The organism is Ruegeria sp. YKSD163 (assembly GCF_059612905.1).
Window position 1 is genome coordinate 1 of the sequence record NZ_JBXWRM010000015.1, and the last position, 110,602, is coordinate 110,602.

Annotated in this window: 108 protein-coding genes and 1 pseudogene; 49 read left to right on the forward strand and 60 right to left on the reverse strand. The window is 58.9% G+C overall.

Annotated elements, in window-relative coordinates; translation table 11 throughout:
- Positions 1–493, reverse strand: a 493-nt coding sequence (locus tag AC2FNA_RS17880) for a lytic transglycosylase domain-containing protein (protein ID WP_496828857.1), incomplete at its 3' end; no start/stop codon positions are given.
- Positions 494–536: 43 nt separating this feature from the next.
- The gene (locus AC2FNA_RS17885; protein WP_012187165.1) at positions 537–890 is read right to left on the reverse strand and encodes a hypothetical protein; all 354 of its coding nucleotides are present in this window, start codon (positions 888–890) and stop codon (positions 537–539) included.
- 203 nt (positions 891–1,093) lie between these two features.
- Between AC2FNA_RS17885 and AC2FNA_RS17890 the strand changes: the two genes are divergently transcribed.
- From AC2FNA_RS17890 to AC2FNA_RS17900, 3 genes are all read left to right on the forward strand, one after another.
- Positions 1,094–1,354 carry a hypothetical protein gene (locus tag AC2FNA_RS17890; protein WP_496828859.1) on the forward strand — a complete coding sequence of 87 codons (261 nt, stop codon included), beginning with the start codon at positions 1,094–1,096 and terminating at the stop codon, positions 1,352–1,354.
- 124 nt (positions 1,355–1,478) lie between these two features.
- Positions 1,479–1,736, forward strand: a complete 258-nt coding sequence (locus AC2FNA_RS17895) for a helix-turn-helix domain-containing protein (protein WP_194098539.1) — start codon at positions 1,479–1,481, stop codon at positions 1,734–1,736.
- Between the two features lie 166 nt (positions 1,737–1,902).
- Positions 1,903–2,130, forward strand: a complete 228-nt coding sequence (locus tag AC2FNA_RS17900) for a hypothetical protein (RefSeq protein WP_194098540.1) — start codon at positions 1,903–1,905, stop codon at positions 2,128–2,130.
- 152 nt (positions 2,131–2,282) lie between these two features.
- Here the strand turns inward: AC2FNA_RS17900 and AC2FNA_RS17905 are convergent, their stop codons facing one another.
- The gene (locus AC2FNA_RS17905) at positions 2,283–2,831 is read right to left on the reverse strand and encodes a methyltransferase family protein (protein ID WP_496828862.1); all 549 of its coding nucleotides are present in this window, start codon (positions 2,829–2,831) and stop codon (positions 2,283–2,285) included.
- On the reverse strand, positions 2,831–3,466 hold the full coding sequence (locus AC2FNA_RS17910) for a cation efflux transmembrane domain-containing protein (RefSeq protein WP_496828864.1): 636 nt from the start codon (positions 3,464–3,466) through the stop codon (positions 2,831–2,833). The genes AC2FNA_RS17905 and AC2FNA_RS17910 overlap by 1 nt, the downstream gene beginning before the upstream one ends.
- A 72-nt stretch (positions 3,467–3,538) precedes the next feature.
- On the opposite strand from AC2FNA_RS17910, the gene AC2FNA_RS17915 reads away from it, so the two are divergent.
- Positions 3,539–3,955, forward strand: coding sequence for a MerR family transcriptional regulator (locus AC2FNA_RS17915; protein ID WP_293712831.1), 417 nt, complete (start codon positions 3,539–3,541; stop codon positions 3,953–3,955).
- Between the two features lie 153 nt (positions 3,956–4,108).
- On the opposite strand, the gene AC2FNA_RS17920 is transcribed toward AC2FNA_RS17915, so the two are convergent.
- Positions 4,109–4,855 carry a hypothetical protein gene (locus tag AC2FNA_RS17920; protein WP_496828866.1) on the reverse strand — a complete coding sequence of 249 codons (747 nt, stop codon included), beginning with the start codon at positions 4,853–4,855 and terminating at the stop codon, positions 4,109–4,111.
- 148 nt (positions 4,856–5,003) lie between these two features.
- Between AC2FNA_RS17920 and AC2FNA_RS17925 the strand changes: the two genes are divergently transcribed.
- Positions 5,004–5,645 (forward strand): hypothetical protein, encoded by a 642-nt coding sequence (locus AC2FNA_RS17925; protein ID WP_111734087.1) that lies wholly within the window; start codon positions 5,004–5,006, stop codon positions 5,643–5,645.
- Here the strand turns inward: AC2FNA_RS17925 and AC2FNA_RS17930 are convergent.
- Together AC2FNA_RS17930 and AC2FNA_RS17935 are read right to left on the reverse strand one after the other, a co-directional pair.
- Positions 5,642–6,151 carry a disulfide bond formation protein B gene (locus tag AC2FNA_RS17930; protein WP_429000143.1) on the reverse strand — a complete coding sequence of 170 codons (510 nt, stop codon included), beginning with the start codon at positions 6,149–6,151 and terminating at the stop codon, positions 5,642–5,644. The two genes, AC2FNA_RS17925 and AC2FNA_RS17930, sit on opposite strands and share 4 nt — an antisense overlap.
- Before the next feature lie 87 nt (positions 6,152–6,238).
- Positions 6,239–6,538 carry an SHOCT domain-containing protein gene (locus AC2FNA_RS17935; protein WP_111734085.1) on the reverse strand — a complete coding sequence of 100 codons (300 nt, stop codon included), beginning with the start codon at positions 6,536–6,538 and terminating at the stop codon, positions 6,239–6,241.
- A 158-nt stretch (positions 6,539–6,696) separates the two neighbouring features.
- Here AC2FNA_RS17935 and AC2FNA_RS17940 point away from each other — a divergent pair, with 158 nt between their 5' ends.
- Genes AC2FNA_RS17940 through AC2FNA_RS17950 form a run of 3 tightly spaced genes read left to right on the forward strand, consistent with a single transcriptional unit; the run spans position 6,697 to position 10,125 of the window.
- A complete protein-coding gene (locus tag AC2FNA_RS17940) occupies positions 6,697–7,479 on the forward strand; it encodes a DsbA family protein (protein WP_496828869.1) in 783 nt (260 codons plus the stop codon).
- Positions 7,480–7,538: 59 nt separating this feature from the next.
- Complete coding sequence (locus AC2FNA_RS17945) at positions 7,539–7,994, forward strand: rhodanese-like domain-containing protein (protein WP_496828871.1); 456 nt, start codon at positions 7,539–7,541, stop codon at positions 7,992–7,994.
- Positions 7,995–8,010: 16 nt separating this feature from the next.
- Positions 8,011–10,125 (forward strand): protein-disulfide reductase DsbD family protein, encoded by a 2,115-nt coding sequence (locus tag AC2FNA_RS17950; RefSeq protein ID WP_496828873.1) that lies wholly within the window; start codon positions 8,011–8,013, stop codon positions 10,123–10,125.
- 110 nt (positions 10,126–10,235) lie between these two features.
- Here AC2FNA_RS17950 and AC2FNA_RS17955 read toward each other — a convergent pair whose 3' ends face one another.
- The 25 genes from AC2FNA_RS17955 to AC2FNA_RS18075 form a co-directional block, all read right to left on the reverse strand.
- The gene (locus AC2FNA_RS17955) at positions 10,236–11,561 is read right to left on the reverse strand and encodes an APC family permease (RefSeq protein WP_496828874.1); all 1,326 of its coding nucleotides are present in this window, start codon (positions 11,559–11,561) and stop codon (positions 10,236–10,238) included.
- 197 nt (positions 11,562–11,758) lie between these two features.
- Complete coding sequence (locus tag AC2FNA_RS17960; protein ID WP_496828876.1) at positions 11,759–12,427, reverse strand: methyltransferase family protein; 669 nt, start codon at positions 12,425–12,427, stop codon at positions 11,759–11,761.
- The gene (locus AC2FNA_RS17965; protein WP_496828878.1) at positions 12,424–12,687 is read right to left on the reverse strand and encodes a DUF2933 domain-containing protein; all 264 of its coding nucleotides are present in this window, start codon (positions 12,685–12,687) and stop codon (positions 12,424–12,426) included. Before AC2FNA_RS17965 ends, AC2FNA_RS17960 begins: the two co-directional genes overlap by 4 nt.
- Positions 12,688–12,702: 15 nt before the next feature.
- On the reverse strand, positions 12,703–15,087 hold the full coding sequence (locus AC2FNA_RS17970) for a copper-transporting P-type ATPase (protein WP_496828880.1): 2,385 nt from the start codon (positions 15,085–15,087) through the stop codon (positions 12,703–12,705).
- A 292-nt stretch (positions 15,088–15,379) separates the two neighbouring features.
- Positions 15,380–15,745 (reverse strand): DUF5676 family membrane protein, encoded by a 366-nt coding sequence (locus AC2FNA_RS17975; RefSeq protein WP_496828882.1) that lies wholly within the window; start codon positions 15,743–15,745, stop codon positions 15,380–15,382.
- 84 nt (positions 15,746–15,829) lie between these two features.
- Entirely contained in the window at positions 15,830–16,381 is a 552-nt protein-coding gene (locus tag AC2FNA_RS17980) for an EF-hand domain-containing protein (RefSeq protein ID WP_496828884.1), read from the reverse strand.
- A gap of 600 nt (positions 16,382–16,981) precedes the next feature.
- A complete protein-coding gene (locus AC2FNA_RS17985; protein ID WP_496828886.1) occupies positions 16,982–17,677 on the reverse strand; it encodes a CBS domain-containing protein in 696 nt (231 codons plus the stop codon).
- A gap of 111 nt (positions 17,678–17,788) precedes the next feature.
- Positions 17,789–17,968, reverse strand: coding sequence for a hypothetical protein (locus AC2FNA_RS17990; protein ID WP_496828888.1), 180 nt, complete (start codon positions 17,966–17,968; stop codon positions 17,789–17,791).
- Positions 17,969–17,974: 6 nt separating this feature from the next.
- Entirely contained in the window at positions 17,975–19,789 is a 1,815-nt protein-coding gene (locus AC2FNA_RS17995; protein WP_496828890.1) for a DUF3141 domain-containing protein, read from the reverse strand.
- A complete protein-coding gene (locus AC2FNA_RS18000) occupies positions 19,734–19,937 on the reverse strand; it encodes a hypothetical protein (RefSeq protein ID WP_496828892.1) in 204 nt (67 codons plus the stop codon). Before AC2FNA_RS18000 ends, AC2FNA_RS17995 begins: the two co-directional genes overlap by 56 nt.
- A 218-nt stretch (positions 19,938–20,155) precedes the next feature.
- A complete protein-coding gene (locus tag AC2FNA_RS18005; protein ID WP_496828893.1) occupies positions 20,156–20,782 on the reverse strand; it encodes an RNA polymerase sigma factor in 627 nt (208 codons plus the stop codon).
- 226 nt (positions 20,783–21,008) lie between these two features.
- Positions 21,009–21,905 carry a DMT family transporter gene (locus tag AC2FNA_RS18010; protein ID WP_013959900.1) on the reverse strand — a complete coding sequence of 299 codons (897 nt, stop codon included), beginning with the start codon at positions 21,903–21,905 and terminating at the stop codon, positions 21,009–21,011.
- Positions 21,906–22,189: 284 nt separating this feature from the next.
- Complete coding sequence (locus AC2FNA_RS18015; RefSeq protein ID WP_496828896.1) at positions 22,190–23,428, reverse strand: ABC transporter transmembrane domain-containing protein; 1,239 nt, start codon at positions 23,426–23,428, stop codon at positions 22,190–22,192.
- An 11-nt stretch (positions 23,429–23,439) separates the two neighbouring features.
- Complete coding sequence (locus AC2FNA_RS18020; RefSeq protein WP_496828898.1) at positions 23,440–24,021, reverse strand: cupredoxin domain-containing protein; 582 nt, start codon at positions 24,019–24,021, stop codon at positions 23,440–23,442.
- A 66-nt stretch (positions 24,022–24,087) separates the two neighbouring features.
- Entirely contained in the window at positions 24,088–24,870 is a 783-nt protein-coding gene (locus tag AC2FNA_RS18025; RefSeq protein WP_496828900.1) for a copper-binding protein, read from the reverse strand.
- A gap of 47 nt (positions 24,871–24,917) precedes the next feature.
- Positions 24,918–26,276 carry a multicopper oxidase family protein gene (locus AC2FNA_RS18030; RefSeq protein WP_496828902.1) on the reverse strand — a complete coding sequence of 453 codons (1,359 nt, stop codon included), beginning with the start codon at positions 26,274–26,276 and terminating at the stop codon, positions 24,918–24,920.
- 13 nt (positions 26,277–26,289) lie between these two features.
- Positions 26,290–27,750, reverse strand: a complete 1,461-nt coding sequence (locus tag AC2FNA_RS18035; protein ID WP_496828904.1) for a TolC family protein — start codon at positions 27,748–27,750, stop codon at positions 26,290–26,292.
- Positions 27,750–27,971: a hypothetical protein gene (locus AC2FNA_RS18040; RefSeq protein ID WP_496828906.1), complete on the reverse strand. Its 222-nt coding sequence runs from the start codon at positions 27,969–27,971 to the stop codon at positions 27,750–27,752. The genes AC2FNA_RS18035 and AC2FNA_RS18040 overlap by 1 nt, the downstream gene beginning before the upstream one ends.
- A 586-nt stretch (positions 27,972–28,557) precedes the next feature.
- Positions 28,558–29,325, reverse strand: a complete 768-nt coding sequence (locus AC2FNA_RS18045; RefSeq protein WP_496828908.1) for a MauE/DoxX family redox-associated membrane protein — start codon at positions 29,323–29,325, stop codon at positions 28,558–28,560.
- Between the two features lie 16 nt (positions 29,326–29,341).
- Complete coding sequence (locus tag AC2FNA_RS18050; RefSeq protein ID WP_496828910.1) at positions 29,342–30,277, reverse strand: DUF305 domain-containing protein; 936 nt, start codon at positions 30,275–30,277, stop codon at positions 29,342–29,344.
- A 65-nt stretch (positions 30,278–30,342) separates the two neighbouring features.
- Complete coding sequence (locus AC2FNA_RS18055; protein WP_496828912.1) at positions 30,343–30,780, reverse strand: ion channel; 438 nt, start codon at positions 30,778–30,780, stop codon at positions 30,343–30,345.
- A gap of 113 nt (positions 30,781–30,893) precedes the next feature.
- Positions 30,894–31,274, reverse strand: a complete 381-nt coding sequence (locus AC2FNA_RS18060; RefSeq protein WP_496828914.1) for a rhodanese-like domain-containing protein — start codon at positions 31,272–31,274, stop codon at positions 30,894–30,896.
- Positions 31,275–31,283: 9 nt separating this feature from the next.
- Positions 31,284–32,183: an MBL fold metallo-hydrolase gene (locus AC2FNA_RS18065; RefSeq protein ID WP_496828916.1), complete on the reverse strand. Its 900-nt coding sequence runs from the start codon at positions 32,181–32,183 to the stop codon at positions 31,284–31,286.
- 105 nt (positions 32,184–32,288) lie between these two features.
- Positions 32,289–32,714, reverse strand: coding sequence for a Cu(I)-responsive transcriptional regulator (gene cueR / locus AC2FNA_RS18070; protein ID WP_496828918.1), 426 nt, complete (start codon positions 32,712–32,714; stop codon positions 32,289–32,291).
- 12 nt (positions 32,715–32,726) lie between these two features.
- Positions 32,727–35,237 carry a heavy metal translocating P-type ATPase gene (locus AC2FNA_RS18075; RefSeq protein WP_496828920.1) on the reverse strand — a complete coding sequence of 837 codons (2,511 nt, stop codon included), beginning with the start codon at positions 35,235–35,237 and terminating at the stop codon, positions 32,727–32,729.
- 211 nt (positions 35,238–35,448) lie between these two features.
- Between AC2FNA_RS18075 and AC2FNA_RS18080 the strand changes: the two genes are divergently transcribed.
- Positions 35,449–36,279, forward strand: a complete 831-nt coding sequence (locus tag AC2FNA_RS18080; RefSeq protein ID WP_496828922.1) for a hypothetical protein — start codon at positions 35,449–35,451, stop codon at positions 36,277–36,279.
- Between the two features lie 34 nt (positions 36,280–36,313).
- On the opposite strand, the gene AC2FNA_RS18085 is transcribed toward AC2FNA_RS18080, so the two are convergent.
- The 9 genes from AC2FNA_RS18085 to AC2FNA_RS18125 all read right to left on the reverse strand — a co-directional run bounded on the left by AC2FNA_RS18085 (position 36,314) and on the right by AC2FNA_RS18125 (position 44,401).
- The gene (locus AC2FNA_RS18085; protein ID WP_496828924.1) at positions 36,314–36,982 is read right to left on the reverse strand and encodes a L,D-transpeptidase; all 669 of its coding nucleotides are present in this window, start codon (positions 36,980–36,982) and stop codon (positions 36,314–36,316) included.
- A gap of 54 nt (positions 36,983–37,036) precedes the next feature.
- Positions 37,037–37,765 (reverse strand): DsbA family protein, encoded by a 729-nt coding sequence (locus tag AC2FNA_RS18090; protein ID WP_496828926.1) that lies wholly within the window; start codon positions 37,763–37,765, stop codon positions 37,037–37,039.
- A 10-nt stretch (positions 37,766–37,775) separates the two neighbouring features.
- On the reverse strand, positions 37,776–38,252 hold the full coding sequence (locus AC2FNA_RS18095; RefSeq protein WP_496828927.1) for a c-type cytochrome: 477 nt from the start codon (positions 38,250–38,252) through the stop codon (positions 37,776–37,778).
- A complete protein-coding gene (locus AC2FNA_RS18100) occupies positions 38,249–39,625 on the reverse strand; it encodes a multicopper oxidase family protein (RefSeq protein ID WP_496828929.1) in 1,377 nt (458 codons plus the stop codon). The genes AC2FNA_RS18095 and AC2FNA_RS18100 overlap by 4 nt, the downstream gene beginning before the upstream one ends.
- A gap of 152 nt (positions 39,626–39,777) precedes the next feature.
- Positions 39,778–40,098, reverse strand: coding sequence for a c-type cytochrome (locus tag AC2FNA_RS18105; RefSeq protein WP_496828931.1), 321 nt, complete (start codon positions 40,096–40,098; stop codon positions 39,778–39,780).
- 119 nt (positions 40,099–40,217) lie between these two features.
- Entirely contained in the window at positions 40,218–40,790 is a 573-nt protein-coding gene (locus tag AC2FNA_RS18110) for a L,D-transpeptidase (RefSeq protein ID WP_496828932.1), read from the reverse strand.
- A 121-nt stretch (positions 40,791–40,911) separates the two neighbouring features.
- Positions 40,912–42,366, reverse strand: coding sequence for an ATP-binding protein (locus AC2FNA_RS18115; protein WP_496828934.1), 1,455 nt, complete (start codon positions 42,364–42,366; stop codon positions 40,912–40,914).
- Positions 42,363–43,091 (reverse strand): response regulator, encoded by a 729-nt coding sequence (locus AC2FNA_RS18120; protein WP_496828999.1) that lies wholly within the window; start codon positions 43,089–43,091, stop codon positions 42,363–42,365. The genes AC2FNA_RS18115 and AC2FNA_RS18120 overlap by 4 nt, the downstream gene beginning before the upstream one ends.
- Before the next feature lie 2 nt (positions 43,092–43,093).
- Positions 43,094–44,401, reverse strand: a complete 1,308-nt coding sequence (locus tag AC2FNA_RS18125) for a sialidase family protein (protein ID WP_496828937.1) — start codon at positions 44,399–44,401, stop codon at positions 43,094–43,096.
- A 117-nt stretch (positions 44,402–44,518) separates the two neighbouring features.
- Here AC2FNA_RS18125 and AC2FNA_RS18130 point away from each other — a divergent pair, with 117 nt between their 5' ends.
- Genes AC2FNA_RS18130 through AC2FNA_RS18150 form a run of 5 tightly spaced genes read left to right on the forward strand, consistent with a single transcriptional unit; the run spans position 44,519 to position 47,989 of the window.
- A complete protein-coding gene (locus tag AC2FNA_RS18130) occupies positions 44,519–44,965 on the forward strand; it encodes a DUF6010 family protein (RefSeq protein WP_496828939.1) in 447 nt (148 codons plus the stop codon).
- A 3-nt stretch (positions 44,966–44,968) separates the two neighbouring features.
- The gene (locus AC2FNA_RS18135) at positions 44,969–45,628 is read left to right on the forward strand and encodes a TVP38/TMEM64 family protein (RefSeq protein ID WP_496828941.1); all 660 of its coding nucleotides are present in this window, start codon (positions 44,969–44,971) and stop codon (positions 45,626–45,628) included.
- Position 45,629: 1 nt separating this feature from the next.
- Positions 45,630–46,628, forward strand: coding sequence for a cation diffusion facilitator family transporter (locus tag AC2FNA_RS18140; protein ID WP_496828943.1), 999 nt, complete (start codon positions 45,630–45,632; stop codon positions 46,626–46,628).
- Positions 46,628–47,536 (forward strand): sterol desaturase family protein, encoded by a 909-nt coding sequence (locus AC2FNA_RS18145; RefSeq protein ID WP_496829001.1) that lies wholly within the window; start codon positions 46,628–46,630, stop codon positions 47,534–47,536. The genes AC2FNA_RS18140 and AC2FNA_RS18145 overlap by 1 nt, the downstream gene beginning before the upstream one ends.
- A 3-nt stretch (positions 47,537–47,539) precedes the next feature.
- Positions 47,540–47,989, forward strand: coding sequence for a DUF411 domain-containing protein (locus AC2FNA_RS18150; RefSeq protein WP_496828945.1), 450 nt, complete (start codon positions 47,540–47,542; stop codon positions 47,987–47,989).
- On the opposite strand, the gene AC2FNA_RS18155 is transcribed toward AC2FNA_RS18150, so the two are convergent.
- Positions 47,986–48,549, reverse strand: a complete 564-nt coding sequence (locus AC2FNA_RS18155) for a Crp/Fnr family transcriptional regulator (RefSeq protein WP_496828947.1) — start codon at positions 48,547–48,549, stop codon at positions 47,986–47,988. The genes AC2FNA_RS18150 and AC2FNA_RS18155 overlap by 4 nt on opposite strands.
- A 76-nt stretch (positions 48,550–48,625) precedes the next feature.
- On the opposite strand from AC2FNA_RS18155, the gene AC2FNA_RS18160 reads away from it, so the two are divergent.
- Positions 48,626–49,150, forward strand: a complete 525-nt coding sequence (locus AC2FNA_RS18160; RefSeq protein ID WP_496828948.1) for a hypothetical protein — start codon at positions 48,626–48,628, stop codon at positions 49,148–49,150.
- Positions 49,151–49,258: 108 nt separating this feature from the next.
- Positions 49,259–49,816 (forward strand): ubiquinol-cytochrome c reductase iron-sulfur subunit, encoded by a 558-nt coding sequence (gene petA / locus AC2FNA_RS18165; RefSeq protein WP_496828950.1) that lies wholly within the window; start codon positions 49,259–49,261, stop codon positions 49,814–49,816.
- 70 nt (positions 49,817–49,886) lie between these two features.
- Here the strand turns inward: petA and AC2FNA_RS18170 are convergent, their stop codons facing one another.
- The gene (locus AC2FNA_RS18170; RefSeq protein WP_496828952.1) at positions 49,887–50,954 is read right to left on the reverse strand and encodes a helix-turn-helix domain-containing protein; all 1,068 of its coding nucleotides are present in this window, start codon (positions 50,952–50,954) and stop codon (positions 49,887–49,889) included.
- Positions 50,955–51,180: 226 nt separating this feature from the next.
- Between AC2FNA_RS18170 and AC2FNA_RS18175 the strand changes: the two genes are divergently transcribed.
- The 30 genes from AC2FNA_RS18175 (at position 51,181) to AC2FNA_RS18320 (ending at position 88,675) form a co-directional block, all read left to right on the forward strand.
- Positions 51,181–52,062 carry a recombinase family protein gene (locus AC2FNA_RS18175; protein ID WP_090525067.1) on the forward strand — a complete coding sequence of 294 codons (882 nt, stop codon included), beginning with the start codon at positions 51,181–51,183 and terminating at the stop codon, positions 52,060–52,062.
- Between the two features lie 134 nt (positions 52,063–52,196).
- Positions 52,197–53,390 (forward strand): plasmid partitioning protein RepA, encoded by a 1,194-nt coding sequence (gene repA, locus AC2FNA_RS18180; protein ID WP_090525069.1) that lies wholly within the window; start codon positions 52,197–52,199, stop codon positions 53,388–53,390.
- Positions 53,374–54,303, forward strand: a complete 930-nt coding sequence (repB, locus tag AC2FNA_RS18185; RefSeq protein WP_090525071.1) for a plasmid partitioning protein RepB — start codon at positions 53,374–53,376, stop codon at positions 54,301–54,303. The genes repA and repB overlap by 17 nt, the downstream gene beginning before the upstream one ends.
- Before the next feature lie 213 nt (positions 54,304–54,516).
- Positions 54,517–55,728 (forward strand): plasmid replication protein RepC, encoded by a 1,212-nt coding sequence (gene repC, locus AC2FNA_RS18190; RefSeq protein WP_089963197.1) that lies wholly within the window; start codon positions 54,517–54,519, stop codon positions 55,726–55,728.
- Positions 55,729–56,939: 1,211 nt separating this feature from the next.
- On the forward strand, positions 56,940–57,410 hold the full coding sequence (locus tag AC2FNA_RS18195; protein ID WP_172975811.1) for a hypothetical protein: 471 nt from the start codon (positions 56,940–56,942) through the stop codon (positions 57,408–57,410).
- 39 nt (positions 57,411–57,449) lie between these two features.
- Positions 57,450–58,388 (forward strand): ArdC family protein, encoded by a 939-nt coding sequence (locus AC2FNA_RS18200; protein ID WP_496828956.1) that lies wholly within the window; start codon positions 57,450–57,452, stop codon positions 58,386–58,388.
- Positions 58,389–58,458: 70 nt separating this feature from the next.
- Positions 58,459–58,848: a DUF3768 domain-containing protein gene (locus AC2FNA_RS18205; RefSeq protein WP_496828958.1), complete on the forward strand. Its 390-nt coding sequence runs from the start codon at positions 58,459–58,461 to the stop codon at positions 58,846–58,848.
- Between the two features lie 156 nt (positions 58,849–59,004).
- A complete protein-coding gene (locus tag AC2FNA_RS18210; protein WP_496828960.1) occupies positions 59,005–60,987 on the forward strand; it encodes a ParB/RepB/Spo0J family partition protein in 1,983 nt (660 codons plus the stop codon).
- A gap of 74 nt (positions 60,988–61,061) precedes the next feature.
- A complete protein-coding gene (locus AC2FNA_RS18215) occupies positions 61,062–61,655 on the forward strand; it encodes a regulator (protein WP_496828962.1) in 594 nt (197 codons plus the stop codon).
- Positions 61,655–62,311, forward strand: a complete 657-nt coding sequence (locus AC2FNA_RS18220) for a DUF6927 domain-containing protein (RefSeq protein ID WP_496828964.1) — start codon at positions 61,655–61,657, stop codon at positions 62,309–62,311. The genes AC2FNA_RS18215 and AC2FNA_RS18220 overlap by 1 nt, the downstream gene beginning before the upstream one ends.
- A gap of 76 nt (positions 62,312–62,387) precedes the next feature.
- Entirely contained in the window at positions 62,388–62,714 is a 327-nt protein-coding gene (locus tag AC2FNA_RS18225) for a type II toxin-antitoxin system RelB/DinJ family antitoxin (protein ID WP_496828966.1), read from the forward strand.
- Complete coding sequence (locus AC2FNA_RS18230; protein WP_127657713.1) at positions 62,701–62,976, forward strand: type II toxin-antitoxin system RelE/ParE family toxin; 276 nt, start codon at positions 62,701–62,703, stop codon at positions 62,974–62,976. The genes AC2FNA_RS18225 and AC2FNA_RS18230 overlap by 14 nt, the downstream gene beginning before the upstream one ends.
- A 106-nt stretch (positions 62,977–63,082) precedes the next feature.
- Positions 63,083–67,345, forward strand: a complete 4,263-nt coding sequence (locus tag AC2FNA_RS18235) for a strawberry notch-like NTP hydrolase domain-containing protein (protein ID WP_496828968.1) — start codon at positions 63,083–63,085, stop codon at positions 67,343–67,345.
- 126 nt (positions 67,346–67,471) lie between these two features.
- The gene (locus AC2FNA_RS18240) at positions 67,472–67,858 is read left to right on the forward strand and encodes a DUF6878 family protein (protein ID WP_132464639.1); all 387 of its coding nucleotides are present in this window, start codon (positions 67,472–67,474) and stop codon (positions 67,856–67,858) included.
- A gap of 1 nt (position 67,859) precedes the next feature.
- Positions 67,860–68,312, forward strand: coding sequence for a DUF6915 family protein (locus tag AC2FNA_RS18245; protein ID WP_085818492.1), 453 nt, complete (start codon positions 67,860–67,862; stop codon positions 68,310–68,312).
- Between the two features lie 109 nt (positions 68,313–68,421).
- Entirely contained in the window at positions 68,422–68,724 is a 303-nt protein-coding gene (locus tag AC2FNA_RS18250; protein WP_085818125.1) for a hypothetical protein, read from the forward strand.
- Positions 68,725–68,849: 125 nt separating this feature from the next.
- Positions 68,850–69,578 carry a DUF736 family protein gene (locus AC2FNA_RS18255; protein WP_496828971.1) on the forward strand — a complete coding sequence of 243 codons (729 nt, stop codon included), beginning with the start codon at positions 68,850–68,852 and terminating at the stop codon, positions 69,576–69,578.
- A gap of 155 nt (positions 69,579–69,733) precedes the next feature.
- Positions 69,734–70,270 carry a hypothetical protein gene (locus AC2FNA_RS18260; RefSeq protein ID WP_350080300.1) on the forward strand — a complete coding sequence of 179 codons (537 nt, stop codon included), beginning with the start codon at positions 69,734–69,736 and terminating at the stop codon, positions 70,268–70,270.
- Positions 70,271–70,399: 129 nt separating this feature from the next.
- On the forward strand, positions 70,400–70,999 hold the full coding sequence (locus tag AC2FNA_RS18265) for a rhomboid family intramembrane serine protease (RefSeq protein ID WP_350080318.1): 600 nt from the start codon (positions 70,400–70,402) through the stop codon (positions 70,997–70,999).
- Positions 71,000–71,248: 249 nt separating this feature from the next.
- Entirely contained in the window at positions 71,249–72,253 is a 1,005-nt protein-coding gene (locus tag AC2FNA_RS18270) for an AAA family ATPase (RefSeq protein ID WP_350080298.1), read from the forward strand.
- Between the two features lie 3 nt (positions 72,254–72,256).
- Entirely contained in the window at positions 72,257–74,746 is a 2,490-nt protein-coding gene (locus AC2FNA_RS18275) for a S8 family peptidase (protein WP_350080296.1), read from the forward strand.
- A gap of 734 nt (positions 74,747–75,480) precedes the next feature.
- Positions 75,481–76,410, forward strand: a complete 930-nt coding sequence (locus AC2FNA_RS18280; protein ID WP_350080316.1) for a DUF2493 domain-containing protein — start codon at positions 75,481–75,483, stop codon at positions 76,408–76,410.
- 132 nt (positions 76,411–76,542) lie between these two features.
- Entirely contained in the window at positions 76,543–77,559 is a 1,017-nt protein-coding gene (locus tag AC2FNA_RS18285; RefSeq protein ID WP_496828975.1) for a nucleotidyltransferase family protein, read from the forward strand.
- A 539-nt stretch (positions 77,560–78,098) separates the two neighbouring features.
- The gene (locus AC2FNA_RS18290; protein WP_007120662.1) at positions 78,099–78,305 is read left to right on the forward strand and encodes a hypothetical protein; all 207 of its coding nucleotides are present in this window, start codon (positions 78,099–78,101) and stop codon (positions 78,303–78,305) included.
- A 562-nt stretch (positions 78,306–78,867) separates the two neighbouring features.
- Positions 78,868–79,461 carry a helix-turn-helix domain-containing protein gene (locus AC2FNA_RS18295; RefSeq protein WP_415922824.1) on the forward strand — a complete coding sequence of 198 codons (594 nt, stop codon included), beginning with the start codon at positions 78,868–78,870 and terminating at the stop codon, positions 79,459–79,461.
- A complete protein-coding gene (locus AC2FNA_RS18300; RefSeq protein WP_415922823.1) occupies positions 79,448–81,781 on the forward strand; it encodes a relaxase/mobilization nuclease domain-containing protein in 2,334 nt (777 codons plus the stop codon). Before AC2FNA_RS18295 ends, AC2FNA_RS18300 begins: the two co-directional genes overlap by 14 nt.
- A gap of 8 nt (positions 81,782–81,789) precedes the next feature.
- Positions 81,790–83,790: a type IV secretory system conjugative DNA transfer family protein gene (locus AC2FNA_RS18305; RefSeq protein ID WP_415922880.1), complete on the forward strand. Its 2,001-nt coding sequence runs from the start codon at positions 81,790–81,792 to the stop codon at positions 83,788–83,790.
- A gap of 329 nt (positions 83,791–84,119) precedes the next feature.
- Positions 84,120–85,232, forward strand: coding sequence for an anti-phage 6A-MBL system MBL-fold protein (gene mblB / locus AC2FNA_RS18310; RefSeq protein ID WP_415922822.1), 1,113 nt, complete (start codon positions 84,120–84,122; stop codon positions 85,230–85,232).
- Positions 85,225–87,507, forward strand: coding sequence for an anti-phage 6A-MBL system cap2_3 protein (gene cap2-3, locus AC2FNA_RS18315; protein ID WP_496828978.1), 2,283 nt, complete (start codon positions 85,225–85,227; stop codon positions 87,505–87,507). The genes mblB and cap2-3 overlap by 8 nt, the downstream gene beginning before the upstream one ends.
- Entirely contained in the window at positions 87,500–88,675 is a 1,176-nt protein-coding gene (locus AC2FNA_RS18320) for a patatin-like phospholipase family protein (protein WP_496828980.1), read from the forward strand. Before cap2-3 ends, AC2FNA_RS18320 begins: the two co-directional genes overlap by 8 nt.
- A 30-nt stretch (positions 88,676–88,705) precedes the next feature.
- Here the strand turns inward: AC2FNA_RS18320 and AC2FNA_RS18325 are convergent, their stop codons facing one another.
- The 3 genes and pseudogenes from AC2FNA_RS18325 to AC2FNA_RS18335 form a co-directional block, all read right to left on the reverse strand.
- Positions 88,706–89,935 carry an MBL fold metallo-hydrolase gene (locus AC2FNA_RS18325; RefSeq protein WP_472734630.1) on the reverse strand — a complete coding sequence of 410 codons (1,230 nt, stop codon included), beginning with the start codon at positions 89,933–89,935 and terminating at the stop codon, positions 88,706–88,708.
- A gap of 354 nt (positions 89,936–90,289) precedes the next feature.
- Positions 90,290–91,309, reverse strand: a pseudogene (locus AC2FNA_RS18330) (IS110 family RNA-guided transposase).
- 152 nt (positions 91,310–91,461) lie between these two features.
- Positions 91,462–92,379 (reverse strand): DMT family transporter, encoded by a 918-nt coding sequence (locus AC2FNA_RS18335; protein ID WP_415922819.1) that lies wholly within the window; start codon positions 92,377–92,379, stop codon positions 91,462–91,464.
- Between the two features lie 268 nt (positions 92,380–92,647).
- Between AC2FNA_RS18335 and AC2FNA_RS18340 the strand changes: the two genes are divergently transcribed.
- The 3 genes from AC2FNA_RS18340 to AC2FNA_RS18350 are packed head-to-tail and all read left to right on the forward strand — an operon-like array spanning position 92,648 to position 98,689.
- On the forward strand, positions 92,648–95,365 hold the full coding sequence (locus AC2FNA_RS18340; protein ID WP_415922818.1) for a DNA methyltransferase: 2,718 nt from the start codon (positions 92,648–92,650) through the stop codon (positions 95,363–95,365).
- A complete protein-coding gene (locus AC2FNA_RS18345; protein ID WP_415922817.1) occupies positions 95,358–97,418 on the forward strand; it encodes a DEAD/DEAH box helicase in 2,061 nt (686 codons plus the stop codon). Before AC2FNA_RS18340 ends, AC2FNA_RS18345 begins: the two co-directional genes overlap by 8 nt.
- Before the next feature lie 5 nt (positions 97,419–97,423).
- Positions 97,424–98,689 (forward strand): GIY-YIG nuclease family protein, encoded by a 1,266-nt coding sequence (locus AC2FNA_RS18350; protein ID WP_415922816.1) that lies wholly within the window; start codon positions 97,424–97,426, stop codon positions 98,687–98,689.
- A 53-nt stretch (positions 98,690–98,742) separates the two neighbouring features.
- Here AC2FNA_RS18350 and AC2FNA_RS18355 read toward each other — a convergent pair whose 3' ends face one another.
- The 14 genes from AC2FNA_RS18355 to AC2FNA_RS18420 all read right to left on the reverse strand — a co-directional run.
- A complete protein-coding gene (locus tag AC2FNA_RS18355) occupies positions 98,743–100,140 on the reverse strand; it encodes a hypothetical protein (protein ID WP_415922815.1) in 1,398 nt (465 codons plus the stop codon).
- A 27-nt stretch (positions 100,141–100,167) separates the two neighbouring features.
- Complete coding sequence (locus AC2FNA_RS18360; protein WP_415922814.1) at positions 100,168–101,247, reverse strand: TrbL/VirB6 family protein; 1,080 nt, start codon at positions 101,245–101,247, stop codon at positions 100,168–100,170.
- Positions 101,248–101,259: 12 nt separating this feature from the next.
- Positions 101,260–101,670: a hypothetical protein gene (locus tag AC2FNA_RS18365; RefSeq protein ID WP_496828983.1), complete on the reverse strand. Its 411-nt coding sequence runs from the start codon at positions 101,668–101,670 to the stop codon at positions 101,260–101,262.
- Positions 101,667–101,861, reverse strand: coding sequence for a DUF4177 domain-containing protein (locus AC2FNA_RS18370; protein ID WP_165053061.1), 195 nt, complete (start codon positions 101,859–101,861; stop codon positions 101,667–101,669). Before AC2FNA_RS18370 ends, AC2FNA_RS18365 begins: the two co-directional genes overlap by 4 nt.
- Complete coding sequence (locus AC2FNA_RS18375) at positions 101,858–102,844, reverse strand: ATPase, T2SS/T4P/T4SS family (protein WP_496828985.1); 987 nt, start codon at positions 102,842–102,844, stop codon at positions 101,858–101,860. The genes AC2FNA_RS18370 and AC2FNA_RS18375 overlap by 4 nt, the downstream gene beginning before the upstream one ends.
- Before the next feature lie 4 nt (positions 102,845–102,848).
- A complete protein-coding gene (locus tag AC2FNA_RS18380) occupies positions 102,849–104,228 on the reverse strand; it encodes a TraB/TrbI/VirB10 family type IV secretion system protein (protein ID WP_496828987.1) in 1,380 nt (459 codons plus the stop codon).
- Positions 104,225–104,920, reverse strand: coding sequence for a TrbG/VirB9 family P-type conjugative transfer protein (locus AC2FNA_RS18385; protein ID WP_496828989.1), 696 nt, complete (start codon positions 104,918–104,920; stop codon positions 104,225–104,227). Before AC2FNA_RS18385 ends, AC2FNA_RS18380 begins: the two co-directional genes overlap by 4 nt.
- 1 nt (position 104,921) lies before the next feature.
- Complete coding sequence (locus AC2FNA_RS18390) at positions 104,922–105,575, reverse strand: VirB8 family type IV secretion system protein (RefSeq protein ID WP_496828991.1); 654 nt, start codon at positions 105,573–105,575, stop codon at positions 104,922–104,924.
- A gap of 17 nt (positions 105,576–105,592) precedes the next feature.
- The gene (locus tag AC2FNA_RS18395; protein WP_496828993.1) at positions 105,593–106,402 is read right to left on the reverse strand and encodes a type IV secretion system protein; all 810 of its coding nucleotides are present in this window, start codon (positions 106,400–106,402) and stop codon (positions 105,593–105,595) included.
- Positions 106,402–107,490: a lytic transglycosylase domain-containing protein gene (locus tag AC2FNA_RS18400; protein WP_496829003.1), complete on the reverse strand. Its 1,089-nt coding sequence runs from the start codon at positions 107,488–107,490 to the stop codon at positions 106,402–106,404. The genes AC2FNA_RS18395 and AC2FNA_RS18400 overlap by 1 nt, the downstream gene beginning before the upstream one ends.
- 55 nt (positions 107,491–107,545) lie before the next feature.
- A complete protein-coding gene (locus AC2FNA_RS18405; RefSeq protein WP_496828995.1) occupies positions 107,546–107,713 on the reverse strand; it encodes a hypothetical protein in 168 nt (55 codons plus the stop codon).
- Positions 107,710–110,040, reverse strand: coding sequence for a VirB4 family type IV secretion/conjugal transfer ATPase (locus tag AC2FNA_RS18410; protein ID WP_496829005.1), 2,331 nt, complete (start codon positions 110,038–110,040; stop codon positions 107,710–107,712). Before AC2FNA_RS18410 ends, AC2FNA_RS18405 begins: the two co-directional genes overlap by 4 nt.
- Before the next feature lie 34 nt (positions 110,041–110,074).
- Positions 110,075–110,353 carry a VirB3 family type IV secretion system protein gene (locus AC2FNA_RS18415; protein ID WP_008327373.1) on the reverse strand — a complete coding sequence of 93 codons (279 nt, stop codon included), beginning with the start codon at positions 110,351–110,353 and terminating at the stop codon, positions 110,075–110,077.
- Positions 110,346–110,602 (reverse strand): TrbC/VirB2 family type IV secretion system protein (locus tag AC2FNA_RS18420; RefSeq protein WP_496828997.1); only part of this gene is annotated, 257 nt, incomplete at its 5' end. The genes AC2FNA_RS18420 and AC2FNA_RS18415, both read right to left, overlap by 8 nt.

Consider the following 110,602-nt stretch of genomic DNA (forward strand, 5'->3'; position numbering starts at 1 on the left):
CTGCAAGGGCAAGGCGTGGATCGCCGAACGTGTCCAACATCATCGCGAGGTAGCGGGCGGCCCCGTCGAGGTTCTGCAGCGGGTCACGCGGGTCAACGCCGAGATCACGGGCAGTGGCGGGCATCAACTGCCCCAGACCGATGGCACCAGCGCTCGAGACTGCATCCTGTCGGTAGGCACTCTCGACCTCGATATTTGCGCGGTAGAGAGTCAGCCAATCGCGAACCGAGAGATCCGTGCGCCGAAGCCCGGGATGCCCGGCGTAGCGAAGGCCGGTAGCCTCGATGGCCGCCAGAACATCGGCGCGGGGCAGGGTAGCGGGCCGCGCAATTGCGGCAACCTGGATGTCTTCTGGCTCAGCGTCAGTCTCGCCGAGGATCGCCAACTCGTCAGCAGCGGACCCCTGGCCAATGCCGTCATTGTAATTGCGGGCAAAGCTGTCCTGGGAGCGGGAAGGGGTCAGAGAGCCATCGCTCTCCATGACCAGAACCATTTGAGCTGTCGCTGGACCCGTGAGGAACCAAGAAAGAAGAAGGCTACTTGCTGCCGCCTTTGTCGGTTGCAGCCAGCTTGTGTGTTGTCCGCTGGCCTTCTTCGAGCGGGACATCAGCATGGGAGAAGCCGATCCCGATGAGGAAGGAGACCACGCCGGTGATAGTTTTGAACTCGCGGATCTTGATGTCGTTGTAAGTCGTCCGGGTGCGGGCCGTGACCAGCAGCTTCTCCACGCCCTCGTCAGAGACGACGCGCATAATCCAGACCCCGTAATAGCTCGGGCCCTTCTTGTGTGCCGACTCCTGACACAGGATTTCAGCGCTATAGCCACTTTCCACGAGTTCGCGGAAACGTGCTTCCGTAACCACATTTGGTGCTTCGATGTCCCAGTTCATGGCCCGGCTCACGCTTTCTTCAAACGCGCAACGTCCGGGCATTCCCACTTGAAGCCCAGAGTTACGATAGTATATTATTAACCGCAAGATATAATGCGGAAGATACGGCTGTATCTCGGTTACTCAAACTCTAGGCACGGCCATTGGCGTCTATCAAGGAAAATAGGGGTTTCAGAAACCTGCGGTTGAGCCGATGGGTGGGCATGCAGTCTGTAGCACTGCTTTTGCTCGTTCCGGCTGCAAGCCACGCAGAATCCTGTCTCGCCCCGGTCCGGCCCTTCGTGCCAAGCGATTCGCAAGTCGCCCGGGACTACGCCGATATCATCCGGCGGGACTTTGAGGTCTACATCACCGACATTCAGGACTACTTCCGCTGCCTCGAGCAGGAGCGTGCGCGCGCCTTCGAAGAAGCCCGCGAAGTCAGTCAGGACTACGGTCGGTTTCTAGAACTGGTGGGGGATTGATGGGCGATTGGGTGTGCATCAGACCTGCACGCTTTGGAAACCAGACGCCGATAACACCCTCAAATATCTACTTTTTAGATAACAGATTTCATCCGCTAGCGACGTCACAAAAGGTATGTGACGCGTGGCGAAAACAATCAGAACAAATGGCCAGTTGGCGCTCGTCCGTGCGTTGGTTGATGCACGTCAGAATGCGGGTCTCAGCCAGCAGCAATTGGCGGCGAAGCTCAAACGCCACCAGTCGTTTGTGGCACGTCTCGAAAGCGGGGAGCGTCGTATCGACGTCGTGGAATTTACAGTTCTGGCGAGGGTCATCGGCTTTGACAAAAATGATGTTCTGTCGATCGTCGAAGCCGCCACGGAGCCCGACCACAAGATTTGAGACGTATGTAATTTTGGGACGCTCCGCTTTGTGCGTCCCCATGTGAAATGAGTTCCTCAACAAAGAGCAATTAGCCAACATCCCCAAGCGCGGCATGTGGTGCAGACGAGCGCCGTACCTCGTCACGCTGCAAAATCAGAGCCTCAGTGCAGGAAGTCAGTAAACAGTGAACGATGATAGAGGAGAAGGCGTCGCGATCGCCAATCTGATCGGGACCGACGGGTGCAGCGTGGTTGGTTGGGTGTATCGCTGGACGACAGGCGTGCACGCGGTGATGTGGGACGTCCACGGGCCCCAGCCGGTATTGGAAACCCAGCCGGATCTGTCTGAAGAACAGAAGCAGGAAATCGACTTCGACGCGCTCACGCGGATCGGACGAGGCGGCGGCGGATAGGCCTCCAAGGCAATCGCCAGTTCATCTTTGTTGGATAAGGTCCGCCGACATAACGGACATTGGGGCCGCGCGCGGCGAATGCGGACTCTGAGCCCAGACCTACCAAGATGCCGCACCATGGCGAAGGTCTGCTTTATTGATTGGTCATTTGTCTACAAGAACCGCCTGACCATTGCCCTGTAGTCCTCAAACACGGACCCATATTGCGCTTGGAGCCATGGTTCTTCCGCGAACGGCGCAGCGATTAGAACGGCTATTCCGGCAAAACCAATAAGCGCTGCTCCAGTCGACGCACAAAGCACGATCCAGCCGACAATCATTGCAATATCGGCGACATATTGTGGATTGCGGGAAAAGCGATACATGCCGCCCGTTCGAAGCGACCCTTTCGCGCCGCCTGTCTGGGCTATCCCGAACTGCGCAACCTCCGACCACACGATGACGTTTCCAACCAGAATCAGAGGAATGCCAGCACCGAACCGTAACCAAGTCGGGATTGGCAGGCTCCCCCAATTCATGATCCCAAGGACGATCAGAATTCCGAACAGCGTGAACGTCGGCATCCAGACCAGAACGGGGGTCGCCTTGGTATAGCGCTGCGGCGGCCAAAGACGGCGCTCAGGGTATGCAATGGACCAAAGTATCGCGGCTAGGGTTCCTGCCGCCATCACGAGGCCGACGACGATCAAGACTGCCTGCATCAAACTTCCACATGCTCATGGTTGGTGATGCCCCGTCGCTCTTCCAAAGCTTGGCGCACAATTTGAAAGGCCGATGACAGAAACAATACAGCCATGATGGTTGCCACAATCAGGTCAGGCCAACCGGTTGACGTGCCCCACACACCAAGGGCTGCAAACATCACGGCCACGTTCCCAATCGCGTCATTGCGCGAACACAACCAGACCGATCGGACATTGGCATCACCGTCCTTGTAACGGACCAGCAGCAATACGCTTGCCAGATTGGTGAGCAGTGCAAGAAAACCGACGATACCCATGATCTCTGCGGTTGGGACGCCAACATAGAAGACCCGATAGACCGTTGATCCGAACACCCAAAGACCCATCATGAGAAGGCTGACACCTTTGAACAATGCCGCATTCGTCCGTGCGCGAAGCGAGGCCCCGATGACCGCAAGCGAAATTCCATAGGTCAGCGCATCGCCTGCAAAGTCGAGAGCGTCAGCTTGCAGCGCTTGAGACTTGGCAAGATGACCCGCTGTCATCTCGACAAAAAACATCGTCGCGTTGAGCGCTATAACGATCCAAAGCCGTCTTTTATAATCGTCTGAAACGCCGTCAAACTTGGCGTCATGTCCGCAGCAACCAGCCATGGGAATCCTCTTTCATCTTTGGTTGCTCATACTGTAATGTCTCTAGTGACTAGAGGTTCAAGGGGTTTCTTCATGTATTCTATCGGCGAGCTTTCAAAGCGCACAAAGGTCAAGGTTCCAACTATCCGGTATTACGAGGAAATGGGGTTATTGCCCGAAGCAGAGCGCACGTCCGGCAATCAAAGGCGATACGACAAGGCCGGGTTAGAGCGACTTAGCTTTATTCGCCATGCGCGTGATCTTGGGTTTTCAATTGAAGCCATTTCTTCGCTCATCGACTTGCAGGATCATCCAGACCGGTCGTGCGAGGCTGCGACGGACATCGCAACCTCTCAACTTGAAGAGGTTCGCGCGAAGATCAAACGCCTCCGAACGCTTGAAAAAGAACTCAGCCGGATATCGAAGGGCTGCAACGGTGAGGGCGTTTCCGGGGACTGCTACGTGTTAGCGTCGCTAGCTGACCACAATTTGTGCGACCGCGAACATTAGCAACCGTGAACGCGGACATTGGACTGTCGAGAACGAACGGCAAGAAAGTCCCGTCAGCTGACCTAGGCTTCGACAGCAGCGAACGACCGGTGATTGAGTAGGTCCGAGCACTTACGCCGACACGGACGAATGCCAACGCTGTCTTTGTCGGTGCTAGTAGTTCACCTGCTCAAAGCCGTAGTGCCCTTCATAGTCACGCCAGTCGACGAAGACAGAACGGTGATAGATGCCGGGGCAGTTCTGGCCCCAGCGTTCGAGGCCGATATGGGCGGAGGGTAGGGCGCTGATGGAAGACCTCTGCCAGGCGAAATCGCCTTGGGTTCCGTATGTGCCGAGGACCACGGTGGCGCTACGGTTGCAGTCGCCGTCACGTCCGGATTCATGCTGTCGCGCATACCGGACATCGAAGACTCGGATGGATCGTACGAAGTTGAACTCAGGTCCGCTGATATCGATGTCCGCGCGATCTCGAATGAGCCGAAGGGCCTGGTCGGCAGGAACGAAGTCACTAGGTGTTTCTGGAATGCGCCAAGCAGCCATAATTGGATCAGCGGTAACGCGCGCTGGAAAAGACTGTCGCGGTCTAGTGCTGTTGTTCTGGAAAAACGCTTCAAAGATGCGGTTTGCACTGTCTTCTGCTGGAGCGGTCTGAAGGGACGCGCCCATAGGACAGCGCCAGATTTGAAGCGGCGGTTCCACCGGCCATGGCGTAATGCGTCGAATGAATTCGGCGCGCGCTCGTGCGCAAGGGACGGAAGCAGGCCAGCCGCCAGACAGGCACAGGAGGATCGCGCAATCGATTGGGTATGTCTGCGCGCGGGCGGGCATCGGCAGAGACGTACTTGTCACAGTCAGAGCGACTGCGACCGAGGGGAGGAGCTTCTTGAATAGATGACGCATGCTGAGGACCCTCTGTAATAGGGTCAGCATACATACGATAATATACTATCGCAACACTAAGTATAAAATCGCATAAGGAAGTTTATGTGAATAAATGATGGTCGCAGAGAAAGTCGACTGTTGTCTCCCGACATGCCAACCTGCTCACATGCAACGGTTCTTCTCAACCAAAATGCCGGGCGTGCAATTTGTGATGAACGTCTTGGTCTTCAGCCTGATCGGTCTCCTGCCGGTCTTGCTCGTTTATGTCATGCGTGCGCCTGGATTTGCTTCGGCGTTGATGGACGGTGGACCGGCGCTATCACGATTTTTCAGGCAGGTTCTGACGAATGGGCTGCCGGTCATCTTTATCGTCAACTACGTCGGTTTCTTTCTGTTTGCGGTGTTGAATGCCAAGGACGCCAATGGCCGTGATCCGGCGTCGTACATTCTCCTCGATCTTGTAATCCGCGTCGCTCTCTTTCTCGTTCTCCACGCCTTCATATATGTGCTCTCCGCCAGTTGGTTCGGCTCATTTGGAGGTAGTCGGGCCACGGCTCTTTCAGTGGTTGCGCCCACACTGGCGCGGTCCGCACACTTTGAAAATATTTCCGGGGTCTACCTGTATGCTACGCTGGTAAGTGCGCTGCCGCTCTATGTCACCGCGGCGGAAGACTCACTGATCCTGAGACCATTCGTCAGACTTTTGCCGAAAAAAGCGGGGGCTGTTGTGGTTGCTTTGTTTGCCTTCCTTTTGACAGTTCTGTGCCTGACGCTCACTGCGAGTGTAATGGCGCGTCTTCATGGCTAGGTCAGCGTGTGATTTTCACGTGGCCGATAAGCGTGCGCTGCTTTGGCCAATGCCATGATCCAGAGCCCTGCTAGAACGAAACTCCAAAGCGCATTCCAACTCGCCATAGATAGGTTCAGGAATTCCCACGCGACTTCGTCACACATCACCAAGTTTGATGGTGAGGATGACGCGGAGGGCAAAAGGTCCGCACCTGACAAGTTCGATATATCGAGACCAGAGCCTGTGCACGCTGTCGGACCTTCCCACCAATCCCGTTCGACGCCGGTGTGGAAAATCCCGATGCCCGCTGTCGTGAGGGCCGCGGCAGCACCTGCCATCAAGAGCAGCAAGATGGGCAAACCAACCATCAGAAGCGCGCCAATAACGATGGCAATGGCGTGAGGATACCGCTGCCAGATGCACATCGCGCAGGGCGCATATCCGAGCGCCTGAAAGATGAATGCGGCGAGCAAGAGCACAGCCGATCCACCTGCAGCGAGCATCCCGAGTTGTTTTTCTGTCACTTGTACCTCATAGAGTCAGACTGGTTGAGTACCAGGGGTACGTCGTGAGTTTCCCAAGCCTAGTAGTGAACACAGGTGCCCAATTCACTACTCGCCGGTCAGTAGCTTCTTTCGAGCGGTGTAGTCCTCTGCGTCAATTTCGCCCTTGGGCAAGCGCAGATCGAGTTCGCTCATCGCATCGGACTTTTCAGCCTTTGTCGCTCCTCCATCCATGTTGCGAATAAACCAAACGACACCGGCAACAACCAATCCCAAAACGATGATCCAAAGGATTGGACCAAACATCATCCCCATCCCGTATCCCCAGCCCGACATGTGGCCATAGTCATCTGGATCGGCCACGGCAGGTGTCGCAAAGAGCGCTGCAATTATTCCCAATCGATACATGTCCACCTCTTTGTCCGATCGTTATCCCTATCCGGTGATACTTTGATACTCGCTCAACATCCTGTTTTCACGACCGGAAATGTATCAGTTTGTAGAGTTGACCTTTTATCAGACGTCGCAGTACGACCGAAAGGTAACGAGGTCAGATCAGGCATCAGATGGACTCCAAGAAACGGTCAACGCTTTTGACGATCGGTGTGATCATCGCAGGGTACGCCGCCCTGCGCACAGTCTCCTCTTTGCTGCCGGAAAAACTGGAGTTGCAGGCGCTCGATAGACCAGAAGGATTTCGCAAGTTCGTTGCGGGTGAGACGTCAGGCGGCTTCGATCCTTTGGTAGGCTTGGGCACGGCGGACAGCATCGAAGTGGCGGCGCAGAAAGCCGCAGCCTTGGGGCGCGTCTCCGAGAATATTTGTTCGGCCCTTTACGGTGGTCTGACTCCCACGCCTATCCAGGTCCCGATGGCGTCGTTCTCGGACTACTATTGCCCCTTTTGCCGGGTGCAAACCAAACGATTGGCCGACATGACGAGCGAGATGCCAGACAAGATCGCAGTGGCGTGGCATGAATTGCCGCTCCTCGGCGACAGCTCAAATCTTGCGGCCAAGGCAGCTCTTGCGGCGAAACGGCAAGGCGCGTACGTCGCTTTCCACGAACGTTTGATGACAACGCCGTTCCAAGCATCGCCGGAATACCTTGCCCGCCTCTCCGATGACATTGGCGTCGATAGCAAGAAATTGATCACCGACATGGAGAGTGCCGAGATCACGCGCGAGCTGGAAGACAGTGCAGCGCTTGCACGCGTGTTCGCCTTTGTCGGCACGCCGGCCCTCGTGATCGGCCGTACAGTCGTCCAGGGTCAGATCAGCGACAGAATGGTTCGCGAGATCATCGAGTTGGAGCGCGAAGAGGGTTGGCGAGATGTCTGTACGGCTGCATAGGCTGCAACGCTCGCCCCGGGAAGTCTTGGCGTTTCTCGTCAATCAACGGTGGAGGCAATATGGATAGGCGGTGCTTCATCCTGCTTGCCTCGACGTGGGTCGTGGGGCCCCAGGTCGCTGCGGCCGCGACGCGTGAGATATGGACGGCTGCCGAGACGGCCGACGCATTGGCGCAGGACAAGATTTCCCTGATTGATATTCGATCGCGCCCCGAATGGGTGGAAACAGGTGTCGCAAAAGCCGCATGGCCGATCAGTATGCACGAACCCGGGTTCGAGCAGCGCTTGTTCGCCGCACGCGATTTTTCAGGCGAGAAACCCATTGCGCTGATCTGTGCCACCGGCGGGCGCAGCGGCCGTCTTTTGAGCGTCTTGAAACGAGCCGGCTACACGGGCTTCATCGATGTGTCGGAAGGCATGCTGGGATCACCGAAGGGGCTAGGCTGGTTCGAACGCGGATTGCCGGTGACAGATCTCGAGGCGGCCTTGGCAAGCCTGCCTGGCGCTTTGCGTTGACCGCATGCTCATCCAAATGACCGTCCGGGTTTCTCACCTCGGGGCTTGGCCTCTGCTCTTCTTTCTCGGTTGCATGGGCATCTTCCTATCCGATGCCGTCAAGGCTGCCGAATCCGAGAGCTTTTCAAACCCCGCCGTAACCGCGCGTCTGATCTCGGCCGAAGAGGGGATTGCGCCAGATGCCGCCTTCGTCTCACTCGGATTGGCCCTGGAGTACGGCGAGGGCTGGAAGGGATACTGGCGCACGCCCGGCGAGGTTGGCTTGGCACCGAAACTCGACTGGGCTGGTTCGACCAATCTGAAGTCTGCGGAACTCCTCTGGCCCGCGCCGGAACGTTTCGAGGCTTTCGGGATCGAGAACTTCGGCTATTCAGGTCAGGTTGTCTTGCCGATCCGGGCGAGACTTGAGGACGCCGGCCACCCTCTGGAACTGCGTGCCCGCGTGTCCTTGCTGACATGTTCGACTGTCTGTGTGCCCCATGACTTCGAACTTTCACTCGCCCTGCCACAAGGCATCGGGATCGATACAAACTCGGCTCGCCAGATTGCCACTTATGCCGATCGCGTTCCCGCGGTACCCGAGAACAGCGACATCAGAATATCGGTCACGGCCCTCGATGCGCGCGCCTCGGCTCTCATCGTTGTGGCAACGAGCGACAAACCGTTCGGTGAGGTCGACGTGTTCCCGGAATTCGGACCCCTTGTGACCTTTGGCAAACCAGATATCCGGTTGGATCGCGATAGAACGGAACTCTGGGCACAAATACCGATCAACGCCTGGACCGAAGAGCACGCAGAGCCTTCGGTGACGATCACAGACACCGCACGTGCAATCACGGCGCCGATCACTCTTACCTCGGATCCCCCTGCCCCACCGTTTGCAAGCGCGAACCCTCGAACGAGTGTGCTGAAAGTCGTGGCGGTGGCCGCCATCGCCTTTCTCGGTGGTCTGATCCTGAATGTCATGCCCTGCGTGTTACCCGTTCTATCGATCAAGCTCACATCTGTTTTGAAGGCAACCGGTCAAACCCGGCAGATGACGCGCAACGGATTCCTGTTTTCAGCTTTGGGGGTACTGACATTTGTCTGGGCGCTTGCGGCTGCCTTAGTGTTTCTTCAATGGATCGGAGTATCCGTCGGCTGGGGTATACAGTTCCAAAATCCGGTCTTCGTGACTCTGATGTTCATGGTCATCGCCGTCTTTGCCGCCAATCTCCTCGGTGCATTCGAGATAACCCTGCCCGCGGCCCTTCAAGACCGCCTGGGTGCCAGCAGTGCCAGAGCCGGGTACATCTCAGACTTTGGCACCGGACTGCTTGCGGCCATCCTCGCCACGCCGTGTTCCGCCCCGTTCCTGGGCACCGCGATCACCTTTGCGCTTGCGGGCACACCACTGGACGTAATGGTGATATTCACAGCGCTCGGTCTTGGACTGGCCCTCCCCTACCTCGTCATTGCCGCACGTCCCGAGTTGGTCACGCGGATGCCCCGGCCCGGGCGATGGATGCTTCTGGTCAGGCTCCTTCTTGGCGGTCTGTTGCTGGCAACAGCCGCTTGGCTTTTGTTCGTTCTTGTCGGCGTGGCGGGTGGGCGGGCAGCTGCCTTCATCTCGGCACTCACAGCGATGTTCATCATTGCGGCATCAATCCGACAGGCAAGCCAATGGGTACGGCGTGCGGTTCTGAGCGCCTGTGTTTTTCTGGCGATTTTCGGGGCAGGCCTCACCTCAACGCCCGACCGCACCACTGCGGGGGTTGATGCGATGTCTCGCTGGCAGGATTTCGAACCCTTCGGCATCGCGCGCCGCGTCTCCGAGGGAGAGACGGTGTTCGTCGATGTGACTGCGGATTGGTGTCTGACCTGCAAAGCCAATAAGTCTCTTGTGCTCGACAAGGATCCAGTGCGTGCGCGGTTGCGCGACGGTTCCGTGATCGCCATGCAAGCGGATTGGACCCGGCCAGATGACAACATCACGCGGTTCCTCGAGCGATATGACCGCTACGGCATTCCGTTCAATATCGTCTTCGGGCCGGGGGCGCCTTCCGGCATCGCTCTACCGGAGATTCTAACGCCACAGGCAGTGCTCGACGCGCTCGACACCGCTTCAGTGCGCAGTCTCGTGTCAGAGTGATATGCCAACTTGCGCGTGTTTGATCGAGTTGACTACTTCCACATATGATTTCCCCGTTGTCTGATACCTTTGCGTCGTATCCCATGCGAAAGTCCGAATAACCTCTAGCATCAGTTTTCGTGAGCACCTTGCGGTGCGAGCCAGCGCGATAGATACAGTCGTTCAAGTATGAAAACCGCGGTAATTCCGACGGCGGCATAAAGCACGATGGCCGGGTCACTTTGTAGTTTCATCGCGGTGAAGGCCGCCAGCACAACCGCATCGAATGCGAGTGCCAAGAGCAACACAGTCGCCGCCGCTCCGATCTCCTTCCGGCGGAAGCGGAAGACGCCCCAATGCACGACCATATCCATGATGAGATAGAAAAACGCGCCCAATGAGGCGATCCGGCCCAGATCGAAGAACACAGCCAGTGTCGAGGCAATCACCACCGTATAGATCAGCATGTGGCGCTGGATCGTGCCAGACATGCCAAAATGGCTGTGCGGGATCATTTTCATGTCCGTCAGCATTGCGAGCATCCGTGACACGGCGAACACACTGGCCAGAACGCCTGATGCAGTAGCCACGGCGGCCAGCAAGACGGTTAGATAGAATCCGACCTGCCCGAGCGCGGGGGCCGCCGCTTCTGCCAGAGAATAATCACGTGCGGCAATGATCTCGTCGAGTGTCAGGCTGGCGCCCACGCCGAACGCCACAAGCAGGTAGACAACCACGCAGATCGCGATGGAGATCATGATCGTGCGGCCCACGTTGCGATGGGGATCGGTGATCTCTCCGCCGCTGTTGGTAATGGTCGTGAAACCCTTGAACGCAAGGATGGCCAGTGCGACAGAGGCAATGAACCCCACGATCCCTGATGGCTCAGCCGTCTGCGATGCGGCGGCGAACTGAAATCCGCTCGACCACAGAGCGGCAATACCAAAGAGAGCGATGCCGCCGATCTTGATTGCCGCCATGATCAGCGAAAACAGCCCTACGGAGCGGTTGCCTGCGATATTGACGAGAAACGCGAAAACGATCACTGCAACCGCCAAGATGGGGACGAGCGGCCCGCCGGTGATGTCGAAGGGGCGCAGGACGTAGGTGGCAAATGTCCTTGCCACGAGGCTTTCTGCAATCACCATGCTCAGCGCCATCAGAAGCGCTGCTCCCGCCGCGACTGCGCCTGATCCATAGCATTTCTGCAGGATCATAGCGATCCCGCCCGCCGAGGGCCAGGCGTTCGACATCTTGATATAGCTGTATGCACTGAAGCTTGTCACGATGGCACCGGCGATGAAGGCCAGCGGGAAAAGCGGTCCGGCCAGTTGGGCTATCTGCCCGGTCAGCGCAAAAATTCCCGCCCCGATCATCACGCCTGTACCCATCGCGACGGCACCGCCAAGGCTGATTGATCCTTCGCGATAATCGCTGTTCTCCTGGCTTTGCTGCATATTAGTTCTTGCCTGTTTTCAGATTTTTCAATTCTTGTGGCCCATCACCGTTCTGGCCAGAACCTATTCCTGCAGTTCCACTATCGCACCCGAACGAACCCTACTTGCCTTCAGCTCTCGCGGGCAATAGGCACAAAATGCAATCAACAATGGGGACAATTCGCAATTCTGGCTACAGACCTCATTTCCGCACATCCTCAGATTTTGCGGCCGCCCTGCTCACTGCCCGCCCCCGCAAACCTTGGAAAAAACGATGGCACTGACTGCGCGTATTGCTCATAGACCTGTCCGAAACGGGCGCGGGTGTCTGCCTCCTCGCTGCGTGCCAATCGCACGTACATCCAGACCAGTACCGGGAACATCGCCAGTGTCAGAATGGTCGGCCACTGCACGAGAAAGCCTAGCATGACCAAAATGAACCCCACGTATTGGGGATGTCTGATCCTCGCATAGGGCCCGGTGACGGCCAACCGGCCCTGCCGCTGTGCATTCCACAGATGGTGCCATGCCACCGAGATCAGCCAGAATCCTCCGCCGATCAGGGCGAAGCTTAGCAGGTGGAACGGTCCGAAATGCGGGTTCGATTTCCAGCCGAACATCATCTCGGGCAGATGGCCGCTATCGTGGGCTAGCCAGTCGATATCCGGCCATGTCGATTGCAACCAGCCGGACAACACAAAGATCGTCAACGGAAACCCGTACATTTCGGTGAACAGCGCCAAGACAAAGGCGCTGAATGCACCGAAGCTCCGCCAGTCTCGGGACGTTTGCGGCTTGAAAAAGCTGAAGGCGAAAATGATGAAGACAGCCGAGTTGATGAAGACCAGAAGCCAAAGGCCATACGATGCACCTGCATCAGTCATCATTTATCATCTCCCTTGCCATGTCCGCCGTGGCCTCCGTGTCCGCCATGCATGAAGAAGTGCATTCCGACACAGAGAAGTAGAGGCAGCCAGATTAGCAACCCGCTGCCCAGAATGTGCACCCGATGCTCGTAACCCAGCAGCAGTCCACCAAGGACAAGCGCGAAGATCAGGTAGATGCCCGCGCGTGATTTCCAGAACGAGGACGGTCTTGGTGGATTGTCCTGCGGGTGATGATCGCCGTGTGTCGAAGGTTTTTCCATGTCACTTTTCCTTTGTCAGATTTTCGCGCCGCGCAGTCGCAACGCGTTTAAAACAACCGAGATGGACGAAGCGCTCATCGCGAAGGCGGCGAACATCGGGCTTATCAGGATGCCAAGGAAGGGAAACAGTACGCCCGCGGCTACTGGCACGCCCGAGGCATTGTAGATCAGTGCAAAGAACAGGTTCTGTCGGATGTTGCGCATCGTAGCGCGCGATAGACGCCGAGCGCGCACGATCCCGTCAAGGTTACCCTTGATCAGCGTGAAGCCCGCGCTTTCGATAGCGACATCCGCACCGGTGCCCATGGCGATGCCGACATCCGCCTGCGCTAACGCGGGTGCATCGTTGACGCCGTCGCCCGCCATGGCGACCTTGCGGCCGGCCTCCTGCAACTCGCGGATGATCCGGGCCTTGTCTTCAGGCAGAACATCTGCGCGAATCTCGTCGATCCCGAGCCGCGCTCCGATAGCCTTGGCTGTGCGTTCATTGTCGCCAGTCGCCATGATGATCCGAAAGCCCAAGTCGTGCAGCGCCTTTAGCGCAGCTGGCGTCGTTTCCTTCACCGGGTCGGCCACGCTGACCAGCCCTGCAATCGCGCCTTCCAGTACGACGAACATCACCGTTTCGCCTTCGTCACGCCGCGCGTTAGCCTTTTCGGTCAGCGCACCGGCCTCTAGACCCATATCCGAAATCAATGCGAGATTTCCCAGAGCCACCGCTTGGCCGTCGACCACACCCTTGACGCCCTTGCCGGTCACCGCCTCGAAATCGCTGGCTTTCGCCATATCCACGCCGCGGTCTTCAGCACCACGCACGATGGCTTCGGCCAGCGGATGTTCCGATCCGCGTTCCAGCGAAGCGGCCAGTCGCAGCACCTCGGCCTCGTCATGCCCCGGTTCGGGCAGGACCGCGATCAGCCGGGGCTTGCCTTCTGTCAGAGTGCCGGTCTTGTCCACGATCAGAGTGTCTACCTTCTCGAACCGCTCGAGCGCCTCGGCATTCTTGATCAGAACGCCCGCCTGGGCACCGCGCCCTGTGGCCGTCATGATCGACATTGGCGTCGCCAGACCCAGTGCGCAGGGACAGGCGATGATGAGGACCGCCACTGCAGAGATGAGGGCATAAGAAAGGGCGGGCGCTGGTCCCCAGATCGCCCAAGCGATGAACGACAAGATGGCGACCACGATCACTACAGGCACGAAGAACCCCGCGACTTTGTCGGCGTATTTCTGGATCGGCGCGCGCGACCGCTGGGCATTCGCCACCATTTCGACAATCTGCGCCAGCATCGTGTCGGCTCCTACTCTCGTCGCTTCCATCACCAGGCTGCCGGTGCCGTTGATCGTAGCCCCCGTCAGCACGTCACCTTCGGTTTTCTCGACCGGAACCGGCTCCCCCGAAATCATGCTTTCATCCACCGAAGAGCGGCCGTCGACAACGAGGCCATCGACCGGTACCTTATCACCGGGACGCACGCGTAGATGGTCACCGACTTGCACCTCTTCCAGCGGAATTTCCTCTTCGCTCCCGTCGTCGCGGATCACGCGCGCAGTCTTGGCTGCCATGTCCAACAGCGCGCGGATCGCTTTGCCGGTCCCTTCACGGGCGCGCAACTCCATCACCTGCCCCAGCAGGACAAGGGTAACGATCACCGCCGCAGCTTCAAAATAGACGCCAACATGGCCTTCGGGATCGCGGAAGCCATCGGGAAAGATGTCAGGTGCAAGAACGGCTACGATGCTGAACAGCCAGGCCGCCATCACGCCCATGCTAATCAGCGAAAACATATTGAGGTTCATCGTCCGGAATGAATTCCAGCCGCGCACCATGAACGGCCAGCCGCTCCAGAGGACGACGGGTGTGCCCAGTACAAGCTCGATCCACAAGGTCGTGCGTTCGCCGAATATGTCGCGGACGCCCCCAAAACCTAGATAAGGGCCCATCGTCAGAACCAGCAGCGGCAGGGTAAGCACTGCGCCGACCCAAAACCGGCGCGTGAAATCCACCAGCTCGTGGTTCGGTCCGTCCTCGACCATCGTGGCGCTTTCGAGCTCCAGCCCCATGCCGCAGATTGGACAGGATCCCGGATCGGTCTTGCGGACTTCGGCATGCATTGGACAGGTGTAGACTGCGCCTTGGTAACCGGCGGGCACGGTGTCGTATCTGCCTCCCTCTTCACCAGTCTTGGCAACGAAATGCCCATGGGCGTGGTGGCCGTGCCCGTCCGCGGCACCGTGTCCGGCGTGATCATGTTGCGGTGCCGCAAGCTCGCCTTCAAGCACAAGATGCATGCCGCATTTCGGGCAATCTCCAGGTTCGGTCTTGCGCACTTCGGGATGCATCGGACAAGTATAGATCACACTCTCTTGCGTCGGGTCAGGATTGGGTGTTTGGTTCATGTGTCCGCCTCAAACGTATTCGGGTTTCTCAAGTCGTTGTGGGTGTCAGGACAGCGTGTCGAGCCTAGGTCGGCGGCCGATTACGCAGGGTCCGCATCGCATGGGTCGTTAGACACCGCGTTCGATTCCTTGCTCATCGGCAAAATCCCGATGTTTCGATACATACTGCTGTACTTCGTCTAGTAGCTGGAAGGTCAACACCTCTTATCACCATGGGGCAGATTTCGGCGACGACGGGTGATGTGTCGATATCATTCGACACGCGTACCACTGATCGGTTGGGGAGTTGTCGTCATAACTTTACCTCCCTATTCGCGATGGCGTTGAAGAGCCCGCCGAAGATCAACGCGACATACCAGCCATAGAGAAAGCTCTCGACCAGACCGATAATGAAGCTCACCGGGGTCAGCCAGACGAACCCAGGCAGCAGTCCAGCCCAGGTTTCATACATCGCGTAGTCGGGGAAAATCAGGTCGAACACGACGCAGACCACGAATGTCACTGCCAGAAACAGGCTTAGTGCCCAGCCCAGCGGCATAAGCGGCAAACCTGAACGCCCTGCCCCAGTATCTGCGCCCATCACACAGGCCCCGCAGGTCATGCGCAAGGCCAGAAAAAGGATCGCCGCTATCGAAGTGAAATAGATTATTGGCAGCATGGTTTGCTCCTTTTTTGTAGATCAGATTGCGAACAAAGAGATCCCGTAGAATGCCGGGCAAGCTGGCTCACCCGGCACGATATTCTAGTTGTCGGTATCATCCGTCGACATAGAGCCCATCCTCTCGCGCATGTTCATCCGCCCGGCCGGGGCGACCATCTCGGAGGGGCTCACTGCGCCATCTCCGTCGGCATCCAGATGCTGGAACCGGTCAACCATTGACTCGCGGATCATTGCGCTGTGCAGGGTTTCAAATTCGCTCAGGGACAGGCTGCCATCGCCATCCGCGTCAAACTCGCTCAACCGCGCTTGCATCGCCGCGGTAGCCTCCTCGGCCGAGGGTACTCCCATCATTCCAGGGCCCATCATCATCTGCATCATGCCCCGATCCATCATAGCCATGCCCGGTCTGTCGCCATGATCCATCATCCGGGCGTGCATGCCCATCATCATGGGCATCATCTTTTGCATCATGTCGGTCTGATCACCAGTCATGGGACCAGACTCGCTATCGCTTGTTCCCGTGGCCACATCAGGCTGCTGAGCACCATGACCGTGACCAGCTTGGGCAAAAGCCGCACCCGTGGCACCCAGCAAAAGCGTTGCAGAAGTCGCGAGTATCTTGAAGGTTTGCATTATGTATTTCCTTTTTGCTTCAGTTGATCATGTTCAGCAGAAACGGCGTTGCCACCGACTGAATCAGAGACGCCAATGCGTCAGTTGTTGCTGCAACAGCAGCCCCCTTTGCCCGACTTTTCCGGCTTGCTGTCTTCCGCTGGTCGCGGTTCTTTCTCGGCGACAGTCTCGGTCTGATTCACACCTCCGCAGCATCCTTTCGACGATCCAGTGTCTTGGGCCGGGGTATTGGAACGATTGTCCATTTGAAGTTCCTCGATATTTTGCGTTCATTCAGTAGACGCTCACCGTCAAAGAACGTTACAGAAAAAGAAAAGTATCATGATTTCGGGGAGGAGGTCCGGTAGCTGCGCCGCTGAAAAACGCCCTAATATTAACGCCTTGGCAATCGTTTTCCGGAATAGCGACACACGGATCCATATACCCCCTTGAAAGAGGCCCTGCTTGTCCTCTCACTCGTTGGTCAGTTCGAATGGGACCCGACAAATCGTGTCCGTCGGTATTTTTTGGAGCTCTGTCTCCGCTCCCGCGATGGTCGATCATCCCCACGCAAATGCTGTGCCGACTTCCAATCGCCGGTATCTGTTTGGGCATGCGCTCTCAAATGCCGTAGGCCCATGCCGCCAGTCGGCCCATGTGGATGTCAACACTATGGACACCGGACACGTTTTCCACGGCGACCCGAATGGCGTTCTCTTCGAAATCGCTGTCTGCAACGCCCCAGATTGCGACATTGCCCTTGTCCACGGTGTAGTTGATCAAATTGACTGTCGCACCGGGAACCTCTTTCAGGGCTTCATCTATCTTCGAGCGCAGCACCCGATCATCTTCCGATGGTTCCCCCAGTGCCCCGTCAGGAATTGCTGACAAGGCATGGAGCAGATTTGCCCGACTGACAATTCCAACGACGCGCTCCTCCCGCAGCACCGGCACCCGTTTGATCCGGTGCTTTTCCAGACGGCGCGCGATCTCGGCAACCGGTGCGTCTTCTTCGACCGAAACGACATCGCGGGTCATCACGTCCGCGATATGATGGCTGTTGAGCTTGACGAATTCCTGGGCAGAATTGCCTGACCCGCTCAGCAGTTCGAGCCACCAGGATCGGCGCGGGCCGTCGGTATCTCGGACGCGCCGCATCAGGTCTCCTTCGCTGACCAGTCCCTTGAGGTCGCCGTCCGTATCAACCACGGGTAGCGCGCTGACGTGATGGTCGAGCATCAGGCGCACGGCGTCCTCGATTTTTCCGTCCTGCGGGACGGTGATTACGGATGTCGTCATGATATCCTTGGCTTGCATGTCGTTGTCTCCTTCTCAAATACTGTGTTGAAGCTCGATCAGTTGCTGATGACCAGGCCCTTGCGACCGGACAGGTCCAAAAGTCCCATAGGATCGCAGCATTCGGGGAAGTCAGGCATCTTCCGGTTGAACCCGGGTATCGGCGGGTGCGTCTAGCACCTTCTTCTGTGCAGTTTGACGCTTCGCGGTCTTGCCGTGCTTATGCCCACCGTGTCCATGCCCGAAGAGATGCATCGCAGCCATTCCGCCGATCACGAGGACCAGAATCCAGTTTTCAGTAAGCCATTCCATGATCGTTCACTCCTTGCTGGATGTGGTGGTCTGAATGTCTGCCTGCGTGCCAGTGGCAGCGATGGGGAAACTGCCGTACATCACGCCAAAGACATGTGTGAGCCATGCGTCGCGCGCGTTGCGCAATGACGCCAGGCTCTCGCCGGTACGCGCCAACAGCGCGCGTTCAAAAAGAATGGCAGGATGGTCTTTCGGCAGGGGATTCCGCGTCTCGCGTACGGTTTCCGCGGTTGATTTCACTAATGCCATCCATGGGTTCACACGGTCGGAAAACATCGTTCTGGTCCATCGCATCGGATGCAGGACGCGCAGCATCTCGGCACTGGCGGGGGACGTCGCGGCCTTGATCCAAGGGCCAACAAATGTCGAATAGGCCGCCTCGTTGATCCGTGACATCTGCGCGACCTGGGCCAGCGCTCCATGGTCTGATCCAAAACCGAGATCGTCGACGTCGCGCGGCTCGAAGCGCACGTCGTAGTCGCCGGTCTTGCGCTTTGCCTTGCCGGAACGGCTGTCGATGAGCATCTCGTAAAGCCCGGGCGCCAGCGTCTCGACCGTCTCGAGGCTTTCCAGGATCGCCCGATGCTGAAGCCGCGCGACGGAACCGGAGACGAAGATACCCAGATGCCCGACAGTCTCGTGCGTCATGTAGACGATGCGCTGTCCTGCGGCCTTGAGCGCATCGGTGTCAGGATACAGCTTGGCAATCCAGCCCAACGCCTGCTGCGGCGGGGTGATGTTGTCGCCCTCCGAGGTAAAGACGATGATCGGGTTGCGAATCCGTTTCAGGTCGATGGTGCAATGTGCGTCCAGTTGCATCTCGCCCTGCTCCAGCCGGTTGCCGATAAAAAGGTTCTGCGTGATGCCAAGAATTTCCTCGCGGCTCAGCGTGTAGTAACCATTCCACCAGCGTTCGAAGTCGAGGAACCGCTCACGCTCGGTGTCGGCATGGGAAAAGAGGTTGGCGTATTTCTCCCAGATCGCCTTTTCGGGTTGCAGGGTCTCGAAGTTCTGCGCCAGCCACGCGCCATCAAACCGCCCGTCGCCCAGATCGGCGATCATGTGCGCCGCCCACGACCCGCCGGTGAGCGCGCCGAGCATCCGCATCGGGCTGGTGGCCGCCTCGCCCGACCAATAGCTGAGCGGAGAGCCGTTCAACACGATGGGCCCGGTCAGACCGTCGCAATCGGCGGCCAGCAGCGCGACTGCCCATCCGGCCTGGCAATTGCCGTAGAGAACAGGCGCTGTATCCGGATGACGGCGGGCGACTTCGGAGACAAAATCGCGCAGGGCATGGTGTACGTCAGCCAGCGTCTGGCCGGGCATGGGTTCTGGAAAGAAGATCACGAAATAGACTGGATGGCCCTCGTGCATAGCCATGCCGACTTCGCTGTCGTGCTTGAAGCCGCCAATGCCCGGCCCGTGCCCTGCGCGCGGATCGATGACGATGACCGGCGGTTTCGCCTCGTCCACGCAATCCTCCCAGCAATCGTCTCCAACTCGCGTGATCCTGAGCAGCGCATAATTGGCGGGCCGCTCGAAAGTGCGGGCATCCAGCGAAAGCTCGTAATCGAAATCCAGAAGCGGCGGCATGCCCCGCCGGTCATGCGCGATCATGTTATCCGCGCGTTCACGTAAGGTATCAAGGAACAGCAGCCAGCGTTCGAAGGCGTCTTGGGCGTACGGCACATTCGCGCCAGCCGAGGTCTGTTCCGGCACAGGTTGTGAGGATTGAGTGGGCGTCACAGTTGCAAGTCGCAAGCTCTTATTCATCATCAGTTCCCTTCTGATCATTGATTTCTCTGGATGGCCGCCCTGCAAGAAGCGCAAGTGCCATGTCCTTTGCGACATCCTCGCGCAGACCGGCCAGCAGGTAGGCCGCATCACCGGGTTTCAGACCCAGTGCGCGCGCTGCCAATTCCAAGGGTTGCTTCAAGACTCCCACGCGATGGAATAAGGCCAGTGCCATCGGAGCGTCTGAATGCGCGGGAGGCTCTGCACAATTGCATATCATCCGCGACACGAGCCCCGGAACGGCGGCATCCCGCGACGATTCCGTTGTTCTCGAGCGCCCATTCGTCCTGACCCGTGGCATGTTCCGGTTCCTCCTGCTGTGCTGCTATAAGGCGAAGTCACAGAAGAAGACGTCGGTGGACGGAAAACGTTACAGAACCGACCGCGTTTCGATCAGGAACTCTGCTGCTCTGCTTCGCAATCAGTTTCGTGCTCGGCGTTCTTGCAACCCTCAGGCTGACAATAGCAATCGTCACGGTCATCTTGGCAGCAAGCGCCGCAATGATTTGTCAGCGCCTCGCGCAGAGCCGTGCGCGCCCGGTGTAGCCGAACGCCAAGGGCGTTGCGGGTCAGTCCAAGGTCGCGCGCTACGTGCTCGCGGTCCTCTTCGCCGAAGTCGATGCGCCGGAGTAGTTCCGAATCCGCCGGGCGCAGTTCGGAGATTAGTCCGCGATGACAGGTGCACAACCGCGCCATCTGAGTCGGCGCATCGGCGATCCATTCCTCCGGTTCGCGCGCCACTGCCGCATCCAATCGACCACGCCGCATGCCCTTGCGGTAGAAGTCATTCAAAGTGGACCTCAGGATCGCATAGAGCCAGGCATCCATCCGTTCGACGTCTCTGAGCTGATCCTTGCGTCCCAGCACGCGAATGCAGAAGTCTTGCAGGACATCCTCTGCATCCGCCCGATTTCCAAGCCGTTTGATCAGAAACCCCAGAAACGCGGTCCGTCCATCCAGCAACGCACGTTCCGGCGAGGTGTCCGGCACCTTCGCTTTTCCGGTATCTTGCAGTACCATAACGTTCCTGTCCTTTCCAAGTTTTCAGAGATTTAATCGATCAACAACGAGATCATCGTCTTTCTTCACATTCAATGCTTCGAGACGCTAACATGAACTATCCATCCTCCTTTCGTTTCATCGCGCCGAATTCCATGAAGACTCTTCCGTTTTGCTGAGAAGTCATTCGACGACGACAACCACGATAACCGGAGCGCCTTAACTCATTGAATTGATTTTTTCCTTTCTAGATTTTGCTAAGCTGATCCTGCAGTCTACCGTTAAGATTGACGAACGAAATGCCCACAATGACCAATAAGATGCCGAAGAGTTGGACAGCGGAAAGACGCTCGCCAAAGAACAGTGCACCAATTGTGAGGCCGAAAATCGGCACTAAGAAGCTGAACACGATCGCTCGGTTTAGTTCCACGACCTCCAGCACAGAAAACCAAAGCCAGTAAACCAATGCAGAGCCAAACAAGGCCAGACCCAACAGCGACATTACGAAAACCGATGTCCATTGGATGGCAGATTGATCTTCAAGGAGTAGGGCCGCCACGGCAAGAGGCACGCTGCCGATCAGCATCTGAAATCCCATTGCAAACAGACCGTCAACCTCACCTGCGATAGATTTGATAGCCACGTTGCTGATCGTCACTCCAACGGCTGCTAGAACAATGTACGCAAAGCCGATGGCCGTTTCATCCTGCACTTCGTTTTCCAATTGCGGCAGTGCGATCACAAGTATCCCGGCGAAACCGATCAAGAGCCCGCCCCACCCGACCTTCGCCAGTCGCTCGCCAAGCCATGCGACACCGAGCATCGCGGCAAGTAGCGGCTGAGCATTGGCGACAACTGTAGCGAGTCCGGGAGATACGAATTCTGCCGCATGAAACATTCCCACGAAACCCAGACTTGTCGCGCCAACGCCAACAACACAAAGCGTCAGCCATGTGCGACGGCCATGCGGAATCGGCCGACCCAAAAATATTGCAATAAGCACCAACGCGACACCGGCCAGAACCGCACGCAGTGTCGCAAACGTCAGATGTGGCGAATACTGCAGTCCCGCCGTGATCAGCGGGAAGCACAGGGCCCACAAAAGCATGGCCATAACGATCTTGGTTGTTGTCGTCAGCGACACTGGGCTTCCTTTTTCATGTCAACAGCAGCGGGAATTTCCGGAAATCATCCGGTTGGTAACTGTCGATCGAGGGCAATACCAAAATTGCACACGCAATAGATTCAAAACGCAGCCCTGGCGACAATCCAATTGATCATACAAAACGCCTACCAAACACCTGCCGCCAACGCGACTAAGGCAAAGAATAGGGCCGCCAATCTCATTATTGTTATTCCTTCGATGTTTGGTCCGCCCACATACGTCGGCAGACTTCTCCTAATCACCCACCGGAAGCAGAACGAAAATCACGCATGTACTACCTCCAAAGCAAAATCATGCCTTGGCACTTCCTTTCGGTTTGCCTCAACCTTTGAGAAGAATGTGGTTATCTCGTGATATCTAATCCGGGTGTCTTCCAGAGTCTGATAATAGCGAAACAGCTCTTTCAGAGGCGCTGAAAAATCTTTGTGTGCCGCCAGCACAGCAACTAGCGCACCAAGGCTGATGCGTCCTTCGATAACGAAGTACCCTCCTAGGGAGTAGAATAGGAATGGCGTCAGCGCGGTCAAAAAGTTGTTCAAAGACTTAATAAAGAATTTCAACTGGAAAATGCGACGTCTTACTTGCTCAAGCTCACGAAAGCTGGTGCTTGTCCGTAAAAGAGGCTGGGACCCGGCTGCCTCTCCTCGTAGTTGGTCGCTCAGAAGCTTGCCCAGTTGGCGAACCTCGGAAATTCGCTTTCTAGAAAGGATATTCACCCGTCTTTGCAGTTTTGGAAGCAGGATAAGTTGTATCGGCAAGACAGTCAGCGCAGCTGCACCCAAAACCGGGTCTTGCATGAACATGAACAAGAGAATGGTCGCAAGGGTTCCCCCCTGCATGATGGGTAGCGTAAGCACGTCGGCCGCGAAGCCACCGATTGGCTCAACCTCCTGTGCGAGTATGGGAACAATCTCACTCTGGTTCTTGGAATCCGGATCACTGCGCCACTGACGGAAAACCAATAATCTGAAGCGACGCAGGAACCTCTCGGCAACATAGCCCTTGAAGACGTTCAGGATGTATTTGTTCAGTCCGCTAAGTATGATGGCAAACAAGTAGAGGCCACACAAAACAAGGAGGAACGCCACCTGGTCAAATTCATAGTCCCAAAAACGGACTGGGAACCGATCAGAGTCCAATGCATTGTTCACGATTTGCTTCGGCAACTCGAGTGTCAGATACAATATGGGCATGGCGACAAGGCTCAACGTGATCATCATTGCCTGTTGCTTTCGCGAATGCCGCAGGACGGAGCTAAATAGACGAGGATCCAGACCGCGGATCCATTCCTTCTGCGGTGTGACTATTCTCGAACGACGCCAATGTTTAAGAACAAGTCGAACCGTGAGATAACTTGCAACGGCGGCCAGAAGTGCCGGCGCCAAAACGAGGATCAGGTGTATGAAAGGGTGAACCCAATCAGGGGTGGAATCATGATAATCATACCCAAACACGGAGGATATTTCGTGAACGATGACATGATATCTATCCAAAAGGGACATGCGTCAAACTCTTAACCCTTTGATCTGGGGCGGAAATGGTCATGCACGATGATCACGCCGAACATGCCTGCCTCACGATGACCCGGGATCAGACAAACAAATTCCAGATTGGTTATGTCCGAAAACTCCCAATCCAACGTCGCAGTCTTTGCGCTTGGGATTGTGACCGAATTCGGATCGTCGTGCTCCATATCAGGATGCCTTCGCATCCATTTCTGATGCTTGGCGATCTCATTAAATGATCCCAGAAAAAACTCGTGATCGATAGACCCTGAGTTGGTAATCTCAAACCGCACCACAGAACCGTGCTCGATGTGGATCACATCAGGTTCAAACAGCATATAGCCGCTCTCGGTTTCTTTTATGTTCACTGCGATGGTGCGGCTAATATTAGCGCCAGCGCCCGGTCTTCCGATTGCAACGTGCCCAGGATGGTCGTAGGCCTTCTCATGCGGCCGGTCGCCAATTCCAGAGTCTGCGAAGACAACTTGGGATGACAGGCTGATGCTGACCCCTAAAGTCAGCATTATTGTCAGCCGTTTCGGTTTCTTGCACCAGCGGCCAAATTTGAGAAGTGTGTAACTGAGCAGCATCGTCACTCCATTCAAAACCGAGGTGAGGTGAAAGGAGGCGATACCGGGCACCGCCTCCTTTGGAGATCACTTGAGTTGAGTGACGGTCAGCTTGCCCTTCACTGGCTCTGCCACGAATTCGATAGCTTGACCCTCAGACATCTTGGCAATCATTGCCTCATCGGCTCTGAACACCATTGTCATCGCGGGCATGTCGAGGTTGAGCAGCGGCCCGTGGTTGATCGTCACCTTGCCGCCCTTGGCATCGATTTTCTTGACCGTGCCCTGGGTGTACTCCACCTCGGCTTGGGCGACCTTCTGCGACACTTTGATGGGCCCATGCATGCCGGATTCGTAGTGACCTGGGATCAGACAAGCGAATTCGAACGTCCCTGCGTTCGAGAACTTCCAGATGACCTCCCCCGATTTGCCTTCATCGAGACGTATCGAGTTCGGGTCGTCATGCTCCATATCCATGGCCGCCATCGCTTCCTTGTGCTTGGCGTTTCCGGCGACATCGTCAATGACGAATTCATGCTCAATTTCGCCCTCATTCATCACATTGAAGCGGATCGTTTCACCCTCTTCGAACTCAAAACTCCTCGGTTCAAAGATCATCTCGCCGTCGTCCGTTTCGCGCATGATCACATTGATCGTCCGCGAAACTTCATTCGCCATTCCCGGCATGCCCGCCGCCATCTCAGCGTGCGCGTCGCCGTGAGCATCATTGCCGTGGCCATGGGCCTCCTCGCCGTGACCGTGCGCCTCGTCGGTTTTTACTTCGTCATGACCGCCAGAATGGGTGCCTGCAGCATAGACTGGCATCCCAAGCGTCAGAGCGATCGCTGTTGTCAAAAGAAGGTTCTTCATCAGTTTTTCCTGTTTTTTGAGTTGGTTCGAGTTCCTGTAAAGGCCGGTTAGCCTTTAGAGGTTGGCTTCGGAGTGAGGATTGTTTTGGGGCTGTGGTTCGACGCGAATTCCGGCAATTCCCCAGTCCATTCGTAGGCTTGCTCACCGGGAGGATTTTCGTACCAGCCCGGATCAGAGTAATCGTCCGCGTCGATGCCGTCCCGCACCTTCACGACTGAGAACATGCCGCCCATCTCAAGCGGCCCATGCGGGCCCCAGCCATTCATCATCGGGATTGTGTTGTCCGGCAGCTCCATGGTCATTTTGCCCATGTCGCCCATGCCAGCTGTCCCCATGGGCATATACTCGGGTTGAAACTGGCGGATTTTTTGCGTGAGCGGCTTCTTGTTCACACCGATGAATGTGGGCACGTCGTGTCCCATCGCATTCATTGTGTGGTGCGATTTGTGACAGTGAATCGCCCAATCCCCCAAGTGGTCTGCGACAAATTCGTAGGCGCGCATCGCACCCACCGGGATGTCGATGCTGACCTCCGGCCATTGAGCGGACTCCGGAACCCAACCACCGTCCGTACAGGTGACTTTGAAGTCGTAGCCGTGCATGTGAATTGGGTGGTTTGTCATGGTCAGGTTGCCGACCCGAACCCGTACGCGGTCGCCCTTGTTGACGACCAGCGGGTCGATGTCCGGGAAAATGCGACTGTTCCACGTCCAGAGGTTAAAGTCTGTCATCGTCATGATGCGAGGGACATAGGTACCTGGATCAATGTCGAACGCGTTCAGCATGATCAGGAAATCGCGGTCCACTGGCATGAACGTCGGGTCCTTCGGGTGGACCACGAACATCCCCATCATGCCCATCGCCATTTGGGTCATTTCATCCGCATGCGGGTGGTACATGAAGGTCCCGGATTTGATCAGGTCGAATTCGTAGACGAATGTCTTTCCTGGTTTGATGCCGGGATGGCTCAATCCAACAACACCGTCCATGCCTGATGGCAGGATCAATCCGTGCCAATGCACGGAAGTCGCTTCCGGCAGCTTGTTGGTGACGTAAATTCGGATACGGTCACCTTCCACCGCCTCGATCGTGGGACCGGTCGATTGGCCATTGTAGCCCCAGAGATGCGCGATCATGCCGTCGGCCATCTCGCGTTCGACGGGTTCGGCAACAAGATGGAATTCCTTGACGCCGTTGTTCATCCGATAAGGCAACGTCCAGCCGTTCAGCGTGACAACAGGGGTATAATCCACGCCCGAAGAGGGGCGCGGCGTCACCTGTGTGGCAGCGGTATCCATCAGTGCCGCTTCCGGCAGACCCATGTTCAGTGTCTGGCCCCAGGCTTTGGAGGATACCAGCGTCGCACCTGCGGCACCGGCTCCGAGTAGTTGACGTCTATTTAACATATCATCATTCCTTTCAGTGTGGTGCGCCACCGCCAGCGGCTACTGCTGCGCCTTCGCCACCGCCGCCACCAGCAACTCCACCGCCGTAGATCGCGGCTGTCACGTTGGCTTGAGCGATGTAGAAGTCGCGCTTCGCGTTAGCTGCTTCCAAGGAAGCGGCCAGTTTTTGACGGACGTCCGTCAGCAATTCAAAAGTGTTGGTGATCATCCCGTTGTAGGAAAGCAGGCCCTCCTCCTCGACCGTCGTGCGCAACGGGACTAGAACGTCCCGATAATGACGGGCGATCTTGTACGAGGCATGATAAGCTGCTTCGGCACCTCTCGCTTCGGAGCGTACGTCAACGGCTTTTTCAGCTAATACGTTGGCCGATTGCAGATACATAAGTTCGGCTTTGCGCATGCGTGCCTTGCCGGTGTCGTAGATCGGGATCGCGAACTCGATCTCGACCTGTGGAGTGGTTTCGCTTTCGGTCTCGCCGTCCTCCGCCTCTCGTTCGAGTTCAAAGCCACCGACGATCTCGAGGTCGCTTACGATCCGTGTCTGATCCGTCAGGCCAAACGCTTTTGCTTGGGCTTCAAGACCGAGTTTGGCGACCCGCAAGTCGACACGGTTTCGAAGGGCTTTAGCCTCCACGCCCGTGACGCGACCGATCGACCTTGGCAAAGCAGGCAGAGCATCTGGCACAAAGTAGTTCACTTCGGTACCCCAAAGTCCCATCAATCTTGTCAGTTCTTCCTTGGCTATCGTCGCATCCAGCCGCGCGCGAGCGAGTTGTCCGGCAAGCTCAGCGTTGAATGCTTGTTCGCGTGCCTGCCCTGCTCGATTCAGGGCGCCTGTTTCACCAAGTCTTCTGGCAAGCTCGGAACCAGCGTCCGAAGTCGCCTTCGCGCGCTTCAGATAGCTGACTGTCTCAAAGGCAGAGACTGCATTGACCCAAGCCTGTCGTGTCTGATTTGCAAGAGCCAGGGTATCGTTGACGGCCTCCAATTGGGCTTGCCTGAAATTCGCATCTGCAATAGCGCGCCGTTGTTTCCGTGTCGTTGCATCCAGAATGTTCGCTCGGATCAGCCCTTCAATCGCACGGTATGCGCCTAGTTCAGGCGCTCCGATACCCAGAATACCGAGCGAGACAACTGGGTTTTCAGGGGTTGATTGTTGCCATGCTTCAGCGGCGGAAAGGCCCACGTTGGCGTAGGAGGCCTGCAGGCCTTTGTTGTTGAGAAGTGCTACCTGGACGGCCGTATCCGCCGAAATGGTCTTGCGATGCACCATCGCATGCACCTGTTTGCGCAAGGCTTCGTTTTCGGCCTGTGTTTCGGCGAAGACGGTTCGTTTTCCAATTGCTGGCGAAACTTGACTTGCAACATTGGCGAAGCCAGCTTTCGGCTCAGTGTAAGCGCCGGGAATGGCGGTTGCACAGGCACCCAAGACCAATGGCAATCCGACGACGAGCGGGAATTTCGATACACGCATCAGTTGCCCTCCGTCTGTTCTTCGTTGACTGAGCGCCAATCGCGTGGGCCGGTCGGTGCGCGATAAGTGTAGCCAGCCAACGGATCCTGATATTGGACCGGTGAAAGAACGGAACTGTTCGCAGCTGCTTGTTGATCTGCAACAATCGGCAGAGGAGTTGGCTCATACGCACACGCGCCGAGCACGAGGGCCAAGGCCCCCGAAAAAACATAGGATTTCATGGATCATACCTGACTTTATTGGACGATGTCGCCGCGCCGCGAGGGCCGGATGACAAACCTCAAAGAAGAGAAATCAGGTCAATACTCGAGGCGGCCGCAGATCGGCAGTCGCACCTGCTGAGGGTTCAAATTCTGCGGCCCGTACAAAAGTCTCGGACGCCTCTACAGACACAGCAGCTTCTCGGGGCTGTGGTGGCATGAAGGCCATACAAACGCCATCGCAGCACTCAGCAGAGGACCGGTGTTCGCCCGCGGCTGGTGGCTGTGTCTCACAGATGCCTGATGCGGCATGTAACTCACAGTGGTTTGCTTCATTATCAGAGATCAGACTGTGTTCATGAACTACGTTCGAAAAAGCGTGATCAGGCGCATGTGAACCAGCATGTCCGAGTCCGGATGTCGCAACGACCAGCGTAAATACGACGACTAGCTTCAGAAAAGCCAAACGTAACTGAGGTGTCCAAAGGCGTTGCATCATGCCATACACTTGCCGAATGACTGCGAAACTGTCAATGGGAACAGCGCCTTACAATTTGATACATTTCGCGTTGGCGCCTGTTCCGATTTCTAGCATTGGATCGCGGCCCTAAATCCACCCAAGAGCCCGCGCTGGCATCCAGAGACCCATAAAGATCATCATCAGGTTCTCGGTCAACGACACAAAGCCAAGGGGAACGTTCGATCCGCCACCGACGCAAGCGCATTTAAGTTCCCGCTTGTCAATGTAGACGGCTTTGAACACGGATACCGCACCGATGGTCCCAATGACGAGTGCAATCGGCGCGCTGATCCAGAGAAGAGCCCCCGCTACCATGAGAATGCCGGCGATGGCTTCCCCAAATGGATAGACGTAGCCGTACCGTACCCAACGCTGCGCGAGTAAATCGTAGTTCAGGAACATCGTGGAAAATCCTTCGATATCCTGGAGTTTCTGCACGGCGAGGAAACACATTGAGATCGCGATGAACCATTCGAACGCGCGAACGGTGAAAACCGAGCCATAAAACGCCCAACTAAGACCCAAAGCCATCAAGAAAGCGACAGAGAAAATCGCGATGACGGGCTGGTAGGACGTTTCATCATCGCCGCGGACCTCCTGTCCGAAGTGCTCACGTAACGCGTCGTATCCGCCGATGCGCTCACCACCGATAAATGTCTGCGGGGTGGTCTCGACCGAATACTCTTCCTTGAAAGCATCGGTTTCTTCTCGGGAAGTAAGGTGATGGTCCTCCACCGTGTATCCTTCACGCTCCAGAAGATCCTTTGATTTCAATCCGTAGGGACACAGATGGTCTTCCATAACCATCCGATAAAGAATGGCCTTTTGAGCGGGTTGATTGCTATCTTTTGGCATGTCTCATTCCTTTTCTTCAGCTGCGGCAGGTCCAGTAGCCCATAAAACCGACTGCGAGAGGCGTTTCACCCGTCAGCTCGAAGAGAAGGCTTGAGCCTTCACCATCATCGGCGTCGCTTGGCGTCAATGTCACCTGGCCACCGTCGGCTGTTAGCACACCACCTGACGCCACACTGCCCTGCGCGCTGAACGTCACCAACGCGCCAGATACCTTTGCAATGGCTTGCCCGTTGCCATCTGTCGCCAAAATCGGATCAGCATTGACAGCGCGAACAAAAGTGCAAACCGGTTGCGCTTTCAGGCCACGGTCAATCTCTTCGGCCGAGAGCGGAGCGGGACGAATGCCTGCGATGACTGGGGTCGAAATCGCCTGCGTCAGGCTCTCCAACGGCGCAAGACCTTCCGACTTACCAAGCGGCCAATCTGACCCGGCTTCACCATTGGCCGCGATATCAGCCAGCAGGAAGCGCATTTCCGCGATTTCCCGATCTTGAGCCACGACAATCTCTTCAGCGAGGGCTTTGACACGTGGGTCGGTGATCTCGGCTCTCTCACTTGTCATGATGGCGATCGAATGGTGAGGGATCATGGCACTCATCCAGCTTTCATCTTGGACGGTCTCCTGGCTGCGCACGAGCCAGAGCGCGCCAGCGAACATCACTGCAGAGCCCGCAAGGATGGCAACATTGGCTGCCATGTTTTTGTACATGCCCCACATGAAAAGAAGCATCACGACCGCCATCGTCGCGCCCATAACGAACGTCATGTAGAAACGTGTCTCGCTCCAATAAATGTGTTCAAGTGAGTAGGAGTTGAGGTACATCAACCCGAACATGATGGCGGTTGACGTTCCAACCATTGCGAGAAAGCGGCCATACGACGACTTGCCGTGCGCCTTATTGCTTTCTTCACCCTCAACTCTCGAGTGATTTTGATATGTTGAATCTGACATAGGAGTTCCTTTCGCTTTCATCCAAAACTAGGCTCCAGCGCTGGAGGGTTCCCAACGGTTCAAATTTATTTTCGGAAAGGGTTCTTTCCAGACATCACCTGCAGCAAATAGCCACCCGACGCAGTGATAAGCAGAAAGCCATGAAACGCGCTGATACCAGTCAGGAACCGCAAATGACCTGATGGTTGAAGATCACCCCGGCCAAGCGTCGTGAGGTTCACAAGCGCGAAATAAAAATAATCCATGGGGTACAAATTCGCTGTGGGATCCTGCGCCAATTGCAAAGAGCCAATGTCAATCTGGTGCACAGCAATCCAAAAGGCCGAGGCGTAGATGGCCGCCTCTATGATGTGCGCTGCGGTGATCAACGAGACTGAGATGAATAAACATCTTTTGGGGTGCGCTGCCGGATCAACAATCCGCGTCGCAAAACGAAGAGCGCCGTAATGAATTGCTGTGCACGCAAGGATGAGAAGCGCCGCAAGAAGCATTGACTGAAGCATTTGTTGATCTCTGTTCGGTTGCTTTGTGCGGCCGTCTCTGACGTGCGAGAAGAACAGGATAGTGATCAGGGACAGCGATCAATCCGTGATCCGTCACCGTACCCTAGCCTGTGCTATTTGACTGATTTCCGTACGGGCGCACCACTGGCCATATCCGTCGTGACATAATCCAGCTTTGCGTCTTTCCACGCGCCAAATCCTCCTTCCAGATGGGCGATCCGTTTCGCGCCGGATTGTAGCGTTTTTCGCGCCATCTTTTCCGATCGCGCCGACGACCCGCACATCAGAATAAGTCGCTTTTCGTTGTCTTCCGGCAAGAATCGCGGATCGAAAAACGGCATGGGCAGAAGCAAGGCGCCCTCGACGTGCTCAAATGCATATTCGGCTGGCGTGCGGACATCCACGAGGACGATCTCACCCTTGCGCAAGGCTGCTTCAACCTCTTCCGGCGTCCAGGTTTCGAGGGCACCACCATCAACCATTTCTTTCTTCATTGCCTCACCTCAGAATTTGTTTGCAGGTATCTTGAAATAGGAATTACCGTCGGCCTCCGCTGGTGGAAGACGCCCACCACGCAGGTTGACTTGCAAGGCAAAGAGCATGCGATCAGGTAGCCCCAGCGTCGCGTCGCGCTCTTCCCGAAGTTTGATGAACGCCTCTTTCGACTGATTGCCGCCGACGTGCGGATTGTCGGCCCGGTGTTGGGCGACAGTTGCCTCGCAGGCCGGTCTCTCGCGTTTATCGGTCCCGTAGTCGTGACCGATAAAAAGACGGGTGTTTTCTGGCAACGACAGAATTTCTTGTATCGAGTTCCAAAGCTCCCCGGTGCTGCCACCCGGAAAGTCTGCGCGCGCGGTCCCCACATCGACATGCATTAACGTGTCATGTACGAACGCCGCATCGCCAACGACATAGCTGACAGAGCCGAGCGTGTGTCCTGCCGAAAGCAGGACTTTGACACCAAGTTCACCGATGGAGAAATCGATGCCCTCGGGAAGCAGACGGTCGAAATCATCTGCCACCGGAAAAGCGTCAGGCAGATGATAATAGTCCCGCCAAAGCTCCGCGATCTCGGTGACCTTTTCTCCTATGACATGCGGCGCACCGGTGCAGTCCGCCAGCCACCGTCCGGCGGTCAGGTGGTCGGCATGCGGATGTGTGTCGAGGATCCATTGCACGTCGTAGCCGTGCTGCTTCACGATCCCCAAAAGCTTTTCCGCAGACTCGGTTGACGTGCGGGCATGGGCGGGATCGAAATCCAGCACCGGATCAATGATTGCGCACTTTCCAGTGGCGGGATCCGCACAGATGTATTGCCACGACCCGGTATCGGGTTCGTACAGACAGTGAACCAGCGGCCCACCGCTGCTAGAATGGCTGGTGAATTCTTGTCCGACCGACATGTGTTCCCTCCTGTTTTTTTCGCACTTATCAACTGAACAACCTTCCAGCACTGGATGGTTCCAAGGGATTTCGCCAACGAAAAGAGGAATTTGGAAAACGTTGCGCTAATCCGCGCTTCTTCCGGTCGTTGGTTTGCATCCAGCGAGCGCACCAGAAAGATCCTTCAAGATCGGGCAATCCGGTCGGTGGTCGCCGTGGCAGGCCTCGACGAGATACGACAAGGTCTCGCGCATCTCTTGAAGCTGAGCGATTTTGTCGTCGATTGCGCTCAGGTGCTCTTCAGCTATGGTCTTTACCTGGGCACTTTCACGCGTTTCATCCTCGTAAAGGCTCAAGAGATTACGGCAATCCTCGATCGAGAAGCCGAGCGCGCGCGCGCGACCCAGGAACGCAAGCTTGTGCAGATCGGTCTCGCGGAACGCGCGGTATCCGTTGCCGCTGCGCTGCGGTCTGACCAGACCGATATCCTCGTAGTAGCGGATGGTTTTGGGCGGGATGCCGGACCGCTCCGCGACTTCTCCAATGTTCATGAGACGATCCTCCTATTCTGCGGGTTGGGTTTGTGCATTGATCCGTGGTGCGGTGGTGTCTCTATCTTCCCGCAAAGCCGGCGCGATGCGGCGCAGACGCAGAGCGTTTGTCAGAACCGATACCGACGACAGGGCCATCGCGCCCGCCGCGAAGACCGGGGAGAGAAGCAGACCAAAGGCCGGATAGAGAACCCCGGCGGCGACCGGGATGAGCGCGACATTATACCCGAAGGCCCAGACGAGGTTCTGGCGAATGTTCGACATGGTGCGCCTGGAGACCTCGACCGCATTCACCACGCCGCGCAGATCGCCTGACATCAAGACCACATCGGCGGATTCGATGGCGACATCGGTTCCGGTGCCAATGGCAATGCCCACATCCGCATGGGCCAGGGCCGGTGCATCATTGATGCCGTCGCCGACGAAAGCAATCTTTCGGTCTCCCGCGCGCAGATCGTCGAGAGCTGCTACCTTGCCATCTGGCGGGACCCCCGCGATCACGTGGTCGATCCCGGTCTCGCGCGCGATGGCCTCCGCCGTCTCGCGTTTGTCTCCGGTGATCATCGCAACCTTGAAACCGCGCGCGTGCAGGGCTGCGATGGCCTCCCTGCTGGCGGGTTTCACGGGGTCTGCCACAGCAATCACTGCAGCCAGTTTGCCGTCGACAGCCGCATAAAGCGCTGTCCGGCCCCGCCCTGCCAGCTCGGCTTCCGTTTCGAGCAAAGCGGCGATATCGATGCCTTCGCGGGTCAAATAACGGTCCGCGCCGACCATCACCTCCTGACCTTCGACGGTCGCGGCGACGCCGTAACCCGTGATCGACCGGAAGCCCGTGGCATTCGCGACGGCGATTCCTTCGACCCGCGCGCCGCGAACAATGGCTTCGGCGATGGGATGCTCAGACTGGGCCTCGACGGCAGCGATCAGGCTCAGCAACCTGTCTCGGTCGAAACCGTCGGCGGTGACCAGATCGGTAAGCGTCGGCTGACCTTCGGTGACAGTCCCCGTCTTGTCGAGTGCGATGACATCGACTTCGGACAGGGCCTGGAGTGCATCACCCTTACGGAACAAGACCCCCATCTCTGCGGCGCGCCCGGTGCCCACCATGATCGACGTGGGCGTAGCCAAGCCCATGGCGCAGGGACAAGCGATGATCAGAACCGAGACGCCGGCCACCAGCGCAAAGGTCAAAGCCGGGTCCGGTCCGACAAGCAACCAGACCACCACCGTGAGCGCGGACAGCACCATGACCGCAGGCACGAACCACAGGGTCACGCGGTCAACAAGGCCCTGGATGGGCAGCTTGGCGCCTTGCGCCTCCTCGACCATACGGATGATCTGGGCGAGCGTAGTATCCGACCCGACCCGTGCGGCCTTGAACGTCAGGCTCCCGGTGCCGTTGACGGTCCCGCCCGTTACGGCCGCACCTGCAGCCTTCTGCACAGGCACAGGCTCTCCGGTAATCATGCTCTCATCCACATTGCTCGACCCCTCGGTCACCTCGCCGTCCACAGGGATCCGTTCACCCGGTCGGACCAGGATCACATCGCCGACGGCGAGTGCATCGACATCGACCTCTACCGTTTCACGACCCCGAACGACGCGCGCGATGCGGACCTGCAGGCCCAGCAGAGCCTGAATCGCAGCGCCGGTGCGGCCCTTGGCGCGTGCCTCGAGCCATCGGCCAATCAGAATGAGGACGACGATGACCGCAGCGGCCTCGAAATAGACCGCGCGCACACCCTCTGGGAGAAGTCCGGGAAGAAAGGTTGCGACCACCGAATATCCCCAGGCCGCGCCGGTGCCGACGGCGACGAGGCTGTTCATGTCCGGCGCGCCCTTGAAAAGCGCGGGAAACCCCTTGGTGTAGAAATGGCGTCCCGGCCCGAAGAGGACGAGTGTTGCGAGGACGAACTGGATGATCCAAGACGTTTGGAGACCAATCGTCGTCATCACCAAGTGATGAAATGCCGGAACAAGATGGGAGCCCATTTCTAGAATGAAGACCGGGAGCGTTAGAATTGCTGCCAAAAGGACGCTGCGGCGCAGTCCGTCGGCTTCTTCTGCCTTGCGTGCGACGCGAGACTGGCTCGCCTGCGCCTCTGCAATCTCGGCCGGATAACCAATCGCCGCCGATGCGGCCATCAAGTCGCCCAAGGACACCGCGCCCTCGAAATACTCGACCGTCGCTGTTTCTGCCGCCAGGTTCGCGCTGACGGAAAGCACTCCGGGCACGTCCGCCAGTGCCTTGTCCACCCGCCCGACGCAGGATCCGCAGGACATGGACGCAATGTTCAAGGTGACCTTGGATGTCCGCGCCGGATAACCCAAGGAGGCAAGCGTCTGCGTGGCGTCGGTAAGTCGAGACGGATCATCCAGCGAAAGGCGCGCCGTTTCGGATGCGAGGTTGACGGCGACTTCGGAAACCCCGTCGAGCCCCGCCAAGGCCTTTTCAACACGTCCCACGCAAGATGCACAGGTCATGCCTTCGATGCTGAGCGTTGTTTGGCTGATGTCGTTCATAGGGTGTCACCTCGATTGCGCGTTCGAGGTGGATATAGGGCCTCCAGTGACTGGAAGCTCAAGGGGTCATCGGAGATTTCTTTTTCGGTCGCCACGACATCAATCTACAACATCTCTAACCCTATGTTTCCGATAGAAATGTATCGATATGTAAGCTTGTCGGACAAGCGATTGGTACGCTATCGCCGGTCAAGGAGTTCGTTTGATTAGTATGTCAGATCAAGGAAATAAGCCGCAGAATTCAACGATGATGCACGTGGGCATGTGGGTTTGCTGCGCGGTCATGCTGCTTCCGCTGCTCGTTTTTTTTTGCCAGAGGCGGCACACTTTCTGGCTTGCAGGACAGTTTGGGCGTTCTAGCCCCAATCGTCCTTTGCCTCGGCGCACATGGCGTGATGTTCTTCTTCATGGGAAAGTCCTGTCATGGAGGCAGCAAGTCATCGAACAGCAACGCAACCATCGCCGCAAAAACTTCTGTCCCGACATCAACGAACGCTTGACCTTCCACCAACTGGAATCCCTATTTCCAATTGGTGAGAAAAGGATGCGCCATGAAATTTCACGTCCCAGAGATGAGCTGCGGCCATTGCGTCGCTGCAATCGAAAAAGCGGTCAAGGCTGCAGACCCGTCAGCAACCATCCGGACGGATTTGGCTTCACACGCGACAGAGATCGACTCGACAGTCTCCATGGCTGCCCTGCTTCAGGTTCTTGCGGAGGCTGGTTATCCGGCGACCGCTCTGGGAGAAGGTTCGGAGGATTGAAAATCCGGATGAACGGGACCTCTAAGGCGTTGGGCCTGATTTTTGGTGCGTATTTGCTGACCGGATGTGCCACGACGCCGGCGGTTGATGCGGACGGTGCCTTCACCGAATTGCCTGAACCACTCGTCGGTCTCGCTGCGCCATACCAGAACCTCAATAAGGTACGGCTTGATCCGAATGACAGTTGCTTCTGGTATTTGCACAACGGCCCGGTCGAAGCGACCTGGTTGCCGCTCAGAACGTCACAAGGCAATCCAATCTGCCAGGCGGTAAGCTAGGTCAAGACGCTTTGAGCAACATCAAGGTGCCCATTTAGCTGCCGATCGCATCTTCGGGCGGATACAGGTGAGCGGTCTTGCCCGTTTCCACGTTGGGATAGAGATCGTTGATATGTGCCATGATCATGCGCACGCATCCTGAACTCGCACGACCTCCGATCGAACGCGGCTCAGGCGATCCATGAATACGCAGATAAGTGTCCCGGTTCCCCACGTAGAGATAAAGCGCACGGGATCCCAATGGGTTGGTTGGTCCCGCGTCCATCCCCTCCGCATGCTGTGCATAAAGGTCCGGGTCGCGTTCGAGCATGTCGTCCGTTGGACGCCAAGTGGGCCACTTGGCTTTACGCCGGATCGTGTAGACACCCGGCTCGTACAATGTCCCACGTGCGATGGCGACGCCATAGCGCATCGCCGTGCTGCCGTTCGGCTCGATATGGTACAAGTAGCGCGCAACGGCATCGACATGGATGTCACCCGGCACGAGGCCCGCCTTTGCCTCCACCCGAACCGGTAGGAACCGCGGATGAACCCCCCACGGATTGGAAGTTGAGGGGTCATAACCCGGAGGTGTGACTTGCGCATCCCAGACATCCCACATCGCGCGCGGGGACGTGGGCGCTGCCGATATCGACGTGGCGAGCGGCGCCGAAAAGAGCATTGCAGACCCTACCACAAAGTGCCGACGCGTCAGTTTGGCCATCAAAGTACCTCTTTCACTCGTTTTGACTGTGTCCGTTCGCCCATTGTCAGGAAACTATTGACCTGCGGCGCGTGCTTCCTGCGCAAGACGGATCATCTGATCCGCCTCGATGACCCCCGGAACCAGCGCGTCTCCGATCACGAAAGACGGGGTACCATTGAAGCCGAGCTGGCGGCTTATCTCCATTGATGCCGCGATATGGGCATCGATCTCAGGCGCCTGCATGTCCCGTCTTAGCTGCGCGATATCCAAACCAATCTCCTGTGCGACCTGGATGACGGACGCTTCCTCGGCCCGGCCTTGCATGCCCATCAAAGCCCAGTGAAATTCCTCGTATTTGCCCTGCTCTCGCGCGGCCAATGCGGCGCGCGCGGCAAAAACGGAGCCTTCTCCGAGGATTGGCCACTCACGATACACCAGCTTCACATTGGGATCTTCGTCCAACAGCGCTTCGATATGCGGCTTCACGCGACGACAATAGGGGCAATTGTAGTCGAAGAATTCCACGACAGTAACATCGCCTTCGGGATTGCCGAGAACAGGCGCGTTCGGGTCGTTCTCGAGGAGATCGCGGTTTTCGGAGAGGACACTCGCCGCTGCGGCGGCCTGCCGCTCCTGTTCACGCCGTTCAATGATCTGAACCGCCTCGAGGACAATTTCTGGGTTTTCGCGGATGGCCTCCAGAACCAATTCCTTGACCCGGTCTTCGCTGAGCGCGTCAGCATGAGACGGCAGTGGGGCGAGCAGAAGGGCGGCCAGTGGCATTGCCATTGCGATCTTCATGGGAGTTCTCCTAGTTCACCGGCACGCCATGGGTGCGCGCGGCTTGCATATCCTGTATTTCCTCGGGCCAGGTCGACTTGATGTATCCGAGGATATTCCAGATTTCCTGGTCGGAAAGTTGGTCGCCGAAACCGGGCATGCCGCTGTCGAACTCCATGCCCTGAGCGGCCATCACCTCTCGGCCCCCAAGCTTTGTGTAGTCGAACAGAACCTGGTCGGCATGATGCCAGGTGTGACCGGTTTCATCATGGGGAGGTGCCGGCAGCCGACCGTCCGCGCCCGGACTCCGCCAGTTGTCCTGACCCTCAAGATTGGCCCCATGGCACGCGGCACAGGTCTCGGCATAAAGCGCTTCGCCGGCCACGAGATCGATGTTTTCCGGCATCACCCCGCTTTGGACATCACCGGCAGACTCGGTCCAGACATAGGCTGCCGCCCCGAGCGCCGCCAGCACACCAATCCCGAGGATGGCAGCCATCGCTCTCATGCCACAGTGACCCATGTCATCATGCCGGACGCCGCGTGTGACAGCATATGGCAATGCAGCAGCCATTTTCCTGGGTTGTCTGCCACGAAGGCAATGTCGCGCACTTCGCCCCGGTCGAGCAGCGTGGTGTCGCGCAGCGCGCCGAGGCTGCCATCGGGTGCGATCTCGTGAAAATGCATGCCATGAAGATGCATGGCATGCGGAAACGATGTGTCATTGGTGATCTTCAGCCGAACGGTTTCGCCACGCGACAACTCCGCCAGTGCTGGACCATCCATGCCCCCCACCGCGCCATTGAAGGCCCAGAAGTTTCCTGTCTCCATCATATCGCGCATCGAAGACATCCGACCGCCCATCATGGCACCGCGCATGCCGCCCATGGCCCCCCCTTCCATCAGCAATGCGATGTCCCTTGCCGATCCCAGATCGGGCATGGCATGGGCATTCGGCGGCAAGGGTTGAGGCGTTCCGCGCCGCGCGCTTGTACCGTCGCCTGTCACCTCGAAGGCCACCTGAGAAAAGGTCTCATCGCGGCTCAATTGCACGATATGGCCCGCGCTGCCGACCTCTGCGGTCACGTCGACGATCAGGTCCACCCGTTGTGCCGACGACAGCAGGAATGAACCTTCCACGGGTTGCGGCACGGCCAGCGGCATCCCGTCCATGGCCACAATCCAGCCTTCGAGCCCCTCCAGCGCAAGTTGGAAAATCCGGGCGTTGGACGCATTGATCAGCCGCAGACGCAGACGCTCATGCCGTTTCACGGTCTTCGCGAGATTGTAGACGCCGTTCGTAGTGATGTAGTTCCCGAGGCGCCCGGCATGGCTGAGGTCATGCATCGCCCCGAATGTATCCGCAATCTGTGCTGTCTCCGGATCGATGCGCCAATCGTCAAGGATCAGGACCTCTTCACGGTCGATATCGATCGGCTCCGGCTCTTCGACGATCAGCGCGCCTTGCAGACCGCGCGCGACCTGCTCGAACGAGCGGTTGTGCGCGTGATACCAGTATGTGCCCGCGTCGGGGACAACGAAATCATAGTCAAAGCTGTCCCCGGGGCGAATGGCCTCTTGCGTCAGACCGGCCACCCCATCCATCGCATTGTCGATGCGGATTCCGTGCCAATGGGTCGATGTCGGATCGGGTAAGTCATTGATGACCCGTCTCTGTACCCGTGCACCTTGCGTAACCCGGATCTCCGGGCCCGGCGCGATACCATCGAACCCCCAGATCTGCGTTCGTCCATATTGCTCGGGCAGAAGTTGGATGCCGGCAACCTGCGCATGCAACTCCTTGTGTCCAGCCGCGTGAACCTTGGGCGTGCCGAGTGCCGCCAGCGCGGTGCTGGACGCGATGAAATGCCTGCGGGTCATTCTCAGGGTCATGGTGATACCTCGGTGCTCGGACAAATCAATGTCCATGATATGGGTTCCATGGCGGTCAGGGCTTTATCGCTCCGAAACGCCCCTAGCGAATGCGCAAGTCCGCCGTTCCAAACCCTTTTTGGTTTTTCTCGCTAACCAATTCAATTGATCCCGTTTGCGCGCTGCAACTCGCGCACGTAGGTCACGATCATCTTGACGTCTCCATCGGTCACACCTTCAACAGGCGGCATGTTTCCGAACCTCCAGTGATGCGCCCGGACGCCATTCTTTGCGGCGATAAGAAAGGCGGCATCCCCGTGGTGACTGGGTTCGTAGATCTTGTGCACAAGCGGGGGTGCCACGCCGTCCTGTCCGGCCGCGTTTGCGCCGTGACAGACTGCACATTTCGCATCGTAGGCCATTTTGCCGATCTCCGCGTTGGCGGACAGCGTTTCCGGTAACGTAACGTCGACGATGGCCATACCGGCGCGGGGTGAGCTGTCGGCTTTGGGCTCTACGACCTTGCCACTTGGCCCTGTCCACCAGAAGCCGACGGCCAGAACCGCAGCTATAATGATTGCGACAACAGTGTAGCGCCCGATCAAATCAACTTGACCTTCGTGCCAACAGGGACGCGCTCGAACACCTCTTCGATGTGCTCATTGTAGAGACCGATGCAACCGTTCGACGACCGTCGTCCAATCTTGCGCGTATCCTGAGTGCCGTGAATACGGTAGTACTGCCAGGACAAGTAGAGCGCGCGCGTCCCGAGAGGGTTAGCAGGATCGCCGCCAGGGATTACGGCGGGCCACTCGGGATTGCGCTCGCGCATGGACGGTGTTGGTGCCCAACTTGGGTTTTCTCGCTTCTCCACAACCTCTGTGTACCCGAGCCGTGTCAAGTCCTCTGACAAGGGAACTGATGTCGGGTAGAGACGCATTTCCCCATCGGCCGTCCAATGCTGAAGAGCTTTTGAGCTAGTATCCGAGATGATCAAGCCGACGCCGAGCGTATCGAAGTGATCCTGCCAGTTGTGGGTCTGAAAGGACGACACATTGCGCTGCACCGGGTCGACTGTCTGAGAGCTGACAAGAGAGGGCGAGAAGAGCATCGTAGCCCCGATCGCACGTGCGAAGCCGCGACGGGTGAAGGAAGATCGGTTTCTTGCCTGCATCGGTCTGCCTCATTTCCATGTCCAACGGATGTGTATCTACTCAAATTCAGGTACTAAAGGAACGCCGCGCGGCGCAGTTTTTTGTAAGGATATGTAACAACGCATCTGTCAGACGACAGCTTCACGCCTTTTTGATCCGTGTTGAAAATCCGCTGTCTAATTCTGTTTCTGTGTGCTCGGCTGTCGGTATCGTTGCGGCCCGGAGCATTGTCATCGGCAAGACGACTCGCGCGCAAAGCCCGCCATCTTTTCGGTTCGAAAGGGTGATGGTACCGCCGTGTTCCAGAACGATGCTGCGCGCGATCGAGAGGCCCAGCCCATGTCCGCCCGTCTCATGAGAGCGCGATTGTTCCAGGCGGAGGAATGGCTGGAACACATCGCGCAAACGGTCTTCGGGGATCCCGGGCCCTTCGTCGTCGACCACGATCTCCAAACTTTCAGCTGACACGCGCCAAGACACCGTCGGGCTGCGCCCGTACCTTTGCGCGTTGTCGATCAGATTGCGCAAAGCCCTGCGCAAAGCATTGGGCTTGATCCGCACCTTCGCGTCCGGTCCCGTTCTCATATCCAGCACACCGTGTGTCCGGTGTTTCATATCGGTCAGGTACTCGGTGATCTCGACCTCCTGCAGGTCCTCGTCCCGTCCTACGCCGCGGGCATAAGCGAGCATGGCCTCCACCATGTCCTGCATTTCGGCGAGCGAAGCCGCAATGCCCCCTTTGGTTTCCGGATCCTCTACCATTTCGGCGTGAACGCGCAGGGCCGTCAGTGGCGATCTTAAATCATGGGCCAATGCGGACAGCATCTGCGTCCGATCTGACACGAAACGGGCCAGCCGGGCCTGCATGTCATTGAAGGCCGTCGTTAGGTTCCGCACCTCTGTCGGTCCGACTGGCGTGAGTGGTTCTTGCCCGCCACCGCGGCCAAACTCCTCCGCGACAGCGGCGAGCTCGTTCAAGGGCCGCGTCAGGCGCGTCAGCAGGAACCAGAACATCGCCAAGAGCAATACCCCTGCCGTCAGTACGAAGGAAAGCGTGGACGCCCAAGACCATTGGATTGGCGGTCGCTCGAAACGGGTGGCGACGTTCAGCCATTGGCCCCCGGCGACGGCAATCGAGACCTCCATCTCGATTGCCGCGAGCGTGCCTTGCATCATCTCGGCGTGCATCTCTGCCATTTCCGGCGAGAGGTTCGGCAGCGGCAGAAGACCCTGTTCGATTTCATGGACTTCGACCCGAATATCACGGCTGTATTCGTCGTTCAGAAGCGCGCGGATTCGGGCTTCCACCGCGCCATCAATATTGTGATTAGTATGAACGACTGCTGGTTGTTCATCGAGATCGAATCGCACGAGTGGTGAATTTGCGGCAACAACTATTTGCTGTTGCAGATCGCCCGGTGCTTCTTCGATAAGGCGTGCGACATTCGCTGCGCGTCCGGCGACCTCACTACCGATCGCTGCCTGAACAGCCAGAGCCCGTTCATCTACGAATAGCCAAAGACCGACGATCTGCGCCACGAACAGGACCGACACCACCAGGAGGGCGATCTGCGATCGGAATCCGAGGCGCATCATCCCTGAACCCACACTTCACTGTTCAGACAATAGCCGCCATTACGCACCGTCGAAATGATCCGAGGTCGAAGCACATCGGCTTCAATTTTTCGGCGCAGCCGCGACACCTGATTGTCGATGGTCCTGTCAAACGGTCCCGCTGTGCGCCCTGCGCTCAACTCCAGCAGCTCATCTCGGCTCATCACTGTTCTTGGATTTCTAAGGAAGACGGCCAGCAGCTTTGCCTCCGCGGTTGTCAACGCGTCGGTCTTTCCATCAGGACGAATGACGTGACCGGCGTCATGATCGAATACGACTCCAGAGAACGTGACCCGCTTGCCCGCAAATCCACCTCCGTGCGGGGTGTATCCAACTCCCGCGCGCCGGAGGATTGCGTTGATCCTTGCAAGTAATTCGCCAGGATTGAATGGTTTGGCGAGATAGTCATCCGCACCCGTGTCGAGACCCTTGATCCGATCATCATCCTCGCCAAGTGCCGTCAACATGAGAATTGGAATACTTTGTTGCTGACGCCGCAACCTTGCACAGGCTGCCAGCCCGTCCTCGCCCGGCATCATGATGTCGAGCACGATCAGATCGAATGTGTCATCCTTCAGTTGCGCATCCATATCGGCAGCACTTTTTACCCCTTTCGCCCGCATTCCGTTTTTCTCTAGGTAGCGTGTCACGGAATGCCGGATCTCGGCATGATCATCGACCACAAGAATGCGTGGTGGGGCCGCCATCATCAATCAAGGCCCATCAAGGTGGCCCGCCGCATCGCAATGCTGTCGCCAGTGCCATCGGGTTGGGTCCACGCGAAGTATATGTCGCGACCAAGCCGAGCCATCTTCGGGAAGTTCATTGATGCACCGCCCGTGTTGATGGCAACTACCTCGCGGGCCAGACAGCCTGTTTCGCTCGTGATTTGGCATACCATGAGCGCCTCGTGGCCCTTGGTCCATTCGACCCAAGAGACCACAGCCATCCCGTTTTCGATCATCTCAACATCCACTCTGCCGACCGGATTGCCCAGATCGATCCGGGCAGGTTCCGCAAAGCTGTGGCCAGCATCGTCGGAGAAGGCCACATGCACCGCAGCGACGTCATCCGCACCGGTGAACCAGGCAACGGCCACACGATCTTCGTGTGTCGAGATTGCTGGTCCATTTACGGGACATCCTGCCAACTCCCAACCATCGTCATGCACTCGAACCGGTGGCTGCCAACCATCCTTCGTCAGCCGAGCGACGGCAATATCCCGGATCTCACCCTCAGTCCGATCGCGGTAGGCTGCGAGGACTTCGCCGTCGCGTGTCGCAGCCATGCTGGTCTGGCAACAGGAGCAGGTTTGCATGTCTATTGCCACATCCCGTCCAAGCCGCGCGTCGCTGCTCAGTGTCGTGGCGCGGAGCTGCATCGCGTCAGGCAAAGCCGCTGCTTTGCCCTTGTGCTTTCCATAGGCTCGACCGTCAAGCCAAACAACGGCCATATTGTCTGAACCGATAGGCAGTAATGATACAAAGCCATGCTGTGAGAATGATCGATCCCCGTGCGGAACCACTGGTTCGCTCCAAGTTTCGCCGTGGTCGTGGGACAGCGCGATTTCAATACGGTAATCATAGCCGGACGCTCCGATTTCACGTAGCCAATGCACGGCAATTGTGTTGTCGGGAAAAACCGCAATGCTTGGGGAGTCGGCCCAATTCACAAAAAGATCAGCGCTCTGATGGACGATGCTCGGTTCGGTCCAGTTGTGATTTGAACCGCTGGACATCATCACTTTTGTTTGACCTTGCTCGTGTTCCATCCAGCTCAAATAGAGCGCACCGTTCTGACTAGTCAGAGATGGTTCGTGCGCACCAGGTGTGGTTACTGCCGTAATTTCTTCGACCCGTTCAAAGAGCCGCACTTCGGTTTGTGCGGTTGCTAAACTCGCACCCGCAGTGAGAAGCGCAGCGAGTAGAGTTCCAAAGAGCACACCGAACCATTTCGCATTTGGGGATCCCTGGAAATAGCTATGGATTCTCTTCGGTATCATCGGTTTATAAATCATGAGGCGCACAATAGATTTATTTTTCGGGAAAGGCCCGCATTTCGTTTGTCGCAATATGTATCAATGATCCAGACATGTCTTGACCTTCCAGTAGCTGGAAGCCCCATTTAACCCAGCATGACAAACACACGACCAGACACACCGGGGCAACATCCCGCCCAATCGGTGCACAAGACCGTGGCGGCACCCGCGTGGATCGGGTTTGCGCTTTTTGTGGTTACAATGCCCGCCCACCTTCTTCTGGAACAGGCAGACTCGCTTGCCCTGGCGGCGGTCTCACTGGCCCTGATCGGCGGGGCCTATATCGGGTTCGGTGCCGCCGATGGCCGTCGCTCCGTGTTCTGGTCCGAGCTCGGCGTCGCCCTTTTTTTCGGGGCGGCGGCCGTGTCGGGCCTTCTCTGGCATTGGGCAGCCCTGCCTCTGGGCCTCGCGCTCCATGCTCTCTGGGATTTGGCCCATCACAATGCGGGGCCCCTCGCGCGGGTCCCGCAATGGTACATCCCGTTTTGCGTTGTCTTCGACCTGATGGCGGCAGCCTTTCTTGTGCTGCTTTATACGAGGTAGGCCATGGTGCGTCTCGTCATACTCGCCATTCTGGGGCTCTTGATTCTCGTCCTGGCGCGTCCGGATCTTGCGGGCCTCGATATCGATCTGCCGGAGCGCGACGACCTGCGCCTTTGGATTGATGCGGCTGGTCTTCTTGGTCCGGTTCTGGTCGTGGCGCTGATGACGCTAGCGATCGTGGCCAGCCCCCTGCCCTCAGCGCCGATCGCGCTGGCTGCCGGGGCCGCTTATGGTCACACCTACGGAACACTACTCGTCGTGCTCGGCGCAGAGATCGGCGCGCTTGCCGCGTTTCTGCTCGCGCGCGGGCTGGGGCGCCCTTTCGTGGAACGCCATGTCGGCGAGACGATCGGACGTGGACTTCTGGGGTCACAGAATACACTGACGGTTCTGGTGTTCGGAAGCCGACTGCTGCCGTTCCTGTCCTTCGACATGGTCAGCTACGCGGCGGGGTTGAGTGCCCTGCACCTTTGGCGGTTTGCCCTTGCGACGCTCGCCGGGATCATTCCGGCCAGCTTCTTGCTGGCCCATCTCGGCAGCGAGGCCATGAACGGGGACGTGCAAACCGCTACCTGGACGGCGCTGGCGCTTGGCGCATTTACCGCCCTTTCCGTCCTCTTTGCGGTCTGGCGCGACCGCCGCACTCCAAAGAAGGAAATCTGACATGGCCACTCATTCACACGCGGGACATATGCCGTCGTCGGGAAAAGCTCTGGTCATATCCGCCTGGTTGACCGGCATATACTTCGTGATCGAACTGGCCGTCGGGCTCTGGACCGGCTCGATCGCAGTGCTGTCGGATGCGTTTCACACGTTGTCCGCCGTCGGGGGCGTGCTCGTCGCCATCATCGCGCAGCGGATCGCGCGCCGCCCGGCGGATATGGCGCGCAGTTACGGGTGGTATCGCGCCGAGATCATTGGCGCGCTTGTGAATGGCGGCTTTCTTCTCGGCATGGCGCTTCTGGTGATCTGGATGGGGGCGATGCGGCTCGGAAATCCGATCCATCTGCCCACGGGACCGATGCTCTGGGTGGCCTTCGGCGGGTTGGTCACCGAAGTGATCTCGCTCGGCCTGATGTGGAAATCCAGCCAGGATGATCTGAATGCCCGCGGAGCGCTCTGGCACATCATCCAGACCTTTGTCGGCAGCCTGTTGATCATCGTGACCGCGCTTGTCATCGAGTTCACCGGCTTTCTGGCGATCGACCCGATCCTTGGTATGGCCTTCGGGGTCGTGCTCCTCTGGGCCTCTGTTGGGGTCATCCGCGAGGCGGTGCATATTCTGTTGGAAGGAACCCCTGAGGATACTGATCTCGAGGCCGTGACCGCTGATCTGCGCGCGCAGGACGGCGTTCTCGATGTTCACCATGTCCACGCATGGACCCTGACCAGCGGCAAGCATGCCTTCTCGGCCCATCTCCGCCATGCCAAGCCCGCCAATGCGGCACGCATCCTTGAGACCGTCTATGCGCGCCTCACCAAGCATCACGGGTTTCACATGGTGACTCTGCAGCTTGAAACGGATTGCCTCGATGAGCGCCACGCACAGGATCTGGATGTGACGTGGTCGCAACCGGGTGGTTCTGATGGTGCAAAGGGTTCATCATCGGATGTGCACGCCCACGAAAACATCGAATCGACAATGCATGAGAAAAACGAGTGATTGACGCCATTCTCAACGCGGAACCTGAACTTCGACTGGCCGCCTTCCTCAGCGTGCTGGCCATCATGGCGCTATGGGAAATCGCCGCTCCCCGCCGTCGGCGTGACATTCCGCGCGTCATCCGATGGACGAACAATCTTGCGCTTGTCGTGATCGATACGGCAATCCTGCGACTGACCTTTCCCATTCTGGCAGTAGGCCTCGCCGTCATCGCCGAAGACCGAGGCTGGGGTTTGTTCAACACCTTGGAGGTCCCCGTCTGGGCGGCAGTGCTCGTGTCAATGCTTCTGCTTGATATCGCGATCTACCTGCAGCATGTCATGTTTCACGCCATTCCTGCGCTCTGGCGCCTGCACCGCATGCATCATGCGGACCTCGAATTTGATGCAACGACCGGCCTGCGCTTTCATCCAATCGAGATCCTGATCTCGATGGTGATCAAGCTCGCGGTTGTCGCGGCCCTGGGACCCCCGGCCGTCGCGGTTTTGTTGTTCGAGGTGATCCTGAACGCCACGGCCCTGTTCAACCACGCCAATATCAGTCTGCCGCCGTCCGTCGACCGCTGGCTGAGGTGGATTGTCGTCACCCCCGATATGCACCGCGTCCACCACTCGGTCGATCCGCGGGAAACGAACTCGAATTACGGGTTCAACCTGCCCTGGTGGGATCGACTTCTCGGGACCTACGTCGAGCAACCTGCGAAGGGACACACCGGCATGGATATCGGTATTGAGCAATTTCGGACGACGCGAGATTTGTGGATCGACAGAATGCTGGTTCAGCCGATCCGGGGACCCGCAAGCGGATATGCGCTCGATATGTCCGGGTATAGCAAACCGCAGTCCGAACAGGCGCTCGGCTCCCAGTCCGATAAGACCAATATTCCAGAAACCGAAGAAAAGGATTGATGAATGAAACGACGTAGTTTCCTGCTGACCGGTGCTGCCGCGACGCTCGCGCTCCCGGCCATGGCCGATGCCGAACCAATCCTCAAGGTTGTCAAAACCCCGACCTGCGGATGCTGCACGGCCTGGGTTGATCATGTCCGGCAAGCCGGGTTTCAGGTCGAGGCCCAGGATGTCGATCAGGACGCCCTCAATGCGCTGAAAAATGGGCTTCAGATCGCGCCGGAACTGGCCGGGTGCCACACCGCCGTGGTGGGCGATTACTTCATTGAGGGCCATGTGCCGGCAGAAGACATCGCCCGGCTTCTCTCAGAGCAACCGGCGGCGCGCGGGCTGAGCGTGCCAGGTATGCCGATGAGTTCCCCCGGCATGGGCGGTCCCGGTGCCGGCGATACGTTTGATACGCTGCTTGTCGGGACCGATGGCGCGACATCGGTCTTTGCCAGTCATAGCTAGGCCAATCGGTAGGTTCCGCGGGATGGGTTCTTGACCCGACCCGCTTCGACAAGCGCCCGCAGCGCACGGTAGGTCGCCTCATGCGTCAGCTGGAGGCGCGCGGCAAAGTCGATGACGGTGCCATCCAGAAGACCCGCAACGATCCCCGCCATCACCCGATCCTCGGCGCGTCGGATGCCGACAATTTCCATGATCTGCCGGTGCGCCTGAACCTGTTGGGCCGCCTGGCGTCCATAGGCCCGCGCAAAGTCCGGGTTCGCGAAGCCGGCTAGAACCGCGGATTTGTCGATCCGGATCAACGCACCTGCATCCATCACGATGGCATCGCAATGATAGCGCTCCGAAAAGACCGAGGCTTCGGCAAAGCTGGTCCCGGATGTCGCCCGGTGAATGATGAGCCGCTCGCCATTCGGACCCACCCGCTCGAGATGTACACGCCCGGTTATCAGCACATAGAGGCCTCGGGTCCGTGCACCCTGTCGAAAGAGAACGTCGCCAGCCGCAATTGTTTGCGACTGACGCGCAGTTGTCGGGAAAAGGTCGTAGGGCTCTGGCAGCATATGATTGAAATCATATTCCAGAGCAGGCCTGCGTGCTACGAAAAACGGGTATCGTGCCGTTCAAAAGGATCCCGCCATGCGCCTTGTTGCTCTTCTGCTTGCCCTGTCATTGTCTGGACCCGTCGCGGCCCAGCACAACCATTCCGCGACCGGGCATGCGATGCCGGGTCCCCAGGAAACCGGGCAATCGGCCTTTGCTGCCATGGCCGAGATCGTGGCGCTCCTACGCGCCGATCCCGCTACCGATTGGGCAAATGTCGATATCGCGGCCCTGAGGCGACATCTGGTGGACATGGAGCTTGTGACGATGGAGGCCGAGGTTACCCGCAGTGTGCGGCCCGCCGGTATCCGGTTCGAAATCCGCGGAGCACCGCGCGTTCTCGAGGCCATTCGCGCCATGGTGCCTGCCCATGCGCCGTTCCTGGCTGCCGAGACGGGTTGGGAGGTCACGACAGAGGATCTCGGGGACGGTGTTGCCCTGCTCGTCGATGGCGATACTGACCAGATACAGGGTCTTGGGTTCTTCGGTCTGATGACCATCGGCGCGCATCACCAGGAGCATCATCTCATGATGGCAAAAGGCGCACCACCCCACCATTGAGCCGATGATAGGCCACAGTTTCCCTCCGCCAGGCACCGGGTTGCAGACAAAACATTACAAAACCCGCGTTGACGTTCCGGGGCGGGAAGGTTGCACACTCGCTGTGCTATGGATGCCACCGACAACACTGAACGCAGGGATTTCCTGTATTATGCCACTGCTGGCGCGGGCGTGGTCGCGTCCGGTGCGGCGCTCTGGCCGCTGATCAATCAAATGAACCCCTCGGCGGATGTGCGCGCCCTGGCGACTATCTCGGTGGATATCTCCGGGCTCGCAGAAGGCACGCAACTGACCGTCAATTGGCGCGGAAAACCCGTCTTCATCCGCCACCGGACGCAGGCGGAGATGGCCCAGGCGCGTGAACAGGCGGTCTCCGCGTTGCCGGACACCGATGCGCGCAATCCCAATCTTCCCGGCGTGGCCACAGCGCAGGACGAGAACCGCGCCATTCCGGGCCATGACGCCTATCTGGTGATGATCGGTGTCTGCACGCATTTGGGATGTGTCCCGCTTGGTGATGGCGCGGGCGATTTCGGGGGCTGGTTCTGTCCCTGCCACGGGTCACATTACGATACCGCGGGACGTATTCGCAAAGGGCCTGCGCCGGAGAACCTGCACATTCCACCTCTGGCCTTGTCCGACAACATGGTGCTGACGCTCGGGTGACGCACTTCAATGGCTGACCATGTACTTACCGCCTGAATTCAGAGAATAATTCAAATGGTTGCCGATAAGCTTAGTGTGCAATGCACCACATGCGATATCGCCCGTGCCCCGTCACCTCGCGGATCAAACCGCTTGCCTCCATCCACGCCAGATTTCGCTGAATAGCGGCGCGACTCGCTCTGGTCATGGCCTCAGCCATTGGGGCGGAGACCAGAGGCCACTCCGTGAGAACCTTTCGCAAGGCGGCTGGCGTCCGACCAGACAGTTGCTCCATGACGTTTTCTGCCCGCCCGGTCCACCCTTCAATATCATCAAGTGTTCGCATCGCCGTCAGAATTGCGCTGTTCATCCCATCCAGCCAGCGGGGCAAGCGTTCGGCTGGCGAACCCGAAACACGCAGCCCCCCTGCCCCGCCCATGGCGAGCGGCGCGAAGATGGCGCCGCTTCCATCGCTCGCGGCAATCCTGGACGCGGTGACGGCGGCTTCGATCTGGTCGCCGTGCTGTCCGAGGCCCGCCAGACTCCAGAGATAAAAACCCATGCAAGCCCTGGTGATCGGGTGGAGATCGGTTGCGGCTGTCATGACCTCCAGCCATCCGCCTGCCCTATCTTCAAAGCGCTCGGCGCTGTCTTCGATGTTCTCGGGATCGCAGCGATCCAGGAAGGCGGCCAAGTCAGCCTTCGGTCCGGGACCGCCTGTCAGGCGCCGAACAGCCCATCCAACTCTTGCCAGGGCATTTGGGTCATCCTGTGCACCTGACAGCCGCATCGATATCCAGAGCGCCAGACGATCAGAACTCACCCGATCCCCTGCGAACCAGCTAAGGTCCGCTGCCTCGATAAGAGCGAGGCGATGCCGCCAGCCTTCCGGGCCGCGCAGCAGCCGGTCATTCAGAGCACCCAAGCGTCCAGCGACCCGTGCCAGTCGCGCAGCGTGAACGCTTTCTGCCTTTGCCCAGTCTTCGGTGACAGCAGTGTCGGGCGGCTCTGCCCGTGGCCCGGGAGGCAAATCATCTCGTTCTTCCTCGAGTGGCCCAGGCAAGAACCAGAGATCGTCTTCATGAGCCTCTTCAACCTCCTCCAAAGTGCTGAGGGGGTCACCAAAAACATCACTCAAAATAGAGGCTTGCATCTTCATATGTGCAAAATACTGTGCTTTTGCACATTTCCCAAGCGTTTTTGTAGCCGTTGCTTGTGCCCCTTTTATAGTACGCGCATGCGACTGTCGGCGAAACCTCCCAGATCGCGCTCAGCGCAAGGAAACCAAGGCATTGTACGCCAGAACGACGAGAGAACACTTGCTTGCATTCGTTAATAAACGGTCGTTTATTAGTGATACATAAAATTGCAAACGGCCAGATTTCATGCCCCTGATAGGCTATGCCCGCGTTTCCACAGAGGATCAGACCCCCCTGCCCCAGTCCGAGGCGCTGCAATCGGCGGGCTGTGCCGAGATCTTTGAAGAGCACGCCTCAGGCGGCAATCGCGCGCGTCCTGTGCTCACGCGGGTGCTCGAACGCGTCCAGAGCGGCGATACGCTGGTCGTCGTGCGGATCGACCGGCTTGCGCGGTCTCTGTCGCACTTACTGGAGGTGATCGAGCGTCTGGAGGCCAAGGGAGCTTTCTTCCGCTCGCTGCAGGACCCCATCGACACCGCCTCCCCTCAAGGAAAATTCACATTGCAGGTTCTGGGCGCCGCGGCGGAGTTCGAACGCGCGCTGATACGTGAGCGCACGAAGGCCGGGCTTGTCTCTGCGCGCGCCAAGGGCCGCGTTGGTGGCAATCCTGGGCTTCGCACCAAAGACCCCGCCGCGCTGCGCAAGGTGTGGCTGGCACGACAGGACGGCTACATGGAGCGCCTGAACGAAACCGCGCAGGATTGGGTGCCCCACGTGCGACGCCTGCGGCCGGATATGGCCTGGGAAGATGTTTTGCGAATCATTAATGGCCCCCTGCCCCACGACCGGCACTGGACCCAAAGCCGCCTACTCCGTGCTGTGAAAGCCTATGTCCGCGACGGGTTTCTACCAGATGCTGTGCTTGGCCGCGCCGGACGCCGCGAAACCGATGACCGCCTGCCGGCTATCGTGGCTGCCATCAAAGGCTCGGACCCCGAAATAACACTGCAGGCGATCTGCGACCGGCTGGAATCGATGCGTGAGCGCACCCCTCGAGGGCGCACCAGCTGGCAGCCGTCTTCGGTCAAAATGCTGCTTGAGCGTGCGGAAAAGTTGGGGCTCCTCTGAACACGACACTTGTGTTGGCCTAACAGATTGCCACTAAATCTAGAAAGTGCTTGCACGAATCTGGCTGCTCGGGCAATAGTCTCGAAAAATAACGCGCGGTCACATAAAAAACGCGCCCACGGATCGGGGCAGACATGAGCGAAGCAGAACAGGATCTAGATATCGCCATCGGGCACTACGCGGAACTTCTCGCGTCGAACCTGCATGCTCAGCGCGCTGCACACTTCCCACCAGATGCAAAGAAGGAGATGCGCACTTTGACCAGCGGCGAAGCTGCTGAGCTCCTTGGCGTCGACCATACCTATCTTCGGAAGCTTCATCGAGAAGGAAAGATCGTTGACGTCGAGACGACGGCTGGAAGTCATCGCCGCTATACGCTCGACGATATCTGGGAAATCCGACAGACGCTTGAAGGAAACGCAAAAAAGTCTGGAACTTACGTGCCTGGACGTCGCGACGGTGACGAGCTTCAAGTCATTTCAGTGGTGAACTTCAAGGGCGGGTCCGGCAAAACGACGACGTCTGCTCACCTCGCTCAGCGCTTGGCGCTCAAGGGGTACAGGGTTCTTGCGATCGATCTCGACCCCCAAGCATCTCTTTCGGCTCTTCACGGAATCCAGCCAGAACTCGACCTCATGGAGGGCGGAACCCTCTATGATGCCGTTCGCTATGACGATCCGGTTCCGATCGCCGAAGTGATCCGCAAGACCTACATCCGCGGCCTTGATCTTATCCCGGGCAACCTTGAACTCATGGAGTTCGAGCACGAGACGCCTGCTGCGATCCAGCGAGGCGGAGCGAAGGCGTTCTTCGCGAGAGTTCATGACGCACTCGATAGTGTTGAAGCGAACTACGACGTTGTTGTGATCGACTGTCCGCCGCAACTTGGTTTCTTGACAATGTCAGCACTTTCCGCGTCCTCGGGTGTGCTCGTGACGGTTCACCCGCAGATGCTTGACCTTATGTCGATGTCCCAATTCCTGCGAATGACTGCGGATCTCCTTGGAGTAATCAGGGATGCAGGCGCAAATCTGCGCTTCGATTGGCTTCGCTTCTTGCCAACGCGATACAAAGTCGGCGACGCGCCACAGACCGAAGTCATCGCCTTCATTCGCGGGCTCTTTGGGAGGTCGGTCCTGACCAATCACATGGTTGAGTCGACCGCAATTTCTGATGCCGGCTTGACCAAGCAAACGCTCTACGAAGCTGACAAGAAGGACTTCACGCGTCAGACGTTTGATCGTGCGATCGAATCTATGAACGCAGTGAACGATGAGATCGCTGAAATCATCCAGAACACATGGGGGCGGAATGGCAAGAAAGCCTAAACTTGGCCTGCCGCTGCAGACCCTTCGCAACGCTCCTGACGCTCTTGAAGGGCGCCGACTGCGTGGCGGTGTTTTTGAGATCGATCCGGTGCAGATTGTTACCGAAGGACGGTTGGATGACAGGCTTCAGATTGAAGTTGAGGGCCTGAAGAACTCTATTTCCAAGAACGGTCAGCGTGTGCCTGTCTTGGTCCGCCCACTGGAAGGCGATCGCTACAACCTGATCTATGGCCGCAGACGCTTGGAAGCATGTCGCGAACTCGGTATCAAAGTTCGAGCCATCGTCACAGAGGTTGAAGGTGATCAAGCGCTTCGAGATCAGCTTCTCGAGAACCAAGAGCGTCGTGATCTGAGCTTTATTGAACGTGCGCTTGTAGCGACGGCGCTTCTAGACGGCGACCATTTGGAAGGGGCTGAGCGCACCAATCGTGGTGTCGCCGAAGTCCTTAACCTCCACGAAGCTGGGGTTTCACAGCTCTTGAGTGTCGTTCGGACGGTCGGCGAGGATCTCATCCAGGCAATTGGTGCAGCTCCTGGGATTGGTCGCCCGAGATGGGAAGAGCTCAAAAAGGCTTTGGGTGCCTACGACGGTGATCGGGACCAACTGCTAGCCATAGCTCATGCAGCCAAGTCCGGAAGTTCCGGCTCGGCCGATGAGGTTTCTGAGCGTGCGTTTCTCGCAGTTCTGGCAGCTGCGAAGAGCGCAGAGAAGAAAGCAAGCCCGTCTAGAAAGGGTGTGCCTGCTTTGGCGATCCCCGGTGTTGGAGCTGCGACGGTCAAGACTAGCCGCCAAGGCAAGCAGCTCAAACTTGATCTAACTACGGATGAACCTGATTTTATCAGCTGGTTGGAGGGCAACGCCCCAAAGCTGATTACCGAGCTTCATGAGCGCTGGAAGCGTTCAGGAGACTGAGGAAGAGCAACCAACAAGAAGGAGGCACGATACAGGCAAAAAGAAAAAGGCCCCGAGAAGCTAGCTTCACGAGACCTTTGTAAGGTTTCGCACCGGGATCAGCCCGCTACAAAATCTCAGTTTTCGCACTTCTGAATGTAGCGTTCTGGCCCCTACCCCGCAAGCGCAAAGCGATTCGCGGGCCCTAGAATTTTTGTCTTCGTGGACATTTTCATGGAGTACACACCAATCTCGCCGTTTATGCGGCCGATTTCGCACGCCCATTTGCGCGTCATTGAGCGACCCGAGGCATCTGTTCCAGCCAGACCCGTTAACAAGTGGGAACTCCTGCGCGAGCTCTCCAAGGCGCAAGCGGCCTTTGGGGTCTCGGAACGTGATCTGACGGTTTTGCAGGGGCTCCTCAGCTTCTTTCCGGACGATGCGCTTGGCGGGAACGCCGAGATGGTCGTCTTCCCCTCGAACAAGGCGATCTGTGAGCGCCTGAATGGTATGCCCTGCTCCACGATGCGTCGTCACCTCGCGCGTCTTGTCGAGGCTGGCTTGCTCCAGCGGCGCGATAGCCCCAATGGGAAGCGCTACGTCCGTAAGCACGGCGAAGACCGCGTTGCCTTTGGCTTCGATCTTTCCCCGCTCTACTGTCAGTCCGAGGAGATAGCACGGGCCGCAGAGGCCGTACGTGAGGCTGAGGAGCGCGTCAGGCGCCTGAGAGAGGTCGTAAGCCTCATGCGCCGCGATCTCGCGGCCCTCGCCGAGTTCGGAGACGAGATGCAGCCAGGCCTAGGCTTCTGGGATCAGCTTCGCGACAGGGCTGCCCTCACAGCCCGCGCGCTTCGCCGCAAGCTTTCAGTTGAGGACCTCGCGGCCTATCGAGCCGACCTTGAAGCTCTCCTTGACCAGGCACGCAACATCATTGATGGCCCTGAAACAGAAGAAATGAACACCAATGATGCCCAATCTGAGCGTCACCATCATAATTCAAATAAAGAATCTATAGATCTTGAACCTGCTTTAGAAAAAAGCGGGGCGGCGGCGGGTGTGCCAGATGTGGATACGAATGAGCCGGTGGCTGACGTTGATGAACAGGACACAAGACACCTGCCAAAGATCCCGCTGCACCTAGTGATCGCGGCATGTCCCTCGCTCAAGACCTTCTACCAAGGTGAGATCCGGCATTGGCATCAGCTTTTCGATGCGGCGTGCCATGTGCGGCCAGCCATGGGCATCAGTGCGTCTGCATGGGAAGAAGCACAGCGTTTCATGGGTCCGGAGCAAGCGTCGATCGTCGTTGCTGCCATGCTGGAACGCTTCGCCGACATAAGATCGCCTGGTGGATACTTGCGAGCTCTGACTGCCAAAGCTGCGGCAGGCGAGTTTTCCTGTGGCCCAATGGTCATGGCATTGATTGGCCGGCGGAACGCGGCTTAACAGCTGTTAAACTCCGATCTCGTGCGGCTGGCATGGCATAACTTAACAGCTGTTAAGTAGGCTCTCGGCACACAAACGGTGTTCGAGAGAGAAAAGTTAGGGGGTTGAGGTGTGGCGGTATTTGAGATCGTGAAAGTGGCTTTCGTCTTCGTCGCGGCGAAGATCTGATGACGAGGGCATCCCGATCATCATGGTAAAACCTCAGCTGGTGACCATCGCTGCTAGTAGCGCAAAGGCGGCTAGCGAAGAACATACAGAGCGTTGCGCTGTAGCCAACCTAGCAGTTGCGCGCCTCCGCGGCCCCTGCCCTTTTCGATGTCTGAGATCTGATGATGAATACCCTCAACAATTGGCTCAACGCTATCCGGCGCCTGCTGACGGCGATTTGGGTCCTGGCCTCGGATATTCCCTTGGCCTTCATCGGTGCTAATGCCTGAGAGGTAGGTTGTGGATGTCTGTTGCATGATATCGTGGCTACGGGCCGTAGCGCACAAGGAGCAGACGATCGATGGTTGCCAAAACCGTTTGACCAAGGGCTCGATCCTCGAATTCCCGCGCGCGGGGAGCCGGTAACTTCTCAGTCACTTCGATAATGGCGACATGGCCAGCGAGGCAATCGGTTCCTCAAGCGCAGCAGCTGGTTGCCAGCGGTCCCGCGTTCCACTGATTTGGTCGTAGTGGACGGCGACGACATCGAAGAACAGCGGGTGCAACTTGATCTCTTGATTTCATGACACCCGAACTCTTCAAAAGAGTGCTTTGATGTTGGCTGCGGAATGATCTGATCCACCCGGTGGATGAAAGCGATTTAATAACAATGGGTTATTGTGTTTTAGTGTTCGCGATGAGAAATTATGCCCATAACAGCCATCATCGACATGGTTTCCCTTTCCAGGGTGCCGATCCGCTACATCGGCGGGAAGCCAAAGCATCAGCACGCTTTATGAAGAAGTTGGCAGTTGCGGGCCGATTGAACGGTTTGGGCTATCTCGTGAAGAAGGAGCCGCCACAGGTCTAGCCGATGGGCCCTGTGGAAGTTCTGATCCCGTCGTACCAGTACAGTTCGGTGGCGATTGGGTGTTTCATGGGTTTGGTCCACGAAAAGTGAAAGTGTTCTTCGGGTTTTGTGACTGACGGATGAGGGCCTTTGGGGTCCCTCAGATGGGTCCGGGCCGGGTTCCGGTCTGCCGTTCCGGATGAAGGGCATTCCCATGCAAACAGGTGTCTTGCGCGTGCTCCGCGCAACCGCCGCCTCCTGGTGGCGACATAGAGAGCTGCGCCGAACTGGCCAGACGGCGCTGGCACAGCGGCTCGAACGCCAGACCGTCCTGCGTGATCTCGGCTATCTGAAGCAGGCGGCGTCATTGCCAAACGCGCGTGTGATCTGCGGCGAGGGTGGGACATTCCTCCATCTCGGTTGGACCACCGTGTCGAGTTTCGCGCCGATCGAGCGCTTTCCCTTGGCCGCGCTTACGGTCGCGCGAGGGACGCCGTTCATCGATATCCGACCCATCAGTGACGTCATCGCCTTCGCGAACGTGCCGCGGGTGGCGCGAGGCGGATCGGTCGACGCTGACCATTCAAGTGCCGGCCAGTCTGTCTCGCTGACCACCTACATCGACATGGTCGAAAAGCTCGGCGCGAGCATCACCAACGATCCGCGGCCCTGTCGGTCAACCTGATCCCCAAACTTCTCACCAACACACGAAAGGACGCCAGCCATGGCCCGATCCCGCACGCCCAAATTCGATGCCTCCGAGGTCATCACAAGCGAAATCATTCGCATCATCGAGCGCGGTGTACTGCCGTGGCGCAAGCCATGGACCGCAGGTGGCAGCTCGCGTCCTCTGCGCGTTGGAGGAGAGCCGTACCAGGGGGTCAACAACTTCATGCTGACCATGCGCACCGTGATGGCGGGCCATAGCTCGCCCTTCTGGATGACGCTGCCTCAGGCCAATGCCTTGGACGCGAAGGTGCGCAAAGGCGAGAAGTCCTCTGTCGTTGTCTACTACGGCCAAAGCCGGAAAGACGCCGGCGGCGAGGATGATCAGGAGGAGAGCGATGATCGGTCCGAGGAGGCCGGCATCTACCGCTTCCAGAAATCCTACCGCGTATTCAATGCCTGCCAGATCGAGGGCTTGCCCGACAGCTTCTTCCCCGATCCGGAGCCCGAGCCCGAGCATCCGCCGTCCGAGCCCATCCCGCACATGCAGGCGTTTTTCGATGCCATCGACATCACAACCGTCTTCACGGGAACGGAAGCGTACTATCTGCCCCCCGTGGACAAGGTTTACATGCCATCCATCACGCGGTTCCAGGACCCGCGCAATTTCTACGGGGTCTGGGCGCATGAGTTGGCCCATGCGACGAAAGCCCCCCATCGATTGAACCGTGATTTCGGGTTCTCGAAGTTTGGCAACACGTCCTATGCGCGCGAGGAGATCGTCGCGGAACTGACCTCGGTCTTTCTGGGGCAGACGCTCGGCTTCACGGCGCATACGCTCGAGATGAATGCCGCCTACCTCCACAACTGGTTGCGTGTCCTGCGCTCCGACAAGGGCGCGATCTTCCGGCACGCCGCCGATGCGCAGGGCGCCTGTGATTATCTGATCGCCAGATCGGAGGCGGGCAGGGCAGGGGAGGTCGACCAGGCCGCTTGAGGGAATGTGTCTCGGCAAAGGGAAAGCAGGCTTTGGGAAGGGTATTTCAAACTTCTCAAAGGACAGACCCATGACCTCCGTAGCACACCCTCTGACAGACCGCCCAGACCCCGCCGTAATCGCCGATCAGAACGATGCCTTCCGCAAGCTCGCCTGCCTCGGGATAGCGCCAGAGGCGCCCATACAAGGCCGCATGCATGTGACTCGCTCGCTCATGGAGGCCGGTGACGGCTTCATGGCCGAGGCGGTGAAGGCCACGGGCATATTCGAGACCTTCGAGTCTGAGAATGACCCGGAAGGCTGGCACGATTTCGGGGCGGTCGAGATCCGGGGCGAGACCGTGTTCTGGAAAATTGATCTCTATGAAGCAGATTCCGACTTCCGCTACGGCGCCGAGGCCCCGGACAATCCCGCTACCACCATGCGCGTGCTGACCATCATGCTGGCGCGCGACTGGTAGGGGAGGGGACATCCCAACTCTGACACCTCAAGCGATAAAGGCCCGCTGCCCCTAAAAAGGTAGAGCGGGCCTTTTGTTGTCGTGATCCCCGCCCTTGGGGATTGACCGCGCATCTGAATGCGCGGGCCGCTCCAAATCCATCGAGAAGGATATCCCATGACCGCAAGTTTCAAACCCGTCTCCGTCGCCATCGGCGATCTGACAGCTCACCCCGCCAATGTGCGCAGCAACTCCCCGGAAACCTACGACCCCGAGAACATCGCTCATCTGAAAGCCAGCATCGCCGTGCTGGGCCTGCTCCAGCCGCTCCTAGTCCAGAAACTCGACGGCAAATACGCCGTGCTGGCCGGCGGGCGTCGTCACGCCGCGCTGAAGGAGCTGGTCTCGGACAAGGCCGCCAAGGGCTTCTCGGCGAAGACCAAGGTAGATTGCCGCCTTGTCCCTGAGGATTGCGACGTCACCACCGCCCTGTCGCTCGCCGAGAACATCACGCAAGCGCCGATGAACGCGATCGATGAGTTCGAGGCCTTTGCCCGGATGATGGAGGTCGACGGCCAGACGCCCGAGACCATCGCCAAAACATTCGGCACGACAGTCGCCGCCGTGAAGGGCCGGTTGCGCTATGGCCTGATCCACCCCGACATCCGCGCGGCGGCTCGGGCGAAGACAATCACACTCGACACGATGAAAGCCTTTGCCGAGCATCCGAGCCAGGAGGTGCAGCGCGAGGTCTTCGAGACGCTCACGAAGGACGGAGGCTATCTGCAGGCCTATACCGTTCGACAGGCGCTGAAATCCCGCGGGGTGCAGGTCAGCGATGATATCGGGGCTTTCGTGCGCGAAGACTACGAGGCGAGGGGCGGAGCGATCGCGGCCGATCTGCTGGAAGAGCATTCCGTGCTCGAGGATGCGGCGCTGGTCGAAACCATCCTGCTCGAGAAGCTCGGTGCCGCCGCCGAAGAGGCTCGCATAAAGCTGGGCTTTGCTTGGGCCGATGCGATGGTGCGCTATGATTACGCGACCATGGCCGACTATGGCCGCGTCTATCCCGGCCCGATCGAGCCGGATGAGGCTTCCCAGAAGCGCATCGACGAGATCACCGCCGCGCTCGAGCAACTCCAGCTCGAGATGGAGGATGAAGGGCTTGAGGACGACGCATACAACGCCCTCTACGACCGTGTGGACACGCTGGAGGAGGAAGCTCGCGACCTGCAAGAGGCCTATAGCGCCGAGGACCTCGCCCGCGCCGGCGTGATCGCGTCCTGGTCGAGTGGGAAGGTGACGCTTCATGTGGGTCTTATGCGCCCGGAGGACACCGTGAAAGACGAGGGCAAGCGCGGCGCCTCGAGTACCCCGACCGGGGAGGAGGCTCCGGCCGCCGGCGAGATCACCTACCCGGCCTCGCTGGCAGAGGACCTCAAGACCGAGCGAGCCATGGCCCTTGGTGCCGCGATGGCGCTGCATCCCGATGCCACGCTCGATCTGACGCTCTTCAAACTGGTGAGTGACGTTCTAGGTCGCGGCATGAGCGTCACGCAGGCGATCAGGATCGATGCCCGCAAGGAATACCGCAACCACGCCAAGATGGACGAGATCGACGAGACCTCGCTTGAGCAGGTGGCGGCGGCGCATGACGCGCTCGACCTCTCGTGGCTCGATGACACCCGCGCGCCCGCCGATCAGTTCGCAGCTTTTCGCGCGCTCGATGCTTGTGAGAAGGCCAAGCTCGTCGCCTATGCCACGGCCAGCACCACGCAGTCCTGCTTTGCGCGGGATCGGCAGCGCGACAGCCTGATGCATGACTTCGAGATCGAGATCATGCCCGACATCCGCGCCCATTGGACGCCGAACGCGGCGCTGTTCAATCGCTTCAAGAAGGCCTGGCTCCTGAAGATCCTCGGCGAGGATCTGGGCCTCGCCCAGGAGGCGGTCACGCTGGCCTCCTCGAGCAAGAAAGAGATCGTCGCCTTCTGCGACAAGCTCTTTGCTGAGCCCTTCGCCACACTCACGGACGTGCAGCGCGCTGCCGTGGCCGCCTGGTGCCCGCCGATGATGCAGACGGCCGGTGTCGCCTGTGATGAGGCGGAGCCAACCGCGGAATCTCCGGAGCCTGACAGCGAGGTCGCGCAAGCGGTCTGAGCCCTCAAGCGACCCGCGCAAGCCCTTCTGCCTGCGCGGGTCGACCCTCCCACACTCAACGGAAAGACATCCCCATGGCTATTCTCAAGTTCTCTGCCTCCGCTGTCGCGGCGCAGATCGCCCATGCGCGCGCCAGCAAGACCTTCCTGCCCAACTGGAACGGCCCGGTGGACAGGCCCGCCCTCATCCTCATCGTCGGCAATGGCGTGCATCTGCGCTCGAATGGGATCGACGGCACGACCACCCGCATCGTCACCACCGAGCAGGCCGATCCCTCCTTTGCCTTCGCCGACGGCATGAACCCGTTCCGGGACACCGACTGGATGGCGCAGCGCCGCATGGCGTTTCGCGATCTGACCGGCCAGTTCTACACCGACATCCTCGACGATGTGCAGGTGCTCATCGACCGGGGGCAGGGGGCGATCCGGCTTGCCACCGATGGCCACAGCATCCGCGTCTTCGTGCGCCGGGCCTCGGACTACCTCATCGGTGGAACCTACGACGTGCCATCGGGTCTTGGCGGCACGTTTCGGGTCATCCTCAAGGATGCCTGCGACACCTTTGCGATCGTGCAGAACTGCGGCAATTGCGAGGATTTCGACGCCATGCAGCCCTATCGCGTGCCGCTTGACGCGCTGATGGAAATCGATGACCGGAGGGCTGCCTGATGGGTTGGCTGTTCTACACGGACCGCAGCGTCCAGACCTATACGGATGAGAAAGCGGAAATCACCCGGCTTTGCAGCTTCGAGAGCGACACGCGCAAAACCGAACTGGTCAAAGCCTGTAAGGTCGGTTCCACCTGGTATGCGGCGGCAAAGGTCACCAATCGCGACGGCACACCTGTCGAGGACACGACCTATATCACCGATCCTGACAACTCGATTACCTTCGGCGCTGTCTTCCTCACCCGATACGATGACGGCTGCTGGGGCTACAAGGACATGGAAGAAAGCGCCGGCCCCGTCGAGTCCCGCGCGCCGCTCAGCCTTCTGGCGCTTCTCTCCGACCTGAAAGACCCTGACAGCTACGCCCATGCCTGGCGCCAGCGTTGCCGGGACTGGGCTGCGATCCCGGACTACGAGGAAGGCGACAAGATCAGGCTCGCGGCCCCTGTGACGCTCACCGATGGCAGCACCTGCCAGATCGTCACTGCGACCCACTACAGGCGGGGGCGGCAAAACCGCCGCTGCTACCGCATTGAGGAAACCGGCGGGCTCGTGCGGCTCTCTAGGGCCTCGCTTGCGGGCTCGGAGCTGATAAGTTCCGCGAAGGGTGCGGCCAGTCCTGTGCTGGCGGAGTTTCTGGCGGGGCAGGGTGGCTGAGTTTCTCGCTGAGACAATACGACGAAACAACGCGCGCACATACCGCCGACTTGAAATCGTATCTCAAATGAGATACATGATTCCTATCAATTGGAGAACCACCATGCCTGCCCAAACATCCATGCTTCATGTCCGTGTTGACGATCAGTTGAAAGCACAGGCTTCGGACGCACTTGCAGGCGTCGGTCTGACGCTCTCCGACGCAGTGCGTATTCTTCTGACCCGCGTGGCCGCAGAAGGCGGATTGCCTGCCGGATTGACTGCTGATCCGGATGCCTATGACGCCTGGTTCCGGGCGAAGGTACAGGAAGCGCTGGACGATCCAAGTCCCACAACGTCCCATGCCAAGGCGATGCAAGACGCCCAGGCATTGATTGACGGGAAGCGCCTTGCCAAATCTTGAATGGAAAGCGACGGCCACCGCCGACTTGCTGGCAATCATTGACTACATCTCTGACGACAACCCGGATGCCGCCCAAGTTCTCAAAGACGAGATTGAACACAAGACGTCCCTCCTTCCTGAACGCCCTCTGATGTACCGCGCGGGCCGTGTGGACGGGACTAGGGAGATGGTTGTTCGGCCGAACTACATCGTGGTTTATGCTGAAAATCCTGAGATGGTGACCATTTTACGCGTTCTTCATGCTGCGCAGCAGTGGCCATGATGGGGGTGCAGGCCCCCCGCTAAGAAATTGCCCGCTCTACGCCTTCAAAGTGTAGAGCGGGCTTTTTGTCCTTTGGAACTCAGACCCTGATCCAAAGGAAATCTCCATGTCCAAGCCCAAACTGGCAAACCCGGCTCTCTCAATCTCCGACGCTGATCTCACCTCTGCGCTGGCGCAAATCGGCGCGGAGATCGACCACCAACCCCTGCGCAGTTCAGCGCTCGCGCGCATCATGCGCGAGACGTTTCATGGCAGCGACGCCGGCGGTGCCTGGGGCTGGCGCATGGCATATGACCTGATGCAGGCCGCGGCTGTGCAGGCGCTGCTACGTGGCGACAAAAGTGAGGATGATTACTCCGCCGCAAAACTCCTTGCGTCACGTCTCCTGACGGAAACCCGCCGGTCAGAGCAGCAGATCCGGCTGCAGCAGTTTTCCACGCCACTGCCATTTTCCGCCTTGGCCGTGCGGGCGGCTGCGGTCCGCAAGAGCGAGACCGTTCTGGAGCCCTCGGCGGGCATCGGCGCCTTGGCCGCTTTCGCCGCCCGGGCCGGTGCCACCCTTGTGCTCAATGAAATCGATCCCTTTCGCCAGAGCCTTTTGCGCGCGGTCTTTGGCGGCGATGTGACGGGCCATGACGGTGAGCATATCGACGATCTGCTGCAGACGCCGGTTCTACCCGACGTCGTGGTGATGAACCCGCCCTTCGCTTCTTCGGTCGATCGGTCGCGGGACAAGCACATCGCCGCCAAACATCTCATCGCGGCTGCAAAGCGTCTCGCGCCCGGTGGGCGGCTGGTGGCGATCATGCCGCCGGGGTTCACGCCCGAACGCGATGCCGCGCATTGGTCCCGCGCCTGCGGTCTCCTGACGCCGCGATTGGCGCTGACGATGCCGGGACAGGTCTATCGCAAGCTCGGCACTTCTGTCGAAACCCAGCTGATGGTCTTCGACAAGGTACAGGAGGAAGGCGAGATGATCCGCGCCGGTGTCCGGGACTTGGATGAAGCCCTACCTTTTGTCCAAGTCGTGGCCGCAGCCCGGACCGAGATGCGCCCCGTACAACAGGCAGCGGCGATCCCTCATGCTCGGCCGACAGTTCCATCATCTGCCCCGCGAAAGGCCGCCGCTGCGCCTGTCGCCGCCTCCAAACCCCGGGCCAATGCCGTCCGCACGCTCAGCTTCACGAGCCTTCAGACCCCGCGCGACAACACGCCAATCTCGGATATCTATGCACGCTACCGTCCGCAGCGGATCGAGATCGCGGGTGCGCAGGAACATCCCACCCCGCTCGTCGAAAGCATCGCCATGGCCTCGGTTGCCCCGCCCATGCCCTCAAACACGGGCAGTGATGACTTGCGCCTGCCCGCACGGTTGATCGAGGAGGGAGATCTCTCCGAGGCGCAGCTCGAGACCATCATCATGGCGCATGATGCCCATGGGCGTGATCTGCCCGGTCGGTTTACCATCGATGGCGACCAGACCAAGCTGACGCGCGCCGATGATGACCCGGATGCACGTGCCTATCGCCTTGGCTATTTCCTCGGCGACGGCACCGGTTGCGGCAAGGGCCGCGAATGCGCGGGGCTCATTCTCGTGAACTGGCTTTCCGGGCGCAGGAAGGCGATCTGGGTTTCCAAATCTGCCACGCTTATCGAGGACGCGATCCGGGACTGGACCGATCTCGGCGGCTCGCCCGCCGACATCCAATCGCTCTCCAAATGGAAACCGGACCAGCCCATCCCGATGGGTGACGGCATCCTGTTCGTGACCTACGCCACGCTGCGGTCCGCAGGCAAATGCGGCACCACGCGGCTGAGCCAGATCCTTGCCTGGATGGGCGAAGACTTTGATGGCGTACTGGCTTTCGACGAGGCCCATGCCATGCAGAACGCGGCAGGATCCGAGCAGGGCAGGGGGGTCAAACCCTCCCAGCAGGGCCTCGCTGGTCTGCGGCTGCAACTGGCAGCACCCCGCGCCCGCGTCTTCTACATCTCGGCCACGGGTGCCACGAGCGTGCATAACCTCGCCTATGCCGCGCGGCTCGGACTCTGGGGGCAAGGTCCGGAATACCCCTTCCCAAGCCGCGAGAGTTTCGTCTCGGCGATGGAGGCAGGCGGTGTCGCCGCCATGGAGGTGGTGGCGCGCGATCTCAAGACGCTCGGCCTCTACACGGCCCGCGCCCTCAGCTTCGATGGCGTGGAATACGATGTGCTGGAACATGCGCTCACCCCGGCCCAGATCGAGATCTACGATGCCTATGCGGGCGCATTTCGGACGATTCACCACAATCTCGAAGCGGCACTGACGGCGACTGGCGTCAATGACGCCTCTGGGGAGACCAATGCCTCGGCCGCACGTGCCTCGGCCAAATCTCGCTTCGAGAGCACGAAGCAGCGCTTCTTCAACCACCTCCTGATGGGCATGAAAGCCCCGACCATCATCTGCGCCATCGAGGATGACCTCGCGGCGGGCAACGCTTGCGTCATTCAGGTGGTTTCGACAGGCGAGAGCCTGCTGAAACGCCGGCTTGAAACGATGGACCCCGACGACGAGCTCGTCGAGGGTGCCCTGACGCCGCGCGACTATGTTCTGGGCTACCTCGAACAGGCCTTCCCGATCCACGCGCAAAAGCTCGTGGAAATCGACGGCAATATGGTGGCGGAACCTTTGCGGGATGAGACCGGGGCGCTGGTTGTCTCGCGCGAGGCGCTCGCCCTGCGTGACGCGGCCATGATTGAGTTGATGACGCTGGCCCCGATCGCGTCGGCGCTGGATCAGATCCTCTGGGCCTTTGGCGACGAGGCTGTAGCAGAGGTCACGGGCCGGTCCATCCGGCCCCTCAAGGCCGAGGATGGACATCTCTTCATCGAAAAGCGCAGCCCCAGCAGCAATTCCTCCGAGACCCAAGCCTTCATGGAGGGCGAGAAGGATATCCTGATCTTCTCCGATGCGGGCGGGACGGGCCGGTCCTATCATGCCGCAAAGACGGCCAAGAACAAGAAACGGCGGCGGCACTACCTGTTGGAGCCTGGCTGGCGCGCCGATGCGGCCATCCAGGGGCTCGGCCGCACGCATCGCTCTGCCCAGGTCAGCGCGCCCTTCTTCCGGGTCTGCACCTCCGATGTGCATGGCGAGAAGCGCTTCACCTCAACTATAGCCAAACGCCTCGACCAGCTGGGGGCCTTGACGAAGGGCCAGCGCGAGACCGGCTCGCAAGGCATGTTCCGCGAGGAGGACAATCTCGAAAGCCCGATCGCGCGAGCGGCGCTGCGTGGGTATTTCGCCGATCTTGCCGTCGGGCGAGCCGAGGCGATGAGCTACGAGAGCTTCACCGACTGGACGGCCCTGCGGCTGATCGACAAGGACGGGGTGCTGCTCGAAGAGCTTCCGCCGATCCAGCGGTTTCTGAACCGGGTGCTGGCCCTTCCCATCCACATGCAGAACGCGCTCTTTGTCGAGTTCATGCGCCGGATCGCCGATCAGACCGAGCGGGCGCGGGCCGCAGGCACGCTCGATCTCGGCGTCGAAACCCTGCGAGGCGAAAGGATCGAACAGGTCTCCACCGAAGATCTCTGGACCTGCCCGAAATCCGGCGCCGTGACGCGGATCATCGGGCTCGAGGTCACCGACCCGGTCCGTGTGCTGTCAGCGGATGACGCCCTGTCGCGCAATCCCGACAAGCTCCCCATGGTCAATCGCGCCTCCGGCCGCGCGGCGCTCATCTCGGCGCGGCCCATGCAGATGTATGACGAGGACGTCGTCACGCTGATGCGCAAGGCGGTGCGGCCAAACGGGTCGAGCTACCTGGAGGAGGCGCGGTTCGGGTCTTCTGCCTGGGAAGAGATCAGCAAGCCTGAGTTTGCGCGGCTTTGGGATGCCGAGGCTGCGTCCCTGCCAAAAACCACCACGACCAAGCTCTATCTGCTGACCGGGCTTCTGCTACCGATCTGGAAGGACATCCCGACCACCAATGAGCGCATCTATCGGGTCACGCCGGATGGGGCGACCGCCATGATCGGGCGCACGCTGAGCGAAGAAGGGGCGGCCGCGCTGCGCTCCCGCTTCCTCGTCTCCAACCCGCAAACACCGCAGGAGATGATGACCGTCGCTCTTGGCACTACAGCGCCTGTCGATATTGGCCGGGGTCTGACCCTGACCCGTCGCCGTGTCGCAGGCGAGATGCGCCTCGAGCTGGGCGGTGCGGATCGGGGTATGATCGAAAGCCTCAAAGCGCTTGGCTGTTTCACCGAGATCATCGCCTTCCAGTTGCGGGTGTTCCTCCCGCATGGGGACGGTGTCGACACGGTCAGCATTCTGGCACGGATCGTGGGGCAGGGAACCCCCAGAGCGGCGGACCAAGCCGCCTGAAAAGTCAAAGAGGGCTTTGGGTCGGGCGTCGCGGATCGGGATTTGACCGGTCTGCGCGTTCCTGGTGCGCGGGCAGGCCAATGGCACGCCTGCGCGCGCCCCAAATTCAGACAAGAGGACAGACCCATGACCAATCCCCAGATCGACTATGCCGCAATGGCGGCTCAGTGGCGCGCCGAGCGCGAAACCACCCTGAAAGCAACCCGAGCGGAACTGATCGCGCAATTGCGCGCGCTTGGCATCAACGAGGTCACCGCCGAATACGAAGGCTATGGCGACTCTGGCAATGTCGAGGACGTGAATGTGCAGCCTGCGGAGGTCAAACTGCCGGAAGCGCTTGTCACCGCCGTGGGCGATTTCGCCTGGTCACTCGCCTATCACTATCATCCGGGGTTCGAGAACAACGAGGGCGGCTATGGCACGCTGACCTGGGACATTGCAGCAGACAGCATCACCCTCGATCACGCCGACCGCTATGTCGAATGCTCGCACAGCTATGACGAGGGGCTTTGAGATGGCCCATCCGCTTCATCATGCCGAAAGCTCTGCCCGGAAGTTCGGCGGGGTGCCGTCTGACTATCAGGCCGTCCACGATTGGTTTGACGCCTCGAAAGAACACCTCGCGCTCTTCACGCACCGGGCCTTGCGCCACCATACCCAAGGTCTGTTCGATGCTGAACGTGTCTTCGGTCTGACCCTGACCAATAGCGCAGGTCGGGACATCCCCGTGCGCTGGATCGGCGAGCAGCATGTTCGAGAAGACTGTCAGGGCCGTATCCCGAGTATGGCTGACTGGCTGCGACGAATCCAGCCCGAGCCATGGATGGCCAATGGCCATATCGAGCAGCACGTCAGCGGGGAGCCCTGCGGCGATCCAAGGGTTGCCTGGGCCTCCGAGGTCGCCGCCGGACGAACGGTTCTTGGCCTGAAAGATTGGATGGCGGCGCGCGCGACGCAAGCCACGTAAAGCGCCTGACAGCTCTCGGTCGTTTGCCAAACGAATGCTGCATAGAAGCCCGGTCGGAAGATCGGGCTTCTTGCGGCGTTTACCCACCATTCTTCTTAAGGAGCTTCGCATGACACTCGATGACATCAAGGCGGCCGTCGATGCCGGCCAAACCGTGCACTGGGCCAATACTGGCTACGTTGTCTACAAGGACCGGCTCGGTCAGTACCTCATCACCTATGTGCCGAATGGTAGCTGCATCGGTCTGACCGACCGGGGCGGGCACGGGTTGAACGGGGAAGAGGCGGAGTTCTTCATCGCGCGATCGAAGGACAGCGCGGAAAATCCGGGCAGTCCAACAAGATCAGAAGGGCAGGGGAGGGGCGTTGTACCCGGAGGCGCGGGGGCATTCCCACTCGGACGGCAGCTCTGACCCGTGCGCGGGGCTGAAAGGAAAGCAGGCTTTCTGATTTGTGATCCCTCAAGGGGTCGAGAAAGCAATCCCGGATGCGCTGGCAAGAACGTCAGGCACCGGCCAATCCAAGAAGGAACTATCCCATGTTCGCAGGAACCCTCACCCGCAATGTCGAGACCGCCGCCGCTGAATACACCGGCATGATCCACTCGACGCGCTTTGACATCGCCATCCAGCTCGAGGCACGGGCCAAGATGTCCGAACGCAGCCCGGATTACGACGTGACGGCGATCAACAAGTCGGGCCGCAAGGTCCGCATCGGCACGGCCTGGAACGAAACCGGCACGACCAGCGGCAACCCCTACATCTCCATGCAGATCGATGTCGGCCTTGGTCCCTTCCGGGTCAACGCGGTGCAGACGAAAGAGGCGCGCGCGGCCAAGAGCGGCGAATTCGAGATCATCCCGCTGGTCTCGAACGGCCTGATGAAATCCGGCTCGATCTCGGGCGAGCTCACCGCCATGGACGCCGACAACGCCTTCACCGGCTACATCGCCAACATGATGTTCGATCTGGAGTTCATGCTGATCGAGAACAGCTACAAGACCGAGGAGACCCACCCCGATTACCGCATCGAAGTCAGCTCGCCCCGGGGCACGCCGATCCGCGTCGGCTCGGCCTGGATGGCCAAGAGCAGCCGCACGGGCAATGACTACCTGTCGCTGCTGATCAACACGCCTGATGGCGACCTGCGTGTCAACGCCGTCCAGAACGAAGAACAGCGCGGTGGCCAGACTTTCTCGATCATCCCGTTCATCGAAAGCGGTGAGCAGCCGCAGGACGCGGGCGCGGGGCTGTCGCTGGTCGCGTGATCAACGCGCGAGATTAGACGATCTGAACCGAAAGGGGGAGCCGTGGGACCACGGTTCCCCTTTTTCCATGTCTGGCTGCACGACGCACGCATCTGCTTGCGATCTGATGAATATGATATACGATAATATATTATTGAATGGGTGAGGGTAGGCACATGGTGGCGAGACTGGGAAAAGCTCCGTGGTTCGAGAGCTTTGATGTAGACGCAGAGGTTGCAGAGCTTCTTGCTCATATCGAGCGTTGCACCGGAATTGCACTGCCTGAACGACAGCGTGATGTCATCATGACCCATGCAAGGGCAAAGCTCGACAGGACAAGGCAGGCATATCTGGAGGCCAAGGCGGCGGGTAAGCCGGTGTCCACATCGCGCCGCGCCTATCTGACCGACCTGCAGGACACGATCTTCATGGCGATCCCGGAAGAGAACCTCGCGCGGATGCTTCTGAGCGAGCAGGTTGTGAACGATCCATCATTTTACGCGGACGCCATGCACCGTGCCGCTGCGATCAGCGAGGATGAGCTATTCATGGCGCTGTCCTCTTCGCTGAAAGACATGACAGTCCAAGACGCCCGCGCGTTCGTCTCCAAACTTTGGCACGGCACGATTGACGACAATGCCCGCAAATATGCCGAAGCGTTGAAGCGCCCCGAGCGTGAAATCATGCCGCTGCGGCCTGGGAACACCGTGTAAGATCGGAGCCATTCTCTTGGCTTGAGCACTACCGAGGTTGGCCGCCGCGACCCCCTTTCCCGGAGGTGGCACCCTGTGCAGCGCGCGAAAGCCGTTGAAGGCGCTGTGGGGACGACTACTGTCGCCAACATGATGAAACGGGATCACATGCGCGTCTTCTTCCGGCGAACCGCGGCGCTTGCCGCCTTTGTCGCGCTGCTCTGGGCGGTTCAGGTTGTCAATTGGATCACCGGTTACGGCCTGAACCCGGCCTTCGGCCTGATCCCCAGGCATGGCAGCGGGTTGGATGGTGTCATCGCTATGCCCCTCCTGCATGGGAGCTTCTCGCACCTGATGGCCAACACGCCGCCGCTCCTGGTGATGGGTGGACTGCTGGTGGCAACAACCACGCGAGCCTTGCTGTCCGTGAACGCCGTGGTGATCGGCCTTGGGGGCGGTCTCGTGTGGTTGTTCGGCGGCTCGGCGATCCATATCGGTGCGTCGGGGCTGATCTTCGGCTGGTTTGGTTTCCTCATCGCGCGCGGTCTTGTGGATCGCTCCCCGATCACGCTGGGCGCGGCACTGGTGGTCGGTGTCCTCTATGGCTCTATTCTCTGGGGCGTTCTTCCGGGCCAACCCGGCGTGTCGTGGGAGGCACATCTCTTCGGCGCCATCGCGGGCGCGGGCGCTGCGTTCCTAATCCGAACGCATGTACATGCGCCGCGCCTCGGCGGCGTCGATCTGGACTGAAGCGGTACGCCAGACGTGGTTGGCCCCAACCGGACCTTCATCATTGACCGTCATGCTGCGTTGCGGAACGTCTTAGCTGACTTTTTTCGCCAGAGGCGTTACGCTCACACTGTCGCGTTTTTGCTTGGGGTGCCGAATTCCCGTCGACAAATCAGCGAGGATTTGCGATCTTCGCACAAAATCGAGACGGTCCGACAGACTAACCCGTTGGGAAAAAGGAAATCGTCGCAAGCACCAAGGGTCTGGAGCATGTCCAACGCAAAGCAGATACTGGCTATGCTCCAGAGCAAGGCGGACGGTGACGACGAGCATTTCTATTCAATTGCGTTGCAGGTTGCCGCCGCAGAGGCCCGGCAAGGGCGTCGTACACTCGCAGAAGACCTGAGGGCCGCTGTAGACAAGGCGCGGGAGAAGGCGACGTCGGGCCAAACCGTCGCCGTGCCTTTCGCGTCCCCGCGTGGTGATCTTGCCGACTTGATCGAGATGCGCCCGCCGCGCTTCGATCTTGAAAGCGTCGTCATGAACGCCTCGTTGCGTACGCGGCTGGATGACGTTGTCTTGCAACAGCACAAGCGTGACTGGCTCCGCGAACATGGCAAGACGCCCAACCGGCGTGTTCTCTTCGTCGGACCACCGGGTTCGGGCAAGACGATGTCGGCGGAAGCCTTGGCTGGTGAGTTGCGGTTGCCGTTGTTCGTAATCCGCCTAGAAAGCCTGATCACGCGCTTCATGGGTGAGACTGCCGCCAAGCTGAGGCTCGTTTTTGACGAAACCGCCCGTCACCGGGGGGTATATCTCTTTGACGAATTCGATGCTGTCGGAGGAAATCGAGGCGCGACGAATGACGTTGCCGAGATGCGCCGCGTGTTGAACTCTTTCCTGCAATTCATGGAAGAGCCGAATTCCACGGACAGCGTGATCATTGGCGCAACGAATTATCCAGACCTGCTCGACCCGGCTCTGTTGCGCCGGTTCGATCTGGTTATGGAATTCTGTCCGCCCACTGACGAAGAAATCCGCACGATCATCAAGTTCAATCTGCGGCCAATGAAATTCCCCAACCTGAAGTGGAAGAGCATTCTTGCATCGGCCCAAGGGTTGAGCCAGTCTGAGATTGCCCGCGCAACAGAAGACGCGGTGAAAAGCGCAATCCTGGCTGAGCGGAAGAACGTGACATCGGACGATCTGCTGCGCAGGCTGAATGACAGGCGAGAAATGCGAGAGGCGTTTCGACCTTCGGCAGTGAACAAGTAGTAGATGGCATCCAAGTACTCCTTACCGCATATCAACATCGAAAGCAGACGGGAGCGCGCGGACTTCAAGTCCACCAATGAGCGTTTTCCCGGAAGCCCTCCTCCTCGGGACCGCCAGCAGCATGGCGCAATGCTCCGAGGGCAGTTCTCGCAGGCAGCAAACGACTTTGAGCAAGATCGTCCGCGCGATGAACGGGTATCTCCCGCTGCTGGTGTCTATTTGGAAGTCGAGCTTAGACCGAACGCCAGCCCGGATAGTCTGGAGAGGAAGAAAAGCCATCTGAAACCGGCTTCTGCAAAGCTGGGAGCTGCCGATACTCGGATCGTTGGCCTGTTTGTTCCTGAAGACGCAAAGCCGGTACTTGAAAGCATTCTGGCCGACTACCAGTCGGGCGAACTGACTGAAAAAGGTCAAAACCCGCCATACAAGTCATTCGTTGAACCGATTGAGGCCATCCGAAAGGCCCGTCTCGAAACCTTCTGGACAGATGATCTGGAAGCGCTGCCGCAAGACCCCAACGATACGATCTGGTGGGAGGTGTGGTGCATCAAGTCGGCAGAGAATGCTCTCGATGCTTTGGCTGAAAAGCTCGATGCACGATGCGCTCCAAAGGAACAGCGTTTGGTGTTTCCAGAACACGTGGTTGTTCCCGTTCTTGCCGCGCGCGCTACCATCGAGTTGATGCTATTTGCGCGGTTTTCAATCACAGAACTTCGACGAGCCACGGATACTCCGCATTTCTTCATTGATGACCTAAATCCTGATGAACAGTTTGAATGGACCGACGATCTTGCGGGCCGGATCGAATGGCCCGGTGCAGAGGTTCCAGCGATTTGCCTTTTGGACAGTGGCGTCAATCGTGCGCATAGTTTGATTGAACCAGCTCTTTCACCCGCAGACCTTTACAGTGTTCGTCGGGAATGGGGGGTGGACGACACCGGTCCCCGTCCTGGCCATGGAACACAAATGGCTGGGATCGCTCTGCACGGCGACCTCGTGCCGAAGCTGGCTGATAACAATCCGGTTAAACTGGCCCACAGACTTGAGAGTGTAAAAATCCTTCCGCCTCCGGGAATGGAAAAGCCCGAAGAGCGCTTCTACGGCCCAATCACGAAGTCTGCCGTCAGCCTTGCGGAAATCGGGCGACCAGAACGCCGCCGCGTTTTCTGCATGGCGGTTACCAATGAAGACATCTCAGGGACACAGCCTTCAACATGGAGCGCCGCGCTTGACCAAGAGGCTGCGGGCGTCACAATGGATGACGAAAGGGCACCCAGACGCCTTATTGTCGTTTCCGCAGGAAATGCGCCCAATCCGATCATGTTGAACGAGGTGCAACCCTCGGACACTTATCCGATAGAGGACCCGGCACAGGCTTGGAATGTCGTAACCGTTGGTGGCTACACTGACAAAATCCACATTGCCGAACCTGAATTGGCCGATCATTCGCCGCTTGCCGAAGCGGGCGACCTTAGCCCTTTCACGAGGACTTCGACGCTATGGACGACGGGGCGCAATAGGCCGATTAAACCCGACATTGTCATGGAAGCTGGAAACCGCGCTGTGGATGCTTCCCGAACCACCGTTGTCGATACAACCTCTCTTTCGGTCGCAACGTCTGGTCCCGAAGTTGACCGGCGTCCGTTGGTGCCGTTTCGTGCTACAAGCGCGGCCACAGCCGAAGCTGCGCGACTGGCGTGCCGCTTGATGGCGGCCAAGCCTGAATACTGGCCGGAGACTATCCGTGCCTTAATGGTCCACGGTGCCGAGTGGACAGACAAGATGCGGTTTGCGCTAGACCCTTTAGGGAAAACCGACGCTGCAAAGCTGTTGCGGCACTTCGGATACGGTGTGCCCACGTATGAGCGGGCAATTGCTTCAGCTGAGAACCATCTCGCTCTGGTGGCGCAGTCCGAAATCCAACCCTATGGCGCCTCGGGCTTCAAAGATTGCCACTATTACGACTTGCCCTGGCCGCGACAGGCATTTGAAGCGCTAGGGGATGAGGAGGTGAGACTGAAGATCACCTTGTCATACTTTGTTGATCCAAACCCCGGAGCGTTAGCTTCGCTCGATCCATATCGGTATCAGTCGTTCGGCTTGCGGTTCGACTTGAAACGCCGGATGGAAAGCACTGATGAATTCAAAAAGAGGGTGAATGTCGAAGAGCGAGCAGACCCACGACGCAAGCCCCCCACGCAATCGGACACCGACAATTGGCGCTTTCCTGATGGCACGCCGTCCGGATCGCTGCACTGTAACGAATGGAAAGGGCCAGCCGCGTGGCTGTTAGCGCGTAATATGCTCTGCATTAAGCCGGTCGGCGGTTGGTGGAAGAACCGCGCTGATACCGCCACACGTCAGCAAAAGACACGATATGCGTTGGTGGTGTCAGTCAAGACCGCAAGAGAAGACGTGACCTTGCACACAGATATCAACTCGATCATTTTCGGCACCGTGCCGGTTTCCCAAGATATTGAAATAGGAACATGAATTCTGTCCTGCCTCTCGTCGGCAGGACAAGACGACTGTTCGATGCGCAGAAACCACCTGAATGTCCGCTCCTGCCGAGGCCTTCCATCTGAGTTGCGCACGCATCGAATGTCGGCTTCCCACCCTCAGATCGAATGCGTGGAAAAGCAATCTGTGGAATTTGCAGCGGCGTCGCCCCTACATCAATCTTGGTCTGAGCCTTGCGGCCTCCCCAGCTCGGCTTCGCGTGTCGCAGGGGAGAACGGCCCTTCGGTCCGTCGCGCATTCGGCCATGCGGCCTCACCGCGGCGTTGCGCTTGGCGTCCCGGTTTGCCCGCCTCGCGAGCACGTCCCTCCCCAGCCGCTCCGCCGGATTGCGCTCTGGTCTGTTTTGCGCGGCAAAACGATCCCGCCGCTCCATCCGTCTCCCGCGTCCGGTCAGGCCGTTTGCCTGCTCAGGTCGGTCAAACCTACCGTCAACACACACACACATGAGTGCGGAAGCATATCCTCCGGATGGCCCCCAAATCAGCCCGCGTCAAGGATCGCAAAACTTTTCGGCGAGGGCGGTGCCCGTGGCGGGGGGCGGTCCCGTGTGTGAGGGCGCGCATGTGTCGGGTGCTGCACGCAGAAAACTTTTGCGCCCGGCAAGCCGGCGGCTGCGCCGTCCCTGACCCGGGCAGATTCGGAAACCAGGCATTCGGCCATGCCCCCACACTCACGTGGTGGTCGAACCCAATATCTGGAGAATGAATATGGCTTACGACACAGCAAACACCTACGAGACCATCGAGCTTTTCGGGCTGACCGAGAAGGATGCACAGCTGCCGATCCCGGAAGATCACATCCTGACCGACCGCATCATCCGCGAGAGCTTCGAGGCTCTGCTTGGTCAGTTGCGCGGGACCGGGCTCGAGGCGGAAATCGAACCGCTGGCCCATGGGTTGGCGACAATACTGCAGCGGCGCAAGGTGGCACTTGGCAAGGAGATTGACCGCACCGCCGACAAAATCGGCGCACTGGCAAAATCCCATGACGGATCGGAGATCGCCGAGACCGCGCTTGAAGAAGCGCAAGCGCGCTTTCTGCAGCTGCGCGAGATTGTCGGCGCCATAGAGGTGATGAGCGAGGCTGCGGCGGAATGCTACGAGATCGAGACCGGCCACGCCTTCATCCCGGCAGCCGGGTCGCGCGCAAGCGTCCGGGCGCAAGAGACCGGGGCGGTCTTCGAGGCGCGGCAGCTCCTGGAGCAGCACGACCGGGAAACCGCCGAGAAGTCGAAAGTCGAGGGTGTTCCCCTGATCGTCTCGGGCGCCACCGACTGGACTGATGTTGATGTGATCTTCAACACGCTCGACAAGGTTCGCGAGCGGATCAAGCAGAACCGCAATCAGGAAATCTTCCTCTGCCACAAGGGAGGCAAGCACGGGGCGGAGATGATCGCGGCTCGGTGGGCTCGCGCACGGGGTGTCGCACAAGCGCGTTTCGATCCGCGCTGGTCCGCGCATGGGCGGGCGGCACCGTTCAAGTGCAACGACGAGATGCTGGACTACAAGTTCGCGGCGACGGGGGTTGTGCTCTTCGGCGGCAACGGGGTCGCGCTGAACCTCGGGCAGAAGGCGGAAGCGAAAGGCCTGACGGTCATGCGGGTTGCGGACCCGGCGAAGAAGGCGTCGCAGGATTGAAGAGAGAGGGTCGCCTTCGGGCGGCCCTTTCGTCGTTTCTTATGGGTGTGGACGTTCTCCAAATCACTTTGCCTAGCAATTTCCTGTTTTGATAGGTATATGAATGCCAAGCAAAACTTGAAAATGATAGGCATGACCCCACTCAGCAGCATCGCGATGAGCGCCTATACCGACCTGGTGCGTCTTCTGAAGGACGACGCCTTGTCCGGTGTCGAAGGCAAGCCCACGCTCAAGGAGCGTGGGGATAAGGCTTATTGGTATGCCGCGCGCCGTGTCGGGACGGAGATGCGGTTCATCTATATCGGCGAAGACAGCGACGAGACGCGCGCGCGCATCGACCGGATCGAAGAGCTGCGCGCAACGGCCAAGGATCGGCAGGCGGAACGGTCGCGGCTTGTCCGGCTCTTGCGTGCGGAAGGCATGACGCCCACCGACCGGGCGACCGGTTCCATCCTGTCGGCCATGGCCGCAGCCGGAACCTTCCGTTTGGGTGGCACCATTGTCGGAACCAATGCATTTCGCCTCTATGAAGGCGAGCTTGGTATCCGTCTGCCAATTGGCGGTATGGCCAATACTGGCGACATCGACATCGCGCAGTTCGAGAAGCTCAGCGTTGCGTTGCAGGATCAGGTCGACCCGGGTCTTGCCGAGACGTTCTCAGCGCTCAAATTCGATCCTCTGCCAGCTCTTGACCAAGGTCGGACATGGCGATGGGCCCAGGGTGGCAGCGGCCAGTTGGTCGAGTTTCTCACACCGGCGTTCGGAGATGAGACCATCCGTGATCTGCCAGCCTTGGGCGTGAACGCCCAAGGATTGAACTATCTCAACTTCCTGATCGCTGAGCCGATCCACGCGGCGGCGATCTATAGATCCGGCGTTCTGGTGCAGGTGCCCCGCCCGGAGCGTTATGCGGTCCACAAACTGATCATTGCCGACCGGCGCCGCGATGGGGCAGGGAGCCTGAAATCCGCGAAGGACCGCGAGCAGGCGGCTTTCCTTATCGAAGCGATGGCCGAGGACCGGCCCGATGATCTGGCTCGGGCCTATGCCGCCGCAATGGAGGTTGGGCCGCGCTGGCGGGAACACATCGGCAACTCGCTGAAGCGAATGCCTGATACCAGGAGGATGCTCGACAGCTTGGGCGCGTGATGGCCATAACCGGGTCGCCTTCGGGCGGTCCTTTCGTCATATCTCATGGCGCGTGCGATCGGTCACACTTGATCTGCATCTCACGGCGTCCAGCACCGTCATCCCTCTACCCAGCCCGTCAGAGTTCGGCCCATCCGCATCGGTACGGGCTGGGGATGGTGCGCACCTAGCACATCGTCAGCAGCGCAAGACGCGAGGGGTCGAGACGTCGCACTTGAGGCTGAAGCCCTGCTCGACCCTCGGGTGGTGTCGCGGAACATCGCATCCACGCGGGCGGGCGTCATCAGCACCCCGGCCAGGTTCGGCAGGACGTGGACGCGGATGGTGGCGACTGCGTGATGGCACAGGTCAATCGGGTCCCTCCTTTTTGCTATGCATGTGGATCGCACGGGGTCGGCCCGTTCGTGCCCTCAGCTCACGCTTCGGCAAGCACAAATACGGCTTCCACGGCGGGGCCGCGGACCCTCCGCATTTGCGCTTGCGACCGGTCCTCTTGCCCCCGTGCTGGGTGATCCTCATCGCAATAAGGAGTAACCCAAATGACCAACCACTACGTCGCCACCGTTCCCGTCAAGTTCACCGATACCGATGGCCAGGAGCGCACCCGATTCCAACGCGTGGGCGCCATGTTCCGCAACACCCGCAACGGGGACGGCTCGGAGTTCTTCAGCCTCAAGCTCGACTTCCCGGTCGCGGTCTCGGAGCTGGTGATGTTCCCACCGAGCGCGAAAGATCCCCAGGACTAAATCCTCTGGCGAGGATGGGCCGCCCCAGGACGATCTTGGGGCGGCCCGATCCCTGTTCCAGGGATGCCGTGTCCGGCGGTCAGTTCGCCCGAAGTGACCTCCTCTTGGTGCCGGTCGCTGCGCGCGCAACGGACGATCGCCGCTCGGAATGATCCGGCCGCGACAGACCGGCCAGTCAGCCTCAAGGGGGCCATCCACAAAAACAGGCAGGCCAGGGCCTCCCGGTTTTTGCGGCAGAGATTTGGCGGAGCCAAATCTGGCCCTCCTTGACCCTGCCTGTCCGCCCTGTCGGTGGGGTTTGCGCCCGCCCGCGGTTCCGTCCGAACACGTGCGTGTTCGGCCAGGCCCTCGGGCGGTGCTGGGGAAGGGGACCCATTGGACAGGTGGTCGCCCGATGGTGAGGGTGGCAGAGCCGCGTCCCTGCGGGCCGCGGCGCGAAGCGGACACCAAGGCTGACTAAGTCTGAATGCAACGTAAGTATATAATTGACAGTAAGGTATATTATCGTAAGGTGGGGTCAGCCTTGGTGGAAGGTGGCAGGAAATAGGGGGTCTTTCTTCGCATGTCGCGCTCAAAACGTCTCACCGATGCGGACCGCATGGAGATCGTTCGCGAGGCAGCGGAAGGCGTTTCCACTTCGGTGCTTGCTGAGCGGTTTGGCGTGTCGCCGCGGGCGATCCAGTACACGCTCAAAGCTGATACCGAGCGCCAGACGGATGCCGCCATCCCGGTCTCAGCAGTCAGTGTGAAGGTCACGGCTGCGGAGCTTGAGGCGCTCGACGAGGTGCTGGCGAAGGCCGGGATCGAGAGCCGCGCCGAGGGGCTGCGGCGGCTGATCCAGGCGGCAGGCGGGGTATTCGTTCCGGACGAGCAGACGGCAGCAGAGATGGCGCGCTACCGCGCATCGCTGCATGAGGTCGGCAATGGTGTCGTGCAGATCGCCAAGCAGATGACGAAGGCCAACCAGATGGTGCAGGGGGCCGTGGGCGGCACGAGTGCCGAGTTTTCGGGACTGCGCCTCGCGCAGATGCGCGGGCTGGCCCGGTTCATTCTGGATTCCGCTGACGAGATCGACCTGCTGCTGCGCCGCCGTCGGGACGTCATGAAGCTCGAGGCCACGGCCGCCTTGAGGGAGTTTGCCCATGCGGCTGAATGATGCCGTCGATGCCGTCACGGGCGAGGTCTTCCGGGATGGCTGGAGTCGCATCCGGGGCTCAATACAGGGGCTGCATGTCGCCAAGCAGTCCCAGCTTGTGCGCGCGGCAGCAGGGCACCGGCCGGCGGTCTTCAAGGCGATCCGGGGCGGCGGCACGCATACCAAATCGCAGCTCGCAAACCAGCTTGATTATCTGACCACAAAGTCCACCCATATCGTGGACAGTAGTGGGTTCCTGGATGGCAAGGCGAAGCTCGAAGCGAAGGACATCAAGGACCTGACCGAGCGCTTTGCCAAGCGGTGGGATGCGGGCTTCAAACCCAAGCTCGGGCAGACCACCCACATGCTCATGTCCTTCCCCATCGGCACGCGGGGCGAGGATGTGCGTGACATCGCGACGGATGTGGCCGAGCGGTTCTTCCAGACCGATGAGGGGCATTTCGACTACATCATCGCGGTGCATGAAGACCGCGATCACCCGCATGCGCATCTGGTGCTGAACCGCCGCTCGCAGGAAGGCGAGTTCTTCTTTCTGGGGCGCAACCACCGCTTCAACTATGACGATTTCCGCCTCGCCATGGTCGAGGAGGCCGAAAAGTATGGCGTGCGCCTGGAGGCCACGCGCCGGGTGGATCGCGGGGTTGTACATTACCCCGCCCGGACCAGCGAGGTCTATGCGGCGAAAGAAGAGGGGCGCGCACCTCGCGAGCGTGAACGCGTGGGCACCGACCTGACGCGGACGTTGGCGGAGATCGCCAACACCAGAACTGTCTACCACTCGCTCGCCACGGAAGCTTCGCGAGAAGCCCGCGAGGATATTGCGGCGGCACTCTTCCGCGCGGGCGAGGTGCTGGCGCGCGGCGGGCAGGTGGACCGAACAGGAGATGTTTATATGGCCGAGGATCAAAGTTTCGAGGATCTGAGAAGCCTCTATGCGGAGAAGCTCGCGCGGGTGCAGGGCATGATCGCCGAAAAGCCTGACGCGGAACGTCCCGTGCTGGAAAAACGCCTCATCGAGATCCAGACGCAGGTCCAGCACATGCAGCCGCTCGGATTACGTTCGAGCACACTGTCTGAGGTGCCGTCGGCGGGCGGGGTCTACTCAGAGGCGAACATCGACACCAGTCAGCTGGACCGTCTGGCCGAGACGGACTTGCGGTCGCGCATAGACACCGCCCTGCGCGGAACCGGGATCAGCACATCGGAAGTGGTGGCCCGGATCGAGACCGGGGCCTCGAATGCGGCTCTCGAGCATCAATGGATCGCCGATGATCTCTCCAAGGTGGCCGAGACGCGCGGTCTGAATCTCGAACGCCGCGCCGATCTGGAACAGGCGCGTGACATCCTGAATGACGTGCATGTCGAACTCGGCACGCTTCTGGAACGGGAAAACGTGCTGCGCCGGGATGGCGTCGTCGAAGCCGAACCGGTCAGCGAGCGGTTCCATTATCACCGGGACGCGGTCCGGGCGATGGAAGGGACAATCAGTCTGGAAATGCGCGCGGAGGGCCTGACAGCGCGGCAGATCGAGGACCGGGACTGGGAGGTTGTCGCGCGGGCGGAGCGCCGGATCGAGGAGGAGCAGCGCGCGTATCTCGAGGCACATCCAGACCTGCTCGCCCGTCCGGACGATGTGATCGACCGGTCCGAGCCCTACCGGGAGACCATCACCGATGTGGCCCGCGCCAGCGAGATTATCCGCGAGGTCGACCGGATCATGGAGGCACGCGATGTCCGCACGCCTGTTGCAGATGCTGTCGCGGATGACTTGCGCAGGCGATATCCGGACATGCCGTCGCACCTCGCCCGCGGGCTTGGCGCGACCTACGCGGCCGTCGCCGAGATCCGCGACACGGAGGCCATCAACCAGGTCCGCCGCGAAACCGAGTTGCGCGATGGGATTGGGGTTGGCACGCGCGAGGAGACCCTCGCGACAGGGGATGAAACTGCACCGCAGTTTGACCGATCCGACCGCCTTGCAGACGAGATTGCGCGCGTCCTGGACCACGAGCGGGCGGGGGAGTTGTCCACGCCCTTTGAGGCGGAAGCCGATCGTGAGGCATTCCGCGAGGAGATCGCGCGGGTGCTGGATGACCGCCAACTTGAGCGGCTCACATCCGGCGATGCCGATGCGCTGGACAAGGTTCTCGAGGACCGCCTCGACCGGCTTTATGTCGCCAAGGTCTACCTGCAATCCGATGCCGCGACGGCCAATACGGAGGCCTTGCGCCAGGTGGTCGATGAACTCGCCGACACCGAATACGAACGGCACCGCGCGACAGACGTGGATGGCGAGACCGAGCGGGGTCAGGTCCATTGAGCGCCGCCATGGGAAAAGCGCGGATCGCCACCGGTGTGCTTCTCGTGACGCTGGTGACCGCCGCCATGGGCTATACCATCGCCTCGGCGGTGCTGACCTACCAGGATCTGGGCTTCGGGGCCGAGATCGACTTTGCTTATATCGCGCAGAACTATCTGGCGATCCTCGATCGCCGCCCCGAAGATGCCCAGCTCATCCACCTGATCATCGGCAGCTTCGCCGCCGCCGGTATGATGCTGAGCCTCGCCCTGTCGGGATCCGCGCTCACACGCTTTGGCCAGACCCATTGGCAGACTGCGCGCGAGATGAAGGCCAACGGGTTTTTCGGCGCACCCGGGACCGGGTTCGTTCTCGGCAAGCTCGGTACTCCAAAATCCCGCGCAAAATACATCTGCTCGAAAGTCTTCCCACATGCGCTGATCGTGGCCCCCACGGGTCGCGGCAAGACCACGGGCTTTGTCATTCCGAACCTGCTGACCTGGCAAGGCTCCGCCGTGACGCTCGATGTAAAGGGCGAATGCTTCGAGGCCACGGCCCGGCACCGAGCAGCCCAAGGCGACAAGGTCTATCGCTTTGCCCCCACCGATTGGGAGGGCAAGCGCACGCATCGCTACAACCCGCTTCTGCGTATCTTCGAGCTGAAAGATCCTGCGCGCCAGCAGATGGAATTGCAGCTTCTGGCGACGCTCTTCCTGCAAAGCGACAATGACCGGGTGCAGGGCCTCCTCAAAGGCGGGATCGATCTCTTCGTGGCGGCAGGCCTGTTGGCCTTCCAGCGCAAGCGTCCCACCCTGGGCGAGATTTACCGCATCGCCGCCTCGGGCGGGAACAAGCAGAAGGAGTATTTTGCGCGCGGCCACGAGGTCGACAACCGGGCGGCCAAGCTGATCTTCACGCGGCTCGCGTCGACCAACAACGACACGCTGACCTCTTACGTCTCGCTTCTGATGACCTCGGGACTGGATCAATGGCAGAACCCGGCGATCGATGAGGCGACAGCGGTCTCGGACTTTGATTTCCGCACGATCCGCAAGAAGCCGTTTTCGGTTTATCTCGTGGTCCAGCCGCTAATGGTGAAACCCCTCGCGCCGCTGATCCGGCTCTTCTTTTCTGATCTCCTCTCCGCCATGCAAGAAAAGGACCCCGGGCCAGACGAGCCGTGGCCCGTGATGATCATGCTCGACGAGTTCAATCGCTTGGGCAAAATGCCCATCGTGGTCGAAAGCATCGAGACCTTACGCACCTATCGTGGCCACCTGGCCGTGGTCACCCAAACCATCCCCGCCCTCGATGAAATCTATGGCGAGAACACACGCCGCGCCCTGCAGGGCAACGCCGGCGTGAAGCTCTACCTGACGCCCTCGGATGAGAAGACCGTCGAGGAGCTGAGCAAGGCGGTCGGGAAGACCACCAAAACCGTGGTCACGCGGTCGCAATCCATCGGCAAAAACCCCTTCGAGGGCCGAAGCCAATCCACACGGACCGAAGAGAGCTCTCTGCTCCCCGAAGACGAGGCGCGCCGCCTGCCGCTCGACGAAATCGTCATGGTCATCGACGCGCAAATGCCGGTCCGGGCAAAGCGGATCCAGTATTTTGACGACCGGCTGTTCAAAGCGATCCACGCGGCGCAGACGGGGGAGTTGCCGTTTCCGGAGCCGGGGGGAGGGGGACCGCAAGGCACGCTGCCGCTGAGCATGCGCGCCATGCCAATGACACCGCCTTCGAATGGGTCAGGTGGACATGAGGCCATTGTAGAGGTCGCACGCCAGGCTGCTGGTAGTCAAACGTCAGGGCAAACCGACTTCACCCCAAAAAAGACCGCGCCTGTCGTTCAAGCCGTTATCGCCGAGGAACAACGCCAGATGGAGATGGATTTTGGGGGACAGCCTGCGGATGCCGAGACAGTGGGGGTGGATGATGAGGCGCAGATGCGCTCTGCAGTCGATGGCTTGAGCGACATGGAAGTGATGCTGCAAGAGGAGGGTGGCAAAAAGCCAATTCATCGGTAGGGCGGTGGGCATGGTCTGACGGCCATAGAGGGCGGGAAGCGGAAGTTCGCTGCGCCCCAGTCGAAAGCCTCCTGTCCTCGTGAAAGCAGCCGTTTGTTTGAATGTCGAAATCAACCGCACTCAGCCTGGACGTTCAGCTCGACCAACCCTGAGACTTTTCGATTGCCCGAGAAAATAGCCAAGAAAACCACTCTTATCTCGATACCATATCTTGTACGGCGTTGCCCCAATTCCAATATGGGTGGTAAACTTAGATCAGCCGTGGCATCGGCCAATGGTCGTGCTCATGGACAATCACGAGGTATACAGTGTTTGATAAACCCCAAGTCATGTTCTGGCCCGTCGGCACGGGAGACAGCACAACCATCGTCGTGCAGGATGGCATCGTTCTGCAGGTTGACCTGCGAGACCTTCATAGCGGTGACGAGGCAGACGATGATCACGCTGCCCTGGTTGACGAGCTCGTTGAGTACCTTCCTAAAGTGAACGGAAAACCATACCTTTCGACGTTTGCACTGACACACCCTGACAAAGATCACATTCAGGGCTTTGAAGATTTGCTTGATCGCGTCACGATTGGCGAGATCTGGTTTACACCACGCGTCTTTATCGAGAACGATCAGGATTTGTGCGATGATGCCGTAGCCTTCAAAGAAGAAGCCGAGCGCCGCGTTCAGGAAACGATCAACTCGGGCGGCGACGTTGGCGCAGGTGATCGCGTCAGGCTCATCGGATACGATGCCCTTCTCAAAGAAGATGACTTCGTCGGCTTCCCCGAAGATCGACTGACTGTTCCTGGCAACTCGATAACGGAAATTGACGGCGTCGATTACGAGGGAGACTTCAACGCGTTCATCCATGCACCGTTCGCGGAAGAAACTGATGGTGACCGCAACAACACAAGCCTTTGCATGCAGGTTGTACTGGGTGATGACCCTTCCAAAGGGGGCGTTCTCCTGTTTGGCGATATTGCCTATCCGCGTCTGCGCAAGATCATCGACACGACGAAGAAGGCAGGCAACGAGGAATACCTGGCCTGGAAAGTGTTCCTTGCACCGCATCACTGCAGCAAGTCGGCCATGTACCAGAAAGAAGGCGACAAAGAAGTTCTCAAGCAGGATATTCTTGATGATCTGGCCGAGTATCAGGTTGATGGCGGCGTGATCATCGCCAGCAGCGAAAAAGTTCCCTCACAGAATGCATCTGGCGATAATCCACCGCACGCAAAAGCGAAGAAACGCTACGAAGAAGTCGCTGATGGAGGCTTCCTCTGCACCCACGAGGATGGAGAAGACGGAGAGCCTCTTGTCTTTGATGTTTCCGACGGCGCGCTAGACGCTCCAGAAGTTGCTCAAGCGGCCGCTGCAAGTAAACTTGCCGACGCGGTTGATGATGCGCGCGGATCAGACAGCCCGCCCTCGGAACAGGTCGGGTATGGCTGATTTCACGACGAGGGGGCAACAACTTGCACTCGACCAGCTCCAAGACATCGCAGCAGCTAGCGATGATACGATTGAAATCGTTGACGTAAAACCACCTGCCAGCGAAGGCCTTTCTCTTGTTATTCGCGTGTCCATCGATACGCGCGGATACACTTATGAAGATGGCGGCTTTGACTATAGAAGGCGCGAGCCGCTGAACATTCACGTGTCGCCGCATTTTCCAGTGGAACCGCCTCGGGTCTACTTCGCGCATAAGCGCTTTTTGGGGCGCGCCCATGTGCAGTGGGGGGACTACCTCTGTTTGTACCAGGCAACCGATGTCGAATGGGCATCGCAGGATGGAATGTTTGGCCTGATCAAACGTCTGGACGATTGGCTGCGTGATGCGGCGCGCAATCAGCTTGACCCGGAGGATGCCCCTCTTCACCCGCCAGTTGAATACGCTTCCTCTGACATCAAACTCGCGGTCGAGATCGATGCCCCAGAGATTGAAGATGGAAAATCCTTTTGGCTTGGGACAGGAAAACTTACCAGACGGAATGACCATTGCTTTGATGTTTCAGAATGGTCCGAGACGCCGAGTTCGCTGCCGAAGGATGAAAAATTTGCCGCAGTCGTGCTGCTCAATCAGGCTATGCCGATGGAGTACCCTGACACAATCAGCAAACTTATCACGACGTTGGAAGAACGTGGCGTTCCCTTCGACTTGCTGTTCTCAATCCTGAAAATATTTGCCCTGTGCCAACCTGATAAAGAACCGCTCTACTTTATTCTTGGGGCGCCCATGAGGCGAAGAGCGGCGGATGAGCCCTTACGACAGCACCTCAGCGCCTGGAAGATGGATGCGGAGCATGTCAAAGCTCTCCAGGACATAATTCTGGAAGAGAATACCGAGGCAACGCTGGAAGCCTGGAAGGTCGTTCTTGAGTGGGCAACCGAGGCCAAGACCGAATGGTGCCGCGTCTACGATAACCGTCCCGAGGTTACCTATCGTCGTGACCAGGGCACCAACGCCAGCTGGTTTCTTGGCAAGAAGATTGCGCTGCTGGGTTGTGGCGCGCTCGGCTCTCATATCGGTGAATACCTGGCGCGCGCTGGAGCCGAAAAAATTCGCCTGGTTGATTATTCAGCCGTCAATGCTGGCATCCTAGTTCGCCAGCAATTCAAGCACTATCAGGTTGGCTACACCAAGGAGAGTGCTCTCACTAGAGAGTTAGAAAGAGTTAATCCAAAGGCTGATTTCGATTTTCTCAAGGCTGATCTCACAAAAGGTTGGCCAGAGGCACTCGATATAAAAGACTTCGATCTTGTCATTGATGCGACGGCGTCAAGACGGGTTGCCACCGCCTTGCAGCTTGATCTGACAAAGCACAATGATGTGCCGCCGATGCTACGATGCGCCATCAGCGCAAACGCATCAAAAGGTATTGCCACCTTGAACATGCCGGGTTCGGCCTGTGGCCCTGCCGACTTATTGCGCCGCACCAAAGTCGCCGCAATGTCTGATACCGCTTTGGCAGATTTCGCCGAAGCGTTTTGGCCGGCCGATCAGCACGAGCGCGGGTTCCAGCCCGAACCAGGTTGCTCCGAGCCTACCTTCGTGGGATCAGCTGCGGATATCGCCTTTTTCGCATCCTCCTTCTTCAACTTTGCAGCATCGGCCTTGAGGAAGGGTGGTGACTCACAGGCTACGGCTTTTTTTGTCAGCGCCTCACATGATGACGGCTCAAGGTCCTCGCATGTTGTCTCGCTTTGTCAGCCCAGTATCCACGTCGAGGCCCATCATGGATACCGCGTCCATCTCTCTCATCGCGCGCAATCAGCAATAGACAGTGAGATCAAGTCGAATGCCCGCACGGGCAGCGCTAAGGATGAAACTGGGGGTATCCTCCTTGGCGAAATTGATGATGCACTCGGAATAATCTCGATTGATGTGGCGACAGGACCGCCGCCAGACAGCAAGAAGTCTCCCGAGCTGTTTGAATGCGGCATCGAAGGCACGCACGCGCTCTGCGCGTTCCACGCAAAAGAAAGCGGCAACTCAACGAAGTTCGTTGGTGTCTGGCATACCCATCCTGTTTCCATGCCAAGGCCAAGCATGGTCGATCTTCGCGCCATGGCGCAGATACTCCATCTGCAGGAAAAGACGCCGCGCCACGTTGTGATGCTTATTGTTGGTCATGCAGCCACGCGCCCGACCTGGCGCTTTCATCTGTTCAGGCGCAATGAATTTCAAGTTGTTACCCTTGCCGCTAGGGAGAGTGTCGATGAGTAGCAAGTCTTTCAAATTCGGACTTGCGCTATCAGGCGGTGGCTCGCGAGCGGCAGCATTTCATCTTGGATGTATGAGGGCCTTGAATGATCGCGGCATTCTCGATCAGGTCCGAACGCTTTCCACTGTATCGGGCGGAAGTGTGATCGGCGCGCTTTGGGCATACTCGGACGATAGTTTCGAAGAGTTTGATCAACGCATGCAAAAGCTTCTGCGCAAAGGACTGAAAAAGGGGATCATCCGATACACCCTCTTTTCAGGTGAAGCGCCGAAGATCGTTGGAACGATCTTCACATCAGGAGTTCTGGCAGCGCTATGCTCATCAGCAAGGCTGCTAATTTCTGCACTTGGGCTTGTCGGTATCAAGCATCCGAGCCTAGCTTCGTTGAAGCTACGTCTTCTAGCACCGCTTCCCAGATTTGCGAGCAGAACGACAGCCTTTGCACGATTTCTCGATGATGAGTATTTCAAAGGAACCCTCCTCAAGGGGATCAAACGCAAGAAACTTCAAATCATTATCAACGCGTCAGAGCTCCGAACCCAATCGGCATTTCGCTATGGCTCGATGGAATCTGGATGCTGGAGATTTGGAACGCTTGCCGAAGACACGTTAGTCGCAAAAGCTGTTGCCGCCAGCGCATCGTTTCCAGCCATCCTTCCCGCTTTGGACGAACAGCAGCGTTACATAAAGCGCGGTGAGACTGCCACGCATCGAACAATCGTCAGTGATGGCGGTGTCTATGATAACCTCGGGACGAGTTGCCTTATCCCCAAGCGCGATAGCAGTTTTAGTACAAATGTGACCGAGACTGACTTCATTATTGCGTGCGTTGCAGGTCAGGGCATTCCCGATGGTTCCTCTCTACCATATTTCTGGCCTTCTCGAATGATTGATACGGTCAACACAATTCATCGTCGAACTCATTCAATGACGTTCGATCTTCTACACCGTCTTAAGGCAAGCGGTGAGATCAAGGGCTTTCTCTTACCGTACCTTGGGCAGAACGATGCCGCACTGCCATGTCCGCCCCCTGATCTAGTGGCGCGCGACAAGACTTTTGATTATCCAACCGATTTCGATCCGATGACGCAGGAAGATTTGGAACTGATCTCAAAGCGCGGTGAACAGCTCACTAGAAATCTGATCGAGACTTACCATCCTGAACTCTAAAAGATCGATTGGCGCATAGTTTGCATAGTCTTATTTTCGCTGGAGTTCAAAATGGGCCCAAAACCTCTGCACTTTATCGACTTGCACAGGTCGAAATGGCCAGAGATCACGCAAGACATCTGCATGCGGATGTCCGAAACCGCGATGCCCGGGATCTGAGCTAAAGATACTCAGCCGAGGTTCGATCATGGATGCAAGACCGGTGAACCAATTGTTCTTGGAGCCGTGGTGGGGCACTTGAAACACTGTCGGCTGGAAAGACCTTTTCTGCCCGAAATATTCGGCCAACGATTGCCATTGACGGTCCGTACTTAGATTGCCATCACCTGTATAAATAGCAGAGCCGTCAAATTGCTCCTCGTACCACGGCCAGTCGGCTCGCCAATGGCCGATGGGACCTCCATATAGGAATAGGCTAAGATCGTTGAGCTGAGACTTCGGGAATATCCGCACATAATGTTTCTTCAGATCGCGCAGCGCGTCCTCACGATCATGATCGGAGCTGTTTAGAAGGGCATCGCGCAAATCATTCACACGCTCGACAAACCTTGCCTCGTTCTTTGGCCTGCTCGTTGGGTCATTGTAGGGCACGAATTCCCAAATTCTTGGGATGAACGCCGTGCTACCCGGATACATCATCAGCATCTGGCAACGATGCCGTGCGCCGGAAAGATATAACATCCATTCGGCCATCCCATCTTGGTCGTCTATCTCCAGGCGGACCTCTGCTTCGGCTTCGATCTTCAACGGCAGATCGCCATCAGGGTCGAAGTCAGGCTCACCGTCTCCGTCAGGATCAGCTGGTCCGTCACCATCCGAAAACGGCACAAAGACTATTTGCTGGAACCCATCACCGGCTTGATCGACTAAGTACTGAGCCGGGTCTGTATAGAACGCAAATTCAGGATCGCTGGGATCGAGCCCCTGTGCGTATCCGATGACAAGCCGATGCCAAAGCGGTGCCCAAGGCAGCATAAGGGTGTGCGTGCCAACATCATTGAGCAGCTGCACCATTCCACTGATGTGGTCTGCATCAAAATGAGAAATCACAACAAGATCTAGCCGGCGTCCATTTGCACGCCTCTGGAACCTACGAAGAGCGTTCCTTACGAGCCGCTGCGACGAGGATGTGCCGCAATCATAGACCCATTGAAAATCTGGCTTAGAAGAGTGTCGGAAGGGCGAGCCAAGGGTAAGTCGCCCTGCGGAGAATAGTCCCTGGCCTACTGGGTGAAAACGATACTCGACGTGCATGCGCATCAATCACCTGTCTCTATTTGCTTTGAAACTAAACTGGCAAGGTCTTCGACAGATCGCAATTGATTAGATGATGCCGAAATGCTCCGCAAAGCTTTTCAATGACCTGTGTGGATGGCTCCTGCATAGCAAGACATTTTTTGAGCTGATATGAGCGTCTGTCAGATGCTGTCGTGTGTCCGGCCTGTTTTCGCAGCGCACACGGCTGCTGGCCCTGATGGTTTCCGCTGACCGAGTCCCAAACCGCTTCGCGGACAACGATGTGTCCCTGACATTCGACGGGGTGTCTTGGTTGGCGGGCTGACATTGCTCCATCATCTCAATGGTCTTGCGTCTCTGGTGTTCTTTGGTTGGCGTTTATGCTGTGTGAGGCTGATACCTTTCGTTGCGGGTCAAGACCGCCCAGATGATGCGGGCCGTTTTGTTGGCCATGGCGACGGTGGCAACGCGCGGAGATTTTCGTTCTCGCAACGACATCGTCTACGGGTCGACGCGGTCAGGATTGACCTTCATCTGGTTCAGTCGAGCGGTCATGCCAGTGACCAGAAGTCGCCTGAGGTATCGATCTCCCATCTTGGAGATGCGCCCGAGGCGTTCTTTGCCGCCGCTGGATCGGTTGATGGGCGTCAGCCCTAGCCAGGCAGCGAACTCTCGTCCATTGCGGAACTGGTGCCCGTCACCAGCGGTCGCAACGATCGCCGAGGCAGTGACCGGGCCTACACCGGGAATGGTTCTCAGCAGCATAACCTTGGGGTCTCGCCGCCCCTCAAGCAGGATGCGTTTATCGTACCAAAGGATACGCAAATGCAGAGCGACCATCTGGTTGCATAGGTTTGTCAGGACCTCAATGGCGACTTCAGGAATGCTCGGACGATCTCCGTCCAGTACCGCCTTTGCAAACTTCACGGCCCTGCCGATACCTTGAGCAATCACGATGCCGAACTCACCAAGCAGGCCACGCAGCATGTTGCTGAGCTGGGTTCGTTGCCGCACAACCATGTCACGGGCACGGTGAAGGAACAAAACGCCTTGCTGCTCCTCAGTTTTGACCGCCACGAAACGCATCGTAGGGCGCGTGACCGCTTCACAGATCGCCTCTGCATCAATTGCGTCGGACTTGCCGCGTTTGACATAGGCCTTCACGTACATTGCTGGCATCAGACGGACTTCATGGCCAAGCTTCTGGAACTGCCGCGCCCAGTGGTGGCTCGATCCACAGGCTTCCATACCAATAAGGCACGGCTCAAGGTTCTTGAAGAAGTCCAACAGCTGTGCCCGCCTGAGCGACTTGTTGAACACAACGGTTCCGTGCGCTGTAATCCCGTGCACCTGAAAAATGTTCTTGGCCAGATCTAGGCCGACTGTTGTAACCTGCATTGGGTGGCTCCTTTCATAGCAGTCGATAACAACTGCACTATGGCGCATTGCGACGCCGGGGGAGCAGGAGCCATCCACCCCATCCGCTATGGTTCGCTGCATGTGCGAAATCTATGGCAAAACCGAAGGCCCGGTATGGGCCGGTTGCGGTTCTAAGGAGCCGTGATTGGCGGTGGTTTCCTTCGCTTGCCCGAAAGCGCATTGCCCACAATGGCCGCGAGCAGAACAGCACCTCCGATCAGAGTGTTCGCAGTCGCGGTTTCCCCCAGAAACAGCCAGACCCAGAGTGGTCCGAGTAGCACTTCGGCTAAGGACAACAGGGCGAGTTCTGCCGCGGGGAGGCTGCGCGAGCCCAGTGTGTAGAGGATCAGCCCTGCGCCGACCTGGAATATCCCCATGCCCATTGCAATGCCGCCATCACTGGGGCTCAGCACGAAGGAGAGCCCGAGGCCCAAGCATATGGCCGAAGTAATGACGATCGCGAAGAGGCCAGACAGGAACACCGCTGGCAGCATTTCTCCTGTGCGCCCCCATCGCAGCGCCACGGTGAAGACAGCAAAACCGAAGGCTGATCCAAGCGCGGCGAGGCTGCCCTTTAGGGCGACGCCTCCGGACTTGTCCGCGACCATGATCCCGATCCCGCCGATAGCGACGGCGATCGCTATCCAGGTTGCCGCGCGGACGGGCTCCCGCAACACGATCCATCCAAGCACTGCTGCCATAAATGGTGCGGTTGCAAACAGAAGCATGGCATTTGCGACCGAAGTGTTCTGGATCGCATAGACCCCGCCCGAATAGGCCGCGACGAGCGACAGCCCTGCGACAACAGCCGGAAAGCCTGTGCGGCGGATCTGCGCAAAGGGGCTTTCGCCAGACCGCACGCGGATAAGCACGTAGAGAAACAGCGACAGGCTGATCGACCGATAGAGCAGTATCTGCCACACGACGGCGTCTTCGATCAGGCGAATACCGAGGCCGACCGTCGACCACAGCACACCCGCCGCAAATACGAAGAGCACACCGTTCTTGTGGGCATCGGCAGTTGAAGGGGCTGTGGTGATTGATGTCATGTCCGGCCGATTAAAGATGTCACTTTCTTCAGCTTAGCCTCAGGGCCGGGGTGCCGATCATTCATTTGCGACATTGTCGATGGTTGCCGCACAATGCTGCACTGGACCAAAATCGCCAGTGATTTCCGATTGGCTCAAATGGCTGCGTATTATCAACGCACGTTTTTTCATTGGCGATAGCCGAATTGGGCTGTCAAAGGCGTCGGTCGCTATCGTCATCGCCCCAAAATTTCTATAGCATTCGTATGAGTTTACCGACGGACCCTAAATGAACCCGACAGAAATCGCAGACGCCTTGGAAGAAATCGCCACTCGCCCGTTTGACGGCAGCGAGTTCGCGTTTGCGTTCGCCGCCGCCATGGGCAGTCCGCAAGCCACGGTTTCAAAGCTCCGCAGTGGGACAATCAACAAGTCGAAGGTGTCCGGCGCGGTCCTGATGAACCGCAAGTTCTATGCCATGGTGACCGACCCGGGCGCGGTGGACCAGGGCCTGTCGATGATCCGGTCGGACAAGAAGACCACCACCCACAAACCGGCGATCCTTCTGGCAACCGACGGCGCGGACCTGTCCGCCGAACATGTCGCTTCGGGCGACAGCTTGCACATCAAGTTCGCCGACCTGCATCACCACTTCGGGTTCTTCCTGCCAGCTGCTGGCATGTCGCGCTACAAGGCAGCGGAGGAGAACGAGGTCGACGTCAAAGCGGCCGGGCGACTGGCCAAGCTCTATGATGCGCTTCTCAAGAAGAACCCGGACTGGAAGACACAGGAACGGCGGCATGACCTGAACCAACTGATGACTCGGCTGATCTTCTGCATGTTCGCGGAAGACGTGGGCATCTTCGAAAACAACCTGTTCTCGCGCCTGATCTTCACCCATGCGGGCGACAAAGGGGAAGAGGCGCAGTCCTGCATCGCGTCGGCCTTCGCCGCGATGAACCTCCCCAAGGGCCAGCGTCAGGACCTGCCGGCATGGGCCGACGCCTTTCCCTACGTGAACGGCGGGCTTTTCGCCGATGCTCTGGATGTGCCCAAATTCGACCGCGGCGCCTATCGCTACCTTCAGGATGCCTGCCAGCTCGATTGGCAAGAGATCAACCCGGACATCTTCGGATCCATGATCCAGTCGGTCGCCGATCCGGACAAACGGTCCGAACTGGGGATGCACTACACCTCCGTGCCGAACATCCTGAAGGTGCTGGGACCACTGTTCCTTGATGATCTGGATGAGCAGATCGAAAAAGCCGGCGATAGCCGCAAGGGGCTGGCGCGCGTTCTCAAACGGATCGAGGGGATCCGGGTGTTCGACCCGGCCTGCGGATCGGGCAACTTCCTTGTCGTCGCCTATCGGGAGCTTCGAGCGCGCGAGATGCGCGTGCTGGAGCGTCTGGCGCGGCTGGATGGCGGGGGGTCGGCGCAGATGTTCTCTGGCGTGCGGCTGGCGAATTTCTACGGCATCGAGATCACGGATTTTGCGGCGGAGACGGCCAAGCTGGCGCTTTTCATTGCCGAGTATCAGGCCAATGCGCGGTTCGGTGAGATGTTCGGGAATACAGCGCCGGCACTGCCCCTGCGAGATGGCGGGAACATTGTTTGCGACAATGCACTGCGATTGGATTGGGAGGCGGTTTGTCCGCCACCGAGAGAGGATGAAGAGGTCTTTATTGCGGGGAATCCGCCGTTTGTCGGTTTCAACTCGAGGACGCCAGCGCAATCAGAAGACATGCGCTTCCTGTTGGCTGACCGGCTGAAGAGTTTTGAACGCCTCGATTTGGTGATCTGTTGGTTCATCAAGGCCGCTGACTATATTCGCGGCCGCGCTGGAGCGGGCGCATTGGTTTCGACCAATTCGATTGCTCAAGGAGTGACGGTCAATATTCTATGGCCCGAGGTCTTGCGTGAGGGGATCAGAATTCATTTCGCCCATCGACCTTTCATGTGGGCCAACAATGCTGCAAAGAATGCGGCGGTTTCATGCGTGGTAGTCGGCATCTCATCATCAAGAACCGGACAGTCTGTCATCTTTGATGGCGAACTTCGGAAGGATGCCAACAACATCAATGGCTATCTTCTCGATGCACCCGACGTAACGGTTGCACAGAAAGGTCGGCCAATTTTCCCGCTTCCTAAAATGGATGTTGGCAGCATAGCGCGTGACGAAGGTAATTTGATTTTCTCGGAAACAGAAAGAAACCAGCTTGTTTCGGAGCATCCTGAAGCAGCGCCATTTATCCGCCGTTACATGGGTGCCAGGGAAGTAGCTCAAGGATTGGTCCGTTATTGCCTGTGGGCGGAGACCAATGAACTGGACGATGTGCGAAGCTTTCCTCCCTTGGCGAAACGACTAGATGCGGTAGCCAAGTTTAGGTCCGAAAGCGATGCACAAGTAACTCGAGACGCAGCCGCTGTGCCCCATCGGTTTGGTCAAATAACGGGCAAAGGCGTGCCGAAGAAATCAGCGATATTAATGCCGCGAACATCTTCTTCTCGCAGACCTTATCTACCAGTTGAGTTGGTCGGCAGTGATGTTGTTGCCTCGGCAGATTGTCAGATCATCTTTGACCCTCCTGATTGGTGTTTTGCGATCTTGGCATCTAAGCTTCAATGGTGTTGGGTGAGTACCGTCAGCGGGCGTATGAAGAATGATTTCCGCTACAGTAGCACTTTGTGCTGGCACGTTTTCCCAATACCGCGTTTCACCGAGGATCAGCTGGAAGCGCTGAACACGTCCGCACGCGCGATCCTCAAGACCCGATACATGCACCACCCCAAGACTATCGCGCAGCTGTACGACCCAGACGACATGCCGGACGACCTGCGCGAAGTTCACCGCCGGAATGACGAATTGCTCGAGACGATGTATATCGGGCGTCCGTTTCGCAACGATACCGAGCGGCTTGAGCGGCTGTTCAAGCTCTACGCCGCCCGGATCGAAAAGCTGAAGAAGGATGAGGCCCCCAAAAGAATGGTGAAGAGTAATGGTTGATCTTGTGCGTATGACCTATGGCCATTCCGGCGCGGACTCCAAGACGAACAGCCTCGGCCAGCGCCCGATGCAGGCCCGCGTCTATGAGGCGCGTGCCGCACAGTTCCTGCTGTTGAAGGCTCCCCCGGCGGCGGGCAAGTCCCGCGCCTTGATGTTCCTGGCGCTCGACAAGCTGGAAAACCAGGGCATGAAGAAAGTGGTCGTGGCGGTGCCCGAAACCTCTATCGGCAGTTCCTTCCGCTCGACCGACCTGACCTCGCACGGTTTCTGGGCCGATTGGGACGTGGAGCCGCAATGGAACCTTTGTTTGTCTGGCGAAGATGGCATGGCGAAGTCCCAGAAAGTGAAGGCGTTTGAAGCCTTCATGGACAGCGACGCCCGTGTGATCGTCTGCACCCATGCGACGTTCCGCTTTGCCTTCGACGCGATCGAGAAGGCGCGCGGCGTGGAGGCGTTCGACGATTTCCTGATCGCGGTCGATGAGTTCCATCACGTTGCAGCGGCGGATGACAACCGCCTGGGCGAGATCCTCCGCAAGTTGCTGGCCCGCGAGAAAGCGCACATGATGGCGATGACCGGGTCCTATTTCCGGGGCGACAGCGTGCCGGTCCTGCGCCCTGAGGATGAGGCGCGGTTCAAGTCCATCACCTACAGCTACTATGAGCAGCTTGAGGGATACGAGCACCTGAAGTCGCTGGGGATTTCCTATTCGTTCTACCGGGGGCGATATATCTCGGCGATCCCTGATGTCCTCGACACCGACCGGAAAACCATAATCCACATCCCGCATCGCGGGTCTGCTGAGGCGTTCGGCGAAAAGCACGACGAGGTCGGGCTAATCATGGGCGCGATTGGTGAACACGTCGGCCGCGATCCGGAATCCGGGTTCGATCTGGTGAAACGCGCCTCGGACGGCAAGGTTCTGAAGATCGCCGACCTCGTGGATGACGGCGACGGGCGCGACAGCATCAAGGCCGCGTTGCAGGCAGAGGCGAAGGGCCCCGATGGCAAGCGGGACGACGCGGCGGATCGGGCCAAGGTAGATATCATCATCGCCCTCGGCATGGCCAAAGAAGGGTTTGACTGGCCGTGGTGCGAACATGCGCTGACCATCGGCTATCGCAATTCGCTTACGGAAATCGTCCAGATCATCGGCCGGGCCACCCGCGATGCACCTGGCAAGCCCCACGCCCAGTTCACCAACCTTGTCGCCGAGCCCGGTGTGGAAACAACAGTCGTCGCCGACGCGGTCAACGACATGCTCAAGGCAATTTCGGGTGCGATGCTGATGGAACAGGTGCTGGCGCCCAACTTCAAATTCTATCGCCGAGAAGACGGGGATATCCGCGCGCCTGTTGAGACCACGAACGACGGCACCGTACATATCGGAATCAAGGGCTTGATGGAGCCGCCCACGGCCCGCGCCCGTGCGATTGTCGAAAACGACATGAACGAGCTCGTGGCCAAGGCTTGCCAAGCTATGGACCGACGCGTTGTCGCGGATGATGTCGCCCCGGAAGTCGCCACTCAGATGGTGCTGACGGATATCATCGAGACGACGTACGAAAACCTGTCCGATGACGAAACAGAATCTGTGCGTCAGGACCTCGCAGCGCGGATGAACCTAATCGGCATGGCGAAACGTGCATCGCAAGAAGGCGGGTTTGCTGAAGAGGGCGAAGAGTACGACGCTGAGCCGTCGGAAAACCTGTCCCTGATGAACATGGTGAAGCGTTTCGTAAACGTGCGCGAACTGGATATCGACCTGATCGACAGCGTGAACCCGTTCAAGGAAGGCTTCGACGTAGCCTCGCGTGCCTTTGACACCCCACTCTTGAAGACCATCCAAGACGCGATGATTTCACAGCGCATCCAGATGAGCGAAAAAGAAGCGCTGACACTGTGGCCGCGCATAAAGCGGTTTCGGGCGCAGGAAGGCCGCGAACCCAACCCGCATTCGGCCGATCCATTAGAGAAGCGCCTCGCGGAAGCTCATGCATACATCAAGACGAAAAAGGCCGAACGCCAGCGAGCGGCTAAGTCGGGAACCTGAACCACATGCCGCGCTACAGATCTCTCGATGAAATCTTCGACGAGCCGGATGAATTCGGGCTACTCGACATTAAGGAAACAAACCGCGGCGCGGCGGCAACGCCAGATGCTCGGAACGCCGAGATCGTCTCGCAGGTGAATGCTTTCTACGAGTCGAACGGCCGGATCCCGGACGACAACAGCCTCGACCTTGAGGAGATGAAACTCGGGACGATCTGGCGTTCAATTCGGACCAGTCCATCGGCTGCGATGATGGAGGCAGACCGGAATCGGCTGCTTGGGCATGGCCATCCAGTGGCACCGACCGCAACCATTGCCGAAACGGAGTATCCAGCTGTGCCTGAGCCCGATTGGCGCGAAGACGTTGCCGACGAGGAAGTTCCGGCAAGCCTTGACGACATCTTCGGCGATGATGACTTGGACGTGCACGATGCAGTTCTCAACATCCGAAACGTGACGCCAGCCTCAGAGCGTCAGTTGCCTGACCACCGGGCTGATATGTTCCCGTGCCCGGATTTCGAACACTTCGAATGCGGCTTTGCCGAGATGCAGTCGAAGCTCGAGTCCGGAGATCGAAAGGTTCTCCCGGTTCAGGACAATGTAGAGATCACAGTCTATGAAGGCGATTTCTTCATTCATCGCGGCCTCCTTGTCTATGTCGCCGAAAAAACAGAACTGTCGCGAAGAAGCGGCAAGCCTGATCACCGTTTGAGGATCATATTCTCCAATGGAATGGAGAACGATCCTCTGTCGTCGTCATTTCGCAAAGCGCTCGCAGCAGATAAGACCGCACGGATTGTCGAAAGGGCCGGGTTTGGGCGGCTCGATCCGGAATGGGATCAGGATGGCATGGCGGTCACCGGCACAGTGTATGTGGCGCGAAGCCTGTCGACGGCCCCGGAAATCGCAGAAGTATCAAGGATTCTGCACAAAGTCGGTGTGACCAGTCAGGATGTCCGGAGGCGCATCGCTGATGCGAAGAACGACCCGACATTCCTGCTCGCGCCTGTAGAGATTGTCGCCACCTACGAGTTGCACAATCTGGAGCGCATGAAGGTCGAAGACCTTTTGCATCGCTTTTTTGATGCAGCGCGTCCGCAGAGTCTTGTGATCACGGACCGGTTTGGCAAGGCGGTCCATCCTCGAGAATGGTTCTACGTGCTTCCTGAGCATGTGAGCCAAGCCGTTCAGCTCATTCAGGAACGCAGGTTGCACGAGTACAGGTACGACAGCCAACGCCAGTTGATCGTCAAGGTAGAGCAGGGCAATTAGACGTGCTCTTCTACTGAAACCAGTTCGTTCGGGGTAGGGCGTATGGTCCCGGCTCAGAAGAAGGTGACCTCCCGCAGACCTTGAAACGCGCCTTTCCTGAACGCGCCTGCTTTATGCAGCCGCGGGAAATCTGGAAGCCTGTCTAACTCGAGCAACGGAAGCAAAATGTCAACGCTGAACCATGGCATTTTCGCGGACCTGCTTTCGTCATACATCTTCGAAAGTGCCCTTCCGACGGCATAGGCTCCGGCCAAGTCAATTTTGGAAACGCGTGTTCTATTTCTGGGCAGCAGGCTCCCAGTTGTCGATTTGCCGCCGACATTGAAATAGATCAGATCATGGCCCCACCCGAGGCGTATGATATGTGTCCGGTCGGACCGTTGGATTGAAACTCTCGGAAATAGGTCCCTGACCCAAACCTTATGCTCATCGCACCAGTCGAGGGCTTCCTTCAACATCGCTACGCCGCCTAGGTCTTTCTTCCAGATAGGACATAAGTGCTGAAACCCGGCGAATTTGACCCGCTTCTCACTTCTGCTGTCGTTAGCAACGAAATCACCTTTGCGTGTGACCTTTGGAGACCACATTTGTTCTTCAAGCGCGGCTGCGTCTTCCAAACCTATGTGCATGTCATCAATCGCAACTTTGGTATTCGCAGAAATGGCTCTGTGTCGTGTTTCAAGCAGTGTGATGGGCGGTAGCGGTTTCCTCGGGTGTTGGTCGAGGATCGAAGGCCCATTGGGTCGAACGATATCGTCAGAAACGTCAACTGGTCTGTCCGTTTTCCCGTCGTGGTCGACGAGCCAACGGTAGGGTGCACCAAGGTCCATAGGATCGTCGTTCATGAGCGAAAGATGTGGCAGACCCTTTTTCAGGAACGCCATGATCTCGCGCGTATCCTGACGTTCCGCCCCCATGAGCCTCCCCTGAAAGGATTGGCGGTCTGACCTGCTTTGACGGGCTTTCAGCGCATTTTCGATGCGCTCACGTTCGATATCGCCTAGCTGGCGCCGCGCATACGCAATCGAAACATCTACGTCCCCGTAGTCATCGCGCTCCTCGAGCGCACTGCCAAATAGCTTCAAGGTGATGCGCTGCAGGCGATCGGGGTCGCCGTTGATGACCTTGGCCCGGGCGAGAAGTTCAGAAATGATTGTCTCGACCTTATCGCGACCGATACGCTTTCGCTTGGGTTCCAGTGCGAGGCGTGTCCCATTCGGCGTGAGCTGCCAACAAAACAAACCGTCTAGGATGTCGGCAGGCTCCAAGTACCCAGCCTCAGCCATCTGGCGCAAGACGCGGTTGGCATGATGCGCATCGCAGTCCAGAACACGTATTGCCTCTTCAAGCCCGACAGATCTTCCATTTATTGCTGAGCGCAGGACTGCTTGAACCCGCTCTAGTGGTACCGTTTCTACTGGTGAATGTTTATGGGACCACCGTTCATCCATGGCTCGGTAGCCTTGCAAAACAAAGCTTCATCGTCTTCGCCCCAACCTTCCCAGTCGGGCCAGTTGCGCCAGCATCTGGGACCCGGTCCCTGGTGACGCTGTGCCGCTTGCCTGACCCGTCTGCCCCATCCCCTGCCGCACAGGCATCTGCTGCACACCGAAGAATTGCCGGGCCCGGAGAGCTGCGTATTCTGCGCCGCTTGCCCCACCGATCAGGTAGCGGTTGTATGCCTGCTGGCTGCCCATGGCGGCGCGGGCGAAGCTGTAACCGCCGCCGAGACCGCCGGAGAGGGCGGGCATCATGATGTTGCCGGAGATCGCGCGAACGATAAACGGCGTGGCGATAATGAAGCCCTTGGCCATAAGGACCATCATGAAGAAGGGGATCAGCGCGCCGATATTGGAGGCCCCTTCCGGGTCGCCAAGCTCACCGATCAGAGCGGATGAGACGCCAGTGATCGTTGCGAATACACCTGCGACGACGATGGGGTAGAGCGCGAAGGAAATCAAAGCCGACAGCCAGCGCGCGAAATAATCTTTGGTCACTTCGAAGAGGGTGAGGAAAATCATCACCGGGGCAATCCCGATCAGAAGGGCGATCATCAGGCGCGAGGCCACGAGGATGAACGCGGCCAGCCCGCCGAGGATTGAGAGCAAGAGGACCCCGACAATGTCGAGCATGGCCCCTGCCATCCAGTTCAGCTCGGATCCGGCTGCGTTCAGGTAATCGCCAAGTTCCGAGATCAGCCGGTCGAATTCTTCCGCGAAGGTACCAGAAGGGCCGGGAGTTCCACCACCGACCGAAGCCACGAGCGCCCCCGCAATGCTGTCGATGCCGGCCAGGATGGCGGAGGAGAGGGCGTTGAACTGCACCCAGTTGGTCGCGAATATTCCAATCAACCCGATCTTGACCGCGAGCCAAAAGGCCGTGCGGCCGTCCATCGCCTTGTATTGGTAGATCATGTTCAGGAAGACGAGGATCACCACGAGCGTTGTTACCAGGACGAGAAGCGTGCCCACCGTTGCCGCGACCGACCCGAACTGGGTTTCGGCGGCGGTGTTGAGATAGCCCTGGGAGGTTTCAACGAAATAGGTGACGACGCTCATAACGGGGCTGCCTTACCAATTGCCCGCGGCTTCGCAGATGGTTTTGGCCTCAAGGCGAACGTCGTTGGCGCGGCGGTTGTAGGCGTCCGAGGCTTGCAGCATCTCCCATCGTTCGTCACTGGCGTGGCGCTCACGAAACACCGCCTCGGCTGCGTCCCAAGATGGGTAGCGGGTCTCGCAATCGCAGTTGCCGCTCTCGACGACGCGCTCGAGGTTTTGGGCGCGGTAGATATCTTGTACCAGCACGCGCAAATAGGCTTGGCGTAGGGGGATTTCTTGCATCCAGACGGGCTCGGCCGGCCGGTCCGGACAGACGTTGAAGCTGCGATCGAGGGTCGGCACCAGATTGCGCTCGGCGAAGGCGGGGATAGCCAGTAGGCTCAGGGCCATCGCGGCCAAGGCGAGGTGCTGCGCCTGTCTCATGCCGTGGCTCCAGCGGGTGTGGTTTCGCGCTTCAGGAAAACCGTGTGCCCGATATTGGCGAACTCCGAGGTGCTGATTGACACCACCTCCCAGCCTTCGGCCCCCTTCGCGTTCAGGCTGGCCTGCATGTCGGCAAGACTCGTCTTGCGGGTCATGGGGAAACTGAGGATGTCATATTCAAAGGTTTTCATTGGGAAGCTCCGATCTCATTGGCGCCGGGGAGGTAGAATTCGGTGATGCCGCGCCGGCCATCGTGGCGGCCGGCCTGGATGATCACATCGATGGAGTTCTCGATGTACTGGATCATGTCGGCATAAGTCATCGGGATCTCGGTCTTGAGCGCGGCGATTGCCAGACGCTGCACGGCCAGTTGCGGGGTTTCGGCGTGGAGCGTGGTCATGGACCCGCCATGACCCGTGTTTATGGCTTCCAGGAAGGTCATGGCCTCCTTGCCGCGCACCTCGCCCAGGATGATCCGGTCGGGGCGCATCCGCAGCGTGGCAGTGAGAAGCACATCAGCGGTCTGGAACTCCGCATCCCGGTTGGCGATGAGGGTCACGGCATTTGGCTGGGTCGGCAGAAGCTCGGCCGCTTCCTCGATGGTGACGATGCGTTCTTCGGTAGGCACGTGGGAGAGGATCTTCCGCGCGGCGACGGTCTTGCCGGTGGAGGTGCCGCCCGAGACGATCATGTTGAGCTTGTTTTCGACACAGAAGGCTAGGGCATCGTCGATGACGCCAGACGCCACGACCTCTCGCAGTTCGCGGGTTTTCTCGAGGCGGAGTTCTTCAAGCTTGCGTTCCTTGCCATAGAGGAAATCCAGCGCGATCCCGTCGAGCGGCAGGCTTGAGAAAAACCGCAGGCTGATCGACATGGCCGAGAGAACGGCGGGCGGGGTGATGACCTGTGCACGGATCGGGCGGCCCTTGTAGGTGATCGAGACCGAGACGATGGGTCGGTCCTTGCTCATCGTTGTGTTGGCAGAGGAGGCGATCTGATTACCGAGGTCTTTGACTTCCGTTGCGGTCAACGCCTGGTCCAGCTTTCGCATGAAGTGATCGCCCTGGAATTCTCCCCAGCAGCTGCCGTCGGGGTTGATGCAGATCTCGATGACATCGTCGCGGGCGGCGGCATCGATCCGATCAAGCGAGGTCTGGAGATAGCTCAGCGACATGGGCTCAGAATATCTCCAGATCGCGGTCGACCATGACGGTGACGCGTGCGCCCTGGTCGACATAGATAACGGGGCCGATGGAGAGATAGTCGCCAATCACACTGTCCGTGGCATCGGCAAGATCATCACCCACGTCTTCGAGCACACCCGCTGTGGTCTCATCCTGCACATTTGCAGCGGCGGCGCTTGGCGCGGCGGAGATCAGCGAAATCAGCGCTGCCGAGCCGAAGCGTTCACCGAAACGGGTATCGACAAAGCCCGTCACGCCGGAGCGGCCAAGTTCATCGCCCCCGAAAGAGCTGATCTGGATGGTCTGGTTGTCAGGCAGGATGATCCGGTCCCAGGCAATCGTGACGCGGCGCTGCGCGATATCGACGCCCGCGCGGTAACGCCCGATCAGACGGGACCCGCGCGGGATCAGGAGACGGCTGCCGTCGAAACTGAACACGTCTTCGGAGACCACGGCACGGGTCTGGCCGGGAAGCGAGCTGTCGAGGGCGGTTTCCATGACGGCCTGGATCATGGTGCCCTGGATGATGGTGTTGGACGGGTTTGCGATGACCTCAGCTTGCGTCACCGACGTGGGCAGCGCGCCGTTCAGCACGAAATCCGTCACTTCCCCGAAGGTGCGTTCGGTCAGTGCCGTCTCATTTGCGCCTGAGGTGCCACCAAAGGCGATGGTGGGCGAGGTGATGCGGCGCTCTTGAAACGCGCGCTCCTCGGCGGCACGGCGTTCAAGTTCCGCAAGCCGTCTTGCTTCCTCTTCGCGGCGGAGCCGTTCTTCTTCCCGCGCGCGCAATTCGTCTTCCGTAGGCCCGATGGGTGCAGGGAGAGGGCGGTTGGCCTCAAGCTGTGCGAGTTCGAGGTCCATGCGGAGTTGCTCCAGTTCGCGATCGCGCGACGTGAGCTCATCACGAAACTGCTGTTGCGCGGTTTCCGAGGCGGCTTGCAGGGCCGCGATCTGGGCGGTCAGCGCATCGATGGCTTCCGCGGCAGCCGTGTCTTCCTCGACGACCGGTTCGGGCGCGTTGCGCAATTCCTCGATCTGAGCCTGCAGGGCGGCGAGTTGCGCCAAAAGCTCGGCGTTCGGTTCTGCCGGTTCCGGCGCGACCAGAACGACTTCGGGCTCCGGAGGGGGGAGGGTTTCGATGGCGCCGAAGCCGTCGCCTTCGTTTTGGAACACGTCCGGTGTCGCCGTAGGCAGGGCTTCTTCTTCCTCGGGCTGGGAGAGGAGATAGAGCAGCGCGCCGCCCGCGCCGATCACGAGGATGGCGACCAAAGCGAGCAGCGGCGAGCGCCGTGGGGCAGGGGGGGAACCTGCGCCTCTGCCTTGCTCCAGGGCGGCGAGACGCCTCTCGAGGTCCGCGTTTCCAGTGTCGCTCATGATCCCACCCCCGCAGGCGGTGTGGCCTCGATACAGACCACCTCGTCCCCGATCCGCAGGACCCACTGCCTATTCACCCCGGAGACCCGGATCACGCCGTCCTCGGTGGCCTGCGTGTTGACCGTCCGCTCGCGGCCATTCGCGTAACGGAAGATCGCGGGCACCGGCGCGTTCCGCGGGAATTCGAAATACGTAAAGGTCCCATCGTCCCAGACCCGGGTTGGCGTGAACTCGGACCGCGCGCTGGCGCCGTAATTGTAGTTCGGCGCTTGGGCCGCGATGGCACGTGTGGGCCGCGCATTGTCTTCGGGGTAACGGAACTGGACCACGTAAAAGGTCGGGCTGCGGGTCTCCTGGACGTTGAAGTAGTAGCTGCGGCGGTTGGTATAGACGGTCACGTTGGTATGGAGGCCGCGCGCGACAGGCTTGATCGCGAAGGCTTGCCCGCCCGGTACACCGTCGATCTCGAAGCCCTCCGTGTCGCCCGCAATGATCGAACGGATGCTTTCTCCCTCGCCGAACTCGATGGTGGTCACATGGGTCAGCGAGACATTGAGGCGATAGACCTGACCTTCTTGATAGGTGGCAAGACGAACGCGGCTGTCATTAGGGCCACCGCGCGGAATGGCTTCCGCGAAGGCAAGGACTGGCAGCAGGGAAAATAGGCCAGCAACAAAGAACTTACTGATCAAACTAGTTCTCCAATCTGTCGGAGCGGATGGAATATTCGAGGACCGTGAAGCCGAAAGGATTGGTCCAGACCTCATCGATGGAGCGGCGGGTCTCGGGGCGGAACTCGAAGAGAAGTGTGGCGGTGAAGAGCCCGGTCTGGACGCCATTGATGGATGTCAGGCGCTTGCGCAGGCGGACCGTGGCGCGGTTCGTGCCGATGCGATTGATGCTGAGGATCTCCACATCGAGCCGGGCATTCGGGCCATAAACTGTCGGCGGGTAATTCTCGTTGGCGCTGTTCCAGATCTGGCGCAACCCGCTTTCGGCAGCACCATCCGAGCGCCGCAAAACGCTTCGGATGCGCAGATCATTGTCAAGCTGGTTATAGACCTCTCGGTCGGTCACATAGCGGAAGACCTCCGCCTCGATGACCGCCTGGTTGGCTGTGACAGACGTCGCGCCCACCGAGGCCTCGGGTAGGGCAAAGCCGGTGGCGGGATCATAGGGCACGACCACAGGCGGCGGATCGACATCGAGAATTGCGACAGCCGCCGCGCTCAGGCATCCGAGAATGCCGAAAATGAGGCCGATGAGCCCAAGGCGCTGCCAGAGCCGTTCGCGGCGCAGGGCACCATAGACCAGCTCTTCTTCGATGATGTCCTGTTCAGTAGCCACCCCTCATTCCCTCACGATCAGTCAGCCCGCAGGTCCGGCAAGGTGAAATCCATGAAGCGCTGCTCTTCAGCGATGGTGGCGGCGTCGATTACACCGCCGGTGCCATCGCCCACGGTCTGCACCGCTTCGAGCTGCCACATGGCGACCAGCGCAATAGCGAGCTCCGCTGTCACGCGCGTGTTGAGATCGATGCTTTCCTTGAGTTCGTCCATTTCATCGATCAGCCCGACGAGCCGGTTGACGCGTTCCAGCGATTGGCCCGCGTCCTCGTAGCTGTTCTGGGCCGCCGCCGAGACGAGGGCGCCAGTCGTGGCTTGGGTCGCCACGCGGTTGGCCCCGGGATTGCCGCTCGTGGCCATTTCCGAAAGCGTGTCATCGTCAAATCCGAGATCGGCCAGAACCCGGTCCATCTGGGTTTCGATCTCGCCCGCGCCGGAACCGGAGAGGCCAGAGAAGTCTCCGGTTTTGATGGCTTCGATGGTGGCGAGGATGTCGCCGAACTCCTGATCGAGCAGGCCGTTCAGCTCGTCCTCCATTTCTGTGCGGATGATTTCCGGCAGTTCGGCGAGGCGTGTGAGGGCTTCATATGTTCGTTGCAATTCGCCAAGTTGTTCCGTGAGTGTGGCAAGCTGTTCGCGGAGCTGCGCCAGCTGCTCGTTTTGCAGGATCTCGTCTTCGATCATTTGCCGGAGCTGCTGGATGTTTTGCGCGATGTTCTGGGTGTCGACGACGGGCACGCCCTGCGCCAAGGCAGGGGACAGGGTGCCGAGATGCAGGCCGATCCCAAGCGTCGTGGCCAAGGCCGTTCTCATGAGTAGATGTCCCATCAGTCTATCTCCCTGATCGTGAATTCCATGAACGCGCCTTCGGCCATACGGGCGCTGGCCTGGGCCAGTTCCTCGGCGGAAAGAACGCGGGTGCGTGCGGCCTGTAGCCGAATACGCGCGGCGACGAGGCGCACGAGTTCGGCGCGGGCATAGGTGTTGAGCGCGACGCTTTCCTGCACATCTTCAGTCTCGGAAATCCGCTCGACGATGTCCGCGATGCGCAGGGCGGCCTGCCGGATCGCGGCGGGCGAGTTGTTGCCATAGAACGCCGCACCGTGCCCGGTGATCGAGAGGTTGGCATTGGCAAGAAGCGCGGGGTCGATCGTTCCGAGCGCTTCGATCCCGCCGATGCGGCTCAGGTAGAGATTGTAGCGTTCTGGAATGACCTGAACGTAGTGCTGGGTCTCGGCAAAGGGCGGCACGCCCCCATATTCGAAGACGCGGCCGGGGCCGGCATTATAGGCGGCGAGCGCGTTGATGATATTGCCATCGAAGGTGTTCAGTTGCGTTGCGAGATAGCGCGCGCCGCCATGCACCTGCAGGTAGGGGCTGTCATAGTATTCCGGGTTGATCCCGAGATCGCTGGCCGTGCCGGGCATGATCTGGGTGAGGCCAAAGGCCCCGACAGGCGAGCGCGCACCGATGGTGAAGCGGCTTTCCTGCCAGATGAGCGCCTGCAACAACGCGCGCCATTGAACGGGGGAGAGGCCCGCGCGGCCCACGCCCGCGAAACCGCTGGTTTCCTGGGCGACGCGGATGATGAGTTGCTCGATGTTTTCGGCGGCATCCCCGAACATCTGTGCGCCGCCGGGATTGGGGTCGATCTCACCCGTGCCATAGACCGCCTCGACGGAGCGGTCCGGATCGCCGCTGCCGCTTTCCAGCCCCGAGACCATCGCGGGCAGGCCCTGACCGCCAAAACTTGTCTGGGCATCTAGGATGCGCTGCAGGGTGGCCAATTGCTCGCGTTCGATCTCGGCAATGAGTTCACGCACGGCAAGCTTGTCGGCCTGGACCGCGAGGTCTGCCTCGCGATCACCCGTTTCGACGATATCGCGCGCGGTCAGCCCGCTGTCATTGGTCGGCACACCTTGGGACAGGGCGAGACCGGGCAGCAGGCAAAGCGCCAGGATATGGGGCAGCTTAGACCTCAACGTCACCCTCCGGTGCGCCAAGCGGTGTGAAGCTGCAATCGGGCGCGACGGGGACCGTCGAGGCCAGGAAGGTGAAGCAATTGGCCTGCGGCTCCTGGTACTGGGCGCAGGAGGCCAAAGCGCCGAGCGCGGTGAGAAGAAACAGAATACGGATCATGAAAGCCTCCAAAAGTCCGGGCGGTCGCGGTAGTCGGCGCCGACGAGCGCCTCGCCTTTTTCCATGCCGCCAAGGATGGTGAGATTGGGCCCGAGGGCGCTCAGATCGGCATCGACGACGATCGAACCCTGGTCATCGCGGATAAGCGCGAGGCGGCTGTCGCTGCCGGTGTTGAGAAGCACGTCGAGTTCCTTCTCATAGAGGTTCAGCATCGCGTAGTCGGCGGCATGGGCGCGAATGTTCGGAAGCAGGATTTGCGTCGGCACGGCCTCGACGATGGTCTTGCCGGTCCGGGTGCGCTCGAGCTGGCTCGCGTATTGCGTCATCATCACCGCGACGGTGTTCTGCTTGCGTGCGGTCACCAACCAGTTCGAGAGCCGCTCGGCGAAATACGCGTTGTCGAGCGCCTTCCAGGCCTCGTCGATCACGATGATCGTGGGGCGGCGATCCTCGATCTCGCGCTCGACCCGGCGGAAGAGATAGGAGAGGACGGCCATGCGTTCCTTCTCGGCCTCGCTGTCGAGAATGCCGGTGAGATCGAAACCCACCACATCGCCCTCGAGCGAGAACGTATCTTCCAGCGTCTGCCCGAAGATCCAGCCATAGCGGCCTTCTTCCGTCCATTCGAGAAGGCGCTGGTGCAGATCGCCGCCATCATCTGTTGACACGAACAGCGATGCGAAATCCCGCCAGTTCCGTAAGGCGGGGTTCGTGGCCTGCGCGTTCTGGCGCACCACTTCCTGGATGCGGTTGGTTTGTGCCGGCGTGAGCGGCTTGTCGGCGCGGTAGAGCAAGGTGGCAAGCCAGTCCGAGAGCCACGCCGTGCCGCGATTGTCAGTCTCGGTCCAGAGCGGGTTAAGCCCGGTAGGTTGCCCGGCCTTCAAGGACGCGTATCTCCCGCCATTGGCGCGGACCGCTATCTCCATACCGAGACGGTAATCGAAGACGAAGATCCGCGCCCCTGCTCGACGGGCCTGCGTCATGAGGAATGCCGAGAGGACGGATTTGCCAGACCCGGGCCGACCCATAATCAGGGTATGTCCGCTGGTCGGTTCTTTCTCGGGGCTGCCTTGCTCGTGGTAGGAAAACCGGTAGGCGCTCTGTTCGGGCGTGGGCAGATAGGTGATGACCTTCCCCCAGGGCGTTTTCTCTGCCGGTTTGCCGAGCTGCGTCCGATGAAACGCCGCGAAATCCGCGAAGTTGCGATTGGTGATCGCACTGGCTCGGACGCGCTTGGGCTGGTTGCCGGGGTGCTGGCTGAGGTAGTGCGCCTTGGCCGCGACCCGCTCGCCGATCATCTTCACCCCTTCTGCAGCGGCGGCGTTCACGATCTCGGCGCTGAGATTTTGTAGCTCGTCGAGCGTGTCACAGATGATTGTCACGACCATGTGGTGTTCGCCAAAGCTCTGGCGCTTGGCTTCGAGATCATCGGCGGCGATATCTAGGGCTTCCATCAGCGACAGAGCCGCGTCCTGGGAGGCCTGCATCTGGCGCTTTTGCCGCTTGATGCGGCCCGCCATGAGGTTCGAATTGATCGGTGTGAAGGAATGCGTGACGATCATGTCGACCGGCAGGTTCAGCATGTCGAACATGGTGCAGGAGGTGGCCTCGGAATACTCTCCGATTGTGAAGCTCTTCCCAAAGCGATGACCCACCACGCCTTCGGAGAGCTCGAAATGGTCGCCTTGAAACGTCACCCGGGTATTGGCGACGTTGAAGGACAGAAAGCCGTAGGTGTTCGCCGGATAGAGCGGCAGTTCCTGGCCGGTGTTGAGCGCGCCCAAGAATCCAATTAACTCGCCGTTTTTGGCCGTGAGCACGCGCGGGTTCAGCTCGGTAAGGCCCGACAGGAACACGCTCACGGCCTCGCCAAGGCGACGCAAACGTTTCTGCGTGGCCTCCTTGAGACGATCCGGCGCGCTGCGGTTGAGAAACGGCAGAACGCTTTTCGGGGGCGGCCGGTGAATGACAGTGAGCGTCAAGGTTTTGTCGCGCAAGCCGCTGCTCTCGAGTTTCGCGCGCCAGAGCCGGTCAACTTCTCCAGCAAAACTGTCCTCGCGCAGGGGCTCGAGGTCCGGCGTGATCGCTTTTGAGACCTTGTGGACGTAGTAACTGAACTCCGGCCCCAGCTGCGCGATGATCCGGGCAAAGAGCGCGGTCACCTTGTCGAGATAGGCATCATCTGTGGTGTAGCTGTTGACCCCGTCGAGCCGGATGCACTGGAAAAGCTCGTTCACCCGCGTCCGCACGGTGCGGTCATCGACCAGGCTGACGTAAGGAAGCATATGCGCGAGGCGTGTTTCGCGCGCATACCAGTCCGGCGTCATGGTGCGGGGATCGAGCGTTTCGTCCAAGGCTGTATTAGGGTGCATAACTGTCCCCGCCATGGATCGAGCGGTTCCGCGTGGGGGGTGTCTCCTGCAGCGCCGTCATCATCACGTCGATGAAGCGCGGATCCCAGTCCGCGGCCTTCCAGAGAACCGGGTAGAGCAGGGCGGCCACGCCCAGCACCGCAATGTGCTGGACCCAGACGAAGAGCAGCACCGAGCCGAAGAGCCAGACCATCGCGTACATGATGGGCAGGCCCAGAAGCTTGGGCGGCCGCACGAGGCCGAGAAAGAGGGGCGAGCGCTCAGCCACCGGCGAAGACCGCGGCAACAATGGTGGGAGCGGCGGCAACACCGGCGATGCCGACAAGCACCCAGAGTGCCTGTCGCAGATCGATGATGTTGAAGAACCAGCTGAGGAAGACGCCGAGCACAGCCAGCGTTGCGATGACAACACCAAGCGGTCCGGTCAGCGCATCGACGATCCCCTGCAACAGGCTCTGGATCGGGGAGAGATCGATGCTTTGCGCAAGGGCGGGTTCTGCAATGACCAGAAATAGTG

Bases quoted from the DNA above. Each gene is read 5' to 3' on its own strand.
- AC2FNA_RS17885 (WP_012187165.1), bottom strand. From the start codon at position 890: ATGAACTGGGACATCGAAGCACCAAATGTGGTTACGGAAGCACGTTTC.
- AC2FNA_RS17890 (WP_496828859.1), top strand. From the start codon at position 1,094: ATGCAGTCTGTAGCACTGCTTTTGCTCGTTCCGGCTGCAAGCCACGCA.
- AC2FNA_RS17905 (WP_496828862.1), bottom strand. From the start codon at position 2,831: ATGCAGGCAGTCTTGATCGTCGTCGGCCTCGTGATGGCGGCAGGAACC.
- AC2FNA_RS17910 (WP_496828864.1), bottom strand. From the start codon at position 3,466: ATGGCTGGTTGCTGCGGACATGACGCCAAGTTTGACGGCGTTTCAGAC.
- AC2FNA_RS17915 (WP_293712831.1), top strand. From the start codon at position 3,539: ATGTATTCTATCGGCGAGCTTTCAAAGCGCACAAAGGTCAAGGTTCCA.
- AC2FNA_RS17920 (WP_496828866.1), bottom strand. From the start codon at position 4,855: ATGCGTCATCTATTCAAGAAGCTCCTCCCCTCGGTCGCAGTCGCTCTG.
- AC2FNA_RS17925 (WP_111734087.1), top strand. From the start codon at position 5,004: ATGCAACGGTTCTTCTCAACCAAAATGCCGGGCGTGCAATTTGTGATG.
- AC2FNA_RS17935 (WP_111734085.1), bottom strand. From the start codon at position 6,538: ATGTATCGATTGGGAATAATTGCAGCGCTCTTTGCGACACCTGCCGTG.
- AC2FNA_RS17940 (WP_496828869.1), top strand. From the start codon at position 6,697: ATGGACTCCAAGAAACGGTCAACGCTTTTGACGATCGGTGTGATCATC.
- AC2FNA_RS17945 (WP_496828871.1), top strand. From the start codon at position 7,539: ATGGATAGGCGGTGCTTCATCCTGCTTGCCTCGACGTGGGTCGTGGGG.
- AC2FNA_RS17950 (WP_496828873.1), top strand. From the start codon at position 8,011: ATGACCGTCCGGGTTTCTCACCTCGGGGCTTGGCCTCTGCTCTTCTTT.
- AC2FNA_RS17955 (WP_496828874.1), bottom strand. From the start codon at position 11,561: ATGCAGCAAAGCCAGGAGAACAGCGATTATCGCGAAGGATCAATCAGC.
- AC2FNA_RS17960 (WP_496828876.1), bottom strand. From the start codon at position 12,427: ATGATGACTGATGCAGGTGCATCGTATGGCCTTTGGCTTCTGGTCTTC.
- AC2FNA_RS17965 (WP_496828878.1), bottom strand. From the start codon at position 12,687: ATGGAAAAACCTTCGACACACGGCGATCATCACCCGCAGGACAATCCA.
- AC2FNA_RS17970 (WP_496828880.1), bottom strand. From the start codon at position 15,087: ATGAACCAAACACCCAATCCTGACCCGACGCAAGAGAGTGTGATCTAT.
- AC2FNA_RS17975 (WP_496828882.1), bottom strand. From the start codon at position 15,745: ATGCTGCCAATAATCTATTTCACTTCGATAGCGGCGATCCTTTTTCTG.
- AC2FNA_RS17980 (WP_496828884.1), bottom strand. From the start codon at position 16,381: ATGCAAACCTTCAAGATACTCGCGACTTCTGCAACGCTTTTGCTGGGT.
- AC2FNA_RS17985 (WP_496828886.1), bottom strand. From the start codon at position 17,677: ATGCAAGCCAAGGATATCATGACGACATCCGTAATCACCGTCCCGCAG.
- AC2FNA_RS17990 (WP_496828888.1), bottom strand. From the start codon at position 17,968: ATGGAATGGCTTACTGAAAACTGGATTCTGGTCCTCGTGATCGGCGGA.
- AC2FNA_RS18000 (WP_496828892.1), bottom strand. From the start codon at position 19,937: ATGGCACTGGCCTTATTCCATCGCGTGGGAGTCTTGAAGCAACCCTTG.
- AC2FNA_RS18005 (WP_496828893.1), bottom strand. From the start codon at position 20,782: ATGGTACTGCAAGATACCGGAAAAGCGAAGGTGCCGGACACCTCGCCG.
- AC2FNA_RS18015 (WP_496828896.1), bottom strand. From the start codon at position 23,428: ATGTCCCTTTTGGATAGATATCATGTCATCGTTCACGAAATATCCTCC.
- AC2FNA_RS18020 (WP_496828898.1), bottom strand. From the start codon at position 24,021: ATGCTGCTCAGTTACACACTTCTCAAATTTGGCCGCTGGTGCAAGAAA.
- AC2FNA_RS18025 (WP_496828900.1), bottom strand. From the start codon at position 24,870: ATGAAGAACCTTCTTTTGACAACAGCGATCGCTCTGACGCTTGGGATG.
- AC2FNA_RS18030 (WP_496828902.1), bottom strand. From the start codon at position 26,276: ATGTTAAATAGACGTCAACTACTCGGAGCCGGTGCCGCAGGTGCGACG.
- AC2FNA_RS18035 (WP_496828904.1), bottom strand. From the start codon at position 27,750: ATGCGTGTATCGAAATTCCCGCTCGTCGTCGGATTGCCATTGGTCTTG.
- AC2FNA_RS18040 (WP_496828906.1), bottom strand. From the start codon at position 27,971: ATGAAATCCTATGTTTTTTCGGGGGCCTTGGCCCTCGTGCTCGGCGCG.
- AC2FNA_RS18045 (WP_496828908.1), bottom strand. From the start codon at position 29,325: ATGCCAAAAGATAGCAATCAACCCGCTCAAAAGGCCATTCTTTATCGG.
- AC2FNA_RS18050 (WP_496828910.1), bottom strand. From the start codon at position 30,277: ATGTCAGATTCAACATATCAAAATCACTCGAGAGTTGAGGGTGAAGAA.
- AC2FNA_RS18055 (WP_496828912.1), bottom strand. From the start codon at position 30,780: ATGCTTCAGTCAATGCTTCTTGCGGCGCTTCTCATCCTTGCGTGCACA.
- AC2FNA_RS18060 (WP_496828914.1), bottom strand. From the start codon at position 31,274: ATGAAGAAAGAAATGGTTGATGGTGGTGCCCTCGAAACCTGGACGCCG.
- AC2FNA_RS18065 (WP_496828916.1), bottom strand. From the start codon at position 32,183: ATGTCGGTCGGACAAGAATTCACCAGCCATTCTAGCAGCGGTGGGCCG.
- cueR (WP_496828918.1), bottom strand. From the start codon at position 32,714: ATGAACATTGGAGAAGTCGCGGAGCGGTCCGGCATCCCGCCCAAAACC.
- AC2FNA_RS18075 (WP_496828920.1), bottom strand. From the start codon at position 35,237: ATGAACGACATCAGCCAAACAACGCTCAGCATCGAAGGCATGACCTGT.
- AC2FNA_RS18080 (WP_496828922.1), top strand. From the start codon at position 35,449: ATGTCAGATCAAGGAAATAAGCCGCAGAATTCAACGATGATGCACGTG.
- AC2FNA_RS18085 (WP_496828924.1), bottom strand. From the start codon at position 36,982: ATGGCCAAACTGACGCGTCGGCACTTTGTGGTAGGGTCTGCAATGCTC.
- AC2FNA_RS18090 (WP_496828926.1), bottom strand. From the start codon at position 37,765: ATGAAGATCGCAATGGCAATGCCACTGGCCGCCCTTCTGCTCGCCCCA.
- AC2FNA_RS18095 (WP_496828927.1), bottom strand. From the start codon at position 38,252: ATGAGAGCGATGGCTGCCATCCTCGGGATTGGTGTGCTGGCGGCGCTC.
- AC2FNA_RS18100 (WP_496828929.1), bottom strand. From the start codon at position 39,625: ATGACCCGCAGGCATTTCATCGCGTCCAGCACCGCGCTGGCGGCACTC.
- AC2FNA_RS18105 (WP_496828931.1), bottom strand. From the start codon at position 40,098: ATGGCCATCGTCGACGTTACGTTACCGGAAACGCTGTCCGCCAACGCG.
- AC2FNA_RS18110 (WP_496828932.1), bottom strand. From the start codon at position 40,790: ATGCAGGCAAGAAACCGATCTTCCTTCACCCGTCGCGGCTTCGCACGT.
- AC2FNA_RS18115 (WP_496828934.1), bottom strand. From the start codon at position 42,366: ATGATGCGCCTCGGATTCCGATCGCAGATCGCCCTCCTGGTGGTGTCG.
- AC2FNA_RS18120 (WP_496828999.1), bottom strand. From the start codon at position 43,091: ATGGCGGCCCCACCACGCATTCTTGTGGTCGATGATCATGCCGAGATC.
- AC2FNA_RS18125 (WP_496828937.1), bottom strand. From the start codon at position 44,401: ATGATTTATAAACCGATGATACCGAAGAGAATCCATAGCTATTTCCAG.
- AC2FNA_RS18130 (WP_496828939.1), top strand. From the start codon at position 44,519: ATGACAAACACACGACCAGACACACCGGGGCAACATCCCGCCCAATCG.
- AC2FNA_RS18135 (WP_496828941.1), top strand. From the start codon at position 44,969: ATGGTGCGTCTCGTCATACTCGCCATTCTGGGGCTCTTGATTCTCGTC.
- AC2FNA_RS18140 (WP_496828943.1), top strand. From the start codon at position 45,630: ATGGCCACTCATTCACACGCGGGACATATGCCGTCGTCGGGAAAAGCT.
- AC2FNA_RS18150 (WP_496828945.1), top strand. From the start codon at position 47,540: ATGAAACGACGTAGTTTCCTGCTGACCGGTGCTGCCGCGACGCTCGCG.
- AC2FNA_RS18155 (WP_496828947.1), bottom strand. From the start codon at position 48,549: ATGCTGCCAGAGCCCTACGACCTTTTCCCGACAACTGCGCGTCAGTCG.
- AC2FNA_RS18160 (WP_496828948.1), top strand. From the start codon at position 48,626: ATGCGCCTTGTTGCTCTTCTGCTTGCCCTGTCATTGTCTGGACCCGTC.
- petA (WP_496828950.1), top strand. From the start codon at position 49,259: ATGGATGCCACCGACAACACTGAACGCAGGGATTTCCTGTATTATGCC.
- AC2FNA_RS18170 (WP_496828952.1), bottom strand. From the start codon at position 50,954: ATGAAGATGCAAGCCTCTATTTTGAGTGATGTTTTTGGTGACCCCCTC.
- AC2FNA_RS18175 (WP_090525067.1), top strand. From the start codon at position 51,181: ATGCCCCTGATAGGCTATGCCCGCGTTTCCACAGAGGATCAGACCCCC.
- repA (WP_090525069.1), top strand. From the start codon at position 52,197: ATGAGCGAAGCAGAACAGGATCTAGATATCGCCATCGGGCACTACGCG.
- repB (WP_090525071.1), top strand. From the start codon at position 53,374: ATGGCAAGAAAGCCTAAACTTGGCCTGCCGCTGCAGACCCTTCGCAAC.
- repC (WP_089963197.1), top strand. From the start codon at position 54,517: ATGGAGTACACACCAATCTCGCCGTTTATGCGGCCGATTTCGCACGCC.
- AC2FNA_RS18195 (WP_172975811.1), top strand. From the start codon at position 56,940: ATGCAAACAGGTGTCTTGCGCGTGCTCCGCGCAACCGCCGCCTCCTGG.
- AC2FNA_RS18200 (WP_496828956.1), top strand. From the start codon at position 57,450: ATGGCCCGATCCCGCACGCCCAAATTCGATGCCTCCGAGGTCATCACA.
- AC2FNA_RS18205 (WP_496828958.1), top strand. From the start codon at position 58,459: ATGACCTCCGTAGCACACCCTCTGACAGACCGCCCAGACCCCGCCGTA.
- AC2FNA_RS18210 (WP_496828960.1), top strand. From the start codon at position 59,005: ATGACCGCAAGTTTCAAACCCGTCTCCGTCGCCATCGGCGATCTGACA.
- AC2FNA_RS18215 (WP_496828962.1), top strand. From the start codon at position 61,062: ATGGCTATTCTCAAGTTCTCTGCCTCCGCTGTCGCGGCGCAGATCGCC.
- AC2FNA_RS18220 (WP_496828964.1), top strand. From the start codon at position 61,655: ATGGGTTGGCTGTTCTACACGGACCGCAGCGTCCAGACCTATACGGAT.
- AC2FNA_RS18225 (WP_496828966.1), top strand. From the start codon at position 62,388: ATGATTCCTATCAATTGGAGAACCACCATGCCTGCCCAAACATCCATG.
- AC2FNA_RS18235 (WP_496828968.1), top strand. From the start codon at position 63,083: ATGTCCAAGCCCAAACTGGCAAACCCGGCTCTCTCAATCTCCGACGCT.
- AC2FNA_RS18240 (WP_132464639.1), top strand. From the start codon at position 67,472: ATGACCAATCCCCAGATCGACTATGCCGCAATGGCGGCTCAGTGGCGC.
- AC2FNA_RS18245 (WP_085818492.1), top strand. From the start codon at position 67,860: ATGGCCCATCCGCTTCATCATGCCGAAAGCTCTGCCCGGAAGTTCGGC.
- AC2FNA_RS18250 (WP_085818125.1), top strand. From the start codon at position 68,422: ATGACACTCGATGACATCAAGGCGGCCGTCGATGCCGGCCAAACCGTG.
- AC2FNA_RS18255 (WP_496828971.1), top strand. From the start codon at position 68,850: ATGTTCGCAGGAACCCTCACCCGCAATGTCGAGACCGCCGCCGCTGAA.
- AC2FNA_RS18260 (WP_350080300.1), top strand. From the start codon at position 69,734: ATGGTGGCGAGACTGGGAAAAGCTCCGTGGTTCGAGAGCTTTGATGTA.
- AC2FNA_RS18265 (WP_350080318.1), top strand. From the start codon at position 70,400: ATGATGAAACGGGATCACATGCGCGTCTTCTTCCGGCGAACCGCGGCG.
- AC2FNA_RS18270 (WP_350080298.1), top strand. From the start codon at position 71,249: ATGTCCAACGCAAAGCAGATACTGGCTATGCTCCAGAGCAAGGCGGAC.
- AC2FNA_RS18275 (WP_350080296.1), top strand. From the start codon at position 72,257: ATGGCATCCAAGTACTCCTTACCGCATATCAACATCGAAAGCAGACGG.
- AC2FNA_RS18280 (WP_350080316.1), top strand. From the start codon at position 75,481: ATGGCTTACGACACAGCAAACACCTACGAGACCATCGAGCTTTTCGGG.
- AC2FNA_RS18285 (WP_496828975.1), top strand. From the start codon at position 76,543: ATGACCCCACTCAGCAGCATCGCGATGAGCGCCTATACCGACCTGGTG.
- AC2FNA_RS18290 (WP_007120662.1), top strand. From the start codon at position 78,099: ATGACCAACCACTACGTCGCCACCGTTCCCGTCAAGTTCACCGATACC.
- AC2FNA_RS18295 (WP_415922824.1), top strand. From the start codon at position 78,868: ATGTCGCGCTCAAAACGTCTCACCGATGCGGACCGCATGGAGATCGTT.
- AC2FNA_RS18300 (WP_415922823.1), top strand. From the start codon at position 79,448: ATGCGGCTGAATGATGCCGTCGATGCCGTCACGGGCGAGGTCTTCCGG.
- AC2FNA_RS18305 (WP_415922880.1), top strand. From the start codon at position 81,790: ATGGGAAAAGCGCGGATCGCCACCGGTGTGCTTCTCGTGACGCTGGTG.
- mblB (WP_415922822.1), top strand. From the start codon at position 84,120: ATGTTCTGGCCCGTCGGCACGGGAGACAGCACAACCATCGTCGTGCAG.
- cap2-3 (WP_496828978.1), top strand. From the start codon at position 85,225: ATGGCTGATTTCACGACGAGGGGGCAACAACTTGCACTCGACCAGCTC.
- AC2FNA_RS18320 (WP_496828980.1), top strand. From the start codon at position 87,500: ATGAGTAGCAAGTCTTTCAAATTCGGACTTGCGCTATCAGGCGGTGGC.
- AC2FNA_RS18325 (WP_472734630.1), bottom strand. From the start codon at position 89,935: ATGCGCATGCACGTCGAGTATCGTTTTCACCCAGTAGGCCAGGGACTA.
- AC2FNA_RS18335 (WP_415922819.1), bottom strand. From the start codon at position 92,379: ATGACATCAATCACCACAGCCCCTTCAACTGCCGATGCCCACAAGAAC.
- AC2FNA_RS18340 (WP_415922818.1), top strand. From the start codon at position 92,648: ATGAACCCGACAGAAATCGCAGACGCCTTGGAAGAAATCGCCACTCGC.
- AC2FNA_RS18345 (WP_415922817.1), top strand. From the start codon at position 95,358: ATGGTTGATCTTGTGCGTATGACCTATGGCCATTCCGGCGCGGACTCC.
- AC2FNA_RS18350 (WP_415922816.1), top strand. From the start codon at position 97,424: ATGCCGCGCTACAGATCTCTCGATGAAATCTTCGACGAGCCGGATGAA.
- AC2FNA_RS18355 (WP_415922815.1), bottom strand. From the start codon at position 100,140: ATGGATGAACGGTGGTCCCATAAACATTCACCAGTAGAAACGGTACCA.
- AC2FNA_RS18360 (WP_415922814.1), bottom strand. From the start codon at position 101,247: ATGAGCGTCGTCACCTATTTCGTTGAAACCTCCCAGGGCTATCTCAAC.
- AC2FNA_RS18365 (WP_496828983.1), bottom strand. From the start codon at position 101,670: ATGAGACAGGCGCAGCACCTCGCCTTGGCCGCGATGGCCCTGAGCCTA.
- AC2FNA_RS18370 (WP_165053061.1), bottom strand. From the start codon at position 101,861: ATGAAAACCTTTGAATATGACATCCTCAGTTTCCCCATGACCCGCAAG.
- AC2FNA_RS18375 (WP_496828985.1), bottom strand. From the start codon at position 102,844: ATGTCGCTGAGCTATCTCCAGACCTCGCTTGATCGGATCGATGCCGCC.
- AC2FNA_RS18380 (WP_496828987.1), bottom strand. From the start codon at position 104,228: ATGAGCGACACTGGAAACGCGGACCTCGAGAGGCGTCTCGCCGCCCTG.
- AC2FNA_RS18395 (WP_496828993.1), bottom strand. From the start codon at position 106,402: ATGGGACATCTACTCATGAGAACGGCCTTGGCCACGACGCTTGGGATC.
- AC2FNA_RS18405 (WP_496828995.1), bottom strand. From the start codon at position 107,713: ATGATCCGTATTCTGTTTCTTCTCACCGCGCTCGGCGCTTTGGCCTCC.
- AC2FNA_RS18410 (WP_496829005.1), bottom strand. From the start codon at position 110,040: ATGACGCCGGACTGGTATGCGCGCGAAACACGCCTCGCGCATATGCTT.